We start from the raw sequence: 111,807 nt of genomic DNA on the forward strand, positions 1-111,807 counted from the left end.
CAAGCGTCCTTGAACTCCTGGTCGCATATGACTGTCGCCTCTTTGTAGGCCATGCGGAAGATGTGCGCCGTGCCGATCACGTCTTCTCTGAAGACCAGCTTGTATCCGAGAGGGAATTCGTAATATTTCATGCCATGGTCCATGTAGCGGATATCGTCCCGAATTCCGATCCGCAAATGCGATTGCGCTTCGTCCACCGCATCGAGGACACGAACAACATCGCAGATCCAATAGTCCGGCCCATGATAGCTACCTTTCGGTAGTCGCACGTCGCATCGCACAAAAACGAAGGCCTCCGGATCCATCCTCTCGAAGACAGCCTTGGTTCGATCCGAAACGAGCCACCACCCCCAGCAGAGCTCCAGATCGCCGGGCGGACGGCCGTCCGATTTATCGAACATGTAAGGCACAGGCGGCGTAGAAGCCGGCAATCGAGATACTTTGTAGGGAGGAAGGACGCTTTCGTCCGCGATCCAAAAGCCGGGCCGGCCGCTGAGATTGTACCTTATCCGGTGGAAGCGGCGCTTGCGTGCTCTCGGTCGCTTCGGCACAGAATTCTCTTTTTCGTCAGTCACGACTGCATCTCACTGAACATCGTACCCGCGACACACGCGGTGAAGAGCGCGATCGGTCGCACAACAATAAAGCCCGCGGCTTCCCGCGAGCTTGATCGGCTTTTTTCGATGATGGCATTCTGCCGGTGTTTTGCCCGACGTGTCAAACGATCGATCTCGAGCAATGAATCCGGCGGCAAGTACCGATGGTAGTCGCTCATCGCGATCACTGCGCGACCTCATCAACACAGTAAAACACCGGCATGCCGCCAAACGCATCGGACTCCTTGTGACGCACCCGGATCCGCTCGCTCGCGCTTGCCCCGATCGTGTCGCCGTCCTTCACCACGCTACCATGCTCGATCAGATACACGGCAAGGCCCGCCACCTTGTCGAACAGCGCCGAAAGCGTGAGCCTGGCGGTGACGAACTCGATCTCTCGATCGACGAAGGCGGACAGTCCCACCGTGACCGCGCCGATCCTGGCGCCTGACCGGAACGGAAGAATGTCGACCCAGAGCCTGAAGGGATAGTCCGGAAACGCAGCGAACGCATCGCGCGACATCTCGAGCCAGAGATCGGCGGGCCGCGCCACCCGGCCGGCCCACACCACGCCGCAAGCTTCCGGCATGGTCGCGATCAAAGCGCCGATGAGTGCGGTGGTGCCGCGCGCGGCGACCAGCGGCTGCTCGCTCTTTCCGAGCATCGATACGATGACATGACCCCGATGCCGGGCCGCCACCGCCTTGCTCTCCGGCCATGTGGTGGCGGCCCGCGCCCACAGTCCCTGGTCGTGCGGCACGGACGCCGGCATCGACATCACCGCAACGAGCTCGCGGCCACAGCGAATGAGCGGCGAATTGGCCTGGGTCTGCTGCGAAGGTCCGTCCCCGATCGCCTCACTTGCCAAATCCGGATGCCGGGCGTGAAGGACGTTGGCGACCGCTGACATGTCCGGCATCGCCGGTTCGTCCAATAAGACAAAAGCGAGAAGCGAGCTACTCATCGACTACCCCGCGGAAAAAATCAGGCCAACACCGATGCGTCGGCGTTCGCCCACAGGTTGAAATGATGATTGACTAGAACAAAAAGAGAACGATGTCAATCGACGTTTTTGGAGGAGCCGAGGAGGATCCCGCCGCGCAGGAGACGGCTCGTGGTGCGCGCCGCCCCCGCGCGGGCGCGGGCGCTGCCGCATCCTTCAGCCCGCACCGCCGCCCTTCTGCCTTTGTTTGCGTTCGGCAAAGTCGGCCGGCGGCTCGCGGCATGCGCGCACGCGCCAGCGAAAATGAGCTCGCGCAAAGCCTCGCACTCAAATTGAGTAAGCCGCTCAACAGGCTCAGCTTGTGCTTCGAAATTTAATCTGGAGACGCATCAAAAGATACAGACTCACCCATGCAGCAGGCGTAGCCTCCAGTCATCACCGCAAGGCCCGTGGCACGAGATCGGTGATGAGAACGCCGGTTCGCGCTCCCGCCCTCCTCGAACAAGGGACATGCGCCATGCTGACGCGTCGCCGTTTCAAACAAACGAGAACACTGACCGAACGTCTCGCGGACGAAGCCACGCGCTGCCGCGACGAAGCCCGCGCGCTCGCGCCGGGACGCCGCCGCGAGATGCTGCTCCGCCGGGCGCGGCAGGACGAGACCGCCATGCAGATCGAGGCCTGGTTGCGCTCGCCCGGCCTGAGGGCGCCGACATGAGCCAGCAATATCGCGCTTATCTCGTCGGCGAGAACGGCGTCTTCCGCTCGGCGGAGGCCTTCGAGGCCTCGTCCGACGAGACCGCCCTCGCCTTCGCGCGGCAGTTCACGCGGCACGGCAAGGTCGAGGTCTGGCAGCTGGGCCGCAAGATCGCCGTGCTCGAGTCCGGGCAATCCTGGCCGCCACCGCCGCAGCCATCGCGGCCGACGCTGACGCGTCAATGATCGCCGGATGGCGTTCGTGCGTTGAACGTCTCGATCGCGAAGCTGAATGTCACCTGCATGACAGGCCCGCCGGCGTCGCGAACGTCGATCGCCATCCTCCGCCGTCCGCCGGTCGCCGCTGCGGAAATGATGGCGTCGCGCGCCATGTCGCCGACCGACTTGGCGGCCTCGGCCTGGACCGCGCGCATGTTGGACAATTCCAGCCCCTCTTCGTCGAGCGCGACTCCGTGCTCGTCGGTCAAGTCAAAGTAGTATCGCGCCATGTGCGTATTCCTTTGTCCCTAAGAGGCCCGGGAGGGGACAAAGGTTGCAAGCCCATCGAAAATCTATTGAAGCCAAGGGGGTCCGGGAACTGGCTGCGCCTCCCTGGCACAGTCCCCTACTCTTCCGCGAGCTTGCGCTCGATATAGGCGTCCACCGTCTCGGCGAACGAGCGCTGCACGCCGACCGCCACATCGTGCTGGTCGAGTGCGTCGCGCTGGAGCACGCGCAGGCCCCGTCCGCGGCAGCTCACCGGCGCCGTGTTCAGATATTGATCGATGGCGCCCTTGGCGAGCGGGATGGCCTTGGGATCGCCCCTGGCGATCAGGAGCCGGAGCAGGCTCTGGCATTCGGCCAAACCGGGCATGGGTTTGCTCTCACCTCTGCTGCGATTTCGGCTTCGGCCGCCGCACCGGCTGGGTGTGGGTGCCGAACAGCGCCAGCAGGAACGCGACTTCTTCCTTTGAACCGATCTGGATCATGATGATCTCCTTTTCGCTTCGTTGGTCGGGGCCCGGGCGCACGGAGTTCAGGACAATCGGGTTTCAGCATTGTTTCAGGCGTGTTTCGTCCGATCGTGACGCTGATGGCCCGCCTGCTTGCGTTCACAAATGAACCTAGCAACGCCCTCTGGGAGCCCTGCCCGCGCTTCTCTGTTCCTTAACGGGTGCGCCATAACGTCCGCGCAGGTGAAGAACTGCAGGAGACTTGCAAGATGGGCGTGACGTGCGCCGGATGCGCTGACGGGACGGAGTTGCCGTTCGAATTCAAGATGGCATTCCAGCCGATCGTCGACGTCGCCGAGAACAGGATCTGGGGCTATGAGGCGCTGGTGCGTGGCCCCAGCGGCGAGAGCGCGCATAGCGTGCTCAGCCAGCTCACCGACCAGCAGATTTATCGCTTCGACCAGGCCGCCCGGGTGATGGCGATCGAAACCGCCGGCCGGCTGTTTGTGGATCCGCGCGCGCGGCTCTCGATCAACTTCATGCCGAACGCCGTGTACGAGCCGCGCGCCTGCATCCGGAAATCGCTGGAAGCGGCACGCCGCGTGAATTTTCCCGCCTCCAATCTGATGTTCGAGTTCACCGAGAACGAGCGGATGAGCGATCCGGCGCATGTCGAGAACATCGTGCGCACCTACAAGGCGCTCGGCTTCTGGACGGCGCTGGATGATTTCGGCGCCGGCTATGCCGGCCTCGGCCTGCTCGCCCGGCTGCAGCCGAACCTGATCAAGATCGACATGGAGCTGCTGCGCGACATCCATCTCAGCCGGCCCAAGCAGGTGATCGTCTCGGGCCTGGCGCAAATCGCGCGCGAGCTCGACATCACGGTCCTGGCCGAGGGCGTCGAGAACGAGGCCGAGCTCATCACCTTGCGCGCCGCCGGCATCGCACTGTTTCAAGGCTATTATTTCGCCAGGCCCGCCCTGATGTCGCTGCCGGCGGTGCGGGGATTCGAACGGATCGACGTCTCGCTCGCGGGGTGAGGCAGTTTCCGCCGGAGCCGCTCATCAGTCAAAAGCCCGCGCGGATCGCTCCACGCGGGCTTTCGTTCGCCGCTTGTGCGGCCTGCTCGAAGGCGCGGCGCCGAGGAGCCTCCGCGCCGGTTGTCGTCAATGCATGTGGCCAATCAGGTAAATGCCGCCACCCAGGACGATCACGGCCGGAACGGCCCAAAGCAGAAGTACTGGCATCGCTTCTCTCCTCAGTTCGAGGTGCAGACCTTGACGGTCTTCATGCCGGCCTCGGCTTCAGACCTGGTCTTGTAGACGGTGTCGCCGCTGACGACCGTCGTTTCGGTGGTGGTCGGCTTCGCCTCGGTGATCGTGCACTTCTTGGTCTTGACGTCCTGCACCACGTAGAACGACTGCGCGAACGCAGGCGCGGCAAACGAGGTCAGCACGGCGGCGGCAATGATGGTCTTGATGTTCATGGTGTCCTCCTCCAGCGGTCCGGTGATCGGACCTGTTTCCTTCAAACTTCAAAAATTGCCACTTGTTCCCGGTCGGGACCCGAACCAACGGCCGCGTCCTGCGTTGACGCACGACCCTGGAGGCTTCGATGCTGGATGTAAGACTTGTGACGACGTCGCTGGCGATGCTGATCGCGCTGATGTCCGTGGCGCTGGCCGAGCCGAAGGATCAGGTGCGGCCTGCGGCTGAGGCTCGTCCGATCCGCGTCATCCTGCCGGCACCCTGGGAGCCCGCCACGACGCAGGCCGAGGCTCCGCCGGTGAAGTGAGGCGGCGCTTCTCGCCAATTGCATTCCAGGCTTTTGTACCCACGCTAAGATCGCCTCGCACGTCTGCGGTCTCGAACCCCGGCCCAACTCATCGGTCGCGCTTCGTAGTAACGGTGCGCAGTGCGATGCCATGCTGCCAGGCACGCCCCCTCACCGCCGCCTCGCTCCGGTTGAGCGCAAGCGCAATCTCGTCGGGCCGCCGGCCCGCTTCAGCCATGGCTTTCAACTGCTCGTGCTCATCCGCTGTCCACCTCTTCAACAATGGATAGCGTGATTGCATGGTTGGCGCTGCCTCGCCCGCTGTGAGAGCGAAGACAATCGGTCGCGGGAAGCGAAGTTCCTCCGACCAGCGTGGCAATCGTTGCTCGCGCCCCTCACCTGCGCGACCACGATCGAAGCAAAGACCATGCTGCGGCACTCGCAGCTTCGCACGATAGCAACCAATTCGAATCTCACGTGTTGTCGCCGGCACATTCACCGCCGGAGAACAAACAATGAGACGTCTTACCGCACTCGTGACAACCTTGCTGATGCTCGCAGCCGTGCCCGCAAGCGCGCAGTCGCAGCCCGCGCAAAGCGGGCCCGGCAACAACGCCGTCAACAGCTCGGACCAGAACAACTCGAACAAGCCGGTCGAGGGCCGCAACAGCTTCACCGAGGGACAGGCGAAGTCGCGGATCGAGGGCGCCGGCTATTCCAACGTCTCCGGATTGCACAAGGACGACCAGGGCGTCTGGCGCGGCAAGGCCGACAAGGCCGGCACCAAGACCGACGTCAGCCTGGATTTCCAGGGCAACGTGAACCCCGCCAAGTAAGGCCGACCAAGTAAGGAATCATGCAAATGACAGCCACCATCTCCCGTCTTTACGACTCCTATGCCGACGCCGAGCGCGCGGTGACCCGGCTGGAAGGCGCCGGCGTGCCGCACTCCGACATCAGCATCGTCGCCAACAATTCCGACAATTGGTACGGCTCGCGCTCCGGCAAGGTCGATCGTGACCGCGACGGCGTCGACGATCGGGCCGAGGGCGCCGGCACCGGTGCCGGCATCGGCGCCGGTCTCGGCGGCGCGGCGGGCCTGCTCGCCGGCCTCGGCCTGCTCGCCATCCCCGGCCTCGGGCCGGTCGTGGCGGCAGGATGGCTCGCCTCGACCGCAGTCGGCGCAGCCGCTGGTGCGGCCACGGGCGGAATCGTCGGCGCCCTGACCGAAGCCGGCGTCTCCAAGGAAGAAGCCTCGCGCTATGCCGAGGGCGTTCGCCGCGGCGGCTCGCTGGTGTCAGCGCGGGTGCCCGACCAGGACCGCGCACGGCTCGATGCGCTTCTCAACGAACGAGCCGTGAACCTGCAGGACCGCAGCGCGGCCTGGCAGAAGAGCGGCTGGACAAACTTCGATGCCGCAAGCCCGCCGCTGTCGCCGGAGGACATCGGCCGCGAGCGCGAGCTCTACGGCGCAGGTACGCGCCGATAAGCTCCCATCGAACAAGATACGGCAAAGGCCCCGCAATGCGGGGCCTTTTTGCGTGAGCGCGATCCACCTTTGCCCGGTCGGGACAAACTGGAAATCGCGCCAACTTTAGCCAAATCCGACGCATCGGATTTGGCGGAATGAAAGCTCCTCGCGCCATGCTGAAGCCTGCCGCTCTCTTTGCGCGGGCGCCATCGGACGAGTTTCGGAGAGACCACCCATGTACTACGTCGCCGCTGCATTGCTGGTGCTGTCGGGACTGTTCTATTCGGCGAGCCATCACGAGATCGGCTCGTTCGGCGTCACCATGTGCACCTATGGCAGTGCGTTCTGCGACAACCCGCTGATCGTCTTTTCCGGCGCGGCGCTGGCGGCTGCCTGGGGCATGTTCGTCAGCATCAAGTAGCGCGCCCGCTTCAAGACTCCGCCTGGATGCGAGGACCTCGCCCATGTGGCCGGCGTTCGAGACGTCTTGCGATGATGGCAATCTACACGTGTTTTGCCCGGCGGTCAAGTTGAATTAGCATTTTCAGAAATTGCGGATCGCCCGCCTGGGATGGAACCTATGTTCCATTCCTGGCATTTGCTATGGAAGCACCGCCGATCGAGGTCCCCCTTCCATGAGCGACAGCGCCCTCACCCCGACGAAATCCGCGCCGACGCTTCTGCAACGGCTGGGGCCGGGCCTGGTCACCGGAGCTGCCGACGACGATCCCTCGGGCATCGCCACCTATTCGCAGGCCGGCGCGCAATTCGGCTACGGGCTGTTGTGGACGGTGTTTCTCACCACCCCCTTCATGATCGCGATCCAGCTCGTCAGCGCGCAGATCGGCCGCGTCACCGGCAAGGGGCTTGCCGCCAACGTCATGCAGATCGCGCCGCGCTGGGCGGTGCTGGGCCTCGTCGCCATGCTGGTTGCCGCCAACACCTTCAACATCGCCGCCGACATCGCCGCGATGGCCGAGGCGCTGTCGCTGGTGATCGGCGGGCTCAACCACGAGCACGCGCTGATCTTCGCGGCGGGCTCGACCCTGCTGCAGGTCTTCCTGCCCTATCGCCGCTATTCGCCGGTGCTGAAATTTCTCACCCTGGCGCTGTTCGCCTATGTCGCGACCGCCTTCACCGTGAAGATCCCCTGGAGCACGGCGCTGCTCGCCGCGGTGTGGCCCAAGGCCAATATCAGCGCCGATTATTTCCTCATGGTCGTCGCCGTGCTCGGCACCACGATCAGCCCCTATCTGTTCTTCTGGCAGGCCTCGCAGGAGGTCGAGGAGATGAACCAGGGCACGCGCGACAAGCCGCTGCGCGAGCTCAAGCGCGGCGGCCGTTCCGAGATCGACCGCATCAAGACCGACACCATCTCCGGCATGCTGCTGTCCAACGGCATCGCCTTCTTCATCATTCTGACCACCGCGTCGGTGCTGCACGCCAACGGCATCACCCACATCGATTCGGCGACGCAAGCGGCCGAAGCGCTGCGGCCGCTCGCCGGGGACTTCACCTTCGCATTGTTCGCGCTCGGCATCATCGGCACGGGTCTGCTCGCGATCCCGGTGCTGGCGGGCTCGGCCGCTTACGGCGTTGCGGAGATTTTCGGCTGGCGCGCCACGCTGGAGGCCAAGCCGGACGAAGCGGCCGGCTTCTACACCATCATCGCCGCGGCGACCCTCATCGGCTTCGGCCTCGGCTTCACCGGGATCGACTCCATCCAGATGCTGGTGTGGAGCGCGGTGCTGAACGGCATCGTCGCCGTCCCGATCATGGCGATGATGATGCTGATCGTCTCGAGCCGCGCGATCATGGGCCGCTTTAGGGCAAGGACGTGGCTGATCGCGCTGGGCTGGCTCGGCACCGCGCTGATGGCGCTGGCCGTCCTCGCCTTGCTCGGCTCATCGGTGATCGGCTGACGCGACCGAGGCGCGCGAGACCAAGCTCGCCGCGGTCAATGACGACGGCAAGCTGCGCCCTTCCGCCGAGACGAGCGGCGGGCTTTTGAACTACGATCGCAAGGGCTGACGAGATTACGGCGTCACAGGATTGACGACAGGGGACGTCTTGGGCCCCGGTCGCGTCGGCTCGATCGGCGATTTCGGAGTGGTCGGAAGCACCTTTGCCCCGGCAGCCCGTGCCGCTTCGCCGGTGGTCGCATACATCGCAACATGAGCCGGCTGGGTCTTGGCGCGATTCCAGGGACCGTGGTCGACGATCAGCATGGCCGCAATCGTCACCCCCGCTACGATCAGCGCGATCACGCCGGGATGGCGGAAGGCGGTGGACATCGAGTTGGCGAAACGACCATTTGTCATCATGAATATCCGCGGTTGTCCTCTCGCAGGTTAATTCCAAGGCGCCCTTCCCGGTTCCAGCTTCCATCAGGCAGGTTCCAGGCAAATTACGCGGGTGCCGCCCGCGCCATCACGTTCTTGTCCGCGCAACTTCAGATCAACCAATCATGGGTCGCGGGTCCCGTGCCGTGATGCGGACCGTTCACGCCGTGATGGGCTGCGTGCTCGTCCAGCGCGCCGGCAACGATTTCGGTGATCATCTGGGGGGAGTCTTTCTCACCGGGCGTCACGTGGGCAATACCATGTTCTCTGAGTTCGACGGCCGGGGCGAATGTGGAAGGAGCTGTCTCGCTATCGAAGCGAAACACCAGGTCACGATCCGCGCCGTTGCTTGCCGATCCGGATTTTCCCGGTTGGGCTTCAGGTGCAGGAGATTGTGGAGGCTGGTGTGGGCTTCCGCCCGCGGCGATGTCACCTCTTGCGACGCTCGGCTCGGTCGTGCCTGCGTTCGGTGAGGCCGAAGGCGAATCGTGCGGCGGCTTGCCGTACTCCGAAGCCGTCGGGTCTGCTGTCTTCCCTGCCGGTGATGCCGGGTCGGAGGCGTGGGATGGATACTCATCATGGCTGGCGCCGTGATCCGGTTTGGACTCGGCTTCGGCCATCTCCACGTTCGCAGCGTTGGCAGGCAGAGGCTTACCAGCGTGCGGCGCGTGACCGTGCTCGGCATTCCCGGCATTTGAGTCGCTCTCGCCGGCTTCCGCTACTTTGGCGGAGTGGCCCGAATTGCCGTGGTCGGCGCTGCCGGCCTCTGCCTTTTTCGCTTGCCCTGGCGGATTGGCCGCAGCCTGGGAATGATGCTCCTTGTCATGGCCAACGCCATGGTCCGGCTTGAGCTTGGCCTCGGCTATCTCGACGTCCGTCGCGTTCGCAGGCAGAGGCTTACCAGCGTGCGGCGCGTGACCGTGCTCGGCATTGCCGGCATTTGGGTCGCTCTCGCCGGCATCCGCTACTTTGGCCGAGTGGCCCGAATTGCCGTGGTCGGCGCCGCCGGACTCTGTCTTTTTCGCTTGCCCTGGCGGATTGGCCGCAGCCTGGGAATGATGCTCCTTGTCATGGCCGACGCCATGGTCCGGCTTGGGCTTGGCTTCGGCTATCTCGACGTCCGTCGCGTTCGCAGGCAGAGGCTTACCAGCGTGCGGGGCGTGACCGTGCTCGGCATTGCCGGCATTTGGGTCGCTCTCGCCGGCTTCCGCTACTTTGGCCGAGTGGCCCGACTTGCCGTGGTCGGCGCCGCCGGCCTCTGCCTTTTTCGCTTGTCCTGGCGGATTGTCTGCAGCCTGGGAATGATGCTCCTTGTCATGGCCGACGCCATGGTCCGGCTTGGGCTTGGCTTCGGCCTTCTCCACGTTCGCCGCCTTGACAGGTCCAGACTTCGAATCATGCGACGCGTGACCGTGCTCGGCATTGCCGGCATTGGGGTCGCTCTCGCCTGGGTCCACTGCTTTGCCCGAGTAGCCCGACTTGCCGTGATCGGCGCCGCCGGCCTCTGCCTTTTTCGCTTGCCCTGGCGGACTGTCCGGAGCCTGGGAATGGTGCTCACTGTCGTGGTCGGCGTTACCGGGTTTGGACTCCGTCTCAGCCTCGCCCGCGGCCGCGTTCTTTCCCTGTCCCTGGTTTGAAGCGTGCGCAGAATTGCCATGGCTTGCACTATCAGCCGTCGAGAGGCCAGGCGGGACGATCTCATTCTGCGCGCTCCATGGAGCGCCGCTGTTCGGACTAGCCGGAGCACTCTTTGAACTGAGATTTTCGGTTGCCGGATGCGACGCACCATGAGCGGGCGCGGTTGATGATCCGTAGGACGAGACACCGGAGGCATCGGCACTTCCCTCGGTCGTATCCGCCGAGTCGCGTGCGAAGGTGCCCGACTTGGCAGACGTCCCGGAGCCCGTCCGAAAGTGTGCGAATTGGAAGCTCAAGCCGTCATCGGCCGAAGCGCTCCAAACGTGGGCTGTGCCGGGCGAACTCTCGCTCGCGTGGTCCCGGCTCTCACTCGGATCAGTCTCATCGATGTTGGCCGCCGATATCAGCGCCTGTTCGAGCTGCTCCAGGGTGACGGCGACAGCTGCGCCATCTGTGGGATGAACGACATCCGCATCTGCGACGGATACAATTCCCTGAAGATGAACTTCCAGCAGCGCGCGATCCCCGACATCAAGCACACGATCAGTCGGATTCACGTAGACGATCGTTTGATTGGTTGCGGGATCGTAGATCCAGGCAAGGGTATGTGGCGGGATCGATTTGACCGCGGCCGTCAAATGCAGACAAGCGAGCGCCCCGAAAGCCGCAAGATTGATCCTGTTCGGTCCTGAGGCGGAATCCAGGATGGAATCGGAAGAGCCGGATTTGGTATCGACCGCATCGCGATGAACGACGTTCTCGACTTTGCCATCCGGCAATTGATCGAGCCCATCTCCGCCGGAAGCGGAAGCAGGACCAAGATCCAACACGCCGTCAATTTTCTGGCCGCTGTCGCTCGCGGCATCCGGGCCGACCCGCCCTCGAACGTCCTGCTGCGGGACGTCAATGCTTCCGGTCGCAAAGCCGGCAGCCCGGCCAAAATCGTGCGCAAGGATATCCGAAGTTGAGTTCGCTGGGTGCAAGCTCGCTGGATGCAAGCTCGCTGGCTGATTGGCGTCGACATGCGTGATCGCGGCGAGCTTGGTCGTCGCGGTCTCGCCAACGCCGTCCAGGAGGCTGTCGATCGATGTGTGATCCAACTCATGTGACTGCGCGGCGAGATGGGGATCGCTCATGGCGTAGATCAACGCGCCGGCAACAGCGGCGAAGGTGCCATAGCCTCCGGGGATCGGCGTCGGTTGGAAAGCAAGCCGCGGAAGGTGATCTTCCACCCGAAGGACACCTCCGCTTGAAGCGTCGTGGGATTCCCGCGGCAAAAGCGCATCAAGGCTCGGCGTGTTCGATCCAGCAGCGCCGCCCTGCTTTAACGCGTTCAAGCCAGGGACTTGTGAGCCAAGCAGCTGCTCCGCCACGCGCAGCGCTTCCATTGCCGCGCTCGGGTTCGCGGCCTGGCTTGCCTTGGCCAGCAAGTCCCTCTCGGTGAGCGCGGTCGCTTCGCCGGATGTCGAGATGATGAGATGCGCGAGGATGGCTTTTTTCCAGACCTCAAAGCCGGCGTGCTCGTCGCTCCGACCGGGGCCATCGTCATGCGCAAAATTGTCCTCGGCTTCCGACGCCTTGAGTTCGTCCGCAATCGCGAATGCCAGAAAGGCCAGTGCGAGCGCGCTGAAGCCGGAGGTGCGTTGCAACCATGAGATGGTCGCAAGCACCGTTCTGTTGGTGATCTCCAGCTTTTGGAAGATATTGTGCAAGTGGACCTTGACTGTCCCCTGGGAAACGTCGAGCCGACGCGCGATCTCCTTGTTCGACATCCCTTCCGCGACCAGTCGGACAATCTGACGTTCCCGGCTCGTCAATCGCTCCAGCATTTTTTCGAGCTTGCCGCCGCCGTCATCGTCCTGCCCGGTGGGCACGAGATCGGTCTGTTCCAGCGACACGCCGCTCTTCGCCATCAGCCGCAGCGATCGCAGCATGGCGCCGGGAGCGGCATATTTCGAGATTGCGCTGCAGGCGCCCGCGGCAATCGCTGCGGTCAGATCGTGGTCGGCATCGGATTCGGTAAAGAACACCAGGCGCGTGGAGAGCTTCTCGGCTTTCACGACCGTAAGAATGTCGGATGCCGTAAGGTCCGGCAGGGTGTCGGCAATGAGCGCGACGTCGGGCGACAGATTCCGGATCGCCTCGAGGCAGCTTGCCCCGTCGCTTGCGGACGCGACAACATCGAAGTCCTGCTGCGTCCCGAGGACCGACCTCAGTCCCTGCAGGACGATTGGTTGCCGATCAACCAGCACAAGCCGGATGGGTTTGAGGATCCCCTGCTTGGCGGACGCATCCAACATCGACTTTGCCTCGGCCCGGTCCTCTATGTCCTTCGGCATATGGCCGTGGCCGGGTGGGATAATAAAATACAAGCAATCGATTTGGTTCCCCCTGGCTTGAATCAGTTTGGACGGCACCCAGTGACAAATATCTCCTTTGACCCCATGGCCGTTGCGGTCGACTGGCTTGACGCCTATCGCGCCGGCGACATCGATGCGATCCTGGACCTTCATGCCGACGATGCCGTGGTGCACTGCGGCTGCAGCGGCGTCCAGACCGTCACCGGCCGCGAAGCACTTCGCGCCTATTGGATCGAGCACCTCCGAAAATATCCAGCGGACACGTTGGACGATCTCAATCCTTCGGACCGGGGAACCGTGATCTCCTACCTCACCAGTGCGGGCGTCATGAGCGCGGTTCTGGCGTTTGACACCTCCGGCAGGATCAAGGTCCTGGACTGCAGTCCCCTGCCCTAGACCCTGGAGTCCTTCGGGGCGATCCGGGCCGGCATCCGGGGTGTCTCCGCAGCTAGCTGCCGAAGATGATGCGCAAGGCGATCACGATGACCGCCGAGATGAGAAACGAAATCGCCAGCAGCGTCCAACTCGGCCTTGTGCTTCCGCGGGCTACGCGCGCGACGAGCATCTTCATGCTCGTCAACATTCGTCGCTGGGAAGCCGGGACAGGTAGGCTATCCCGAAGCCGACGAGCTCTTCGTCATCGCTCTCGCGCTCTTCCCTTCTCCTGAGCAAATGGCGTTCCAGCAGGCATCGCCGACTGTCGCATGCGTCGACGTCGGGATGCCGCGCCCGGTACACTGTCCAGGCCGTTTCGGCGGCGTTCTTCAAGACGTCGTCCACGATGCTTGCTCTCCAGAACAGCGGATCCATCGCTGCCAACTCAAGGCACCTGCTGATGTTTCCAATTTTTCCCGATATCTTTGGTCGAACGGACGACATCGCGCGGGACGGTTTTGGACTCTCATGCAGCGAATTGGCTCTTGGCGGGGACGATCTTTCACTTGGCAACCATTACCTATTTTTCCCGTTATCTCCGGGGCGGAAGTCATGCGATGTGAAAGGGTATCTCGATGAACAAAATCGCAATGTCGGCGCTGATGGCCGGCGCTCTTGGTTTGAGCTCGATCGCTGCGACGTCTCCAGCTGAAGCCCACTGGCGAGGCTGGGGACCGGGACTTGCCGGCGGCCTTGTCGCAGGTGCCGTGATCGGCGGACTTGCCTCCTCGGCATATGGATGGGGCCCCGGCCATGGCTACTACGACGGCTACGGTCCGGGCTATTACGGTGCCGGCTATTATGGCGGCCCTTACGCCTACGATTATGCGTACGATGCACCGTATCGTTGGGGCGGCGGATACACCACGACCACCTACTACACCCAGCCCGTTTCCTACGGTTATCGCTATCGCCGCGTCGTGCGCCCCGCCTACGCCTATTACCCCCGATCATATCCCGTCGTGCGGCATCGTTGGCACCATCACCACCGCTAAGGGCTGCGCGTCGTCCCGAACGGCCGCGCTCCCAATGAGCGCGGCCTTTTTCGATGAGGCGCGCGTCTTGCTAGGTTCGCGGCGCCGGCTGCGGCGGCGCAGCAGGTTGCTGTGAAGGTGCGGCGGGCGGCTTGGGCGGCTCCGCCGTCGTGACAGAATCTCCCCCGCCATGAGGTACACAGGTCCCGACGTTGCTCAGCAATCTTTTCGCCTCGAGTTCGCGGGCTTTCCTGTAATCGCTACGCCGGTCGATTCTTGCCGCAGCCACGCGGTCCCAGGCCTCGAACGCGTCAGAGTAATGCTGTCGCATTTGCGCCTCGGCGGACAGGCAGTCGCTGAACTTGTCGAACACGAGATCGGTATTGACGGGCGCGACGCCACCGACGAGGACCACAAGCATCCATTTCATGGTGTCCGCCTACGTTCGCGCCTGCACACCGGAATGGTGATGCGTCGGCAAAGCTCCGGGCTGCGTCGCCGCCGGTCTGAAAAAAAGGGGCCCCAGCTCGCGGGGATATTGGGGGGCATTGGAGCTGGGGCCATCGGGGTCACCCTTGGGGCTGTCTCTTATACACATCTCGTGGCTCAATACGAGGAGAAAGTATTGGAAACCAAACACCGCATTCTGCGCCGGCTGGCTCGTCAGCTCGGTCAGCAAATCATTCCCTATCCAGCCACCGGCGCCTAATCGGTGTTCATGGAGAGGAGACCGCGAAAGCGGTCGTCTCGAAGGACGAGGCGCGCGCTCAGGTCTCGCAAGCGCCATGCGATAGCCCTGCCCGCAAGCGGGAGAGGTGCACTACCCTCGCGGCGACAGCTTCATCTCTTAACGTTTGAACCGCTATCCTTCCCCGGCCGACGAATGGTCGCTGCACGATGGGGGAACGATGATCCTGCAATCACTGGCCGGCCTGCCCGCCTTCCTGGTCTATTTCTGCACCGGGCTGATCGCGGTCGTGGCCTATCTGTTCGTCTACACCCGCATCACCGCGCACAACGAATTCCAGCTCATTCGCGACAATCAGCCGGCCGCGGCGATCGCGCTCGGCCTCAGCCTGCTCGGCTTCGTGGCACCACTGGTCAGCGCCATCGCGCATTCGGCCAACGTGCTGGACTGCCTGATCTGGGCGACGATCGCGCTGATCGTGCAGGTCATCGTGTTCTATCTCGTCAGGGTGCCGGTGCCGAACCTGTCCGAGCGGATCGATGCCGGCGAACTTGCGCCCGCGATCTGGCTCGGCCTGGCCTCGCTTGCGGCCGGCCTCCTCAACGCTGCCAGCATGATCTATTGAGATGGCGGACAGATCCTCCAAGAAGGAATTCGGCAAGCGCCGGCCGGTGGCCGAGAAACCGCCTCCGCGTCCGCCGGTGAAGCGCTCCGGCCATGTCGCCCTGCTGGTGATGGGCACGATCGCTGTCGGCACCACCGCCTACACCTTGATGCCGCGGCAAAACTGCGAGCCGACCCCTGGCGCCGTGCCGGGGCAGACCACCACGACATGCAGTAGTAGCAGCAGCGGCAGCTCTTCGGGCAGCAGCTCGCGCTGGTCGTCGCGATCGAGCTTGTTCAGCAGCGATTCGTCGAGCCATTCATCGTCGGCAACCTCATCCGATTCCGGCCACAGCAGCGTGAGCCGCGGCGGCTTCGGCTCGTTCGGCCACGGCTTCTCCGGCGGCGGCTGATCCATGCAGCGCATCACTTGCCTCGAGCGCGACGACTGGCGAGAGACCGCGGCGCAATGCGGCTTCGTCTTCCACACCATCGACGGCGAACGCTATTGGGACGAGCGTGCCTATTACGGCTTCACGCTCGACGAGATCGAGCGCGGCATCGAAACGCCGACCGGCGAGATCGAGGCGATGTGCCTCGAGCTTGCCGGCCGCGTCATCGGCGACGAGCGCCATCTGCAGCGTTTGCAGATACCGGAAGCGTTCTGGAACTTGATTGCCGAAAGCTGGCGGCGCGACGATCACAGCCTCTATGGCCGTCTCGATCTGAAGTACGACGGCAAGTCGCCGGCCAAGCTGCTCGAATACAACGCGGATACGCCGACTTCGCTGTTCGAGGCTGCCGTCTTCCAATGGACCTGGCTCGAGCAGGCGATCGAACGCCGCATCGTCCCGGTTCGCGCCGATCAGTTCAACTCGATCCATGAACGGCTGATTGCGGCGTGGAAGGAGATTGCAGCAGGCCAGCATCTCCATCTCACCGGCACCACCGACAACGCCGAGGATGCCGGCACGCTCGCTTATCTCGAGGACACCGCGCGTCAGGCCGGGCTGTCGACTACCCTGCTCGACATCGAGCAAGTCGGCTGGCGCGACGAGGGCGGCGGCTTCGTCGATCTCGACGAGACCGACATCGCGCTCGCCTTCAAGCTGTATCCCTGGGAGTGGATGTTCCACGACGCCTTCGGCGCCAAGCTCAGGGGCGCGCCGACGCGCTGGATCGAGCCGCCATGGAAAGCCGTGCTCTCCAACAAGGGCATCTTGCCGCTGCTGTGGGAGATGTTTCCGAACCATCCCAACCTGCTGCCGGCGTTCTTCGAGGATGATCCGCGCGCTGCCGAGCTCGGCACGTCCTATGTGCGCAAGCCGCTGCTGTCGCGCGAAGGCGCCAACGTCACGCTGGTGTCCGGCGGGATGCCGCTCGACGAGCAGGCGGGCCCCTACGGCGCCGAAGGTTTCGTGCGCCAGGCGCTGTCACCGCTGCCGAACTTCTCGGGCTTCTATCCGGTGGTGGGAAGCTGGCTGGTGAATCACGAGCCGTGCGGATTGTCGATCCGGGAGGACGAGAGCCCGATCACGGGCAACCGCTCGCGGTTTCTGCCGCATGCGATTTTGTGAGTCGCGTTCTTTCCCTCTCCCCTTGTGGAAGAGGGTGGCTCGCCGCGAAGCGGCGAGACGGGTGAGGGGTCTCTATCCTCGCACACATCTCGCAATGGAGTTTGCTGAAGCAACCCCTCATCCGGCGCCATAGCCGAAGCTCCGCTTCGGCGTTCTTAAGGACGGCGGCCGAAGGCCGCCTATGCCACCTTCTCCCACAAGGGGAAGAAGGAAGAAAGAACTCACTTCGCCGCGGCGAGCTTCAGCGGCTGCGGCATCAATCCGCCCATCGGGCGGCCGGAGCGGGCGGGATTGAGCTGGTAGAGACCGCGACGGTCCGCGATGGGGCGGAACGCGTCGGTGATGCCGACGACGGATTCGGCGGCCCCCAGCAGCAGCGTGCCGTCGGCCTCCAGGGCCTTCGCCATCCGCTCGAAGATCACGGCCTTGGTGTCCTGGTCGAAATAGATCAGCACGTTGCGGCAGAAGATCACGTCGAACGTGCCGAGATGAGAGAAGTCCTGCAGCAGATTGAGCTGGCGGAACTGCACCATGGCGCGAATGTCGGCATTGAGCTGCCAGAGCTCGCCGGTCTGCTTGAAATATTTGACCAGCATCTGGATCGGCAGGCCGCGCTGCACCTCGAACTGGCTGTAGATTCCGGCCTTCGACTTCTCCAGCACCTCCTGCGACAGGTCGGTGGCGACGATCTCGATGCGCCAGCCGGCGAGAGCCGCGCCCATCTCCTTCACGCACATCGCGATCGAATAGGGCTCCTGCCCGGTCGAGGACGCCGCCGACCAGATGCGCAAGGATTTGCGCGCCGCGCGCGCCTGGATCAGGCCCGGCAGGATGGTGTCGCGTAAGTGATCGAACGGAATCTTGTCGCGGTAGAAGAAAGTCTCGTTGGTGGTCATGGCTTCGACCACGTCGGTCGCAAGCCGGCCGTCGCCGTTCCTGATCTTCAGCACCAGATCGGGAATGCCGGGAAGGCTCGCTTTGCGCGCCAGCGGCAACAGCCGGCTCTCGACCAGATATTGCTTGTCCGGCGACAGGTCGAGGCCGGAGCGCTCTTTCAGGAACTTGCGCAGATAGTCGTAATCGGTGGGTGTCACGAGCGGTCTCCCGCGAACAGGCGGTTGACCTTGGCGCCGATCTGGTTGAGCGGCAGGATGGCCGCGCAGATGCCGGCATTGGCCGCCGCGCCCGGCATGCCCCAGACCACGCTGGAGGCTTCGTCCTGCGCGATGACGCTGCCGCCGGCGGCAACGATGTCCTTGCCGCCGCGCATGCCGTCCGAGCCCATGCCCGTCAAGATCACGGAGAGAATGTTGCCGTGCCAGATGTCGATGGCGGAGATGAAGAGCGGGTCGACCGCGGGCTTGCAGAAATTGACCGCGGGACCGTCGTCGAGCGCGATCACGGTGTCCGCGCCGTTGCGTGCGACGCGCATGTGCTTGCCACCGGGCGCAAGATAGATCCGTCCCGGCTTCACCGGCTCGCCGTCGACCGCCTCGGCTGCCGGCCGGCGGCTCGAACGCGCCAGATGCTCGGCGAGGATGGTCGTGAAGGTCGGCGGCATGTGCTGGGTGATCAACACCGGAAAGCGGTCGATCACCGGGCCGAGCTCCGTGACGAGCGCCATCAGCGCCTGCGGACCGCCGGTCGAGGAGCCGATCAGCAGCACCTTGGGAGCCTGATTGGAGAACGGGCGAAGCGCCAGCGATCCCGACGGCGCGGCCGGCACGGTCGCAGCGGGCGCGGCGGGCCGCGCAACGGGACCGCGCGGGGCCGGAGCCGGGCTCGCGGGCGCCAGCGGCGGGCTCGCGACTGCGGACTTGCGCCGCAGCCGCGCGCCGAGATGACGGATCTTCTGGATCAGGTCGTGATGAAAGATATCCGCGGCCGACGCCTCGCGGGTCGATTCCGGCTTCGGAATGTAATCGGCCGCACCGAGCGACAACGCCTTGAAGCTGATTTCCGCGTTGCGGCGGGTCAGCGTCGAGGCCATGATGATGACCAGATCGCGCTTCTTCGCCAGCAGCCTCGGCAGCGCCGAAATGCCGTCGAGCTCGGGCATTTCGATGTCGAGTACCGCGACGTCAGGGTTGATGCGTTCGATCTGGTTGACCGCCTCGAGCCCGGTCCGCAGCGAGGCTGCGACCTCCATGTCGTGCTCGGCGCCGACCCAGCGCGAGATCAGACCGCGGATGACGACGGAATCGTCGACGATCATCACCCGCAGCGGCCCTGCTTCGCGCGACGCCGTCGTGCCCGAATTCCCTGCGAACGCAACACTCATTACTCACCAACTCAGACTGAAAGGGTACGGTTGAAAACGGGCGCCGAAGAATCCGGTCGGCCACCGGCGGATCGCTCAGATAAGGCCGACTTCCTGGAATTTCGCCGTGACGATATCCTTGTCGAACGGCTTCATGATGTATTCGTTGGCGCCGGCATGCAGCGCGCGCGCGATATGCGCGACGTCGTTCTCGGTGGTGCAGAACACCACCTTGGGCTGGTCGCCGCCGGGCATCCGCCTGAGATGGCCGAGAAACTCGTAACCGTCCATCACCGGCATGTTCCAGTCGAGCAGCACCGCGTCGGGCAAGCCGCGCTTGCAGGCTTCCAGTGCCTTCTCACCGTCCTCGGCTTCGAGGATCTGGAAGTCGAGGCCCTCCAGGATGCGGCGCGCAACCTTGCGGATGACGCTGGAATCATCAACGACGAGACAAGTGCGCATGTGAACCTCTGCTTCCTCCCCCCGTTGGGGGGCACTTCCAATTGCAGGTCCGCCGGCGGTGAGGCCGCGGTATCAGGCCGCCATCATCTCGGGCGCGAGCTCGAGGACGCGATCGACGTCGAGGACGACCATGAGCTGTCCGTCGAGGCGGTGGACGCCGCCGGCGAGCTTGGCCATGCGGGGATCGAGGTTGACGGGGTTCTCTTCCATGCCGGCTTCGGGCAGGCGCAGCACCTCGCCGATCTGGTCGATCAGCAGGCCGTAGGATTCGCCGCGCAGGTCGACGCCGACCGCCATCGGCACCTTGCCGTCCTCGGGCTGCGGCAGGCCGAGACGGGCGCGCATGTCGACCACGGTGACGATGCGGCCGCGCAGATTGAGCAACTGGTTGGCGATGGACGCGCCCTCGCCGGCGCCCTCGTCGGCCATCGACTTCTTCGGCGCGGCCTTCTCCCTGGCGGGTTTTGCGTCCTTGGCGGCCGGCGCTTCGGGAGCGGGCTCGGCCTTCACCTCGGGCTTCACTTCGGCCTTGGCCACCGGCGCAGGCACCGGCGCTTCGATCGCGGTCTCGCGGAAGGCGCGCTCCAGCTCGTCGAGCGAGACCTCGCCGGGACGGAGCGGACGCTCCAGGGTCTGGTCGATCAGCGTGCCGGTCGCCATCTCCTTGGCGGGCGCAGCGACCGGGGCTTCCGGCACCAGCGGCGGGGCGTCGGCGACGGGAGCCGCCGCGATTGCACCTGCTGCCGGCATCGGCTGCGCCGACGCTGACATCGCCGCCATGCCCTGCTCGACCATCGCTTCCAGCTTGTCGATGAGGTCGCGGTCGTTACCCTCGGGCTCGGCCTCGGTGGCTTCGAGCCCTGCGAGGATCTCCTTGATGCGGTCGATCGAGGACAGGATCACCGTCACGGCCTCGGCCGTCACCGGCATGCCGTCGCGGAATTTGCCCATCAGGGTCTCGCCGGCATGAGCCAGCGCTTCCAGCCGCGGCAGGCCGAGGAAGCCGCAAGTGCCCTTGATGGTGTGGACCAGGCGGAAGATGTTATCCAGGATCTTGGCGTTGTTCGGCTCCTGCTCGAACTTCACCAATTGATTGTCCACGGTGTCCAGGCTCTCGCTGGTCTCCGTCAGAAACTCCCGCAACAGATCATCCATGAAAAAGGCCTTCATACAGGAAGGGCGCGCACGAGGTGTGATGCGCCATTTCGGAATGATGCCAGCTTCACCGCAAAGCGTTTAATATTGGTTGAGTATGTGCAAAAGAACGGAACCAACAAAGAGATAAGGCGCTCCGGACAAGCCGAAGCGCCTCGTAAAGATTTGCTTAAGAGGCCGGACGCGACGCGACGTTTACGAAGCGGTAACGGTGATGGCTTCGCCTTCCGGCGCGAGCTTCACGGTGAGCCCGCAGGCCTGCGCCAGCAGCCGCGTATAATAAGGCTGGATCGCGTGCGCATCGGCGGCCGGCCCGCGCTCGCCGCTCAGCAGCTCGGAGATGTTCTGCGGCAGGCGCGCGTTGTGACCGGTCGCGGTAATGCGAAAGCTCATCGTCTCGCCCTCGCCGATCGGGTCGATCGTCAGCATGCCGCCGCGCGGGATCGTGTGCTGGGCGACGACCAGCATGTTGAGCAGCAGCTTGACGCGGTTCTTCGGCAGGAGGAGCCGCGGCAGATTCCATGTGATCGAGCACTTGCCGTCCTCGATGTGGCCTTTCGCCATGGTCTGGGCATCGCCGAGATCGATCTGCGCGCCGGAGGAGCCGGCCGCGCCGAAGGCAAGACGGCAGAACTGGAGCCGGGCCGAGGCGGTCTTGGCGCTCTTGCGGATCAGGTCGAGCGCGAACTCGCGGTCTTCGGGCTTGGGATCGTCGTCGAGCACCTCGAGGCCGTTGACGATGGCGCCGACGGGGCTGATGAGATCGTGGCAGACCCGCGAGCACAGCAGCGCGGCGAGTTCGAGCATATCGGGAGCAGTAGCGGTCGCGGGCGACGAGGCGTCAGACATATAAAGGGGTCCTGGAGGGTTCCTGGAATTGCACGGCGCTGGACGCCGCGAATCACGCATGCTTGACGGATGCTGCGGGTTCTAACATTCGCCAGCCCGCGGCAGCTAGCTTGCGATCGGGTCGAGGCGGACATAAGCCCGATCAATCGATCGGGCCGAATCAGTCCAGAAGGAACGAATTGCCGATGATTGAGGCATCCAGGTGAAGCGGATCATCGACGGCGCGGCCGCCTCCGGGCTGATGGAGCCGCTGACGGCGCTGGTCGTGAAGGCGGGCGAGGCGATCCTGTCGGTCAACCGCGCGGCGATGCAGGTCGAGGGCAAGCAGGATGGCTCGCCCGTGACCGAGGCCGACCTCGCCGCCGACCGCATCATTGCCGAGGGCCTGGCCCAGCTCGCAGACGACGTCCCGACGCTCTCGGAAGAGCGGGCCCAGCTCGCCTCGCCGCCGTTTGACGCCAGCTTCTTCCTGATCGATCCGCTCGACGGCACCAAGGAGTTCGTCGCCGGTCGTGACGAGTTCACCGTCAACCTCGCCCTGGTGACGTCAGGCGTGCCGCTGCTCGGCATCGTCAGCGCGCCCGCGCTCGGCGTGCTCTGGCGGGGCATCGTCGGCCGCGGCGCCGAGCGCGTAAGGTTTGACGGCGCGACCATCGGCGCGGCCGAGCCGATCCACACCCGCAAGCTGCCGGCGCGAGGCGAGCCCTGGATCGCAGCGGTGAGCCGCTCGCATGGCGATCCCAGGAGCGAGGCCTTCATCGATGGCAGGCCCAACGCCGTGCGCAAGACCTGCGGCTCGGCCGTGAAATTCGGCCGGATCGCGGAAGGCAGCGCCGACATCTATCCCCGCTTCGGGCCCACCTGTGAATGGGACGTCGGGGCCGGTGCTGCGGTCGTGACCGCGGCCGGCGGCAGGGTGACCGACGGCCAAGGCGGCGAGCTGCGCTTCGGTGCGCGGCAGGCGAACGGCTTCATCATCCCGGAATTCGTCGCCTGGGGCGATCCGCATGCGGTAAGCCGCTACTGACCGAGCTGTTCCAGAAGCGCCGGCCAGCGCTTGCCGACCTCATAGAGGAACCGTTCCGGATTGGCGGCGAAGGCGTCACGATTGGCTTCCCGGCTGAACAAATACAGCCGCTGCGCCGCGATCGCGAAGAAACGGGGATTGCCGGCGATGGTGACGCCGCGGGCGATATCGGCGGGATCGTAGCCGCCGAATTGCGGTCCATAGATTTCGGGATGGGCCAGGAAGGAGGCGCGGTTGCCCTCGTTGCGGAAGCGCCAGACCGCGCCCCACAGGTTCGCCTCGAACTCCGCCGTGCCCTGCACCGCCTGGCCATCGACGAAATAGGCGACGGGGTCGAAGCCTTCGATGGCGACGCCGGTGAAACGGTTGACGACGACCCGCTCGGTGGTGGCGGCCTCGGCCGGCAAGCCGGAGCCGGCGGTCCATATGCCCGACAGCAGGCAGACCAGGAGCCCGATCAAGGCGATTCCGGGGCGCAAAGGGCTATCTTCCTGCCGTTGTGCCGTCATAGTTGCTACGGATAACATCCGAGTCGAGGGGACATCCGGCGCAACCTAGAGCCATGCCTGTTGGCGTCAGGTTAAGGAAGCGACCGGATTCGGTACCAGGGGTTCTTTCATGACTTTCGCATCACGCCTTGCTGCGCTCGCGCTTGCCGCGATGGTCGGCTGGATCGTGCCGGCTTCGGCCCAGACGGCGCCGCCGCCGGACCTGCCGCCGCCGCAGCGGACCCCGACGCCCAGCACCTACGGACCGGACGAGCTCGTCACGGCCGGCCACCGCTTCTTCGGCAACGTCTCGCGCGGGCTCGCCTCGATCATCGAGAAGGCGGTCAGCCAATGGGGCCTGCCCAACGGCTACATCCTGGGTGAGGAAGGTTCCGGCGCCTTCGTCGCCGGCCTGCGCTACGGCGAAGGCACGCTCTACACCAAGAATGCCGGGGATCTGCGCGTCTACTGGCAGGGCCCCTCGCTCGGCTTCGACTGGGGCGGCGACGGCGCGCGCACCATGACGCTGGTCTACAACCTGCCCGCCACCAACGCGATCTACCAGCGCTTCGCCGGCCTCGACGGCTCGGCCTATATCATCGGCGGCTTCGGCATGACGGCGCTCACCGCCAACAACATCGTGCTGGTGCCGATCCGCTCGGGCTTGGGCTTACGGCTGGGCGCCAATATCGGCTATCTCAAATACACCCCGCGGGCGACCTGGAACCCGTTCTAGGTCCTTCTGCTCCCATCCGGTTACGGATCAAGGTTAACGACAGGCCGGGGCTGGCTTTCCGCCGGCGCCCCATGGCATGGTCGTTGGTGAATTTTTCCTTAAGCTTGGGAGTTCTGCCCCATGGTCGAACCGATCATGTACCTGGCGATCGGTTTCCTGCTGTCGATGCTGTGCGGGCTCGCCATCGTGCCGCTGGTGCATAACCGCGCCGTGCGCCTGACCACGCGCCGGCTGGAGGCCGCCACGCCGCTGTCGATGGCGGAGATCCAGGCCGACAAGGACCAGCTCCGCGCCGAATTCGCCATGTCGGCGCGGCGGCTCGAGATGAGCGTCGACCAGCTCAAGAACAAGACCACGAGCCAGCTCGCCGAGCTCGGCAAGAAGAGCGACGCCATCAACCGCATGAAGATCGAGCTCGGCGAGAAGAACGCCACGATCTTCGCGCTCGAGGCGCGCGAGAAAGCGGTGAAGGAGCAGCTCCGCGCGACCGAAGAGGAATTCAACACCAAGACCGCAGCCTTGCGCGAAGCCGAGATCGCGCTGGCCGACAAGCAGGCCGAGCTCGCCAGGATCAACTCTGAACTCTCCGATCGCTCGATGATGGCGGAGAGCCGCCAGGTCGAACTGCTCGCCGTGCGCGCGCAGATCGAGGAATTGAAGAACCGCGTCGGCGACGCCGAGAAGGAATTTGCCGCCACCCAGGCGCGCCTCGCGCAGGAGCGCACCGAATCCGAGACCGCCTCGCGCGAGCTCGGCGAGGCGCGTGGCCGGGTCGAGAATCTCAGCCAGCGCGTCACCGAGCTCGATCGCCAGCTGCTGTTGCAGGTCAAGGAAGCCGAGATGCTGTCCGGCCGCGTCACCGATCTCGAAGGCCGCCTCGCCACGCAGGGCAAGTTGCTCGCCGAGCGCGAATACGAGAACAACCAGCTGCGCCAGGCCAATGAAGCGGCCGAGCGCACCATCAAGGACCTGCGCGTCGACATCGCCGGCTTGAGCAGCGCGAAGTCGTCGGCCGCCGTCGAGACCCTGCGCGCGGAAAAGACCGCGCTCGAGGCGCAGCTCCGCACCGCGCGCGAGGAGCGCGCCAAGCTGCAGCGCGACGTCAACGCGATCCAGCAGCAGGCGGAGAGCTCCTGGGCGACCGAGCGCATGGAGAACGCGCTGTTGCGCGAGCGCATCAACGACATCGCCGCCGAGGTGGCCAAGCTCGCGATGCAGCTCGAAGGCCCGAACTCGCCGATCGAGGCGCTGCTGGCGGCCGAAGCCGGCCAGCCGCCGAAGCCGGCGCCGCGCCCGGCCAACGACGCCGCGACCAATGGCGCGCCGAGCCTGCCGGAAGGCGGCGGAACGCTGGCCGAGCGGATCCGGGCGCTGCAGGCCCACGCCTCCCGCGCCCGCCAGCAGGGCGCGTAAGCGGCCCGAATCGCGCCTCCGCGCGGCGCATCCGGTGACCGGGGCGAGGTTTTCCGACCTCGCGGCACCTGGAAACTTGACACCTCAAGCCCGCACTTCTAAATCGCGGGCTCCGATGCGCCGGCCGGCCGACAAGGTCCGGCCGCCTGCATGATGGTCCCGGGCGCATAGCTCAGCGGGAGAGCGTTCCCTTCACACGGGAGAGGTCCAAGGTTCGATCCCTTGTGCGCCCACCACGCTTCGCCAAGAGGCTTCGCGTGGCGCAGCCACGTCCAATCATGGCGAAGCGGGTCCGAGCGTAGCTCGAAACGTTTAGACGGACTGGGGCGCTTGCTCCCGCTCCGGCAAAATCGCGAAAACAACCCCATGCACAGTAGCCGGCCTCAGTTGGATCAAGGGGTTACGGCTTTCCCGAATCCACCTCTTTGCCATGGGGCAAAACAAGCGCATACTAGTGATCAACCCCACCTAAAACATGCGGCTTACGTGTGAAGAGTTTTGCAGCCGGCAATGGTCTAAGCGAGCTTCATATCCTAATGGGGCCCTACTCAACCTAAATCTCGCTCCTTAAAGAGCCCATGGCCAAGTTCGGTCGAAATCAACCCTGCCACTGCGGCAGCGGAAAAAAATACAAGCACTGCCACGGTTCGTACCGTGGGTCGCCCGATCCTTTGCCCAATCCGCTGCCCTATTTCCTCCCTCCCGAACCTGACGCGAGCGCCGAGGTGATCCGGCTGCAGCAGCAAGGCAAAGGGAGGCCCATCATCAGCTTTAGGGCCGCAAATCAGCAGATAGTTTCCGTCGGCAACGACGTTCACTGGTCTAGCAAATGGAAGACATTCCCCGACTTTCTGCTCGACTACATCAAGATCAAGCTTGGGCCCGAGTGGGCCGCGGGAGAACTCGCTAAATCGAGTGCAGAACAGCACCCGCTCATGCAGTGGGCGCATCTCTGTTACGAGCACCAAAAGAAGACAATTAAGAACGCCGGTGAAGTCGCGTCCGCCCCGGTCACCGGCGCCGTTGCTGCGTATCTCGGTACCGCGTACGCACTGTATTTGCTACAACACAATGTCGAGCTGCAGGAACGGCTATTGTGCCGCCTTAAAGACATAGGACAGTTTCAGGGCGCCTACTACGAACTGATCGTCGCCAGCACTCTTATTCGGGCCGGCTTCAAGTTAACGTTGGAAGACGAGACAGATGGCAACAATAAGCACTGCGAATTCGCTGCTATCTCAAGCGCAACTGGCAAACGGTATTGGGTCGAGGCCAAAATGCGATCTGTCGCGGGGCTACTCGGCAAGAGCGAGGCGGACGGCGGCGCTGATGACAAGCCACTGCAACGGTTGATACCGCATCTCAATGATGCGCTTGCTAAGCCGGCGGCAGATGATCGTCTAATTTTTATCGACCTCAACGTCCCGACAAAGGTTATCGCCAGCGGAAACCCTCACTGGCTTGAACCCGCGATAAGGCGGCTTGAGCGTTATGAACGCCTTGAAAATGTGGCGGAGGCTAAGGCGCTGATATTCGTTACGAACGCAGACTTTCATCGCGCTCCGAACGATTTTCCAGCGATGGCCGCGGCTCCTTTTGGATTAGGCTTCCCCGACTTCAACAGGTCGGGGCGTATAAGAGTCACCGATCTGTATCGAGCAAGAAGGAAATTTGTTGACGCGTTCGACATCTGCACCGCCCTGCAACACTATCTAGTATTTCCAACTACCTTCGATGGGCGCCTGCCTTCCGATACCTATGGCCAACCGACGTCGGCACGGGTGAGAATCGGCCAAACTTACTTTTTTCCTGAGGCCGGCAATGTTACCGGCACGGTAACATCAGTTCTCGTTCAGGAAGATAAGAAGCAGGCCATAATCGCTGTTCAGACTGATAAGGGCAGCGCGCTATTAGCCGCACCCATGACTAATACGGATTTAGCTGAGTGGAAGGAGTTCGGCGACGCAATCTTTGGTGAAACGCGTAAACGATCAGGCCCTGCCAAGGATCGGTATGACATGTTCGAGTTCTTTGTCGATGCTTACAAAAAACTATCTCGGGACGAGTTGTTGAGGCGCTGCGCGGCTAGCGATGAAGACCTGACACAATTGACCGATGAGGATTTGCTCCTGATGTATTGCGAGGCAATGGTGGCGAGTTTGCCGGAGGCGTAGTGCCCCCGGGTCGCAATGAAGCTGACGACAACCCTTTTCTTCATCAGCGTCCCCACGAATCTCATACGTCATGCAATTGGTCTGACATTATCCATTTTTGACTGGTTGTATGTGATCCACCTGCAACACCTGGGGGCGACTTTGCCAAGGCGCGCGGGCACTTGGAGCGCGTCCCGGGGCATTCGCAAGGATTGGCACATGGCGATCATCTTCATCACCGGCAGCACCGATGGCCTCGGCCGGGCGGCAGCGCAATCGCTGCTCGATCAAGGACACCGCGTGGTGCTGCACGCGCGCTCGGCCGATCGAGCCGACGCACTCGGCGAACTGAGGTCGCGCTGCACGGGCATCGCGATCGGCGATCTCACAAGCGCGGCCGAGACGAAGGCAGTCGCCGAGCAAGTCAATGCGATCGGGCGCATGGACGCGGTCATCCACAACGCCGGCGTCTACACGCGGCCGAACCGTGGCACGACGCCGGAAGGACATGCCGAAACGCTCGCGATCAACACGCTTGCGCCTTACATGCTGACGGCGCTGATCGAACGGCCGAGCCGATTGGTATATCTCAGCAGCGGATTGCACCAGGGCGGAGAAGGTTCCCTCGACGACCTCGACTGGACCAGGCGCCCCTGGGATGCGGCCAAGGCCTATGCCGAGAGCAAGCTGCACGTGGTCGCGCTCGCCTTCGCGCTGGCGCGGCGCTGGCCCAAGGTCCTCTGCAACGCCGTCGATCCCGGCTGGGTGCGCACGAGGATGGGCGGCGCAGGCGCGCCGGTCGATATCGACACCGGGCAACGGACGCAAACCTGGCTGGCGGTCAGCGAGGATTCCGCGGCCCTGGTCAGCGGACACTATTGGCATCATCTCGAGCAGCAGCAGCCGGCCAGCGAGGCGGCGGATCCGACGTTTCAGGACGCGTTGATCGGCAAATTGAGCGCGCTGACGGGCGTTGAGCTGACGGAGGTGTGAGGAACAACGCTGCGGCAAGCGGAGGTGTGCTCCCTCTCCCGCTTGCGGGCTACGGCATTCACACATCGTTGTTGAAGACCGAAAGGATGTCTGATTCCGTGTCCATCCTGGACAGGAGGATGGCATGGAGCTCGGACTGGGACGGTTTGGCGACCGTCGCCTGGAAAAAGGGGGGCTATTACGGCAAGCCGGGTCCGGTCGTCATGCTTCAGGGTTGGCTCGAGTTCCAAGCCATGAAACGCGGCGCCCACCTCATGCTCCCCCCACGGGATAACCAGAGTGATGTGTGAATCCAGTAGCCCCGGCGGGAGAGGGTTGGGGAGAGGGTGTTTCCGCAATGGGACAATCCCCCAGAGGAGAGAACCCTCACCCGGCGCGCGGGACGATGCTTCGCATCGCCCGGACGCGCCGACCTCTACCGCAAGCGGGAGAGGTGAAGGAGCCGCAGCACGGTTCAATCCAACCAGCTCGCTTCACGCAGCCCGCTGTGTCCGCCAGGCCGTGTAGAGACCGGCCAGGGTCCCGATCGCGACCAGCGCGGCGGCCAGCAGCAGCTGCAATTCGCCATCATCGGTGGGGCCGACGGACGACACCAGACGGGTCACGATGACGAACAGAATACCGACGGCGGCCGCGGCGCCGACGCAGAGATAAGCGAGCTCCCGCATCAGATTGCGGCCGAGAAGCCCGAGCGCAGTGAAATACATCGCGCAGGCGTTGGGATGAATGAACAAGGCGATGCGCGCATAACGACCGTAGGCATCGAACAGCGATTCGCATCGGCGCAGGGCCGCCTTCGAGGCCACCCGCTGCAGGAACGGCCTGAAGAAACGAGCCTGTCCGTAGCTGAGAACGGCGCCGAGGATGATGGCGAGCCACGCCACGATGAAGACGGAGCCATCCACGGCCTTGGGACTGAGCGCCACCGACATCAGGATCAAGGCCGTTCCGGGAAAATAGCCGAAGTACGGGAACACCGCTTCCAGCAGCACGCAGACGAACATGAAGGCCGGAAACCATGCCGACCCGGTGGCGCCGTGGACGATCGCGTTCAAGTCGAACAGGCTCGTCCTGTACAGAACGAGGTACATGCACACGGCAAGGCCGGCCAGCGCGTAGAACGGCAACGCTCCCGATAGAAACCGTCTCATCCAACCATCGCGCTTCGTTTGGCGGAGACGACGGCCTCGCGCTGTTCCGGATCATGCTTTAGGCGAACGAGATCGATCCTGTCGATAGCGCGCATTGCTAGGCGATCGACAAAATCTCGATCTCCTGCGCGCCCGCCCCGACGACATCGCCCACCGCCTTGCCTATCAGCGACCGCGCCACCGGCGCGACGAAGGAGATCGTCCCCGCCTTCGGATCGGCTTCGTCCTCGCCGACGATGCGATAGGTCTGCACGCGGCCGTCGGCGCGGCTGAAGGTCACCGTGCTGCCGAAGGCAACGACATCGTTCGATACCGGATCGGGAACGAGCTGCGCCGTGCGCAGCCGCTCCGTCAGATAGCGGGCGTCGCGCAAGGGCACGGCCGATTGCCGCCGCTTCTCGTTGACGTCCTCGATGGCTTGCGCGGCTTCATAGGCCTCGCGGGCTTCTTGAAGCTGGGTCTGCAACGCCTGCAGGCCGGCTTCCGTCACGAGGTTGGGATGCGGCGAGATCGGGCGATCCGGCAACAGCGTCTCGGACGCGGTCTCGGCGCTTTCTTCCTTGGTAAAGGCGACGCTCAATGCAACAATCCTGTCGAACCGTTCCGGGGGCGGCGCCAGGCGACGCCGCTTGTCCCGGACTATATCTCAAGTTCGACGAAACGACGGAGCTTGAAGACGATATCCGGCAGGGCCTGGCGGAACCGCGTTGCATTCTGGAAGCTGGTCGAGAACGGCGCGAAGGTGATCATCGCGTTCCATTGCCGGTAGCCATAGACCGTGATCGAGGCCCCGTTTGCCGGAAAATCCTCCAGCTTGCGCAACTCGCCCTGCACGAGATCGGCGATCGCTTCGGCGGGCAGCAGCTGTCTGCCATCGCGCGTCGTGACGATCTTTGCAGGCTGCTCGACCGGCTCCATCTTGGCCGGTGCAGCGTCGGACGCATCCTCTTGCCGGATCGAGGTCGCCTCGGCGACGGGCGCGGAAACCGGTTCCGCTCCGTTCGCGGGCATTGTCGGCGGTGCCTCGGCGAGCGGCGGCGGTGCAACATTGTCTGCGCGCTTGTTGCCTCCGAGGATGCTGCTGATCATGGCCACAAGGCCAGCATCCTTCACGTCGTCACTCATCATTCCCCCCGGCTTCGGCCTACTCTAGCACTGCTCTCGCAGACCGCCACCGGGGATCTGCGAGCCGCGTCCGCCGGACAGAGGCGGTTCGTCGCAGACCCGTTGGTCGGAGGGCCCGGCCGTTCGAAAGCATCGTTCTTCGAAGCCAGCAGCGGCGCGACACCCAACATCCCGCCGTGCGATCCGTCACCGCTTATCGAACGGAATATACTGGTGGTACTGCTTGGGCACCGAGCTGCGATAGCGCGCGGGCACGGTGCCGGTGTCGACGGAGTGATCGATCTCCTGCTGCCGCGTCATCTTCTTCTTCGCCGGCTTCTTCGACGCGCTCTTCTTGGCGTCGGTCGGCTGGCTGGAGCTGTCGGTGGTCGCAGCCGGTGCCGGTGCCGGTGCCGCCGTCGTCGCCGGCGCGGTGGCTGTCGCCGCAGGCGCGGCGGTCCCGCCGGCGGCGGGCGCGGTCTGGGCCAGCGCGAGCGGTGTCTGCATGATGAGCGCCAGCGCCGCCGCAGCGGCCAGCAAGTATGACTTTTGCATCAGAACCTCCAAAATTGCCTGATCCCAACGGGCCGAAGCTAGGCCCGCGGCATCGACGCGTGCAAGTCTGTCAACATTAGGTCCGATCCCACGCGAGAACTGTGGCCGAGATCACATTGCTCGCCAGTCCGCTGCCGGTCTCGGACGACACGGCGACCGTCAAGGTCACCGGCAAGGCAGACGGGTCGTCGGTGATCACCCGGAGCGGGTCCTACCGGCATGGTTGCAGGTGCTACCCCGCGACGCCGAGGCCGGCCTCCGCGAGCCGCGCCGCGAACCAGCGCGACAGCGTGTCGTCGGCAGCGCTGCTGACATAGACTTCCGACATCGTCACCCGGTCCTTGTCCAGCACCAGCAGCACGCCGATCCAGTAGGGAAACCAGACGTGGACGTCGGTCAGCGCCCTCAGCTTGTGCTGGTCGTGCTCCAGCGGCGTGTGATTGCTCGCCTTGCGGATCTCGACGGCGAGCAGATTGTTCGGGATCTCGCGCTGATGCACGACGACATCGGGATAGATCGACTTTCCCAGATGATCGTCGGTCGAGATGATGGTGCCGTGGGGCAGATGCAGCGTGCGCTCGCCGAGCCGGTCGTAGTTGCAGTCGACCGACCAGCCGGCGAATTGCTTCTCCAGATGCACGGCGAAGCGGTGCGTCAGCGCGCGCTCGCCGATGTCCTTCTCGAACAGGAAGCCCTCGTGGGCGTAGAAGTCCCTGACAGCCGCGACCACCTTGTTCAGCTCGGTCTGCATCGTGCCTCCGGGCTCTCGGCGCTCCGCGTTGCGTACGCCCCTACATCTGGACTTCGATCAGCCGCGGCCCGGGCTCGGCGACGGCTTCGGCCAGCGCCTTGTTGAACTCGTCGGCATTGGTGACGGCGCGGCCAGGCACGCCCATGCCCTTGGCCAGCGCGACGAAATCCAGCGTCGGACGGTCGAGCCTGAGCATGTCGTTGGCGCGCTGGCCGGGCTCGCCGGCGCCGACATTGTCGAACTCGCCGCGCAGGATCTGGTAGATGCGGTTGGCGAACACGATGGTGACGATGTCGAGATTCTCGCGGGCCTGGGTCCACAGCGACTGGATCGTGTACATCGCGCTGCCGTCACCGACCATGGTGATGACCTTGCGGTCCGGGCAAGCGATCGCGGCACCGATCGACAGCGGCGTCGAGAAGCCGATCGAGCCGCCCATGTTCTGCAGCCAGTCGTGGGGAGCTGCCGCCGCGGTCGGCGGGAAGAAGCCGCGGCCGGTGGTCAGGGACTCGTCGACCATGATGGCGTTCTCGGGGATCGCGCACGCGATCGCCTGCGCGATCGAGGCGAACGTCAGCGCGCCGGTCGGCTTGACCAGCTCCTGCAGGGCCTGCGGCTTGACGTCCGCAGGCTTGGCCTTCACCGCGCCGGCGAGCGCCTCGAGCGCGGCGACCGAGTTCTCGCCCCAGGAGGTCATGCGATGGACCTCGCAGCCTTCCGGCTTGAGCATGCTCGGCTTGTTCGGATAGGCGAAGAAGGCCACGGGATCGTCGGACTCGACCAGCACGATGTGACGGAACTTGGCCAGCATCGGCAGCGCCTGCTCGATCACGTAATGGATGCGGTCGATCGAGAAGCGGCCGCGGCCGCGCGCCATCTTGGGCCGGAAGGTCGGGCCCATCACGGTGCAGCCGGTCTTGTTCGCGATGCGCTCGGCGAACGCCAGGCCCTGCTCGCTCAGCGCGCTGCCGGTCATCAGGAGCAGCGTGCCCTCGCCGTCGCCATGCAGGATCTTTGCGGCCTGCTCGACCGCCTGCGGCGAATAGCTCGCGCGCTGCTGCTCGGCCGGGACCTCGGCGATGCCGTCGGCCTCGTTCCAAGCGGTGTCGGCGGGCAGGATCAGGGTCGCGATCTGCGGCGGCGCGCTCTTGGCGGCGGCAATGGCCGCGGCGCCGTCAGCGGCGACCGATTTGGCATCCGGCGAGGTCCGGACCCAGGACGACATCGGCCGGGCCAGGCCCTCGATGTCGGAGGTCAGCGGCGCGTTGTAGCCGATGTGGTAGACCGCGTGCTGGCCGACGATGTTGACGATGCCGGAATTGGCCTTCTTGGCGTTGTGCAGATTGGCAAGGCCGTTGGCGAGGCCGGGGCCGAGATGCAGCAGGGTCGAGGCCGGCGTTCCCTTCATGCGGAAATAGCCGTCGGCCGCGCCCGTCACCACGCCCTCGAACAGGCCGAGCACGCAGCGCATGCCCGGCACGCGATCGAGCGCTGCGACAAAATGCATCTCGGAAGTGCCCGGGTTGGTGAAGCAGACGTCCACCCCGCCCTTGACCATCGTCCGCACCAGGCTTTCCGCACCGTTCATTCTTTTTGCTCCGCAACCGGTCGCTTCCGGCGATCCATGCGATCAATCATTGTTCGCGCGGCCCGTCAAAGCAAGAGCCGGCATCGCGGCCCTGCCCCGCATGACGATGCGCGGGTTTGGCTAATGCTCCGTTCCGGTGGAGTTGGAACGGAGTCTGACGTTCTTGAGCAAATTGACGCGGTTGCCGATTTGGTGACACCATCCGTTAAGGATGCCTGCCTCACGGGCCCGTGGCTTGCGAAATGCCCGCAAATATGGCCTGTGGCTTTCGTTGAATCGATTTTTTTCTGGGGGAAGCAATGATCCGGTTTTTTGCCGCGCAGATCGCCGCAATGGCGCTCGTGCTGGCCGGCACGGCCGACGCATCCGCGGCGGGAATGATAGACTTCACGGGCACCAGTTCCACCGGCTTTCTCGGCAGCGGCGCCAGCCCGATCCCCCGCACCACCGTCATGTACAACGGCAATTATGCGCCCGGCACGGTCGTGGTGAACACGGCCGAGCGCCGGCTCTATCTGGTGCTCGGGAACGGTCAGGCGCTGCGCTACGGCATCGGCGTCGGCCGCGACGGCTTCCGCTGGGGCGGGGTGCACAGGATCACCGCCAAGAAGGAATGGCCGGACTGGACGCCGCCCTCGCAGATGCTGGCCCGCCGCCCCGACCTGCCGCGCCACATGAAGGGCGGCATCGACAACCCGCTCGGCGCACGCGCGATGTATCTGGGCTCGACGCTCTATCGCATCCACGGCTCCAACGAGCCGGAGACGATCGGCCAGGCGGTCTCCTCGGGCTGCTTCCGCATGACCAACGACGACGTCAGCGATCTCTACAGCCGCGTTGCGGTCGGCACCCCCGTGGTGGTGCTGAACAACTAGAGCCAAGTGAGCTTGCGTAGAGTGGGCAAAGGCGCGAAGCGCCATGCCCACGATCTTTCCGATCCGGCCACAGATGCGTGGGCACGCTCCGCTTTGCCTGCCCTACGCACGCTCACTCCCTTGCGACAAACAACGCCGGGGAACCGCGGGACGTGTGACCTTGCGCCCTTGTGCGCGCGGCGTGAATGCGGCAGCGTCGCAGGATGATGAGCGCATTGAATCCGTCCTCGGCTGCCCTTCGTTCCGCCCTGCTGGCGTTGGCGGCGCTCACGTTGATGCCCGACATCACGGTCGCGGCTGCCGCCGGTGAATTGCCCGCAGTCTCCGCGCGCCAGCGCGCCGAGAGGAAGAGCTTTACCGACGGCGAGATCGTCGACGGCTTCCTGAAGACGGCGTTCGGCGCCGAATATCATCTCGCCGGCCGCGTCGACCGCATCCGCAAGTTCGACGGACCGGTGCGCGTCTACGCCGAGAGCGACCGCGCCGATCGCAAGGCGCAACTGGCCAAGGTCGTGGCCGACATCGGCAAGCGCGTGCAGCATCTCGACATAGCCATGACCGCGACCTCCGAAGCGGCCAATGTGCGGGTGAAGCTGGTGCGCGATCGCGACGTCTACCGCACCCTCACCAGCTTCTACGGCGCCGCCAAGGCGCGCGAGATCCGCTCCTCGCTCGACCCGCAATGCCTGTCCGGCTTCCGCAAGAACGACAATTTCGAGATCGAGCATTCCGACGTGATCCTCACCGTCGACAACGGCGATTTCGTCTTTCTCGACTGCGCCTATGAGGAGCTGCTGCAATCGCTCGGGCCGATCAACGACACCACGAGCGTGCCCTGGACCATGTTCAACGACAACGTCTCGATGGGCTATTTCGACGTCTACGACCAGTACATCCTCAATCTACTGTACGATCCCCGCATCAGGGCGGGCATGACCCTCGCCGAGGTCAAGGCCGTGCTGCCCGCCGTGCTCAAGGACGTGCGGGCGTGGGTGAAGCAGGTGAATGATCTGAAGGAGTGAGGTCTCTTTCTCTCTCCCCTCGCGGGAGAAAGAGAGGGCGCCTTGTAGGGTGGGTTAGCGTCAGCGTAACCCACCTCTTTCGTCTCCGCGTCCGCAGAGTGGTGGGTTACGCCCCACGGACTGCGCTTCGCGCATCCGCAGGGCTAACCCACCCTACCCCACCAGATCAGCCACCGTCGTCGCCGCCTTCAGGCCGGTGCCGGTGAGGACCGCGACCGTGGTTTCGTTCGCCTGGATGGCGCCAGCCGCGGACAGCTTGTCCAGCGCCGCCGCCGCGCTGGCGCTGGTCGGCTCCGTGAACAGGCCCTGGCGCGCAAGGCGGCGCAGCGCGGCGACGATCTCAGCTTCCGTGAGCGCAATGGTGCCGCCACCGCTCTCGCGCAGGGCGGCAATGATCTCACGCAGACGCAGCGGATGCTTGATGGCGGTGCCTTCGGCAATTGTCTTGCTTACCTCGCGCGCGACGGGCGTGTCGAGGCCGGCCTGAAAGCTCGCATCGACCGGCGAGCAGTTGAGCGGCTGCGCCGCGAACAGCCGCGGCAGCTTCGATATCTGCCCGGCCTTCTTGAGCTCGCGGAAGCCGAAGGCGCAGCCGAGCAGACTGCTGCCGGCGCCGACGGGAACGATGATGTTGTCGGGCGCGCGGAAGCCGAGGTCTTCCCAAATCTCGTAGGCGAGCGACTTGGTGCCCTCCAGAAAGAACGGCTGCCAATTGTGGCTGGCATAGAAGGTCTGGCTCGACTGGCGGATGGCCTCCGCCTCGGATTCCTCGCGCGGGCCTTCGACGAGCTGCACCGCCGCGCCATAGGCGCGCACTTGCGCGATCTTGGCCGGCGAGGTCGAGGCCGGCGCAAGAATCTTCACGCGCATGCCGCCGGCGGCCCCTAAGCCCGCCATCGACGAGCCGCCATTGCCGGAGGAATCTTCGAGAATGGCCGAGACGCCGATCTGGCGCAGGAACGACAGCATCACGGCGGAGCCGCGGTCCTTGAAGCTGCCGGTCGGGTTGAACCATTCCAGCTTGAACAACGGGCGCAGCTCGCCCCAATCTTGCTGAACCAGCGGCGTGCAGCCTTCGCCGAGCGTGATCGGGTTTGCGATCTCGACCGGCAGTGCGGCCCGGTAGCGCCAGAGCGAGCGCGTGCGACCATCGATATCGTCACGCGAGATGCCGGCTCCCGGCGTCACCAGCAGCGGCGTGCGCTCCTCCGAGCACCAGCGCGGCTGGTCGAGGGGATAGAGCTGTCCGTTGCGGGGGTCGATGTAGCTGGCGGGCATGGGAGTCTCCGGGGCAGAGCCGATCCGGTCGATATGTCCGAAGCTGCAGGTTTTATCCAGTCACCTGTTCGGGCCGCCGAGGCGACCGCCCGCCCTTCAAAAATGACAGCAATTACATAGATATAGCAAACATTCTGGCGCCGCTCTTCGATCCGGACGAGCGCGGGAATGGGTCGCGGCCGCCGCGCACGATTAACTTGTCTGTCGCTCGCCGCGGTTACAATATGTTGGATTGAGCTTGCGCCGCCGGTTCGGCCTCGCAAGCGAGCCAGGCCCGTCCCAGCGGCGGGCCGTTGGCTTTTTGGGAGCCTGGACATGAGCCGCGCCAACCGTACCGACCACATCCGCCTCACCTCGCATCCGGAGCCGGGCCGGACCTCCGCCTTTCCGATCCATTGGGGCGCAGGCGAGGCGCGCGCGCGTGGGCCGGTCATCGGCACGGTGTCGCGCGCCGGCGATCGCAACGTGATCGGCAGCCATGGCGGCTCCTACGCGATGTACCGTGCGCTCGCGGTGTCCGCCGGCGCGCTCGATCCGATTCGCCGGCCCGACCTCACCAACACCTTTCCGGCCGCGACCATCGGGCCGTTCGAGCAGTGGCGGGATCCGGCAAAGATCGTCGCGCTCGATCCCTGGGGGCATCTGGTCGCCGAAAACTTCCGCCAGGAGATCACTGAGGGCGCGGACATCCGGCCGAGCATCGCGGTGACGCGGGCGCGGCTGGACCTGCCGGAGATCCGCGAGGCGCTCGCCGCGAAACGGCTGCGCGCCGACGGCGAGGTCGTGCACGCCAATGGCAGCGTCTCCGTGGTGAAGATCGCGATCGATCCGGTCTGGTACCTGCCCGGCCTTGCGACGCGCTTCGGCACTGGCGAGACCGAGCTGCGCCGCACGCTGTTCGAGCAGACCGCCGGCATGTTTCCCGAACTGGTGACGCGTCCCGACATGAAGGTGTTCCTGCCGCCGATCGGCGGCACCACCGTCTACATGTTCGGCGACGTGACGAAACTGCCGGACCATCACACCAGGATCACCTGCCGCGTCCACGACGAGTGCAATGGCTCCGACGTGTTCGGCTCGGACATCTGCACCTGCCGGCCCTATCTGGTCCACGGCATCGAGGAATCCGCGCGCGGCGCGCAGGAGGGCGGGCTCGGGCTCGTCGTCTACAACCGGAAAGAGGGCCGCGCGCTCGGCGAGGTCACCAAATTCCTGGTCTACAACGCACGCAAGCGCCAGGAGGACGGCGACGCTGCGGCGGCTTATTTCGAGCGCACCGAATGCGTCGCGGGCGTGCAGGACGCGCGCTTCCAGCAATTGATGCCTGATACGATCCACTGGCTCGGTCTGAAGCGCATCGACCGCTTCCTGTCGATGAGCGACATGAAATACGACGCGCTGACCTCGCAGGGAATCGACATCGTCGAGCGCGTGCCGATCCCGCCGGAGCTGATCCCGGCCGACGCCCATGTCGAGATCGCCGCGAAGAAGGCCGCCGGCTATTATTCGACCGACATTGCGCCGGAGAAGGACGTCGATGGCGTGGTCGGACGTTCGCTGGAAAAATACTGATCGCGCCATGGCGGACGCTTTGGAACGACAGGCCCGCTCCCTGCTCAGCGCAGGAGCGGTGCGCGCGCGTGCCGGACAAATGCTCGATATCGGCCTTGCCGGCGGCCTGCGCCACTTCACCGTTGATCTCGACCGCATGGATGGTGTCGCGGAGGCCGTGCTCGCGGTGACGCGACAGGCCTATCCGACGCTGGAGATTCCGTTCCATGCGCGCTGGCGGCATTTTGTGACCGGCGGCGTCGACCGCTGGGCGCGGCTTGCGGACGCTGCATCGTGGCCGGACCGCGCGGCGCGGGCGCGCGCAGAGTTCGACCTCGCCATCGTCAGCGTGCTGCTCGATGCCGGCGCGGGCGCGGCGTGGCGATATCGCGATGCTGTGACGGGACAAGCCATCGGCCGTTCGGAAGGGCTTGCGATCGCGAGCCTCGACATGTTCGCGGGCGGCCTGTTCTCGGGCGACGCCCGCGCGCCGTTCAGGGCTGATGCCGAGGTGCTGGCAAGACTGCCGCTCGCCTCCCTCACCTCCGCCTTTCAGGTCAGCGATGCCAATCCGCTGCTCGGCCTCGAGGGACGCGTCGACCTGCTGCGGCGTCTGGGCACATTGGCGGCGGAGCGCGCCGACGTGTTCGGCCTGCGCGACACGCCACGGCCGGGCGGCCTGTTCGATCACATCGCGGCGCAGGCAAAGGGCGGCACCATTGCCGCGCCGGCGATCCTCGCTGCGGTGCTGAACCAACTCGGACCGATCTGGCCCTCGCGGCTCGAGCTTGCGGGCGTGCCGCTCGGCGATTGCTGGCGCCATCCCGCGATCAAGGCCGACGACGCAACGGCAGGCCTCGTGCCGCTGCACAAGCTGTCGCAATGGCTGAGCTATTCGCTGATCGAGCCGCTGCAGCGCGCCGGTCTCGACGTCACCGACATCGACGGCCTGACCGGGCTGGCCGAATATCGCAATGGCGGCCTGTTCGTCGATCACGAAGTGCTGCGCCTGCGCGACGGCGCCGATGCCGGGCGCGCGCATGCAGTGGATTCTCTGCTGGTCGTGGAATGGCGGGCGCTGACGGTGGCACTGCTGGACCGGCTCGCGGACCTGGTTCGCGCCAAGCTCGGCCGCACGGCGAAGACCTTGCCGCTTGCGAGCATCCTCGAAGGTGGCACCTGGGCCGCGGGCCGCGCCATCGCTTTCGCCCGCCGTCCCGACGGCTCGCCGCCGCTCAAGGTGATCAGCGACGGCACTGTGTTTTAAACCCTCTCCCCTTGTGGGAGAGGGTGGCTTCGCGGAAGCGAAGCCGGGTGAGGGGTTCTCTCCGCGGGGAAGCTCTCACTTAGGAATTCGCGGAACGATACCCCTCATCCGGCGCTTCGCGCCACCTTCTCCCACAAGGGGAGAAGGGAAGAAGAAGAGCATCCCATCATGGAAGGCGTCACGATCGTCGATCATCCGCTGGTGCAGCACAAGCTGACCCTGGTGCGGGACAAATCCATCTCGACCAAATCGTTCAGGGAGCTGATCAAGGAGATCGGCATGCTGCTCTGCTACGAGGTGACGCGCGATCTGCCGCTCGCCGACACCGTGATCGAGACGCCGCTGGCGACGATGCATTCGGCCAAGATCGCCGGCAAGAAGCTGGTGTTCGTGCCGATGCTGCGGGCCGGCACCACCTTCGTCGACGGCATGATGGACCTGGTGCCGACCGCGCGCGTTGCCCATATCGGGCTCTACCGCGAGCCGCACAGCTTTGCCGCCGTCGAGTATTTCTTCAAATCGCCGTCCGACCTCAGCGAGCGCCTCGCCATCGTGGTGACGCCGGTGGTCGCGACCGCCAATACCGCCGTGGCCGCCATTGACCGGCTGAAGGAGCGCGGCGCCAGGGACATCCGCCTCGCCTGCCTGATCGCCGCCCCGGAAGGATTGGAACGGCTGCGCGGACTGCATCCCGACGTGCCGATCTGGACCGCGGCGGTGGACGAAGGGCTCGACGCGAACGGCTTCATCCTGCCCGGCCTTGGCGATGCCGGCGACCGCGCTTATGGAACGCGATAGGTCTTTCGGCGGCGTTCCGCCTGCTTAGGAACAGCTTCGATCGCCAGCGGTTCTCCTGCTTTCAGGATGGAGAGCTCGATGACCTATCAGGACAATGACCGCAGGGCCGACAAAGCGCGCCGCAACAGCCCGGCCGGCTGGGCGATCGGCGCGATCTTCGTGATCGCCATGGTCGCGGCCGTCTTCTTCTATAATGGACGCGAGTTCGGTCCCCAGACCACGACCTCGAATCCGAACAATGCGCCGAACGTCACCACCGGATCGAATCCGCCTGCTGCACCGGCGAAGTGACGCCATCGCGGCGCGTCAGGTCGGTGGCCTCGGTGGCAGATCCTTCGCGCCCGCCGACGGCGGCTTCTCTTCGAGATCGGCGATCAAACGTTTCATCTCGCCGATCTCGCGCACCTGCGCCTCGATGATATCGTCCGCCAACTTGCGAACGCGGGGATCTCTGATGTGCGCGCGCTCGCTCGTGAGCACCGCGATCGAATGATGCGGGATCATCGCTTTCATGTAGGCGACGTCGGAGATGGTCTCCTGACTGCGCAGGAGCCAGAGCGAAATCGCGAACACGGCGGCGCCTGCCACCAGAATGGCGGTGTTCGCCGTCCGGTTCCGGTACATGCTCCACATGAAGCCCAGCATGACGATCGCCATGACGGCGCCCATCAGCAACGCCATCCATGTCCGGGTCTGGCTGTACCAGACGTGGTCCAGGGCAAACGTGTTGAGGTACATCAGGCCGAACATGATGATGGTTGAAGCCGCGATCATCGCGGCAAAGCGGCCGTAGCTCATGTGGAACCTTCATGTCTCTGCGTCAGGAGGATAACTTCGTTCGCAGAGATCGTTCCTCGCGGGCAAACCGCCTGCTCACACCTTCCCGCTGCCGCAAATCAGCTTCAGCGACTGCCATTCCTTGTCCGTCAGCAGCGGCGGGCCGGAGACCGGGCGATCTTCTTTGGTCATGCGCGCGAGGCGGTCTTCGGTCAGCGGGTGGCTGGCGAGGATCGTCGTGAGCGTCGAGCCGCCTTCCTTGCCAGTGATGCGGAACATCAATTCGGCGGCGGGCTTCGGCGAGCGGCCGAGCTTGTGCATGACCTCTATCGCGAACGTATCGGCGGCGGTCTCGGCCTCGCGCGAATAGGAGGCTTCGACCAGGCTGCGCGAGGCGAAGATCACCGCGGACGAGCCGGTGACGTCGCCGAACAGGAGGCCGATCAGGAACGAGGTGCCGCCATTGTAGATCAGCCCGCGCATGTTGTCGTAATGCTTGAGATGACCGAGCTCGTGCGCAAGGATGCCGGCGAGCTCGTCGGGGCTTTCGGCCTTGTCGAGCAGCCCCTTGAGCACGTAGACCTTGCCGCCCGGCAGCGCGAACGCGTTCGGCACCGAGGTCGGCAGCACGCCCGCGGTCATGGAATCGTCGTCGAGGCCGGCGGCATCGCGCAGGCGGTTGACGAGCTTGGTGAAGGCGGCCTTGCCGGCGGGATCTTCGCACGCATTGCGGCCGAAGATAGTCTTCACCTGCACTTCGGCGGCGTCGCCGATGCGCCGTTCGACGGGTTTCGGCACCAGCGGCGCCAGACGGTCGGCGGCGAGCGGCACGCCGAACAGAACGACGCAGACGATGGAGACGGCGGCCGCGACCGACCAGCCGACGATCTTTGCGACACCGCGGCGCGAGGTCATGTGCTCGTCGAGCCGCATGCAGCGCGCCGTCACGTCGGTCGCAAGCACAGCGTCGCGGATTTCCAGCCGCGCCAATGGCGGCGCGGCGATGCACGACAGGCGCAAGATGCCGGACGGACTGTCGGCGCGGCGAATGTCGGCGTAAGCCCAGCGAACCGGCGTCCCGCCCTCCTCGACGATCTCGAGCGCATCGCCGAATGTCAGCGTCACCTGCCGCCTGCGGCTCGACGTTCCGTCGAAGAAGATGGTCGGCTTCGCCGACTGCGCCGGCGCCGCGGCAAATGTTTCACTCACAGCCTAGAATCCCGCGACATCGAGCCCGTCGGCAAAACCTTCGCCGAGCGCGCTGGCAAGCTGACCGCTGCCGCGCACGTCCGCCGCGGCCGCGATGTCGTGCACCTCGACGGTCTCGAGCACCTTGGCCCAGAGATCGCGCTGGAGATAGACCCGCATCACGATGTTGATCGCGAGCGCCAGGGCGAAATAGCCTGCTACCATCATCACCACCATGGGGATGCTCTTGGTGCCGTTGTCACCGGCGAAGATCTCCTCGGCCGGAACGCCGCTCAGTTGAACCAGCAGCAAGCCGCCGACGCCCATATAGGCAGCGAAGGCGAACGTGAGCAGCATCCACCAGCCGACCACCTTCCAGTACAGGCCGTAGAAGGCATCATGAGGCAGGTCCGAGGACAGGCTGACGCCGCCGATGCGGATGCCGTCGAGCCACCAGCGCCATTCGCGCGCCTTGAATTCGGCATAGAAGAACGGCGCGAGCGGGAAGATCACGACCGCGATCGGGCTGAGCAGCCACAGCCACCAGGCGCGCTTGAAGAAGGTCCAGCCATCGCCCTCGAAATCGCCGCGCAGATCGCCGTAATGGCTGTGCTGCATCTTGTAGCGTTCGAGCGCGGCCTCGCGCCACGGCAGCGCCAGGCCGAGCGTCAGCAACACCAGCAGACCCCAGGCCATGGCGCGGAACGAATAGGCCCAGCCCGAGCCGTCCATCCAGAACCGCACGCCGCGCCAGACCGTGCGCGTCAGCCGGTAGCGTCGCGCGCGAAAGATTGCGAACTGACCGAAGGCGTAGAAGCCGATGAACAGCGGCACCGAGGCAAAGCCCTGCCAGCGCTCGAACTCGATGCCAACAAGGAAATAGGCGAGGTAGATCGGCACCAGGATCGCGAGCGCGAACAGGAAGCCGACCAGGAGCTCCCTGGCCCGCCCGGTATATTCGGCGGCATCGCCGTCGATCGCAGTGTGCGCCCACAGATGACGGCGAATGTCGGTGACGAGCCAGAACCGGTAGAAGCCGAAGGTGACGAGTTCCAACATGGCACCCTTGGTGACCATTTTTCGGAAGTCGGAGCGGTTGCCGAAAAACTCGACCCGCGTCGGCGGCAGCGGCGGCGGAATGGGCTCGGAGCCGATCGGGGTCCATTGCATGTCGTTCACGGCGGCAACCTCGGGATGTCGGTCTGTTCCAATCAAACTATAGATCAGAGATTGGTCGATCCCCAACACGGCCGGGTTCGATTTACCTCGATTCCAATCGGTTTCTGGCACGATTTCACGACGAACGGTGTGCGGGGGATCACGCTAAGGAAGGTCCCGCGGCCCTCTCGCAAAAGTTGGATGTGGCAAAACTCTCCCTTGCTCCGGCGCAGACAACCGGCTGTAATTGCAAATCAAATACCGCAGCGCAGAATTCAACGAGAACGCGCGGTTCGTGCCAGGGAGAACGGTCATGCATGGGACCATGAGCGCGGCCAAGCTCGACGCATTGCGCGATCGCGCCAGTTCGTTGCCGCTGGAGCAATTCGATCCGGGCGACCCTGAATTGTTCAGGACCGATACGTTCTGGCCCTATTTCGATCGCCTGCGCCGGGAAGACCCCGTGCATTATTGCAAGGACTCGATGTTCGGGCCGTATTGGTCGGTAACCCGCTACAACGACATCATGGAGATCGAGACCAACCATTCGGTGTTCTCCTCGGCCTCCGCGCTCGGCGGCATCACCATCCGCGACATCGATCCGGACCTGCGCCGCGAGAGCTTCATCTCGATGGATCCGCCGCGTCATGCGGCGCAGCGCAAGACCGTGGCGCCGATGTTCACGCCGACGCACCTCGACAATCTCGCGCTCAACATCCGCAAGCGCTCGGCCGAATGCCTCGACAACCTGCCCCGCGGCGAGGTGTTCGACTGGGTCGACCGTGTCTCGATCGAGCTGACCACGCAGATGCTGGCGGTGCTGTTCGACTTTCCCTGGGAGGACCGCCGCAAGCTGACACGCTGGTCCGACATCGCCACCACGATTCCCGGCCCTGACGGCCTCGTCGCCACCGACGAGGAGCGATTGGCCGAACTTGGGGAATGCGCGGCCTACTTCTCGCAGCTCTGGAAGGAACGCGCCGAGCAGCCGCCGAAGAGCGACCTGCTCTCGATGATGGCGCATGGCGCCGCGACGCGCGACATGGATGCCAAGAACTTCCTCGGCAATCTCATCCTTCTGATCGTCGGCGGCAACGACACCACGCGCAACACCATGTCCGGCTCGCTTCTCGCGCTGAGCCAGCATCCGGAGCAATATCGCAAGCTGCGCGAAAATCCCGCGCTGCTCGACAGTTTCGTTCCGGAGGTGATCCGCTGGCAGACGCCGCTGGCGCATATGCGCCGCACCGCGCTTTCCGACTTCGAGTTCCGCGGCAAGCAGATCAAGAAGGGTGACAAGGTCGTGATGTGGTACGTCTCGGGCAACCGCGACGAGGAGGCGATCGAAAAGCCCTACGATTTCATCATCGACCGCGCCCGCCCGCGCACCCATCTGTCCTTCGGCTTCGGCATTCACCGCTGCGTGGGCTTGCGGCTTGCCGAACTCCAGCTCAAGATTATCTGGGAAGAGATCCTTGGGCGGTTCGACCATATCGACGTGGTCGGCGAGCCCAAGCGGGTCTATTCGAGCTTCGTTAAGGGTTTGGAAGAGCTGCCGGTGAAGATTGCGGCGTGAGTTTGAGCTATAACGTCAGGAATGCTGCGCTCCCTCTCCCGCGTGCGGGAGAGGGGTGGGGAGAGGGTCTCTCCGCAATGGGACAGCCCCCGAGAGGATAAGACCCTCACCCGCGCTTCGCGCGACCTCTCCCGCAAGCGGGAGAGGTGAGACAACAACTGGAGCCACGACGATGAACATCCAAGCGCCGGTTAAGGTGGACAAGGCCGAACGCATGCGCAGGGCCCGCGAGGAGGCCTATGCGACGCCGCTGTCGCAATTCCATCCCGGCGCGCCGCGGCTGTTCCAGGACGACACGCTGTGGCCGTGGTTCGAGCGGCTGCGCAACGAAGAGCCGGTGCATTACTGCACCAACGCGCCGATCGAGCCCTATTGGTCGGTGGTGAAGTACAACGACATCATGCATGTCGACACCAATCACGGCATCTTCTCCTCGGATTCGACGCTCGGCGGCATCTCGATCCGCGACGTGCCGCAAGGCTACGACTGGCCGAGCTTCATCGCGATGGACCAGCCCAAGCATTCGGCGCAGCGTAAGACGGTGTCGCCGATGTTCACGCCGACGCATCTGGACGAGCTCGCCAAGCTGATCCGCCAGCGCTCGCAGACCGTGCTGGACAACCTGCCGCGCAACGAGACCTTCAACTTCGTCGAGCGCGTCTCGATCGAGCTGACGACGCAGATGCTGGCGACCTTGTTCGACTTCCCCTGGGAGGAGCGGCGCAAGCTGACGCGCTGGTCGGACGTCTCGACCGCGCTGCCCAAGAGCGGCATCGTCGCCTCCGCCGAAGAGCGCCGCCGCGAAATGGACGAGTGCTACGCCTACATGTCGAGGCTGTGGAACGAGCGCGTCAACTCGGAGCCGCGCAACGATCTGCTGTCGCTGATGGCCCATAACGACGCCACGCGCCACATGGATCCCGACAACCTCATGGGCAACATCATCCTGCTCATCGTCGGCGGCAACGACACCACGCGCAACACCATGACCGGCTCGGTGCTGGCGCTGAACGAGAACCTGGAGCAGTACGACAAACTGCGCGCCAATCCGGAGCTGATCGACTCCATGGTGCCCGAGGTGATCCGCTGGCAGACGCCGCTGGCGCATATGCGCCGCACGGCCCTCCAGGATACCGAAATCGGCGGCAAGCACATCAAGAAGGGCGACCGCGTCGTGATGTGGTACGTCTCCGGCAACCGCGACGAGGAGATGTTCGACAGGCCGAACGAGTTCATCATCGACCGTCCGCGCCCGCGCACCCATCTCTCCTTCGGCTTCGGCATCCACCGCTGCGTCGGCATGCGCCTCGCCGAGCTGCAGCTCAAGATCGTCTGGGAGGAGATGCTGAAGCGCTTCGACCGCATCGAGGTGGTTGGCGAGCCCAAGCGGATTTATTCCAGCTTCATCAAGGGATACGAGACGCTGCCGGTGAGGATTCCGGGGTAGGCGCGCTACTACGAAGGCTTTTAGGTCAGGCTGCTTCATCACCCTCCGCCGTCATGCTCCGCGAAGGCGGAGCATCCAGTACGCCGCATCCTCTCGGTTCCAGCCGCGTCGCCTCTGGAATACTGGATTGCCCGCCTTCGCGGGCAATGACACCGAGGGCGAGGCGAAGAGCGCATGGCCCCTGACGCACGGCAGGCTCCACACGCTTTCCGGCTATAAAATTCCGGCATGACAGTTCGCGCCAGATGCGAAGGCACGGTGGCGCCCGGCTGTTCTACCACATGCCATCTAACTCAATTTGATGTCCCACACGCCGTCCTTGCGGCAGGCGGCGACTTCCTCGCGCAGAAGGGCCGTGACCGCCAGCGACGCCGTCGAGACCGGCCGGTCGATCGGAGAAGCGAAAATGAGCTCGCGCGTCATCGGCTTCGAGACGGAAGCGGTTTCCAGCCGTCCCTCCGCGACCTCGCCGTGGACCGACGAGGGCGGCAGCAGCGCGAAGCCGAGCCCTTCCTCGACCAGGCTGGTCAGCACGCGGAAGGAATCCGCCTCGAGCTGGACGTTGAGCTTGATCTTGCGCTGGGCGGCTGCGTGCTCGATCAGCGCGCGGAGGCCGTGGGAATGAGAGGGCAGCACCAGGCGCTGCCGCAACAGCCAGCCGACATCGACGCTCTTCTTGCGCGCCAGCCCGCAGCCGCGCGGGCCGACCGCGACGATGTTATCGCGCCCGAGGCTCTCCACGTTGAGATGCAGATCGGCGGAGCGGCCGTAGAGGATGGCGAGGTCCATCTCGCCGCGATGCAGCCATTCGACCAGATGGCCACTGTAGCTCTCGACGATTCGCAGCGAGATGCCGGGAAATTTTTCGACGCAGCGCCGCGCAAAGCGCGCCGACAGCACGCAGCTGACGGTTGGAACGAGGCCGAGCACGACTTGGCCCGAAGGCGGCCCCTGGGACGACTGGATGTCGTCGCGGATCTGGTCGATCTGCCGCACGATGCCGGAGGTGCGCGCCAGCAGCAGGCGGCCGGCCTCGGTCAGCACCATGCCGCGGCCGTTGCGGGTGAACAGTTCAGTGCGTAGCTCGTGTTCCAGCAGCTTGATCTGCCGGGAGAGCGCCGGCTGCGCCACGCGGAGCGTGTCGGACGCCTTGGACAGGCTGCCGAGCTCCGCCACGCAACTGAAGGTCCTGAGCTGCCGGAAATCCATGCTTGCCAATCCTGGAAGGCTACTCCATACGCTATAACAAATGAGCATAGGGGGCTGGCGTTGTTTTCACAACGCCTGGGGATCGGCCGGCGTTATCTTAACTGCCGCTACCAATGGGAAACGCCATGAGCGATGAACACCACACCGAAGATTACGCCGACATCCGCGACGCCGTCGCCAAGCTCTGCGCGCAATTTCCCGGCGAATATTGGCGCAAGCTCGATCGCGAGATGGCCTACCCCAAGGCCTTCGTCGACGCGTTGACCGCGGCCGGCTACCTCTCGGTGCTGATCCCCGAGGAATATGGCGGCGCGGGCCTGAAGCTGTCGGCCGCGGCGGCGATCCTGGAAGAGATCCAGCGCGCGGGCTGCAATGGCGGCGGTTGCCATGCCCAGATGTACACGATGGGTACCGTGCTGCGCCACGGCAACGCCGAGCAGAAGGCGAAGTACCTGCCGAAGATCGCGAGCGGCGAATTGCGCCTGCAGGCGTTCGGCGTCACCGAGCCGACCAGCGGCACCGACACCTCCTCGCTGAAGACGTTCGCGCGCAAGGACGGCAACGACAGCTACATCGTCAACGGCCAGAAGATCTGGACCAGCCGCGCCGAGCATTCCGACCTGATGGTGCTGCTGGCGCGCACCACGCCGAAGGAGCAGGCCAAGAAGCGCACCGACGGCCTGTCGGCGTTCATCGTCGACATGCGCGAGGCCAAGAACAACGGCCTGGAGATCCGCCCGATCCGCACCATGATGAACCACGCCACCACCGAAGTGTTCTTCACGGATATGAAGGTGCCGGCGGAGAACCTGATCGGCGAGGAGGGCAAGGGTTTTCGCTACATCCTCTCCGGCATGAATGCCGAGCGCATCCTGATCGCCGCCGAATGCGTCGGCGACGCCAAATGGTTCATCGCCAAGGCGACCAACTACGCCAAGGAGCGCAGCGTTTTCGGACGGCCGATCGGCCAGAACCAGGGCATCCAGTTTCCGATCGCCAAGGCCTACGCCTCGATGCGCGCGGCCGAGCTGATGGTGAAGGAAGCCACGCGGAAATACGAGGCCGGGCTCGATTGCGGCGCCGAGGCCAATATGGCCAAGATGCTGGCTGCCGATGCGTCCTGGGAAGCAGCGAATGCCTGCATCCAGACTCATGGCGGCTTCGGCTTTGCCGAGGAATACGACGTCGAGCGCAAGTTCCGCGAGACGCGGCTGTATCAGGTCGCGCCGATCTCGACCAATCTCGTGCTGTCCTACGTCGCCGAGCACGTGCTCGGCATGCCGCGCTCGTACTGAGGTCCGGTCATGGGAGCACTTGACGGGATCAGGGTGATTGCGGTCGAGCAGGCGGTGGCGGCGCCTTTCTGCTCCTCGCGCCTGGCCGATGCCGGCGCCGAGGTGATCAAGATCGAGCGGCCCGAGGGCGATTTCGCCCGCGGCTATGACGCGGCGGCCAAGGGCCAGAGCAGCTACTTCGTCTGGCTTAACCGCGGCAAGCAATCGGCGGTGGTCGATCTCACGACGACGGAAGGCCGCGCCGAGCTGGAGAAGCTGATCGCCAGCGCCGACGTGCTGATCCAGAATTTGAAGCCCGGCTCGATGGACAAGCTCGGCTTCTCCCGCGAGCGGCTGTTGAAGGACTATCCCAAGCTGATCTCCTGCACCATCACCGGCTATGGCGACGAAGGTCCCTACGCGCATCGCAAGGCGTATGACCTGCTGATCCAGGCCGAGAGCGGCCTTGCCTCGATCACCGGCAATCCCGATGGCGCCTCGCGCGTCGGCATGTCGATCGTCGATGTCGCCACCGGCGCCACTGCACACGCGGCAATCCTGGAAGCGCTGATCGCGCGCGGGCGCACCGGCAAGGGAGCCGACATCCGCATCTCCATGTTCGACGTGATGGCGGACTGGTGCACGGTGCCGCTGCTGAACTCCGAAGCCGGCAATCCGCCCAAGCGCATGGGCCTGCGCCATCCCTCGATCGCGCCCTACGGCGTGTTCACGTCGAAGGACGGCAAGGATATCCTGATCTCGATCCAGAGCGAGCGCGAGTGGAAGACGCTGTGCGCCAAGGTGCTAGATCAACCGGACCTGCCCGCCGATCCGCGCGTCGCCAACATGGTCGAGCGCGTCCGCAACCGCGACTTCACCGACCAGACGGTGGCGGACGCCTTCGGCAAGATGACGCGCGACGAGCTGCTGAAGCGGCTGTCCGATGCCGACATTGCCTTTGCCGAGGTCAACACCATGGCCGATCTTGCCAAGCATCCGCATCTGCGCCGCATCGAGGTGGACACGCCGCAGGGACGTGTCAGCTATCCCGCGCCGGCGCCGATCATCGTCGGCGAGACGCGCAGCTATGGCGCCGTGCCCGCGATCGGCGAAAATCCGCAGTCCAAGAAGTAACAGAGCGAGGCGTCATGACCGAGAAGCTCGACATCGATCATTTGCGGCAATGGATCGGCCGCAGCACGGAGGCGACCGACATCGTCGCCGCACAGCTCGTCATGGGGCTGCGCGCGACGCTATTCCAGGACGTCGGCGAGCCCAGGAAGGGCGACGCCGCGCCGTTCACGGTGCACTGGTGCCTGGCGCAGCCGGTGTTTCCGATGTCGATGCTCGGGCCCGACGGCCACCCCACCCGCGGCGGCTTCCTGCCGCCGGTGCCGCTGCCGCGCCGGATGTGGGCCGGCGGCGAGATCGAGTTCCTGCAGCCGCTGCGCGTCGGCGACGAATCGACCCGGACCTCGCGCATCGCCGATGTGCAGGTGAAGTCAGGCTCCACCGGCACACTATGCTTCGTCTCGGTCGAGCACAGCATCTCCTCGCCGCGCGGCACCGCCATCCGCGAGCGGCAGGATATCGTCTATCGCGAGATGACCAGCAGCGCGCCGACGGGCGCGAAGGCCCCGCCTCCGCCGCCGAAGGCGCAGCACCGCGAGACACATGTGTCGGATCCCGTGCTGCTGTTCCGCTACTCCGCCCTGACCTTCAACGGCCACCGCATCCATTACGACCGCGACTACGTCACCAAGGTCGAGGGTTATCCGGGCCTGATCTTCCACGGCCCGCTGCAGGCGGCGCTGATCATCGAGATGGCGGCGCGCTTGCGCGGCGGCAAGGCGCCGAAGAAGTTCACCTATCGCGGGCTGCAGCCGCTGTTCGAAGGCACGGAGTTCTCGGTCAACGCGAATGAGACCGAGGCGGGCATGGAGCTGTGGACGGCGAACGCGGAGGGGCAGCCGACGATGAAGGGCACGGCGGTGTGGTAGCTCCGCTCGCTCTCCGTCATTGCGAGCGTAGCGAAGCAATCCAGAATCCCTCCGCGGTGATAGTCTGGATTGCTTCGTCGCAAGAGCTCCTCGCAATGACGGTGGGGCCGATACCGCGCCAGTCAACAACAAGGGGACGGAAACCATGGCCAAGAACGGCAAGACCGGCAGCAAGTCCGTCACCGTCAAGCAGGCGACGCTCGACCTCTTGCGCGGCTTCGGAATCGACCGGGTGTTCGGCAATCCCGGCTCGACCGAGCTGCCGTTCCTGTCCGACTGGCCCGGCGACATCGACTACGTGCTGGCGCTGCAGGAAGCGTCCGCCGTCGGCATGGCCGACGGCTATGCCCAGGCGACGCGCAATGCCGGCTTCGTCAACCTGCATTCGGCGGCCGGCGTCGGCAACGCGCTCGGCAACATCTACACCGCGCACCGCAACCAGACCCCGCTGGTGATCACCGCTGGCCAGCAGGCGCGCTCGATCCTGCCCTTGCAGGCGTTCCTCTACGCCGAACGCGCCTCGGAATTTCCGCGGCCTTATGTCAAATACAGCATCGAGCCGGCGCGGCCGGAGGACGTGCCGGCCGCGATCGCGCGAGCCTATTACACCGCGATGCAGCCGCCGTGCGGGCCGACCTTCGTGTCGATCCCGATCGATGATTGGGCTCACGCCACCACCCCCGTGGAAGCGCGCAAGGTCAGCCGCGAGATCGGCCCCGAGCCTGACGCGATGAAGGCGCTGGTTGCCGCGCTCGCCAGCGCAAAGCACCCTGCCCTCGTCGTCGGCCCCGGCGTCGACCGCGCCGGCGCGGTGGACCTGATGGTGCGCGTGGCCGAAAAGGCCAAGGCCAGCGTCTGGGTCAGCCCGTTCTCGGCGCGCTGCTCCTTCCCCGAGCGTCACCCGCAATTCGCCGGCTTCCTGCACGCTTCGCCGGCGCAGCTGTCCGACGCGCTGCGCGCACACGATGTCGTCGTCGTCATCGGCGCGCCGGTGTTCACCTTCCATGTCGAGGGCCATGCCGCGATCTTCGACGGCGGCGCGACGATCTTCCAGATCACGGACGATCCTGACGCGGCAGCCGTGACCCCGGTCGGCACCAGCATCATCGCCACGATGAAGCCGGCGCTCAGCCTGCTGCTCGACCTTATGCCGGAGAGCAAGCGCACCACACCGAAGGGCCGCACGCTGCCGCCGGCGCCGCAAGCCGGCGATCCGCTGCCGGTCGAGTTCCTGCTGCACTCGCTGTCGCAAGCGATGCCGGATGGTGCTTCCCTCGTCGAGGAAGTGCCCTCGCATCGGCCGGCCATGCAGAAGTTTCTGCCGATGCCCGGCCAGGACAGTTTCTACACCATGGCGAGCGGCGGCCTCGGCTATTCGCTGCCCGCCGCCGTCGGCATGGCGCTCGGCAAGCCGAAGCAGCGCACGGTGTGCCTGATCGGCGACGGCTCGGCGATGTATTCGATCCAGGCGCTGTGGACCGCCGCGCAGCGCAAGCTGCCGCTCACCGTCATCGTCATCAACAATTCCGGCTACGGCGCGATGCGCTCGTTCAGCCAGGTGATGCAGGTGCGGGGCGTGCCCGGGCTGGAGCTGCCGGGCATCGACTTCGTCCGGCTCGCCGAAGGCATGGGCTGCCATGCAGTGCGGGTAAGCAAGGCGGCGGAGCTCAGCGAGGCGCTGAAGCGCGGCATGGCGCATGAGGGCACGAGCCTCGTCGAGGTCGTCGTGGATTCGGCGGTGCCGGTCCTGTACGGGCAGAAGCATTGAGGCGCCGGTAGCCCGGATGGAGCGCAGCGCAATCCGGGTTCATGCCACAAGCGAGTCGGCCCCGGATTACGCTGCGCTCCACCCGGGCTACGATCACTACTACGACGCCAGAAATCCCCCGTCCGCGGCCAACACATGCCCGACGACGTAGGATGACGCGTCCGACGCCAGCCACACCACGGCCTCCGCCACCTCCTCCGGACTCCCCATCCGGCGCAACGGCAGGCCGGCACTGACCGTCGCCACATCGCCGACGCCTGCGCGCAGCATCATGTCGGTGACGACACGGCCGGGCGCGATGGCGTTGATGCGGATGCCGCGCGGGGCGTTCTCCAGCGCCACCGATCGCGTCAGCGAGATCGCGGCGGCCTTGGAAGCCGAGTAGAGCGAGAAGCCGGGATTGGGATTGCGCACGCCGCTGACGGAGGCGTTGACCACGATGCTGCCGCGCCCCCGCGCCAGCATGACAGGCAATTGGTGCCGCAAGCACAGGAACAGCGCGCGGACATTGGTGTCGAACACGCTGTCGTAGATCTCGGTGCCCTGCTCCTCCAGCGGCGCGCGGCGCTCCTGGAATCCGGCATTGTTGAAGGCGACGTCGAGCCGGCCGCAGCGTTCGACGGCGGTGCGGATCAGCCGTTCGACGTCGTCCTCGCGCGTGATGTCGGTCTTGAGCGCAATCGCCTCCGTGCCGAGCTCGCGGCACGAGGCGGCGGTCGCCTCGATCTCGGCCTCGCGCCGGCCGGCGACCAGGACCGCTTCGGCGCCCTCGGATGCCATCCGCAGCGCGGTGGCGCGGCCGATGCCGCTGCCGCCGCCGGTGACCAGGCAGACCTTGCCGCTCATTCGCATCGCCGTCGGCAAAGCTCCGCTCATGGTCCACTCCAAAACGCTTGCGCGCGCCGTTGCGCCCATATAGTTGTATGATACAACTATATGCCGGGAGTCAAGGATGACGGAGCTTGCGCTGATCGACGACATCCGTGCCGCCTCGCGCTTGATGGTGCGCGAGCTCGGCTTCATGGATGCGACGGTGGCGGCGTCGGACTATCCGCCCTCGGCGGTGCACACCATCCTGGAGATCGGCATCCGCGGACCCATGACCTCGGGCGAACTCGGCGAATTCCTGCGTCTTGAGAAATCCAGCGTCAGCCGCCTGGTACGCAAGTTGATTGATTGCGGCGAGCTGCGCGAGACACCGGACGAGACGGATGCACGCAGTAAGAGCTTGTCGCTGACGGCGAAGGGCCGGCGCACGCTGGAGGCGCTGCACGCTTTTGGCCGCCAGCAGGTGCGCGGCGCGCTGGCGGCGCTGACGGAAGCCGAGCAGCGCAAGGTGCGCGAGGGCATGATGCTCTACGCGCGGGCGCTTAGGCAGAGCCGGGTGGAGGACGAGGCGGCGCCTGTGGTGTGACCTCAACCTCGGTGTCATCGCCCGCGAAGGCGGGCGATCCAGTACTCCGAGGCGGTTGTGATTGAGTCGATGGGCCGCGGCGTACTGGATGCCCCGCCTCCGCGGGGCATGACAGCATCAATCGGGGCGACAGCCTCCGCCCTACTTCCCGAAATCTTCCCGCATCTTCGCCTGGATCTTGGCCATGCCGCCGATCCAGCGGTCGTAATTCTCGGTCTTCTTGCGCATGTAGCCGAGCACCTGGGGGTGCGGCAGAATCAGGAAGGTTTCCTGCTCGAGGCCGGCGAGCACGTCTTTCGCCACTTGCTCCGGCGTCAGGTCGCCGTCGCCGGATTGCGGACCCTTGGGGATCGAGCGCAGCATGTTGGTGTCGACGCCCTGCGGGCAAAGGATCGAGACCTTGATGTTGTGGGCCTTGTGCGAGATCGCGAGATTCTCGGCAAAGCCGACCGCGGCGTGCTTGGTCGTCGAATAAGCGGGGCTGCCGACCTGCGACAGCAGACCCGCGGCCGAGATGGTGTTGAGGAAATAGCCGCCGCCGCGCGCCCTCATGCGCGGGACGAGGTGCCGCGCCGCATAGACATGCGCCATGACGTGGATCGCCCAGCTGCGCTGCCACGGCTCGTCCGAGGCGCCGCCGGCATTCTCCGACATCGGATCGAAGCCGCCGCCGATGCCGGCATTGGAGCAGAACAAATCGATGGGACCGAACTGGCGCTCGGTCTCCTCGATGACGTGGGCGATGTCCTTCTCCTGCGCGACGTCGCATTTGAAGGCCGCGCCATCCACCATGGCGGCGACCGCCCTGGCATTGGCTGCGTCCATGTCCGCGACCACGACCTTGGCCGCGCCCGCATTGTGAAACGCCTCGCACAGCGCCTTGCCGATGCCGTTAGCGCCGCCCGTGACGACCACGACCTTGCCGGTCACCTGCATGCGACGTCTCCTCTTGTCTCATACCGCTTGACGCCGCGCGCACTTATTCCGCGGCGCGGAGCTTGCTCAGCTCAACACGAGGTCGAGCACCGCGGTATAATGGCATGCCGCGCCGGCCAAGACAAAGCCGTGCCAGATCGCATTCTGGAAGCGCAGCCGCCGCCAGGCGTGGAAGATCACGCCAAAACTGTAGAGCAGTCCGCCGGCCAGGATGAAGCCCAGCGCCAGCGCCGGCAGCGCCCGGACCACGGCGTCGTAGAGCATCACCCCGCTCCAGCCCATCGCAAGATAAATGCCGACCGAGACGCGGTCGAAGCGTCCGGGGCAGCAAAGCTTCAGCACGATGCCTGATATGGCCACGCACCAGACGCCGGCGAGCAGCACCAGCGCGAAGCCGCTGTCCTTCACCTCCAGGATGAACGGCGTGTAGGTCGCTGCGATCAGGAGGTAGATCGCGGAATGGTCGAACCGGCGCAGCAGCCATTTGGCCGGCGACACCGGCCAGAGGTTATAGGTCGCCGACAACACCAGCATCGAGAGCAGGCCGGCGATGTAGATCGAGACGCCGACGACGTCGGTCGCATCGGCATAGATCGCCGTCAGCACCACCAGCACGGTGGCCGCGACGATGCCGGCGAGCACTCCGATCGCGTGGACGATGCCATCGGCGATGAGCTCGGCGCGGTCGTAATGCCAGCCGATTGCGTCGGCCGCGGCGTGGACAGAGCTGGATGCAAGCTGTTTCAGTTGGAAGACGGTCATGGCAATCCGCAAAAAGAGGTCATGCCCTCTGCTATGGGTATCTCGGGATCGGCGTGTCGTTCAAACGGCTGATTCTCCGATAAAGGCGGTGGAAGTATGGAGCTTGATTTTCCTCACGCAATTGCCACTTTTGTGAACGGCCGCACATTCCTCCCGCCCCGGATCCTCTAACGTTCAGATGGCATTCAGTTTCCAGGATATGGTCGAAGAAGCGCGGCTGTCCGCGCAGGCGCTGATCGACTATGGCGAGCACTTCTTCAATCCGACGGTGCGGCTTGGTGTTACCGGCCTGTCGCGGGCCGGTAAAACGGTGTTCATCACTGCCCTGGTCCATGGGCTGACGCGCGGCGGACGGATTCCGGTGTTCGACGCCTATGCCTCGGGCCGGATCGCGCGAGCGCATCTGGCGCCGCAGCCCGACGATGCCGTGCCGCGCTTTGCCTATGAGAGCCATCTGCACGCGCTGGTCGAGGAGCGGCGCTGGCCGAACTCGACCGTCGACATCAGCGAGCTCCGGCTCGTCATCGAGTATCAGCGCCCGAACGGCGCCGACCGCACGCTGACTCTCGACATCGTCGACTATCCCGGCGAATGGCTGCTCGACCTGCCGCTGCTGCAAAAGAGCTTCGAGCAATGGTCGGCGGAGAGCCTCGCCTTGTCGCGCGAGGCGCCGCGCGCGCATCTCGCCGGCGAATGGCACGCCCATCTCGCAACGCTCAAGCCCGAGGGGCGCGAGGACGAGCAGGCGACGCTCGCCGCTGCAAAGCTCTTCACCGACTATTTGCGCGCCTGCCGCGACGAGCGCTTCGCGATGAGCCTGCTGCCGCCCGGCCGCTTCCTGATGCCCGGCAATCTCGCAGGCTCCCCGGCGCTGACCTTCGCTCCGCTCGACGTGCCCGTCGGCGGGGCAGCGCCGGAGGGATCGCTGTGGGCGATGATGGTGCGCCGCTATGAGGCCTACAAGGACGTCGTGGTGCGGCCGTTCTTCCGCGATCATTTCGCCCGGCTCGATCGCCAGATCGTGCTGGCCGACGCGCTCGCCGCGTTCAACTCCGGTCCCGAGGCGCTGCACGATCTCGAAGCCGCGCTCGCCGGCATTCTCGATTGCTTCAACATCGGCCGCAGCACCCTGCTCTCCAGCCTGTTCCGGCCGCGCATCGACCGCATCCTGTTCGCGGCGACCAAGGCGGACCATCTGCATCATTCCAGCCACGACCGGCTCGAGGCCGTGCTGCGCCGCGCCGTCTCGGGCGCGGTTGCGCGCGCGGAAAGCACCGGCGCTTCCATCGACGTGGTGGCGCTGGCCGCCGTGCGCGCCACGCGGGAAGCGCAGGTTGCGCGCGGCCGCGACAAATTGCCGTCGATCCTGGGCACGCCGGCCGCAGGCGAAAGCGCCGGCGGCGAGTTCTTCGACGGCAACACGGAAGTGGCGACCTTTCCGGGCGACCTGCCGCTGGATCCCGAGCCGCTGTTCAACGGCACGGATGCGTTCCGCGGCCTTGCGACCGAAGCTGCCGAGAGAAGCGATTTCCGCTTCCTGCGCTTCCGTCCGCCAACCCTCGAGCGCGACGGCACCGAGCCGCCGACGCTGCCACACATCCGCCTCGACCGCGCCCTGCAGTTCCTGATCGGAGACAAGCTCGCATGAACGACCGATCGAAGCCACGGCGGCCGGCGACGTTCCGGCTCGACGATCCCGGCGTCGTCGTCACCGAAGCCGACGAGACGGCACGGCTCGGCCGCGCCACCATCCAGATCACGCCGGAGCACGATCCGCAGGCGCTGCCGGTGCCGATCGCGGCGGCGCGGCCGGCGCGGCGCGGCTTTCCCTGGGGCACGCTGTTCTGGTCGGGGCTTGCCGGGCTGACGCTGCTCGGCACCGGGCTTGGCGTGGTCCATCTGATCGAGGATCTGTTCGCACGCAGCGAAACGCTCGGCTTCGTCGGCCTCGCTTTCGCCTCCGTCACCGCGCTGGCGCTGGCCGTGGTGACCGGACGCGAGGCGTTCGGCCTCGCGCGTCTTGCGACGATCGAGAAACTGCACGAGCGGGCAGCCGCCGTCCTTGCCAGCGACGACCGCAAGGAGAGCCGCGTCATCGTGCAGGATCTGCTCAAGATCGCGCACCAGAACCCGCAGCTCGCGCGGGCCCGCGCCACGCTGGAGAGCCATGCCGGCGAGATCATCGACGGCGCCGACATGATCCGGCTCGCCGAGCGCGAGTTGATGTCGCCGCTCGATGCGGAGGCGCGGCGGCTGGTGTCGTCGGCCGCGCAGAAGGTGTCGATCGTGACCGCGGTGAGCCCGCGCGCGGCGATCGACGTGCTGTTCGTGTTCGTCGCCGCGCTGCGCCTGATCCGCCAGCTCGCTTTTCTCTATGGCGGGCGCCCCGGCGCGCTCGGCATGATCCGCCTGCTGCGCCACGTCATCGCCCATCTCGCCATCACCGGCGGCATGGCCGCGAGCGACAGCCTGGTGCAGCAAGTGCTCGGCCACGGCATTGCGGCGAAGCTGTCGCAGCGGCTCGGCGAAGGCGTGCTGAACGGCTTGCTGACGGCGCGGCTCGGCCTCGCCGCGATCGACGTCACGCGCCCGCTGCCGTTCGCCGCACTGCCGCCGCCGAAGCTGTCGGATCTGGCGAGCGATCTGCTGCGGAAGAAGGATGGGGAGGAGTAGCCTCTCGCCACGCGCTCGCTGTCCCCTCTCCCCTTGTGGGAGAGGGTGGCTCGCCGCAAAGCGGCGAGACGGGTGAGGGGTATCTCTCCGCGTACGCAGCTTTTTGCCGTGTGGACAGATACCCCTCATCCGGCGCTTCGCGCCACCTTCTCCCACAAGGGGAGAAGGGAAAGAGCAGTCTGCCGCTCTATCCGAGCGAACGCTCTTCAAACTCCCCAGCCAGCACCTTCCACTGAAACAGCGGCGAGTCCTTCGGCGGCGACAGCTCCGGGGTCCAGCCGGAGAGCTTTTCGATCGCATAGGTGTCCATCACGAGGCCGCGCCAGCGCCGCTCGACCTGACCGAGCTGTTCACGTTTCGCCGGAATGCTCTGCCATAGCGGTGAACGGTTGTCCGGCTCGCGGCCTACATAGATGCCGGCGTGGCCCTTGATCCGGTCCATGCCGGGATCGGCGAAATCCTGGAAGCGGCCGCGCTCGTTGATCTCGATGACGGGCACGCGCCCCCTGAACAGCCAGCGCATCATGGCGTAGGTGCGGTAATCCGTCGTGGCGATCCAGGTCGCGCCGGTCTCGTCCAGCGCGGCCTGCGCGCGTGCGGCGACCTGCTCATAGCCGGCCTCGGCGCCGATGGGGTCGATCCTGCCGAGCAGATTCCACGGCGCGGCGACGTAATAGAGGAACACGATGACAACGAAGGCGATGCCGGAGACGATGGCGGTCCTCGCCCAGAACAGCGACGATCTCAGCATGCGCGCCGACCAATCCTCCTTCATCATCGCCACGAGGTTCACGGCGGCAGCGGCGAAGCCGACCGGCCACATGAACATCGGCCAGGTATCGCCGACACGCAACGTGGTCGATTTCGCGAGGAAATACAGGAACGGCACCAGCACCGCGGTCGACAATAGGATCGCGACCGGCTCGCGCGTGCGATAGCCGCGCCACGCCGTCAGCACCAACCCGGTCAGCACCACCGGCAGCATGACGAAGCCGACCAGGCCGAATTGCAGGCCGATGTAATCGCCGAGCGTCCGCAGCGAGATGCCGTAACTGGCGGTGGCGCGCACGCCCTGGAAGCGGAACGAGGCCCAATCGTGCTGCGCGTTCCAGATCAGCACCGGCGAGAACACGAGGGTGGCAACCAGCACGGCGAGATAAGGATAGGGGCTGCGCAACCAGCGCCAGCGCCAATCCGGCACCAGCAGAAAGGCGGCGACCGCCGGCGCGAACATGATCGCGGTGAACTTCGACAGCATCGAGAGGCCGGCGAACAGGCCGGCCGCCAGCCACCAGCGTCCGTCGCCGCTCTGCGACAGCCGCACCAGCGACCACATCATCGCCACCGCAAACGGGATCACGGCGACGTCGGGCGCGACCTTGGCCATCAGCAGGCCGTAATAGAGCGCGGCCTCCGGCATCAGCACCGCGAACACGATCGCGCGCACATCATGCGTGAGGCGGCGGACGATGTCGGCGAGCAACAGTTGCGTCAGCAGCATCGCGACGATGCCGCCGAAGCGGACACCGAGCGGCGTGTCGCCGAAGATCGCAGTGCCGAGCCGGATCAGCCAGGCGATGCCCGGAGGATGGTCGAGGAAGCTGAGCGCGCTTTCCTTCGACCAGGTCCAGTAATAGGCCTCGTCGGTGCGCAGCTCGATCGCGGAGGCATAGACGATGCGCAGCAGCGTCATCGCGGCGATGACGAGCACGGCCACAAGGATGAGACGGCGGTCGGCGCCGTCTGGCTTCACAGGGATATCGGCAGCGATCGTCACGGCCGCGCTTTTCGCCAACCCGGGAGGGGGAGTCAATGCGGGGGCCCCTGGGTGTCGTCCCGGGCAAGCGAAGCGCGACCCGGGATCCATAACCACAGGGAGGAGTGTGGCGAGCTGGCAACTACGAGTCTTCGCCAAACAACTCCCTCGGGCTATGGGTCCCGGATCGGCGCGCGCCTTAAGGGCGCGCTTGTCCGGGACGACGGCGGTGGGTGTGGCGCGCATGTGATCCCACGACCTGTCCACATCGGGAATTAGCCGCTAGGCTGGCCGTTCTGCTTTCCGAGCTGATACAACCGAATCATGGTCACCGCTGCTGCACAGATGTCCGAACTCGTCCGCGCGACCAGCGTGCGACAGGTGCGGCTCGTCTGCGGGGTGATCCTGTTTTGTTATGTGATCAGCCATTTCCTCAACCATGCGCTCGGCAATATCTCGGTCGAGGCCATGGAGGCCGGGGTCACCTACCACATCCTGTTCTGGCAGTTCCTGCCCGTCGCGCTCGTGTTCTATACCGCCGCGCTGACGCATATGGGGCTCGGCATCTACGCGCTGTATCAGCGCCGCCAGTTCCGCTGGCGGACGGCCGAGCCGCTGCAGCTCGCGCTGGGCTTGAGCATCCCCGCTCTGGTCATGGGCCACGTGGTCGGGGTGCGGCTCGGCTACACGCTGTACGATCACGAGAAGCTCTACCCGCAGGAGCTCTATCTTTTCTTCGTCGCCGCGCCGGGCCGGCTCTGGCAGATGACGATCCTGCTCATGATCGCCTGGGTCCATGGCTGCATCGGCATCTATTTCTGGCTGCGCCTCAAGCCGTTCTTCGCGCGCGCCGCGCCCTATCTGCTCGCCGCCGCCGTGCTGATCCCGACGCTGTCGCTGCTCGGCATCTACCAGGGCGGCCGCAGCGTCGTGCTCGAAGCCGAAGACGGCGAATGGCGGGCGAACAATCTGACCCGGCGCCAGGTCGGCACCACGGCCGAGGCCGCGACGCTCGATCGCATCACCGGCGGCTTCACCATCGCCTATTTCGGGCTGGTGGGCCTGGCGCTGGCGGCGCGCGGCGTGCGCGCCTGGCGGGAGCGGCGCGGCGGCGTGATCGCGCTGTCCTACGGCAACGGCAAGACGGTGCGGGTTCCCAAGGGCCTCTCGGTGCTGGAGGCGAGCCTGCGCCACAATCTGCCGCATGCCAGCGTCTGCGGCGGCCGCGCCCGCTGCTCGACCTGCCGCATCCGGATCATCGGCGATCATGCCGCCCTGCCCGAGCCGTCGCAGCGCGAAGCCTTCGTGCTGACCCGCGTCGGCACCAACGATCCCTCGATCCGGCTGGCCTGCCAGTTGCGGCCGACGTCGGACCTCTCCTTCTTCCAGCTCTTCACCCCGCAAGCGACGACGGCGACCGCGCACGCCTCGGCGCCGGCGAGCATCGGCCAGGAGCGCTATCTCGTCAGCCTGTTCGTGGACATGCGCGGCTCGACGCAGCTCGCCGAGAAGCGGCTGCCGTTCGACACCGTCTTCATCGTCAACCGCTTCCTCGGCGCGGTGTCGCAGGCCGTGATCGAGAATGGCGGCCAGCCCAACCAGTTCGTCGGCGACGGCATGCTGGCGCTGTTCGGGCTCACGGCCGATCCGCAACAAGCCTGCCGGCAGGCGCTGAAGGCGGCAAGCGGCATCGCCACCCAACTCGACGAGCTGAACCGGCTCCTGAGCCATGATCTGCGCCAGCCGATCCGCTTCGGCATCGGCGTTCACGGCGGCGAGGTCATCATCGGCGACATCGGCTATCGCGATCACATCGTCTTCACGGCGCTGGGCGATGCCGTCAACGTCGCCGCCCGCCTCCAGGACATGACTAAGACGCTGGCCTGCGAGGCCATCGTCTCGGACGAGATCAGCCGCAGCGCGGGCCTCCCCGACGATGCCTTGCCGCACCAGGAGGTCGCGATCCGCGGCCGCGACGAGCCGCTTGCCGTGCGGGTGGTGGCGGACGCAAGGGAGCTGGCGGCGCTGGTCGATCGCAGCGCGCGCGTCGCGGCGTAAGGCGCAAGCCGCACGAGCGGTGCGCTCCCTCTCCCGCTTGCCTTGCGGGAGAGGTGCACCACCGTCGCGGCTACAGCTCGGCTCATTCTCGCTCCAGCCGCAACACCGCCTGTTGCAACGCAACGGCATGGGCCTGCTGCGAAAGCACGAATTGACTTCGTCTCGTTCGTTGCGACAGATGAGCGCAGGTCCGGCGGTGATGACCGCGGGAAGAAGAAGAGCTCCGGGAGGAGACCAGAATGTTCGATCGACGTGACCTGCTCAAAGGAGCGGGCTTTGCCGCGCTTGCGGCCACACTGAGTTCCACCAGAGCATCGGCCCTCGACACCGTCACACTCCCGTTCGCCAATGGCGAACGGCCGCTGGTGAAATACCCCCAGAAGCGGCCGATGATCGGCCTCACCAGCCGGCCGCCGCAGCTCGAGACGCCGTTTGCGATCTTCAACGACGGCCCGATCACTGCGAACAACGCGTTCTTCGTGCGCTATCACCTCTCCGACCTGCCCTACAATCTCGACCCCGACAAGTTCATGCTGGAGGTCAAGGGCAAGGTCGACAAGCCGCTGAAACTGTCGCTGAAGGACATCAGGAAGATGAAGGCGACGGAGATCGTCGCCGTCGCGCAATGCTCCGGCAACAGCCGCGGCTTCTTCGAGCCGCGCGTCGCCGGCGGCCAGCTCGCCAACGGCGCCATGGGCTGCGCGCGCTGGCGCGGTGTGCCGCTGAGGGCGGTGCTGGAGATGGCCGGCGTGCAGAGCGGCGCCAAGCAGGTCACATTCAATGGCATGGACGGGCCGGTCAGCGACAAGACGCCCGACTTCGTCAAGGCGCTCGACATCGACCACGCCAGCGACGGCGAGGTGATGCTGGCCTATGGCATGAACGGCGAAGACTTGCCGTTCCTCAACGGCTTTCCGCTGCGCCTGATCGTGCCCGGATATTACGGCACCTACTGGGTCAAGCATCTCAACGAGATCACGGTCATCGACGATGTCTATGGCGGCTTCTGGATGAAGTCGGCCTATCGTATTCCCGATACGCCTGATAATTCGATCGAGCCCGGCACTACGCCGAAGGCGACGATCCCAATCAACCGCTTCACCATTCGCTCCTTCATCACCAGCGTGCCCAACGGCGCCAGGCTGAAGGCCGGCGCAACCACCCTGCGCGGCATCGCCTTCGACGGAGGCAGGGGCATCAAGCAAGTCCAGGTCTCCACCGATGGCGGCAAGAGCTGGCTGAACGCCAAGCTCGGCAAGGATCTCGGCAAATACGCCTTCCGCGAATGGAAGCTGCCGGTGAAGCTGGCTGCGGGCAGCGTTGAGCTCAAGGTGCGTGCCACCGGCAATGGCGGCGAGACGCAGCCGGATACGCCGCGCTGGAACCCGGCGGGTTACTTGCGCAACGTTGTCGAAACCACGCGCGTCACCGTGGCCTGAGGGAGAATGATCATGCAGCGCACCGTTCTCCTCGCCGTCTCACTTGGCCTTGCCGCGGCTTTGGGGTCGGCACTCGCAGCGCCGATCAATTACAAGACCCCTGATGAGCTCGCAGCGTTCAAGCCGGGCCCCGATCTCGAACTCGTCAAGGGCAATTGCAGCGCCTGCCACTCGGCCGACTACATCAAGACGCAGCCGCCGATGAAGGACAAGAAGGGCTTCTGGCAGGCCGAGGTGACCAAGATGATCAAGGTCTATGGCGCGCCGATCGATGATGCCGATGTCGGCAAGATCGTCGATTACCTGGCCGCGACGTATTGACTGACGGCGCAGCGCTCCGGGCATTTGACCGCGAAACGGGCAAAACCGGCAAAAGCGCCGCGAAGTTGAGCGGAATTCGGCGAAATGCCGATGTGGTTTGAGCTACCAAGCCCGCCACATTCCGCGTATCCTGTTAGGACCGAACCGGCCGGTTGGCGGGGACTGGCGGCTCGGAGATTTCGGAGGAAGACCCGCGGAGAAGTCGTGATGGCTAAAGGTACGGTCAAGTGGTTCAACCCGACGAAGGGTTATGGATTTATCCAGCCTGCGTCGGGAGGCAAGGATGTGTTCGTGCATATCTCGGCAGTGCAGAAGGCCGGTCTGTCGACCCTGAACGAGGGACAGACGGTGGAATACGAAGAGATCGCAAACCGGGGCAAGACTTCCGCAGAGAACCTCAAAGTATAAGCCCGCCAGCCTTTGCTGCCTCCCGGATCACCTTCCGGGAGCGGGCCAAGAAAATTTCAGAAGACGGCCAGTGCATTCGACGACAGGCGTTGCGATTGCACGAGGATAGCTATTTTTCCTGCGAAGACCGCTTGTTCGACGCCGCAGCAATGACAATCGCGACGACATTTCGTCAGCCCACCGGCAACGGTGCGTCGCGCTTGATCTCTTCCATCACCGCATAGGTCCGCGTCTCGCGCACGCCCGGCATCGACAGCAGGGTCTCGCCGAGAAAGCGTCGATAGGCGGACATGTCCGCAAGCCGCGCCTTCACAAGATAGTCGAAGCCGCCCGCAACCATGTGACACTCCAGCACCTCGGGCGCGAGTTTCACCGCGCGCGCGAACCGCTCGAAATTGTCGGGCGTGGTCTTGTCGAGCAGCACCTCGACGAACACCAGAAGGCCGAGGCCGAGCCGATGCGGGTTGAGCCGCGCGCCGTAGCCCTCGACGAAGCCCTCGCGCTGCAGCCGCTTCAGCCGCTCGCCGATCGAGGTCGGCGACAGCCCGATGCGCTCGGCGAGGTCGACATTGGCGATCCGCCCATCCTCCTGCAAAATCGAGAGGATTCTCCGGTCGATGCGATCCAGTTCCATATTAGCTGAGGTCATATGCCCATCGATCTTCGCTTTCTAAGGCAAATGAGCTAGATTGTCTATCGAACTACGGTCACGCGGGCTTTATCCTGAACCCAGCCACAGGACACGCCATGCCGAACATCCCGCCTCCCTTTGCCGCCCCCTACGCGCCCGACGATGCCGAGCTTGCCGCGCAGCTGTTGCCGGCGTCGCATCTCTCGCCGCCGCAGGAGGCACGGATCGACCGGACCGCGACCCGGCTGATCGAGGCGATCCGCAAGCGCGACGACCGGCTCGCAGGTAATCTTGGCGGGGTCGAGGACATGCTGCGGGAGTTCGCGCTCTCGACCAAGGAGGGCCTCGCGCTGATGGTGCTGGCCGAGGCACTGCTGCGCGTGCCCGATGCGCGCACCGCCGACCAGTTCATTGAGGACAAGCTCGGCGAAGGTGACTTCATCCACCACGAGACCAAGTCCACGGCCTTCCTGGTCAACGCCTCGGCCTGGGCGCTCGGGCTGTCCGCGCGGGTGATCCAGCCCGGCGAAACGCCCGACGGCACCATCGGCCGCCTCGTCAAGCGGCTGGGAGCGCCGGCGGTGCGCACCGCGACGCGGCAGGCGATGCGGCTGATGGGCAATCATTTCGTGCTCGGCGAGACCATCGAGCAGGCGCTGGAGCGGGCGCAGCCGCGCTCCGGCCAGAAGTCGCGCTATTCCTTCGACATGCTCGGCGAAGGCGCGCGCACGGCGGCCGACGCGACGCGCTATTTCGATGCCTACGCCAGCGCGATCGAAACCATCGGCAAGGCCGCAGGCACTCATTCCCTGCCCGACCGGCCCGGCATTTCGGTCAAGCTCTCGGCGCTGCATCCGCGCTTCGAGGCGATCAGCCGCGCGCGGGTGATGGCCGAGCTGGTACCGCTGCTGCTCGATCTGGCGCAGCGCGCCAAGGCCCATGACCTCAATTTCACCGTCGATGCCGAAGAGGCCGACCGGCTGGAACTGTCGCTCGACGTGATCGCGGCAACGCTCGCCGATGCCTCGCTTAAAGGCTGGGACGGATTTGGCCTCGCGATCCAGGCCTATCAGAAGCGTGCCGCCGCCGTGATCGACCATGTCGACGCGCTCGCGCGTGCGCATGACCGCAGGCTGATGGTGCGCCTGGTCAAGGGCGCCTATTGGGACACCGAGATCAAGCGCGCGCAGGAGCGCGGGCTGGACGGCTATCCCGTGTTCACACGCAAGGCAATGACGGACCTGAACTACGTTGCCTGCGCGACGAAGCTGCTGGCCCTGCGGCCGCGCATCTTCCCGCAATTCGCCACCCACAACGCGCTGACGGTCGCGACCGTGCTGGAGCTCGCCGCAGGCGGCGGCGGCTTCGAATTCCAGCGCCTGCACGGCATGGGCGAGGCGCTGTACGAGCAGCTCGCCAAGGACCAGCCCGACATCGCCTACCGCACCTATGCGCCGGTGGGCAGCCATCGCGACCTGCTGGCCTATCTGGTGCGGCGCCTCCTGGAGAACGGCGCCAACTCCTCCTTCGTGGCGCAGGCTGCCGATTATCGCATGCCGGTGACGGCACTGCTGCAACGTCCGGCGGATGCCATTGTCCGGCCGCAGGCGGCGGCTCATTCCAAGATTCCGTTGCCGGCCGACCTGTTCGCGCCGGAGCGGCGCAATTCGCGCGGCGTCGAATTCGGCGCGCGCCTCGCGCTCGATCAATTGCTGGCCGGCGTGAAGGCCGAGGCGGTGGACCTCAAGCCCATCGCCGATGCCACGCCGGATCAGACCGATGCGGCAGTCGCTGCGGCGCGCGGGGGCTTTGCCGCCTGGAGCCGGACGCCGGCGGCCACGCGCGCGGCGGCATTGGAACAGGCGGCGCATCTGCTGGAGAGCCGCAGTGCCCACTTCATCGCGCTGCTGCAAGCCGAGGGCGGCAAAACGCTCGACGATGCACTCTCGGAGCTGCGCGAAGCTGCGGATCTCTGCCGCTATTATGCTGCGCAAGGCCGCAAGCTGTTCGGCGCTGATACCGCGATGCCCGGCCCGACAGGCGAGAGCAATGCGCTCACGATGCGCGGCCGCGGCGTCTTCGTCGCGATCTCGCCGTGGAATTTCCCGCTGGCTATCTTCCTGGGTCAGGTCACGGGCGCGCTGATGGCCGGCAACAGCGTGGTGGCAAAGCCGGCCGAGCAGACGCCGCGCATCGCGCGCGAAGCCGTCGCCCTGCTGCACGAGGCCGGCATCCTCAGAAGCGCGCTGCATCTCGTCACCGGCGACGGCAAGACCGGCGCGATGCTGACCGCGCATCCCGACATCGCGGGCGTCGTCTTCACCGGCTCGACCGAGGTCGCCCGCCTGATCAACCGGACGCTCGCCGCCAAGGACGGGCCGATCGTGCCGCTGATCGCCGAGACCGGCGGCATCAACGCGATGATCGCGGATGCCACTGCGTTGCCCGAGCAGGTCACTGATGACGTCGTCACCTCCGCGTTCCGCTCCGCCGGCCAGCGCTGCTCGGCGCTGCGTCTCCTGTTCGTGCAGGAGGACGTTGCCGATCGCATGATCGAGATGATCGCGGGCGCCGCGCGCGAACTGAAGATCGGCGATCCCTCCGATGTCGCGACCCATGTCGGCCCGGTGATCGACCTCGAGGCCAAGCAACGCCTCGATGCGCATGTCGCACGGATGAAGCGCGAGGCGAAGCTCCACTTTGCAGGCGACGCACCGGAGGGCTGCTTTGTCGCGCCGCACATCTTCGAGCTCAAGGACGCCGCTGAGCTCACCGAGGAGGTCTTCGGCCCGATCCTGCATGTCGTGCGCTATCGTGCGGAACACCTCGGGCGCGTGCTGCAGGCGATCGCGCGCACCGGCTACGGGCTCACCCTCGGCATCCACTCCCGCATCGATGACACCGTCGAAGCCATCATCGATCGCGCTGAGATCGGCAACATCTACGTCAACCGCAACATGATCGGCGCCGTGGTCGGCGTGCAGCCGTTCGGCGGCAACGGCCTCTCCGGAACCGGCCCCAAGGCCGGCGGCCCGCATTACCTCGCGCGCTTCGCCACCGAGCAGACGGTGACCATCAACACCGCTGCTGCTGGCGGCAATGCGGCGCTGCTTGCGGGCGAGGAGTGAGGCCCTGCGCCGGGCGCCGTTGCATCCCGCGGAAACATCGGTCTAATGGCTCCCACCACCGGCCCGCGCCAATTCCAGCGCGCGGGAAACGACCGAAGCCAAGGGAGCGACGCTGCGATGGATAAGGGCATTTTTGCCGGCCTGAAGGTTCTGGACTGCGCGAGCTTCATCGCAGCGCCCGCGGCCGCGACCGTGCTGTCGGATTTCGGCGCCGACGTCATCAAGATCGAGCCGCCCGGCGCCGGGGATCCCTACCGCAACCTGCCGAACCTGCCGGGCTATCCGACCGGCGAGCACAATTTCGCCTGGCTGCTGGAGGCCCGCAACAAGAAGAGTATCGCGCTCGACCTTGCCAAGCCGGAGGCGCAGGACGTGCTGTACAAGCTGGTGGCGGAAGCCGACGTCTTCATCACCAACATGCCGCCGCCGGTGCGCGCCAAGCTCGGCATCACCTATGATCATCTCGCCCATCTCAACGACCGGCTGATCTACGCCTCTTTCACCGGCTATGGCGAGAAGGGCGAGGAGGCCAACAAGCCCGGCTTCGACAGCAACGCCTATTGGGCGCGCTCCGGCCTGATGGACCTGGTCCGCGCCGACACCGACACCACGCCGGCCCGCTCGGTCGCCGGCATGGGCGACCATCCCTGCGCCATGGCGTTCTACGGCGCCATCGTCACCGCGCTGTATCAGCGCGAGAAGACCGGCAAGGGCTCGCACGTCGCCTCCAACCTGATGGCGAACGGGGTGTGGGCCGCGAGCGTGCTGGCGCAGGCAAAACTCTGCGGCGCCAAGTTCGGCGAGCGGCGCCCGCGCGAGCGCGCGCTGAATGCGGTTGCCAACCACTACCAGTGCAAGGACGGCCGCTGGCTGATCTTGTCCCTGCTGAGCGAGGAGAAGCAATTTCCGACGCTCGCCAAGTGCCTGGGGCGCGAGGACCTGATCGCCGATCCGCGCTTCGCCACCAAGGCCGACCGCCACGCCCGCTCGGTCGAGCTGATCAGGATCTTTGACGAGACCTTTGCGACGAAGGACCTCGCCGAATGGCGCAAGATCCTCGACGGCAATGGCCTCGTGTTCGGCGTCGTCGCCGTTCTCGACGACATCCCGAACGACAAGCAGATGCTCGACAACGAGGTGCTGGTGCCGTTCGAGAACGACACCATGCTCACCATCAGCAGCCCGATCTGGATCGACGGCGCCAAGAAGGTGCAGCCGCGCAAGCCGCCCGCCGTCGGCGAGCACAGTGACGAGATTTTGCGCGGGGCGGGATACGACGAGGCGGCGATCAAGCAGCTGCGGGGTTCGGGGGCGGTGGGGTAAGGCCCGCACGCCGCCGTTATTTCCGTCCGATCAAGCCGGCCACCAGCTCCAGCAGTTCCGCCTTCGCCTCACGGCGGAAGCTGGCTCTGGGCGTGGCGAGTTGGCGAAAGAGCAAGCCGATCAGCGCCGAGACGAATACCTCGGCGTGGCGGCGTGGGTTTGGTGACTTCGCAGCTTTCAGCGCAAGCTCCGCACTCTGCCGCCACGTGTCAAACCACTCGGCGACCACGGGCCGATAGCGCTCCTGCCTCGCGGCGGCCAGGAAGGCCTCATAGCAGGCGATATGCGTCTCGGCTTCTTTGCTGAGCTCGCTGACGTAGAAATCGACCAATGCGTCGATCCAGGCCTCCACCTCGAACGCCTTGCCCTGAAGACTAAGTGCCAACGCACGCAGCCTGCCGACTTCGCGCGCCAGGGCAAACTGCAGGGCCGCTTCGATCAGCGCATCACGGGTTCCGAAATGATGCGTGACCGCACCGAGCGAAACCCCGGCCTCGGCCGCAACCGCGCGGTGGGTCACGCCGTCGAGCCCATGTCGCCCGATGATGCGCAGCGTTGCCTGCATCAGGGGGCGCTCGCGCTCGCCCGCCTCTGTTTTTGAATTCCTGCTCATCCGGCCCAGCATCCAGCTCTTGACCGATGACAGAACAAATGTTCTGTTGTACGGATCATATGTAATATCGTTGTCCAGGCCCCCGAAGGCAAGGAGCGTTCAATGCCCCGCTACCGCCTCCACTATTTCCCCGAGTCAGGCAACAGCTACAAGCTGGCGTTGATGCTGACGCTGTGCGGCGAGAGGTTCGAGCCGGTCTGGACCGATTTTGCCGGCGGCGTCACGCGCACGGCGGAATGGCGCCAAGCGGTGAACGAGATGGGCGAGATTCCCGTGCTCGAGATCGACGGCGTGAAGATGACGCAGACCGCGCCGCTCCTGCTCAAGCTCGCCGAGCGATATGGCCGCTTCGGCGCCGAGACCGAGGACGAAAACTTCGAGCTGCTGCGCTGGCTGTTCTGGGACAACCACAAGCTCACCGGCTACATGGCGACCTATCGTTTCATGCGCGCCTTCACCGAGAAGAACGATCCTCAGGTGCTGAAGCATTTTCGCCGCCGGCTCGAGGATTTCCTCGGCATCCTGGACGGCCACCTCCAGCACAACGCCTTCGCGATCGGCGCAAGGCCGACGGTCGCCGACATCTCGATGATGGCCTATCTGCATTATCCCAGCGACGAGCACGGCTTCGACTTTGCGGCGAGCCATCCCGCCATCCACGCCTGGCTCGGCCGCATGGCCGCCCTGCCCGGCTGGAAGCCGGCCTATGAGCTACTGCCGGGCAAGCGGATGACGAATTACGCGAAGTGAGGGGCTCTTTCTTAACCCTCTCCCCGCTTGCGGGGAGAGGGTTGGGGTGAGGGGGAGTCTCCACGGGGACGGTGACGGCGAGACTCGCGGAGAGTCCCCCTCACCCGCCGCGCTTCGCGCGTCGCGCCTCTCCCCGCAAGCGGGGCGAGGCGAATCTCGCGGCTCGTTCCGAGACTCAGTCGACAGAAGTCCTACCGCAGCGACAGCCAGCCGAGCGTGAACAGGATGCCGCCGACGACGACGGCCATCGCGATCGCCCAGACGCTGACGCGGGCGCTGCCGGCGACCTGCTTGGCTTCTTCGTTCTGCGCGATCTGGCGATTGCGCGCCTTGTTGGCGTTGCCCGTATCCGTCATAGATCATCCAAATCGCTTGTTGGCTAACGCGTCTTGATGAAGCACATGCCGATGCGGCGCGAGGCCGCAGCGGCCTGACAGCTGAGACCGTTAGCACAGTTCCATGACGTAAAACTCTTATCTGGCGTTCCCGATCCCGCATCCTCAAGGGAACAATGCGCGCCCCAGCCGTCCTGATACTCGCTTCCGGCGAGTTCGCGGCTGCCGCGGGTCTGCGGCCGGCTGGCGAATCCGCGTGAAAAATCAGGACGTTTACCCGCGGCGAAGGCGGTCAGGATGTCGCGGCGACGCAGCTGATCGCCGACGAAATGCGGCGAAGCCGGCACGATGGCCGCGTTGGACCGCTTGTCAGCGAGCCAGTCGACGCCAGGAAAATGGAAGCCGCCGATGCCGCGGGTCTGGTGGCATCCTGAGCAGGTGACGTCATTGAGACGACGCTGAAAGCCCGCGACCGAGCGGATGTTCTTGATGTCTCCGCGCGCGGCGGCCTGCTTGAGCGCACCGACCACGTCGTCATCGGTGAAGACCGGGTCGGCAGCGCCCTCGCCCTTCTCCTCTCCTTGCACCATGCCGAACTCGGGCTGCAGCGCGGAAGCGTCGAGGCCGGCGGGCGTCGGCACCAATGCAGCCTTGGCCAGGAATCTTTCCGGGATCACCACCGTGCCGCGATCGAATTCGCGCAGATTCCCGGGTGCGAGCAGCCAGTGCTTGAAATCCAGCCGGAGCGCACCGTCGGCGAGGATGCGGTCGCGATCGATCTGGTTCTCAAGCACCGCTTCCGCGAACGTCTTCGTCGCGGCGTCGTACTTGAACACCTTGAGCAGATAGTCGGAGCGGAAATCGTGTAGCGCCGATTTCGGCGCGACAGAGACCTGGATGTTTGTCTCGATGCGGTCGAGCATGGCATCGTCCCGGCCACCGATCAGCTCCTGCCAATTGCCGTTGTCGAGCCAGCGCCGCGCGATCTCGGCGCAGCTGATCGGCTTGCCGTTCCGCTCCATCCGGCGCGCATCCCGCGCCTTCAGCACCAGATTAAACGTCATCGGCAGGCGCGTCGCGGGCTTGCCAGCGTCGAACCGCGCCAGCCGGTAGATCAGCCGGATCTCGCCGCAGGATTCTTCGGCGACATAGGCGCGGTCCATACGATTGACGATGCCGGCCAGCACGAAGCGCGTGTCGGGCGATGTCAGATTGGCCCGATCGAACAGCTGCACGTCGAAAGCTTCGCCGGTGCCGATGGTCTCGGTCGGCCAAGCCGCCTTCTGCCTGGCGATGTAACGCTCGAGCTCCGCGTCGATCGCGGGAGGAATGTCTTTGAGCTGCGGCAGCGCCGCGAACAGCCGGTCGGTCGACAACGGACCGTCCGCCTTGCGTTCCGGCGCCAGCAGGCGCGCGATCGTGAGGGCGTCGCCGTCGTCGAGCTTGCGCAACAGGTCGGGATCGGTGATTGCCGTGCCGCGCGTCAGCTGCGCGGTTTCCGCGGCCGACGACGAGGCGGCGCCGCCAAGAAACACGGCGGCAGCAACGAGAATTCGCAGCGCGCGGCTCATGCCTTAGGTAACACCGCGCCGGGACGCCTATTCAAGCAAAAAGGCGCCTCACATGCTGGTGAAGCGCCTCTTCGAAGTCGAATATCGGACGCTCAGCGTGCGACGATCAGCCCCTTGCTGGTGACGACCACCCAGCGGCCGTCCTGGCGGCGGATCGCATCGACGCGGCCGACGCCGGGGATGGGGTCGCCGGGATAGACCTCGTAGAGGCCGTCGCGGCCCTCGATCAGCGCACCGCCGTTGCCGGCGTTGCGCAGCCGCCAGCCTTCGACCGTCGGCAGACGGCCGACCTCGGGCTTGGGGGCGGCAGCCACCGGAGCCGCTGCGGCCGCGGTCGCAACCTGGGTCGGCGCGACCGAGCCGGTGATCTCCCTCGCGGGCGCCGGAGCTGCGGCAGCCTGCGCCGGTGCGGCCGGCGGCGCGACGCGCAGCTTGTCGACCGCTTCCGACAGCTTTGCGATCCTGGCGAGCGGCTCGGCCTGCGCCTTCTCGAGCTTGTCGAGGCGGTCATTGGCGCGATTGAACTGGCTGAGACCCGTCTTCGAGCTGTGCTCGACATTGGCCTTGAGCGCGACGAGATCGGCATCGATTCGCGCGACCGAAGCATCGAGCGCGCTGGTATCGGTGACCTGCACCGGCGCCTGGGCGGGGTTTGCGAAATGCATCATGCCGGCGGTTGCGAGCGCGCCGCTGATCGCGCCGACACCGGCTGCGATCGCCACCACCGCGGCCATCGCCGACAGGCGCCGCTTGCTGCCGGCCTCGCGCGGCGCGTCCGCCTTCACATGCGGAGCAAAATCCTCGCGGTCCCAGCTGCGCTCCGAGGGCGCCATGACGATCAGCTTGCCGGGCTTCGGCTCCGGATTGCTATCGGCTTTGGGCTCGACCCTGGCTTCGATCTTCGGCACCTCGATCTTCGGTGGCTCGACCTTCACCGGGTCGGGCTTCGGCGGCGCCTCGTGGTCGGGCGCGATCGAGGGGGCGTCGATCCCGGCAGCTTCGACAGCCTGCGGCGCGGTCGCCGCGGCTTCGACGACGCTCTTGTCCTGGGCAGCCTGCTCAGCCATTGGTTCGCTCACAGTTCGAATACTCCGCTCTGCATTGACCTTTTGGTAACTTTCATTGCTTGCGAAATCCTTACCTTCGGACCCGCTTACCTAAATTTTAGGAAGTTATCCGGGGCCGAATTAGGCCGGGAAGATGGAACCGGTGTGGCGGGCGTGAAACAATTTGTAACTGGGGCAAGATGAACGGCCGCGGAATGAGGCTACACACCGGCGAGAGATCGCGCGCCCGCGCCTCACATCACAGTCCGTCACATCACGACCGGCGCATCCGGCAGCTCGTTGGCGGGTGAGGCCTGCGGCGGAAAATGCCGCGCCAATTCGCGCGACACCGCCTCGATGCCGCCGATGACGCCGCGCTCGAACCGGCCGGAGGCGAACGCCGCCTCCATGGTGTGGCAGATGCTCTCCCAGCCCGCGGCGCCCACCTTCGCGTCGATGCCGCGATCGGCGATGATCTCGACGTCGCGATCGGCGAGCAGGAGATAGATCAGGACGCCGTTGTTGTGCGCGGTGTCCCAAATGCGCAGGAGCGAGAACACGTCGAGCGCGCGCGCTCGGGCCGGCTGGTTGCGGAACAGCGGCGCGCCGTCGAGCGCGCCTTCGACCACGAAGCGGACCTGGCCGGAATGGGTGGCTTCGCCGCGCCTGACCGCCTGCTCGATGCGGGCGAGGACGTCTGGCGGAAAGATCTGCCTTGCCCGCCAATGATGCTGCACGAGATGTCTGGCAATGCGCTTGATGCTCATGACCGCTACCAGCTCCCCGAGGCGCCGCCGCCGCCGAAACTGCCGCCACCGCCGCTGAAGCCGCCGCTGCTCGACGATCCGCTGCTCCAGCCGCCTCCCGACGAGCCGCTCGACCAGGAGCCGCCGCGCGAGCGGCCGGTGCCCGGCGTGATCGCCGAGAACAGGTCGGCGATGAAACCGATGATGAAGCCGAGGACGCCCAGCGCGAGGGCCAATGCGAACGACCCGAGAATGAACCAGGTCAGCATCGCGATGATGCCGCCGGTCGCCAGCGATCCAAGCAGCCGTCCCAGCATGGCGCGGAAGGCGCCGCCGATGCCCACCGAGACGAACAGCGTGACGATAGCGAGCGGTGCGAGATCGTCGAGACTGCCGAAGTTCACGGTCGGAGACGGAACCGGCAAGGGCTCTCCTTCGATCACCCGCATCATGCGATCGACGCCATCGGAGATGCCGGCGGAGAAATCGCCTGCCCTGAACTTCGGCGTGATGACCTCATCGATGATCCGCCGCGACGTGACGTCGGTCAGAGCGCCTTCGAGGCCGTAACCGACCTCGATGCGCAAGTGCCGGTCGCTCTTGGCGACGACGAGGATCGCGCCATCGTCGACCTTCTTGCGGCCGATCTTCCAGGCCTCCGCCACCCGGATCGAGAACTGCTCGATCGTCTCCGGCTGCGTGGTCGGCACGATCAGGACGGCGATCTGGCTGCCCTTGCGGCTCTCGAAGTCCTGCAGCTTTTGCGACAGCGCGGCAATGTCGCCGCTGGAGAGCGTGTCGGTCTGATCGACCACGCGGCCGGTGAGCTCCGGAACGGCGACGTCGGCGGAGGCTGGGATCGCGAAGGTGAGCAGCAGTGCGAACACCACAAGCGCCGACCACACTTTCGCTGTCATCGCCCGGCTTGACCGGGCGATCCAGTATTCCAGAGACGCCAGCGAACTGCGGAGGAGCCGCGGCGTACTGGATTCCCCGCTTTCGCGGGGAATGACAGTGGTGGGTTGGGCTCGCATCTGAGTCGAACGCGCTTACTTCGACGGCGCAGGTGCCGGATTGAAATCCACCTTCGGCGCGGTCGAGATCGCCTTCTCGTTCTCGACCGAGAAGTTCGGCTTTTCCTTGTAGCCGAACACCATCGCGGTGAGGTTGCTCGGGAAGGAGCGGATGGTGACGTTGTAATCCTGCACCGACTTGATGTAGCGGTTGCGCGCTACCGTGATGCGGTTCTCGGTCCCCTCCAGCTGCGACATCAAGTCCTTGAACAGGGCGTCGGACTTCAGCTGCGGATAGTTTTCGGTCACGACCAGCAGCCGCGACAGCGCGCTGGAGAGCTCGCCCTGGGCCGCCTGGAACTTCTGGAAGGCGGCGGGATCGTTCAGCACCTCGGGCGTCGCCTGGATGCTGCCGACCTTGGCGCGTGCGTTGGTGACGCCGAGCAGCACGTCCTTCTCCTGCTGCGCAAAGCCCTTCACCGAGTTGACAAGATTGGGCACGAGGTCGGCACGGCGCTGATACTGGTTCACGACCTCGGACCAGGCGGCCTTGATCTGCTCGTCCTCGCTCTGGATCGCGTTGTAGCCGCAATTGGTGAGGCTTAGCGAGGCCAGCGCCGCCAGCACGGTCAGGATCTTGCGCATTAAATTTCTCCCGGTGGAATCTGGCGCAAACTACCAGATGAGACCTGCAAGACGCCAGCATCCCAACGTCATTCCGGAGCGATGCCCAGCATCGAGCTAGGGTGCGCCCTTGCGCACCCGAGAATCTCGAGATTTCGCTTCGCGCCCCGGAATGACGGCATGGATCAGCGCGCCCCAGCCGACTGACGCAAGCCTCTTGCCTCGCACGGGCCGACATAGTCAACTCCCCGCAACAAGACGAAAATCGTCAGAGGGAACGCGATGACCTCGTTCGAGACCATCCTCGTGGAGCGGCCCGAGCCTGATATCACCCGGGTCGTGATGAACAGGCCCGAGGCGCGCAACGCGCAGAACCTGCAGATGACCTACGACCTCAACGCCGCCTTCGACGCGGCGGTGCAGGACGATGCGGTCAAGGTGATCATTCTCGCCGGCAGCGGCCCGCATTTCTCCTCCGGCCACGATCTGCGTCCCGGCGGCAAGAATGCGGCCGGCGTCGATTTCCCGCCGATCGGAAAGTGGGGCGGTTTCGCCGAGCCGAACGCCCATGGCCGCTTCGCGCGCGAGCAGGAAATCTATCTCCAGATCACCCGGCGCTGGCGCAATCTGGCGAAACCCACCATCGCCGAGGTGCATGGCAAGTGCATCGCCGGCGGGCTGATGCTGGCCTGGGCCTGCGATCTCATCGTCGCCAGCGACGACGCGCAATTCTGCGACCCCGTCGTCACCATGGGCGTCTGCGGCGTCGAATGGTTCGTGCATCCCTGGGAGCTGGGCCCGCGCAAGGCCAAGGAATTCCTGTTCACCGCCGACAATTGGAGCGCGCAGGAGGCGCACCAGCTCGGCATGGTCAACCGGGTCGTGCCGCGCGCGGAGCTCTCATCGCGCGTGCTGGAGCTGGCGCGCCGGATCGCGGCCAAGCCGTCCTTCGCGCTGAAGATGACCAAGGAAGCCGTCAACCGCTCGGTCGACGTGATGGGCCAGCCCGCCGCGATCGACCAGGCCTTCGCGCTGCATCAGCTCTGCCATGCCCACAATCTTCAGGAGTTCGGCATGATCGTCGATCCCTCCGGCCTGCATCCCTCCGTGCGCAAGCCGGCGGCGGAGTAAACGACATGGATCTCAATCTCAGTGACGAGCAAAAGCTGCTGCGCGACAGCGCGGAGCGCTTCGTGGCGGGCAGCTACGATGCCGCTCACCGCCGCAAGATGGCGAACGATCCGCTCGGTTTCAGTCCCGCGGTGTGGAAGCAATTCGCCGAGCTAGGCTGGCTGGCGCTGCCGCTGCCCGAGGAGTTCGACGGGCTCGGCGGCGGCGCGGTCGAGATCGGCATTTTGATGGAAGCCTTCGGCCGCGGGCTGGTGTCGGAGCCCTATGTGGCGACCGTGGTGCTGGGCGCCGCACTGATCGCCAGATGCGGCAGCCATGAGCAGAAGCAATCGAGCCTGCCCAAGGTCGCGGACGGATCGCTGAAGCTCGCATTCGCGCATTCCGAGCGCGCGGCGCGGTTCGACCTCGCCAAGGTCGCGACATCGGCGACCAAGACGGCGCAGGGCTGGCGCCTGTCCGGCAGCAAGATCGCGGTGCTCGACGGCCATGCCGCCGACGAGATCATCGTCTCCGCCCTCATGCACGACCATCATGGCCCTTCGGGACGGATCGGCCTGTTCGCGATGCCGGCAACCGCGCCGGGCCTTGCGATCTCCGACTACGCGCGCCTCGGCGGCGGGCGTGCCTGCAACATCGAGCTGTCCGACGTGCAACTGCCCGAAGACGCCCTGCTCGGCGACGGCCACGACGCGCTGCCGGCGATCGAATGGGCCGTCGATCGCGCCCTGGCCGCGCTCGGTGCCGAAGCCGTCGGCATCATGCAGACGCTGCTCGACACCACGCTCGAATACACCAAGATCCGGAAGCAGTTCGGCCGGCCGCTCTCGGCCAACCAGGTGATCCGCCACCGGCTCGCCGACATGGCCATGCAGGTCGACGAGGCGCGCTCGATGGCGCTGCGCGCCGCGCTGAAGGTGGACGCTGCGCCGACCGAGCGCGCCCGGGCGGCGTCGGGCGCGAAGGCGAAGATCGGCAGATGCGCCCGCTTCGTCGGCGAGCAGTCGATCCAGCTCCATGGCGGCATGGGCGTCACCGAGGAGCTGGAGGTCGGCGCCTATTTCAAGCGCCTCGTCGCCTTCGACACGCTGTTCGGCGGCAGCGCGCATCACTATGCCCGCCACGCCGAACTTGGCCGCAAGGCCTGACACCGGGAGAGCATCATGGACCTCAGTTTCAATGCCGAGGAGCGCGCCTTCCAGAACGAGGTACGCGGCTTCATCGCCAGCAATCTCACCGAGGAGATGAAGCGCGCGAGTGCTCTGACCCCGTCGGTGTTCTCCGACCCCGATATCGGCATGGCCTGGCAGCGCGCGCTGCACGCCCAGGGCTGGGGCGCGCCGGGCTGGCCGGTCGAATATGGCGGGCCGGGCTGGACCCCGGCGCAACGCTGGATCTTCGAAACCGAATGCGCGCGGGCCGGCGTGCCCAATGTGAACGTGATGGGCGTGAAGATGGTCGGGCCCGTCATCATCGGCTTCGGCTCGCCGGAGCAGAAGAACTTCTACCTGCCGCGGATTCTCTCCGGCGAGGATTATTGGTGCCAGGGCTATTCCGAGCCGGGCTCGGGCTCCGACCTTTCCTCGCTGAAGACGCGCGCGGTGCGCGACGGCGACGAATACGTCATCAACGGCACCAAGATCTGGACCACGCACGCGCACCATGCCAACCGCATGTTCGCGCTGGTGCGCACCGGCGACGGTCCCAGGCAGCAGGACGGCATCAGCTTCATCCTGATCGACATGAAGACGCCGGGCATCACCACCCGTCCCATTCTCACCATCGGCGGCGACCACGAGGTCAACCAGGTGTTCTTCGACGATGTCCGCGTGCCCGCCGCCAACCGCGTCGGCGAGGAAGGCAAGGGCTGGACCTACGGCAAATATTTGCTGGAGTTCGAGCGCGGCGCGGGCATCGCTTCGGCCAAGTTGCGCGAGGGCTTGAGGGCGATCGCGGACCTTGCCGAGTCGGACCTGACCGGACGCGCCATCGACAGCCCCGATATCGCAACGCGCATCTCCGAGGTCGAGGTTGACATCGACGCGCTGGAGATGACCGAGCTGCGCGTGCTCTCGGCGCTGCAGACCGGACAGAATCCCGGCGCGGTGTCGTCGATCCTGAAGCTGCGCAACAGCGAGATCCGCCAGGCCGTGACGCGGCTCGGCGCCGACGTGATCGGCCACGACGCGCTTCACGTCGAGCCGATGCGCCCGCTCTACAAGCTCAACCACGAGCCTGTTATCCCTGAGGAGATGCTGACGATGGTGCCGGAATATCTCAACGGCCGCGCCTACACCATCTTCGGCGGCACCTCGGAGATCCAGCGCGACATCATCGCGAAGATGATGCTGGGGATTTGACGCTTGTAGCCCGGATGGAGCGACTTACTCGGTGTCGTCCCCGCCTAGCGCGCAATTGCGCACGGGGGCGGGGACCCAACCACAGGAAGGTGTGGTTACGGGGACTCGGGGTGTGAACAGCTTCGCGCCACACTCCGCCCTGTGGTTATGGGTCCCGGGCTCGCGCTTTGCGCGCCCCGGGACGAGAGTTGCGTGTGTGGTGGCAGCCCGCGCGACAACGCTACCCAGCCGCCCTCGCGTCCCGGATCGCCTGCCACACTTTCTGCGGCGTCAGCGGCGTGTTCAGCTGGGTGATGCCGAGCTCGGCGAGCGCGTCCATCACGCCGTTGGTGACGCAGGGCGGCCCGCCGATGGCGCCGGATTCGCCGCAGCCCTTGGCGCCGAGCGGATTGGTGCGGCAGGGCGCGGAATCATCCAGCGTCACCACGATCGGCGGCACGTCGTCGGCGCGCGGGATGCAATAATCCTGGTAGCTCGCGGTCAGCAGCTGGCCGTCGGCGTCGTAGGAGACGCCTTCGTACAGCGCCTGGCCGATGCCTTGGGCGACACCGCCATGGATCTGTCCGGTCACCAGCATCGGGTTCACCGCGACGCCGACGTCGTCGACCGTGGTGTAGCGCACGACCTTGGACACGCCGGTCTCGGGGTCGATCTCGACCTCGCAGATATGAGTGCCGTTTGGCCAGCTCGGACCGTCCACCTCGCCCTCGGAATCGACGCTGAGCTTGGCGCCGCCCTCCTTCTCGGCGAGATCGAACAGGCTGATGCGGCGGTCGGTGCCGACCACCGTAAGCATGCCGCCCTGATATTCGATGTCCTCGATCGAGGTCTCCAGCACGTTGGCCGCCTTTTCGCGCGCCTTCTGAATCAGATCGTTGGAGGAAACCGCGACCGCGGTGCCGCCGACGAACAGCGAGCGCGAGCCGACGCTGCCAAAACCCGTGGCGAGATCGGTGTCGCCCTGCACCACGTCGATCTTGTCCATGGGGATGCCGAGCGTGTCGGAGATCATCTGGGTGTAGGTGGTCTGCAGGCCCTGCCCCATCGCCATGGTGCCGGAATGCAGCACGACCCGCCCTTGCGAGGTCGCTTGCAACGTGACCTTTTCGGTATGCGCGCGGCCGCCGGTCCATTCGATGTAGGAGGTGAGCCCGCGGCCGTAGAGCAGGCCCTTCTTTTTCGCCGCCTTTTTGCGCGCGGCAAAGCCGTCCCAATCGGCGAGCTTCACCGCGCGGTCGAGCATGTGCGCGAAGGCGCCGGAATCGTAGACCTGGCCGGCGGCATTGGTGTAGGGCAGCTGCGCCGGCTTGATGTAATTAGCCTTGCGGATCGCGCGCGGATCCATGCCGATTTTTCGCGCAGCGGCGTCGAACAGGCGCTCGACGATGAACACCGCCTCGGGGCGGCCGGCGCCGCGATAGGCGCCCACCGGCGCGGTGTGGGTCATCACCGACTGCACCTCGAAATGCACCAGCGGCAGATCGTAGACCCCGGTCTGCACGAACGGCCCGAGCACCAGCGGGATGATGTTGGCCGCTCCGGAAGAATAGGCGCCGGTGCAGCCGATCGACTTGACGCGATAGGCCAGCACCTTGCCCTTCTCATCCAGCGCGAAAGACGCGGTCGAGGTGAGATCCCGGCCATGGGTGCCGCCGACGAATTCGTCGGTGCGGTCGCCGCGCCAGCGGATCTTCTTATTGAGCTTGGTTGCGGCATAGGCGACGATGCCGTCTTCCGGATAGAGGTTGGTCTTCTGGCCGAAGCCGCCGCCGATGTCGCCGACCAGGACGCGGACGCTGTCCTTGGGACGCTTGAGCACGGCTTCCGCCAGCACGTCGCGGGTCGAGGCCGGCGTCTGCGACTGCACGTGCAGCAGCAGGCGTCCCGTCTTCTTGTCGATCTCCGCGATGGTCGAGCGCGGCTCCATCGCGGAGGGAACGAGGCGCTGGCTGACCAGATCGAGCTCGACAACATGCGCCGCCTTGGCGAAGGCCTCGTCGACCTTAGCGGCATCGCCGTAAGACATCGCGCCGACGATGTTGTCGGGCGCCTCCGGCCACACCACGGGCGCGCCGGGCTTGACGGCCTCGACCGGATCGACCACCGCGGGCAGCACGTCGTACTCGATCACGATCGCTTCGGCCGCGCTCTGCGCCTCCACCCGCGAGGACGCCACCACCGCGGCCACAGCCTCGCCGGCATAGCGCACGACCTCATGGGCCAGCAGCCGGCGCGGCGGCACCGTCATGGGCTTGCCGTCGGGACGCTTGAAGATGTTCAGGGTCGGGATCGCGCCGATGTCGTCCTTGACGAGATCGGCGCCGGTATAGATCGCGGTGACGCCGGGCATCCCGGCCGCGGCGGCAGTGTCGATCGAGACGATCCTGGCGTGGGCGTGCGGCGAGCGCAGCACGTGCAGCCACAGCGCGCCGTCGGCCGGCTTGTCGTCGATGAACTGTCCCTTCCCGGTGAGCAGCCGCTGGTCTTCCAAACGCTTGACGGGCTGCCCCGCTCCGAAACGCAAATTGCCGGGAAGAATGTTCATTCCGCTGTGTCCTCGAAATCCGCAAAAACGACCGCGGCGGTTTTAACGGATTTTGCGGGCCAGACAACCGAGCCCCGGCACATCAGCAATGCGCCTCCGAACCCCTTGCGGCTGCTTGCGGATCGGCCGGCTAGGACCTGTCGATATCGATGATGCCTACATCCACATCACGGCTGTCCGAGCCACGCTTGACCGTGAGCCGGACGGTCTTGCCCGCCCCGGCCTGCTCCAGCGCGTCGGTCAGGTCGGAGAGGCGCCGAACCGGCTTGCCTTCGGCCGCGGTGATGATGTCTCCGACTGCTCCCGTCGAAAAGTTGACGCCGCGAATCCCCGCCCGCTCGGCCGGGCTGCCGGGGGCGGTCCGCACCACGATCACGCCCTCGACGCCGAGCCGGGTGGAAACATCCTCGCCGGCGGCCACGATGCCGATGCCGGGCGTCGGCACCCGGCCGTTGCGGATGAGCTCGGGGACGATCCGGTTCACGACGTCGACCGGCACCGCGAAGCCGATGCCGGCGTTCGAGCCGGACGGCGATATGATCGCGGTCGTGACACCGATCAGACGGCCGGCGGAATCCAGCAAGGGACCGCCTGAATTGCCGGGGTTGATCGCGGCATCGGTCTGGATGACGTTGGCGATCTCCCGGCCGCCATGGGTCGGAAGCCTGCGCTTGAGCGCGCTGATGATGCCAGAGGTCATCGATTGATCTAGCCCGAACGGATTGCCGATCGCAAAGGCGGCTTGCCCGACCTTCAGGTCGCTCGAGCTGCCGAGTCCCACGGGCGCCGGCAGCTCGCGCACGCTGCGGATCCGCAGCACCGCGAGATCGTAGTTGGGGGCCCTGCCGACGAGGTCCACCTGCGCGACCTCTCCCGACGCAAAGCGCACGGCGATCTCGCTGCCGTTGGCGACGACGTGATTGTTCGTCACGAGATGACCCTCGCGGTCCCAGACGAAGCCCGTGCCGGACGCGCCGCCGCCACCCTGGCCTTCGTCGCCCATGAGAGGACTGGCGGCCGATTTCACGGCGACTTGAACGACCGAGGGTGACACGCGCTCGAAGATATCGATGGTCGCCTTTTCGCCATCCGACAGCGGCCCGCGCTGCTCGATGGCGCGCGCGGACGGCGCCGCCCACGGGACATAGGAGATCGGGACATGCAGGACCTTCGCGGCCGTGACGGCGAGCAGCAGGGCGGCGAAGGCTGCCGCGGCAATCGCATAGCGACGGTTCATGGGTAATCACCGTATCTTGTGCTGGATGCGGGCTCTGAGGTGCACATGCGTGGGCGACAGAGGTCGCTCACGCGGCAACGCCGCAAGCGCACGGAAGTTTCTCTGTCAGGTAAGAGCCATTTTGCCCCCGACAGGTCGCCGGGGCAAATTGCCGCGTGGCAAGCGCTATGTCAGCTCGCGCAAAGCCGTCTCCACGACCTTGCGCGCCTCGGCGGTCAGCGGTGCCTGCGGCGGCACGGGGTCGCCGACATCGTAGCCCTGGATCGCGAGCCCGGCCTTGATGCAGGCGGCGAGGTTGAAGCGCGCGAAGGCTTCGTTGATGCGCCACAGCCTGCGCTGGAGCACCATCGCCTCGTTCCAGCGACCGGCCTTGCAGAGCTCGTAGAGCGCAACGCTCTGGCGCGGAATGATGCAGGCCGGGCCCGCCATCCAGCCGAGGCCGCCGATCAGCATCACCGCGGCCGGGATATGGGCGGAGGCCGAGAACACCCGCAAGGCATCCCCGCACCGGTTCATGATCGAGAGCAGCCGGCCGGTGTTGGTCGAGGCGTCCTTGATGTAGCCGATGCGCGGATGCTCGGCGAGGCGCGCGATGGTGTCGAGGGTGAGATCGGAGCGCTGGAATTGCGGGTTGGTGTAGATGACGACGGGAATGTCGACGGCATCCGCAATGGCGCGGAAATAGGATTCGACCTGGGCATCAGTGAGCGGGAAATACGCTTCCAGGATCGCCAGGATGCCGTCGGCCCCACACTTCTGGTAGGCTTGCGCCTGCGCCACCGCATCCGCAGTCGAGGTCGAGGCGACGCCGGCGATCACCGGCACGCGGCCCTCGGCGGCCTCGATCGTGGTCTGCACGACAGAGGCGCGTTGGGCGGCATTGAGATAGGCGAACTCGCCGGTCGAGCCCAGCGGCGTCAACCCGTGCACGCCGGCGCCGATCAGGTCGTTGCAGAGCCTGCCGAGGACTTCGGTGCGCACATTGCCGCCGGCATCGACGGGCGAGACGAGATAGGGGAAGACGCCGTGGAATTCGGACATGTCGGTCGATGGTCCAAGCATCGGAGCCCGCCAAAGACCCCGTTGATTGCTGCTAACATGTGAGGAAATCGCCAGCAAGGCGGGCATTGACCAGTTCTTAAGGATGTTGCGAACTGGCCATGATGCCGCGCCCATCGCCCTACTCCGTATTAGGGAGTGATGACGATGGTGCCCGCATGCCTCTCACAATGCTGTCCAGGTATCTGCATCCCGATCCGCGCATCCGGCGCGAGCTCGTCGATCTCCTGTACACGTCATTGCCGCAAGTGTCCGCCATCGGCGTGACATCCGTAACGGGCGCCGTGGCGCTGACGGCCATGAGCGGTGACATAGGCTATGCCGTCATTTCGGGACTAATCTTCGTCACCGCGGCCGCCCGCATCTATTCCCTGCTTCGCTACAAATCTCGCGCGGCGCAATTCTCCGACGCAGACGTGGTTCGCTGGGAGCGGCTCTACGGCGCCGGCGCGTCGGCGTTCGGCCTTGCGCTAGGCCTGCTCTCCTATCGTGCGCTCGAACTCGACGACGACCCAGGCGCGTGGATCGCGTTCGGCCTCTCGATGTCGTTCTGCGTCGGCATGGTCTCGCGCGCCGCGATCCGCCCCTGGATCATCCTGAACACAGCCGCCATCCTCCTGCTGCCGACGATCGTCGGCGGCCTGCTCCGACCCGAATTCGCCTACAAGATCGGCGCGATCATGCTGGTGTTCTTCTGGCTGACCCTGCGTGAGGCCTCCAAGCACCTGTCTGCCGCGTTCGTCGAACGCGTCGAGGCCAAGCATCGGCTGGCGCGGCAGGCCACGCACGACTTTCTCACGGGATTGCCGAACCGCGCCGCGTTCTTCCAGGCCCTGGCCGAGACGCGCAGCGATTTCGCGATCGTCGCCATCGATCTCGACGGCTTCAAGCCCATCAACGACCGTCACGGCCATCAGGCCGGCGACGATCTGCTGCGCCAAGTGGCCGAGCGGCTGGCGTCGTGCGTCGGCAACACCGGCATCGCGGCACGCTTTGGCGGCGACGAATTCATGATGCTCCGGCCTGTCAGGGCCGGCGAAGCCGGTCGTGAGGAGGCGTTCGCGCTGGCGCGTCAGGCCATTGGCGAGCTGTCGATGCCGTTCCTGCTGACGGACATTCCGGTCTGCATTGGCGCAAGCGCCGGCATTCTCGTCAGTACCGGGACCATCACTGCGGGCTCGGCCTCGCAGTTGCTGGAACGGGTCGACCGTGCGCTCTATACGGCAAAGCGTGCGGGAGGCGGACGTTGCGTCTGGTCGGACGAATACGCCGGCGTCCAGCGCGCGGCAGGCTGAACAACTATCAAACCTTGAGCAAGCGTATCCGCGTGCCCCAGGGATCGACCGCCTCCAGCCCGCCCCCAAGCGCCGTGACTTTCGCGCCGGCCTTGCGCAGGCGCTGCTCCTGGGCGGCGACAATGTCCGGCTTGTCGGTCACCAGCGAGAACCAGGCCAGGCCGGTCGTCTGATCGTCGCGCTGGCCCGCGCCCTGGCTCTGCCAGACGTTGATGCCGAGGTGATGATGATAGCGGCCGGACGACAGGAACGTCGCGCCGCTGCGGCTGCGGGTCGGATCGAGACCGATCGCGCCATGATAGAAATTGCCGGCCTGCGCGAGATCGCCGACCCGCAGATGCATGTGACCGATGCGCAGGCCCTCGGGCGCCCCGGCATAATCGGGCACGCGTGGATTGGTCAGCGAGAGCAGGTCAGGAATGTCGAGCTCGTCGGCCGCCATCTTCACGCTGCCCTCGCTCCACTGCCATTGCGAGGGATCGCGATCGGCATAGACCTCGATGCCGTTGCCTTCGGGATCGTCGAGATAGACGGATTCGCTGACGAGGTGATCGGCAAAGCCCGACAGCTTCACGCGGTGCGAAGCGGCGTGGACCAGCCAGCGCGCCAGGTCCTTGCGGGTCGGCATCAGGAAGGCGGTGTGATAGAGGCCGGCGGCGTTGCGCGGCTCGATCGCCGCATCGGGCCGGGCCTCCAACACCACCAGCGTGACGCCACCCGTGCCGAGCTTTGCCGCAGTCGCCGACCGCTCCATCACGGTGAGGCCGATCACGTCGCGATAATAATCCGCGATCGTGCCGAGGTGCTTCACCCGCAGCGTCACCATGCCGACCCGCATCGGCGTGCGGCTGGCATATGTCGGCCCGCCGCCTTGCTGCATGCCTTCGGCGCGTGCCGCCGCCGTGGCGGCCGCCGCAAGCGAGGTCGCGCCGGCGAGTTGCAGCAGGGTGCGGCGGGTGAGGTCGACGGTCATGACGGCTCGCAATCCTTTAGCAATCTTGGGGCCACGGGGCGCAATCCCGGGATTGCTACACGTTCTCGTGAGGCGCTCCCAATCACATGTTCGTCGGCCATTGTCTTAACGAGGCCGTCCCTGTCCTGGCCACCCGGCCAGTTTCGCAATTGCCCGCGACATCCCAGATTGAGGGCAATCACAGGAGCACGCCATGACTGATAGCCCCCTGTCGTCACTGTCATCCGCCCTCGCGGACGTGGTGGCGCGCACCGCACCCTCGATCGTCTCCGTGCGTTCGCATCGCTTTCGCTCGACCGGCTTCGTCTGGAAGCCGGGCCTGATCGTCACCGCGGACGAGGCGCTGGCCGACGAGAGCGAGGTCGAGATCGGCCTGCCGGACGGCCGCACGAGTCCCGCCACGATCGCCGGCCGCGACCACACCACCGACATCGCGCTGCTGCGCGCCGACATCGCTTCCACCCCGGCCAAGCTCGCGACAATTGTCCCGCCGCTGGGCGCATTATCAGTCGTGGTCGCGACGAACCGCGACACGCCGAGCGCGGCGCTCGGGATGGTGTCGGCGTCCGGCAGCGGCTGGCGCTCCCTGCGCGGCGGTGAGATCGATGCGCGGATCGAGCTCGATGTCCGCCTGCGCGACAGCCAGCAGGGCGGCCTTGCGCTTGATGCCTCGGGACAAGCCTTCGGCATGGCGGTGCTCGGCCCGCGGCGCGTGCTGGTGATCCCGACGGCGACGATCGAGCGGGTCGCCTCCCAGCTGGAGGCGCGCGGCCGCATCGCGCGCGGCTATCTCGGCCTCGGGCTGCAGCCGGTGCGACTCGACGACGGCGTCGGCGCGATGGTGATGAATGTCGACAAGGCCGGACCGTCGGCCGCAGCCGGCATCCGTCAGGGCGACGTGATCGTCGCGGTCAACGGCCAGAAGCTGTCCGGCGTGCGCGCGCTGTCGCGGACGCTGGGACCTTCGAGCGTCGGCGCGGTGATCGACCTCGCGGTGCACCGTGGCGGCGAGCCGGCCGGCTTCAAGGTCACGATCGGCGAGAGGCCGGAGACGTGAGTGAAGACAGCTCCCCGGAGATCGTGGTGTCCCTGGAGATCGACGATCCCGCGCTCGCGGGCCGCCTGGCGAAGCTGCTCGGCAATGTCGCCGGGCTACGCCTTGCCGCGCCCGGCGAATCTGCCGAGGCGACGATCGTCGCGCGTGATCCGCGCATCATGCCTGACGACATCGCACTGACGCAGCGTGAGCTCGACGTGCTGGCACTGATGGCCGAGGGTGCCTCCAACAAGATGATCGCGCGCCGGCTCGGCATCTCCGTGCACACCGTCAAGTTCCATGTCGGCTCGCTGCTCGACAAGCTCGATGCCACCGGCCGCACCGATGCGGTGGCTCACGCCGCACGTCGCGGCGTGATCGAGCTGTAGGCTCAGTGCGCGCTCAGGCGATCAAGGTACCTTCGCGGACTGAATGCGCGCTTTCAGGGCTGCGGCGCCGACCGCGCCGGGGATCACGCTGTCACCGACGAGATAGCCGGGCGTTCCGTTGATGCCGAGAGCCGAGGCGAGGCGCATGTTCTGCTGCAAGGCCTCGCTTACCTCGGCGCTGGCCGCATTCTTCTCGATTTCCCCGGCGTTGAAGCCGAGATCGGCAGCGACCGCGAGCGCCGCGGCCCGATCGACCCGGCCCTGCGTCGCCATCAGGCGGCGATGAAATTCGAGCGTTTCGGCGGCGCTGGGATGATGCATCTGCAGCGCGATCGCGACCTTGGCGGCTTCGACGGAGTCGTGGCCCAGGATCGGGAGTTCCTTGAGCACGATGCGCACGTTCGGCTCGTCGGCGATCAGCGCCAGCGTGTCGCCCAGGGCCTTGCGACAATAGCCGCAGTTGAAGTCGTAGAACTCGACCAAAGTGCGGGCGCCTTCGGCGGCGCCGAGGGTCGTCTGCAGCGGCGCGGTGTACAGCGCCTTGGCGTTGTCACTGATCACCTGCCTGATGTTGCCCGCCGCAGGCGTCGGGGCGGTCTGCGCGGCGGCGTTGCGCTTGGCAATGAGGGCTACGAGCGCAGCGCGAATCGCCTCGGGGTGATCGGCCAGGTATTTTTCGATTGCCGGGCCGAGGGCTTCCGGGTGCGCGGCGAGATATTGCTGGATGGCCTCGTCGACGTCCCTGCGTTGCATCTCTGCGTGCGCCGCGCTCGGCACCGCAATAGCGGCAGCGACGAAGATGCCCAGCGCGGCTCCGTGGAGCCGGTGTAACGCAAGCCTTGGTCTGTCGATCATCGTTGGCATTGCCGAATTCCTCCACTTACCTCTCAAGAGCATCCTAGCGCTCCCGTTGCCGCACAGGCGGCGCAACACGGCCGGGCTGAAGCGGCGCAACCCGGCTAGGCTGAGGCGGCGCAACTCGGCGAGGTCCGGCCGGCAAGCAGCGTTTGCCGAACGGCCCTGGGACGGTTTCGGCCGGACAGCTGATCGGACGGCTCGTAGAAGGCTCACGTTCTCCAGGCGCCTTCGGCTTCGACGGACGCGGCACGGGAACGGGCGAAGGCTTGACCGGCACAGGCTTCGGCGTGCGCGCCACGCAGGTGCCCTTGTCGTCACGCGTTTCGCCTGCCGCGCAGGGTTGCTGCGGCGAAAACTTCTTGCCGCTCTGTGGGACACACTGCGAGCGATCGTTCGGATTGACCGGGGCAGGACAGCACTCGCCGCTCGACGTCAGATTTCCGGCCGCGCAGCACTTTCCCGCCGCGGTTGGCACATAGCCGGCGGCACAACAAAGCGAGATCTTCGGAATCTTGAACTTCGGTTGGCATTGCGTTCCGTCGGCGCTCGGAGTCTGGCCGACCGGACAGCACACACCCTTCGAGGTCGCCTGGCTCTTCAGGCAACATTTGCCCGCGATCTTCACATAACCCGGCGAACAGCAGTCCAGGCATATGCCGCCCGGAATCTTGGGAATGAATTGCTGACACGTGCCGTTGACCAGAGCACCCGCGCAGCAAAGCTGCGCCCCGCCCGAGCCGGTATAGATGTGATCGTTCTCGCAGCACTCGTGGTTGGGACCGATCGCCGTTTGCGTCGTTCCGCACATCGGCTTGCCGATGTCGGTCGAGGGATTGCTGCAAGCGCCGCCGGGCCGAAGATCGACCGCTGAGCAGCACTTGCCGTTGACCAGAGTCTCGGACTTTGCGCAGTCCGAGGCACAGGCGCCGTTGCTCCACACTTGATTGATCGGGCATACGGGCTTGCCCCCGGGGCCGCACACATGGGTCTGACAGGCCCGGAAGCTCGGCGGCGGCGGCGGCAGCGGCACGCCGACGGGGCGCAAGCCCGGCAGAAGTTGCGCCGGCTGTTCGGCGCAGGTGCGCAGGATGGCGATGTCTCCCAGATGTCCCCGTGCGGACAGATCCGGCGGCGCGTCGGCATAGTCGATGAAATAGCTGAGCCGTGGCGGCGCGTCGTCACGCCGGATGCGCCAGGCCGGATTGCCCTGCAGCCCGTCGATTGCAAGCGTATCGCTCTGACCGAGCTGTGTGACGAGCTTGGGATCGGTGGCGTGCCGCAACTGCTCTCCGGTGGTCCAGACGAAGCCGCCGCAGGAGCGCGGATTGATGTTGCCGTGCTGGTCGTAGCTGTAGCCGATGGCGACGCCGCCATTGTCGTTGCGGAACGTCTCGGGAAAGCCCACCGCATATTCGTCCGGCACGGCCTGCCAGATCGGCTGCTTTGCCTCCGTGAGGCCGATCACCGTATAGCGCAGCACGCGGCCGGTCGACGGCACCGACAGCGCTTCGAAATCCTGGGCGCCGGTCGGCGCCGGCCGCTCGGCGAGATACATCCGACCTGCGTCGTCGAAGGTGATGCGCGATATCTCGGTGGCGCCGGCCGCGGGCGGCACTGCGACCTCGATCCTGATGTCCGGGCCGAACGAACCATCGGCGTTGAGGCCGACCGACCAGATCCGCGATCCCTCGGCGACCGCGTAGTAGAGACGATGATCGCGCACCGCGAGGCCGAACACCCGCCGTCCCGGCTCTGCGTAGCCCCAGGTCTCGGGCCGCGCACTGTCGAATTGCGGGCTGGTCAGATTGACGCCGGACCCGGCAGCTGCCGGCGAGGGCGCCATCCCGACGGCGGCGGTGCCGGTTGTGCCGTGATCGTAGGCGCCGAGATCAGCGCCATTCGTTCCGAAGCGATGGATGAGACCCGTCTCGCGGTCGGCGACGAACAGCGACTTCGTGGCGGGATCGTAGGCCAGTCCGCCGAGCGCTGCGCCCGAGTTCGCCCTTCCGGCGGTGACGACATTCGCAAACAGCTTCACCTCGCCGGTAAGGCCGTTGATCTTCCAGATCGACCCGGGCCCACCTCCGGGTCCCCACTGCGCCGGCATGAAAGCCGCACCGTTTGTCCCGAACCTGACGTGCTGCGGCTTGCCATCGCTTCCGGGCGCAACGATCGACAGCCCGTAGGCCGAGGTTGCCGCGGCATAGATGTTGGCCGGCGATTGGTCGTCCAGGGCGACGCCGAACACCTGCCCGATCCATTTCGCGCTCACCGTGAAGGGCTTTGGCGCTCCGACGAGCTGCGCCTCCGGCGGACCGCCCATGCGGCTGAGATCGACGACACGCAGCGAGGGTCCATCGGGATTGATGAAGGAGCGCGCATCGGCGTCCTGGCCGGGCTCGATCTCGAAGGGCCGGAGCCCGCCGGAGAAGCCGGTTACCGCGGCCTGGCCGGGCGCATAGATGCCGCGCGGCGCCTGGGCCGAGGCCGCACTGCCGAGCGCCAGAACCAGGCCCGATGCGATGGCGATGCAGCGCATCGCTGAGACGACGAACGATCTGTGTGAGCGAGGCTTCATGATTGCAGCCCCTCACTTCACGATTGGCTTGGGCACGCAGGTGCCGCTGTTCGAGTCGGGTATCGTCCCTGGCGGGCAGCATTGCCCGCAGGTCGTCATCTGCGCCGGATTGCAGCAACTGCCGTCGAACGCCATGCCCTGGGTCGGATCCGCGCACGGCTTCACGCATTCGCCGCTCTGGCCGATGCGTATCTGTCCCGCGGGACATGCCGGCGGCGGGCACATGCCGAACGGTGCGAAGCCAGGATTTGCCGGCTGATCTGTATTGTCGCAAAGGCACTGTGACAGGCCACTCGGCAGAATCGGGCCGGGATGCGTCTGGCGATCTGGATTGTTGGCTTCATAAGGGCAATCGCAGGCGAACAGCCAGCGATGCACGTCGGTCCCTGGATTTGGCACCTCATGCCAAGCCGGGACCATCGGCTTGGGACAGAAGCAGGATTGAACGGGGTCGCAGCCGGTATTCTCCTGCGTCGGCGGCAGCCAGATGGCCAGTGTTCCGTCCGGCGTGTCCGCTTTCGCGACCGTCGGGATGTTGTCGCCATATCCGCACTTCTGCCAGTTCGGATTGCAATTGGAGATGGAGCTATACGGGATGCAGGCCGGATCCTTCATCTGGTCGAAGTGACCCATGGGTTGGCAATGCTTGACGTCGACCGACCCGCAATAAGCCTTCTGCGGCGGCGGCCGCGTGCAGTTGCACCCAATCCCCAACCCGCCGCACAGCAAATCCTGAGCGCATTCGCCGAGGTCGAAACCAATGGAATTCGTGCTCTGCTCGGTTTCGCAGGAGCATTTTGCGATCTTTTGGGCCGAGCTGTTCTCCTTCAGTTTCTTGTAGATGTCGGCCGGAATGGAGCTGCCGAATATCGCCTGTAGCTTGTCGGCGATCACGTCGCCGGAGCCCGTCGCCTGTGCGCAAAACTGATCGACCAGGGCTTGTCCCTTGCCCGTGTCCGATCCCTGGATCGCCACGCCGGCGAGGGCCAGATCCAGCGCAATCGCGATGTCGCAGTTGGTCTCGCTGTCGGAACAGAGCGATTCGCAATCATATGTTGCCTTGAGCGTGCCGTAGAAAGACTTGGCGAGGTCCTCGAGGCTGCACCCCGCGCGCGCCGGTGACGCGAGCAGCAACATCGCGGCGACGACCACCGCACCATACCTTCGCAAGCCGGCTGGAAATTCGATGCGCATCGTCCCCCCCGCAACCTGAGGCAGCAAGATTGCGGTCGAAGGCTAAGCCGATCCGCCTCGGCCCATATTGAGGTGGCTCAATGACCCCGCGATATCGAGACGCCGATCGGCATCAACGCACCTCCAGCTCGTGGGCGACGGAAACCGTAATTGCACCGTCGGTCCCGGCCCGTTGTCGCCCAGCGCGATCTCCGCACCGTGGAAGCGCGCTGCGGCGGCGACGAGCTGAGGCCAAGTCCATTGCGCGGCGGGCGACGTTGTCGCTGACCTGCAATGACGACGTGGATGGAGGCTGACCTATGTCGGGCTGTTCAGCTGCTACACCCGCTTGCCGCCGTTCTTCTCGGCCGCGCGGCGCAAGGCTTCGGCGAGGGCGCCGCCGCCGGAAGAGGACTCCTGCTTGCGCGGGGCTGACGAGGTCATGCGCGAAGGGTTGCGTGCGCCGTTGTCGCGCTGCATGCCGGGGGCATCCTTCTTGGTCCCGACCTCGTCGTCGAGGCGCAGCGTCAGGGAGATGCGCTTGCGCGCGACCTCGAAGTCCAGCACCTTGACCTTGACGATGTCGCCGGGCTTCACAACCTCGCGCGGATCCTTGATGTAGGTCTTGGACATTGCCGAGATGTGCACGAGGCCGTCCTGGTGCACGCCGATGTCGACGAAGGCGCCGAACGCGGCGACGTTGGTCACGGTGCCCTCGAGGATCATGCCCTTCTTGAGGTGCTTGATCTCCTCGACGCCCTCCTTGAACACCGCGGCCTTGAACGCCGGCCGCGGATCGCGGCCGGGCTTCTCCAATTCCTTCAAGATGTCGGTGACGGTCGGCAAACCAAAGGTCTCATCGACGAAATCCTTCGGCTTCAAGGAGCGCACGATTTCGCTCGAGCCAATCAGCGCCTTGATGTCGCTCTTGGTGGCCGCGAGGATGCGGCGCACCACCGGATAAGCTTCCGGATGCACGCCGGAGGCATCGAGCGGGTCCTCGCCGCCGAGGATGCGCAGGAAGCCTGCGCACTGCTCGAACGCCTTGGGACCAAGCCGCGGCACGTCCTTCAGCGCCTTGCGCGACTTGAACGGGCCGTTGGCGTCGCGGTGCGCCACGATGCTCTGGGCAAGGCCGGCGCCGACGCCCGACACGCGCGCGAGCAGCGGTGCGGAGGCGGTGTTGACGTCGACGCCGACGGCGTTCACGCAATCCTCGACCACGGCATCGAGCGATTTGGCGAGCTTGGCCTGGCCGAGGTCGTGCTGATATTGGCCGACGCCGATCGCCTTGGGCTCGATCTTGACGAGCTCGGCCAGCGGATCCTGCAAGCGGCGCGCGATCGACACCGCGCCGCGCAGCGTGACGTCGAGATCCGGCAATTCCTCGGAGGCGAAGGCGGAGGCCGAATAGACCGACGCGCCGGCTTCGGACACCACGATCTTAGACATCTTCAGCTCGGCGAGGCCCTTGACCAGCTCGGTCGCGAGCTTGTCGGTCTCGCGCGAGGCGGTGCCGTTGCCGATCGCGATCAGCTCGACCTTGTGCTTCATCGCCAGGCGCCCGAGTGTCGCCAGCGACTCGTTCCACTGCCGCTGCGGCTCGTGCGGATAAATCACGCCAGTATCGACCACCTTGCCGGTCGCATCGACCACCGCGACCTTGACGCCGGTGCGGTAGCCGGGATCGAGCCCCATGGTGACGCGGGTGCCGGCTGGCGCCGCCAGCAGCAGGTCGCGCAGGTTGGAGGCGAACACGCGCACGGCTTCGGTCTCGGCCGCGTTCCACAGCCGCATGCGCAGGTCGATGTTCAGATGCACCTGGATCTTGGTGCGCCAGGCCCAGCGCACGGTATCGACCAGCCAGCGGTCGCCGGGGCGCTTGAGGTCGGCGATGCCGAACCGCTTCATGATCTTCAATTCATAGGCGCTGGGCACGCCTGGCGGCGGCGCCTCGGCCTCGGCCTGAATCTGCAGGTCGAGGATCTCTTCCTTCTCGCCGCGGAACATCGCGAGGATGCGGTGCGAGGGCAGCTTGGTCAGCGGCTCGGAGAAGTCGAAATAGTCGGCGAATTTCTCGCCCTCGGTCTTCTTGCCGTCGCGCACCTTGGAGGCCATGCGCGCGTTGGTCCACATCTCCTCGCGCAATGCGCCGATCAGGTCGGCGTCCTCGTCGAAACGCTCGACCAGGATGGCACGGGCGCCGTCGAGCGCAGCGGCGGCGTCAGCGACGCCCTTCTCGGCATTGATAAAGCCTTCGGCCACGATCTTCGGATCGTTGCCGGGCTCGGCGAGCAGTTGATTGGCGAGCGGCTCCAGGCCCGCTTCCTTGGCGATCTCCGCCTTGGTGCGGCGCTTCGGCTTGAACGGCAGATAGATGTCTTCGAGGCGCGCCTTGCTGTCGGCAGCCATGATCGAGGCTTCGAGCGCGGCATCGAGCTTGCCCTGCTCGCGGACCGATTCGAGGATGGCCTTGCGGCGGTCTTCGAGCTCGCGCAGGTAGACCAGGCGCTCCTCCAGGGTGCGCAATTGCGCGTCGTCGAGCGCACCGGTCGCTTCCTTGCGGTAGCGCGCGATGAAGGGAACCGTGGCGCCGCCGTCGAGCAGCGTCACCGCCGCCTCGACCTGCTCGCTGCGGACCCCAAGCTCCTGCGCAATTTTTTGGTTGATATTTGCCACGCGAGATTCCCTTTATCCAAGCCCGCGGTGCGGCGGCGAAGCACCGGCCACGGGACGCCGCTTATGGACCAACCGGGGCTGATTCATCAAGGTACGGCGGAGGGCCGTCGACAAGGGATTTTTTTCTCGAACCGATGCGATCTCGCCACATTCGTGGGGAGGCGCGTGACTGACGCTGCGCTGCGTCCGGGGCACGAGCGGAGCGTGCGCCTGCTCTCTCCGCACCGTCATTGCGAGCGAAGCGAAGCAATCCAGAGTCTTTCCACGGGGGGATTTCTGGATTGCTTCGTCGCAAGGGCTCCTCGCAATGACGGAGTATGAGGCCGCACTGGTTCTTCGACTTCCGCCATCATTCGTCGCAACCGGGCCGGCGATGGCAGCGAATATGTGGTTGCAATTGTCACACCGCTGCCGGATTGAGACGGCGCGCGCCCGCGACCCCTCCGCCTCGCGCAACCCTGCCCCTCGCGCCGGCTCAGTTGATTCAGGCCCTCCCTTGCGAAAAAGCTGGCGCCGCACCTTGAGAGGATTTGGATTTCATGACGTTGCCGATGAGCTGGAGTGAATGGTCGCAGCACGATGGCGTCGCGCTGGCGGGCCGCGTCCGCAAGGGCGAGCTGACGGCGAAGGATCTGGCGCGCCAGGCCGCCGCGGGCGTTGCCAAGGTCAATCCGGCGCTCTCGGGCGTGGTCGAGCTGTTCGAGGACGCGATCGCCGATCCCAGCAAGGACGGCGCCAATCTCGCAGGTCCGTTCGCCGGCCTGCCCTTCCTGATGAAGGATCTCGGGCCGACCATGAAGGGCCGGCTGCAGGAAATGGGCTCGCTGCTGATGCGCGGCAACCGCGCGAGCGCCGACACCTTCCTCACCGGTAAATTCCGCCAGGCCGGCCTCAATTTGATCGGACGCACCACGACGCCGGAATTCGGCGTGTGCTCTTCGGCCGACAATCCCGCCGTCTACGTCACGCGCAATCCCTGGAATACCGACTACACCACCTGCGGCTCGTCGGCGGGCAGCGCCGCGATGGTTGCCGCCGGCGTGGTGCCGATCGCGCACGCGACCGACGGCGGCGGCTCGATCCGCATTCCCGCCGGCGTCAACGGCAATATCGGATTGAAAGTCTCGCGCGGCGTGTTCTCGCTGGCGCCCCACATGTCGGACCTGACCGGCCTCGTCTCGATCCAGGGCTGCCAGTCGCGCAGCGTGCGCGACACCGCCGCCTTCGTCGATCATGCGAGGGGACCTGCGCCCGGCGAGTTCATGCCGTTCTGGACCACGGCGCAGCCCTATTCGGAGATGATCAAGCGCGATCCCGGCAAGCTGCGCATTGCGCTGTCGCACACATGGGGCGACTATACCGCGACGCCCGAGATCGCCGCCGAGCTGGAGAAGGCCGGACGGTTCCTCGAAGGCCTTGGCCATCACGTCGACTACGCGCTGCCGGAGATCGACCTTCCCGCCGCCTTCGCCGCGCAGACCACCTGCTACATCTCGAACTTCGCTGTGGTGATCTCCAACATGCTCGCCGCGCGCGGGCTGGAGAAGCCGCCGGAAGACCTGATCGAGCCCATGAACATCCGGATCTGGGAAGCCGGCCGGCACACCAGCTTCGCCGAGCGGGCGAAGATGCAGGCCGTGTTCAACATCACCTCGCGCGGCTTCGGCGCCTTCTTCGAGCAGTGGGACGTGATCCTGACGCCGATCACCGCGCTGCCGACGCCGAAGGTCGGCACCAGGGAATATCTCACCATCGCCGACAATCCCGATGTGCTGGACTGGTTCGGCAATCTCTGGCGCTTCTTCGCCTTCACGCCGCTCGCCAATCTCTGCGGCATGCCGGCGATCTCGATGCCGATGGCAACGCAGGACCATGGCCTGCCGCTCGGCATCCAGGCCATCGCCAAGCAGGCCAATGACGGGCTGTTGCTGCAACTCGCCGCCCAGATCGAGCGCGCGCTCGACGGCAAGTGGAACGGCGGCAAGAAGCCGAAGGTGCATGTCGGCTGAGGCGGAGCCGTTCCGCGCCGCTTGGTAGCCCGGATGTAGCGTAGCGCAATCCGGGGCGCGGCGGCGAAGATTCCTGGATTACGCTGCGCTCCATCCGGGCTGGATCTCAGTTCTTCACCGCGGGAATCTCCTCCGCCATCGGCTGCTTCTGGCCCTGCTGGTACATCGCCAGCGCCTTGTCGAGGGCTTCGCGCAGCGCCAGCGCAGCGGCGACGCTGCATCGCAAGTGCGCGGTCTGGACCACGTCGACCCTGACGGCGGCACCGACCGGCATCAACAGGTTCGCGGCGAGCTCGATCTGGATCGCGCCGTTGTGGTGGCCGAAGCAGGACGCGCCGTCGAAATAGACGATCGGCGCCCGCTCCGCGCTGGAGCTCGAAATGGTGACGGGCCCCTGATTGGCGGCGGGCGTTTCGGGGTCGGCCATGGGCGCTCCTTGCAGTTCGTTGGCGTACGAAGCGTCCACCATCGGCGCTTCGGCCCGCCCTGTCGAGACCAAACCGCCTGCGGTGCGGGGGCCTGTCCGGGGCTTTTGCGCGGCAGCCGACACTGGTCTAGAACGTCCCCATGAGCACCATACCGACCACGCTCCCGTTCGAGGAACTCGCCGAAGCCGTCAAGGGCCGCCGCTCCGATTACGGCCATATCAGCGGGCTCCAGCTCGACCGCTTCGCCCCCGCCGAGGCCTGGTCGAGCCTGCCCTACCGGCCCGTCTTCGTCGGCGACACCGAGACCGGGGTGCTGCATGGCGGCGTCGTCACCGCGATGCTGGACGAGAGCTGCGGCATGGCGGTGCAGCTCGCACTCGACGGCACGCGCGCGATCGCGACGCTCGACCTGCGCATCGACTACCAGAAGCCGGCGACGCCGGGCCTCGACATCAAGGCGCATTCGGTCTGCTACCGCACCACGCGCTCGATTGCCTTCGTGCGCTCCACCGCCTATCAGGAGTCCGAGGACGATCCGGTGGCGACCGCGACCGCCTGCTTCATGATCGGCGCCAACCGCACCAACATGCTGGCCGATCGCCAGATGGATGCACGCAGCATCCCGATGCTGGAGGCGCCGGAGGATCCGGATGGGCCGTTCGCGCGCAGCCCGTTCGCGCGCGCACTTGGCATCCGGGTCAACGACGACGGCACGCTGACGATGCCGTTCTCGCCACAGATCATCGGCAACCCGATCCTGCCTGCGATCCACGGCGGCATGACCGGCGCCTTCCTCGAGACTACGGCCGTCACCGGCGTCGCGCGCGAGCTCGGTACCGCCGCGCTGCCCAGGCCGATCGGCCTCACCGTCAATTACCTCCGATCGGGGCGCGCGATCGATACGTTTGCCAACGTCTCGATCGTGAAGCAGGGCCGGCGTATCGTCGCCTTCGAGGCGCGCGCATGGCAGGACGATGCGGCGAAGCCGATCGCCACCGCCTTCGGTCATTTCATGCTGCGTCCGACGCCGGGAAGTGACGACGAATGAACGCATTTTAACTTGACGGCCGCGGCTGCGGCCACAACGATAGCGCGTCCCCGCGAGAGGTATTGGATTGCGGCATCCGCTCGACATTGTCGCCATGTTCGCCGCACTCTGGCTGCTCGCCTCGATGATGCTCGACGCGGTGACGCCGAAGGAGCTGACCGCGATCATGTTCGCGGCCGCGATCGGTCCCGCGATATTCATCACCGCCGTGTTGTACTACCTGCGCTGCCCGCGAACGGACTTCGCGGTGATGTTCGCGGCGCTCTGGCTGATCTCGGACATCGCGATCGCCTTCGTCTCGTCGGAGGTTTTGCCGCATTTCCTGATCGTGCTCGGCTTCTTGCCGGCGCTGGTGGTCGGCGCCGTGCTGCACTGGCAGACCTTCACCTCTCCCCGACGGGGAGAGGTCGGATTGCTTCGGCGCGCAATTGCGCGCCCGAGCAATCCGGGTGAGGGGCCGCAGCACTCAGCGAGACCGTAACCCCTCACCCGGATCGCATCTTTCGATGCGATCCGACCTCTCCCTTCGAGAGAGGTGAACCAAGTCGCACCGGCGACATCACGCCCTCACGGTCGGTCTATTTATTCCTTCGCAATCGCCCGATCGTAGGCTTCGACCGTCACCTTGGCACGCGCCGCGACATCGGCGACGCTCATGCCGGGCTTGTAGAGGCTGGAGCCGAGCCCGAACGCGGTCACGCCGCCCTTGATGTATTCGGCAAAATTCTGGTCGGAGACGCCGCCGACGGCGGCGATCATCACGCCTGAGGGCAGCACGGCGCGGATCGCGGCGATGCCGGCGGCACCCAGCACGCTCGCCGGAAAGAACTTCAATCCCGATGCGCCGGAGCGCGCGGCCAGCAGCGCCTCGGTCGGCGAGAACACGCCGGGCAACGTCACCATGGCGTATTGATGTGCCCGCACCAGCACCTGCGTGTCGACATTCGGCGAGACCATCAGCCTGCCGCCGACGTCGTTGAGGCGATCGACATCCGCGGTCGTCAGCACCGTGCCGGCGCCGATCAACACGCCTGACGGCGCCTGCTTCACGGCCGTTGCGATGGAGCGGAACGGATCGGGCGAGTTCAGCGGGATCTCGATCGCGGTCAAGCCGGCTTCGATCAGCCCGCCGACGATGGCCTCGGTCTCCTCGGGCTTGACGCCGCGCAGGATCGCCACCAGCGGCCGCTTCATCGACGGAAAGGCAACGCTCATCTCGAATATCCTTCTATTTCGTCCAGATCGCGGCAGACGCCATCGACAGGCCGCGGCGGACCGCTTCGTCCGCATCGACCGGCTGCACCGCGACCGACAGCGCATCGAAGGCTTGCCGGTACAGCATCGCAAGCCGGCCCGAGGCGATTAGCGTAACACCGGCTTGCGGCACCGCGCCGGAGAGGCCGGCGGCCAGCTCGACGCCGATCAGCGTGCCCGACAGCGTCTCGCGCGCCGCCGCCGGCGTGCCGCCGAACAACAGCTGGCGCGAGCGCGCCGTGAACAGGAGATTCGCGGCGAAGGCCGGCCCCGCGTACGCGGCCTTGACCGCGGCCTTGAAGCTCGCGACATCCTCGGCCTCGTCGGCGCCCGCGACCGCGAGCGACAGGATGGTCTCGCGCGCGACGACGCCGAACAGTTCGCCGGTCATGAAGGTGGAGAAGCGTTCGACGATGCCGCCCCTGACGCGCACCCATTTCGAATGCGTGCCGGGCATGCAGACCAGCGCCTCGCCCACCGCATCGAGACCGAGCGCGCCGAGCAGCTGCGTTTCCTCGCCGCGCATGACGTCAGGCGCGGCTGCATCGCGCTGGGCGATGCCGGGCAGGATGCGGATGTCGCGCGCCTGTCCGGGCACGCGCACGGCCTGGTTCAGGATCGCCGGGAGCGGAGCCGGCGTGTCGACATAGCCGGCCTCGATCCAGCCGGTCTTGGCGCCGGCCATGCCGCAGACGAGAACCGGCAGCTGATCCGGCGCCTCGACCGCCGCGAGATGCGATTGCAGCACCGCGGGAAAGCCGGTCTTGGCGGCGGCCAGCATGCCTTCATCGCTGCGGCGTTCGGCCAGCACCTGGCCGGCACGATCGACCAGCCACAGGCGAAAACTGCTGGTGCCCCAGTCCACCGCGACATAAGCGGGTTCGGTCATGCGAAACTGCCCTCGTCCACGGTCAGGTTCTTGTCTCATCTACAAGCTCTTGTCTCACCTGCAAGACGCCGTCTCACGACAATGAGACGATCTCTTGTGGGCCATCGCCGAGATACCGGCTATTGCGCGGGCAAACCAGCCCTTTCTCTCCAACTCGAGCCTCCATGGCGCTGGCACAGCGCTTGCTGAAGCCTCTCCGCTCAACTCCGTCAACGCGCGACAAGACGCGTCAACATCAGATGAGGAAACCCATGGAGATCGGCTATTTCACGATGCCTTCGCATCCGCCGGAGTGCGGCCTGAAGGAAGGACACGATTGGGATTTGCAGGTCCTGCGCTGGCTCGACGAGCTCGGCTATCAGGAAGCCTGGATCGGCGAGCATCACACCGCGCCCTGGGAACCCAACCCCACGCCGGATCTGTTGATCGCGCAGGCGCTGATGCAGACCAACAAGCTTCGCATCGGACCGGGCGGCTTCCTGCTGCCCTATCACCACCCGGCCGAGCTCGCCAACCGCGTCGCCATGCTCGACCATCTCTCCGAGGGCCGGCTCAATTTCGGCGTCGCTGCATCTGGCCTGCCGAGCGACTGGGCGATGTTCAACGTCGACGGCATGAGCGGGCAGAACCGCGACATGACCCGCGAGGCGCTGGAGATCATCCTGAAGATGTGGAGCGATCCCGCGCCCTGGACCTACAAAGGCAAGTTCTGGACGGTCTCCAAGCCGGACACGATGTTCGACTTCCTCAAGCCACACATCAAGCCGCTGCAGGCACCGCATCCGCCGATCGGCGTCGCCGGGCTGTCGAAGAACTCGGACACGCTGAAGCTCGCCGGCGAGCGCGGCTTCATCCCGATGAGCCTCAACCTCAACCCGGCCTATGTCTCCAGCCATTGGGACTCGGTCGAGATCGGGGCCGCCAAGACCGGACGCAAGCCGAACCGCCAGGACTGGCGGTTGGTGCGCGAGGTGTTCGTTGCCGACACCGATGAAGAGGCCTGGAAGCTCTCGACCGGCGACATGATGGGCCGGATGATGAGCGAGTACTTCCTGCCGCTGCTCGGCCATTTCGGCTTCAAGGACTATCTGAAGCACGCGCCCGACGTGCCTGACAGCGACGTCACGGTCGAATATTGCGCCAAGCGGAACTGGATCGTCGGCTCGCCCGCGACGGTCGCCGAGAAGATCGAGAAGATCTACGACGAAGTCGGCGGCTTCGGCGTGCTCTGCGTGTTCGGCTTCGATTACAAGCACAAGCCGGAAGCCTGGCACCACTCGCTTTCGCTGCTGAAGAACGAGGTGATGCCGCGCCTTACGCATCTCGGCTCGGCGAAGAAGGCGGCTTGACGCATCGCGGGTGCGGCGCGATCGTGCCGCACCCGCATTCATTTCGGAGATGTCGGCGTGACGGTCGATGCCAAGGACTTCAAGCAGGCGATGCGCCAATGCGCCGGCGCGGTGGCACTGGTCACGGTGGGGGCCGAGCACGGCAAGCGCACGGGATTGACGGTGACCTCGGCCTGTTCGCTGTCGGACAATCCGCCCTCGCTGATCGTCTGCGTCAACCGCAATGCCAGCGCCCATGCGCGCATCCGCGAGGAAGGCGCGTTTGCGATCAACTTCCTGCACGAGGATCATGCGCTGCTCGCGCTCACCTTCAGCGGCCAGAAGGGCGTCAACGGCGACGACCGCTTCGCCTTCGGGCAGTGGACGCGGGGCGCGACCGGCGCCCCGGTGCTGAGCGACGCGGTCGCCGCGTTTGACTGCGTGCTGGCGCAGGAGTTCGAGACCAGCACGCATTCGATCTTCGTCGGCGAGGTGCGCGACGTCTCGCATTCGGCCATGGCGACGCCGCTCGTGTACTTGCGCAGCAACTTCCATACGCCGCGGGAGATGCGCGAGGGCGTGACGATCGGCGACCTCGACGCGCGGCATTTGAGCTGGACGGATTTCTCCTGACGATGCCGCGGCCAGTGCCGGATCGGCGATCTAGAACAGCTCATAGCCCGGAGTGAGATGGCTGCCGGGGTCATGCCTCTGCTTGGCTTCGCGCAAGAGCGACCATCGCGCACCGAAATGATCCGTCCAATCGCTGGACGACATCGGAAACGCGCTCACTGGATACAACACCCCACCTGCGCTGCGAATACGCTCATAGAGCTCGCGGTTTCGCATGACCAGCCGCTCCGCATTCGCCCTGTCTGCCGACGCCGGGATACGGATCAAATTGAACGGAAACACGACGCCTTCGTCAGGAAGCCGAAGCAGAGGCGTGCGGCATCGGTCAGTGAACATCGGATAGCAGGTGATGCGCCCGAACGGGCCCAGATCATCGCTGTTCAGTTCGGCAATGACATCGCTCGCGATCTTCAGCGCCTTGCTGCCCGGCAGATAGGTCAGGAGCCAGGGATGCGGATTGAGCCATTGGCCGCTCGCCCGCAGGATCTTCTCGAGCTTGGCGAACGCGTTCGCGTCCTCGCCGAACGTCAGGTCGGAGACGGTCTCGCGCTTGTCCGCCTGTCCCTTGAGCAAGGCCCCGTCGTCAGGCAACTTGCCGTCGTAGAAGACGCCCGCCTCCAGTTGATAGCGCCAGTCGCCTGTGCCGTCGGGCACGACAGCCCCCTGCAACTGATCGAAACGCGCCTCTTCCAGAACGCGCCGTTGATCTGCCGTCAGTGAAGCAAGGCCGGGATAGGACAGCTGAAATCGGCGAACCCGTTCGGGTGCGCGCATCAAGCGAAGCGTCGCTTTGACGATGATCGCGCATTGCGCAAGTCCGGCTCGAACGGCATCGAAGAGCTCGGAATGCGTGGTCGGCGAACAGGTCAGTTCCACGCCTTCGCCGGTGACGACATCGAGTTCCAGAACCTGATCGGTCTGGAGACCGTGCCGGGATGAGGATCCCCCGATTCCCCCGACGGCAAGCGTGCCGCCGACGGACAGTTCGAGGTAATTGGTCAGGACCGGCGGAACGAGCCCTTTGGCCAAGGTCGCATCCACCACCTTGTGCCAGGTCGCACCGGCATCGACCACGACGCGATCCGGCTCGATCCGATGGATCGTGGCCAGCGTGCCGATATCCATCACGATGCCGTCCTCGGCCATGGCCCGGCCGTAGGTTGCGTGACCCTGCCCGCGCGCCGCAACCTTCAGCCCCTGGTCTTTGGTCCAGCGCACGATGTCAGCGACCTCGCCGCTCGTCGCCGGCTTGCAGACGGCCCGAGGCCGTCTATCCACGATGTGGCCGAAATCCTGCGCGGCCGCCGCGCGAGATTCTGCATCGCTCGCGAGCAGGGGCCCGGGCGATTGCGAATCGCGCGTTCCGGGCGGCTGTCCGGCAAGAGCAGCGGAAGCCAGCGTCGCGGTGACGCCGACGCCCGCATGGAGCAGTGTCCGTCTGTTGGGAGTCATGGCGCAGTCCTTCTCGCAGGGCGCAAGTGCCCTTGCGCGTCAAGCTGCGATGGCTCCGGCGCCGGGACAACGGGCGCGGCGCGAGATAGACATTCCCACCAATCGGTAGAATGCGTTCCGGACGTCGCTCAAAGCCGCTCGAGCTTCAGCCTCTCGGCCAGGAGATCGACGAAGAGATGCGTCTTGGCAGGCGGTATCGCGCTGGGTGGAAACACTGCACGCACGGGCGTTCGTGGTGCCTCGAAATCCGCGAGCACGATTTCGAGAGCCTCCTGGTCGACGAGATCGCGGATCTGCCAGAACGGACCATATCCGACACCGATGCCATGACGAGCGGCAGCATGCGCCGCCGTGGTGCTGTCGGTGCGAAAACGGCCATTCACCTGTACGGTGGTCAAGCGGCCGTCGATCCGAAACCGCCAAATATCGGCTTCGCCCTGGGCAGTCCTGCGCAGGATGCATTGATGATCGGCAAGATCGCCGGGCTGGCGCGGGCGGCCGCGGCGCTTGAAATAATCGGGCGCGCCGTAGACAACCGTGCGCAGCTCTCCCAGCCGCCGAGTCTTGAGTGAGGAGTCCGGCAATTCCCTGATTCGGACGGCGAGATCGAAGCCGTCACCGACGACGTCAACGGGCCGGTCGGACATGTTGACGTCGGCCTCGATCTGCGGAAAGCGCGCCATGAACTCGGCAATAGCCGGCACGACATGGGTGGCCCCGAACTGGATCGGCGCGGCGATCCTGAGCAACCCCGACGGCTCGATACGCCGGTTGGCCGCCTCCAGACGCGCTTCGCCGATCTCGGCAAAGGCTGGCTTGACACGGCGATAGAACGCAAGCCCCGCCTCCGTCGCCACCGACTGCCGCGTGGTCCGCCGCACCAGCTCGACCCCGACGCTGCGTTCCAGCGCAGCCAGCGCCCGGTTGACCGACTGGAGCGAGCGCCCCAACCGGCGCGCAGCCGCGGTCTGGCTGCCGGCCTCGACGACAGCCAGAAAGACTTCGATCTCCTCCATCGAGCCGTCTCCTCTCTCGCAATTTGCGGCAATGCCCGTTCGCGGCGGCCCATCCGGCGCGGGACCTTTCAAGCGCCGCCCACATTCCGGACTTGTTTCGGCGGAAGTGGGACGTCGGGCCGGGCCAAGGATCAAACGGCCTCGATCCTCAATTGCTTGATCTTCCGGTAAAGCGTGGCACGGCTGAGTTTCAGCGCGCGGGCCGCTTCGCTGACGCGGCCGCCGTGCCGGTGCAAGGCTGCGATGATGGTCGCGCGTTCGGCACTGGCAAGATCCGGCTCTGCCGTCCGTCCGCCGAACGACGGCAGATCGAGGTCCGCATCGGTGATGACGCCGTTCTCCGCGGTGCAGCCGGCGAGCCGCAGCACGTGGCGAAGCTGGCGCATATTGCCGGGATAGGGATACGCCGAGAGCTGCGACCACGCTTCGTCCGAGAAGCGACAGTTCGACGCCTCCTCGCGCGCGATCTGGCGAATGATATCGTCCCGGTCGGCGCGCTCGCGCAGCGCCGGCAAACGCACCTCCAGGCCGCGCAGGCGAAAATAGAGGTCGGCGCGGAAGGCGCCCTCCTCGGCCATGCGGCCGAGATCGCGGTGGGTGGCGCTGATCAGGCGGATGTCGACCGCGACCGGCTTGAGCGCGCCGAGCGGCCAGACCTCGCGGTTCTCCAGCACGCGCAACAGACGCGTCTGCAGTGCGATCGGCATGTCTCCGATCTCGTCGAGGAAGAGCGTGCCGCCATGGGCCTGCACGATCAGGCCCTTCGAGCCGTCGCGCCGCGCGCCGGTGAAGGCGCCGGCCTCGTAGCCGAACAGTTCGGCGTCGATCAGGCTCTCCGGCATCGCCGCGCAATTCAGCGCGACATAATTGTTGCGCGCCCGGTTGCTGCCTGCGTGAATGGCGCGCGCGAACACGTCCTTGCCGACGCCGGTCTCGCCCTGCAGCAGCACCGGCAGATCGCGATCGATGACGGCCGCGAGCCGCTTCACGCTCTTGACCATGTCGGGATCGCGGCCGGCGAGCCGATGCAGTGCGTCGAAGCGATCGACGGGCGCGTCACGGCGCGGTGCGATGGGCTTTGCGCGCACCGGCGGCGTCAGATGCCCCTGGCCCAACGGACTGCCATCCGCCCGACGCAGCTCGACGAGCTCGTCCGTGCCGCGCACGGCCTGATGATCGAAACTGACGTAGCGGGACACGTCGATGCCGGAGGCGATCATGCCGTCGGTGAGTCCCAGCAGCGCACGGGCGGAGCGGCAGGCGCCGACGACGCGGCGGTCGTCGTCATAGGCGATGAGGCCGCTGCCACCGTCACCGGGGATGGTGGCGATCCAGGCGCTGCGGAAATGGGCCCGGAAGATCGCGCCCTCCATCCGCCGGGTCGCCTGCATCGTCACCGCGAGCGCGAGCTGATGCGCGGTGCGCTCCAGATCCTCACGGCAGGAGGTGATGTTGACGGCGCCGGCGAGCCGGCCGGCCTGGTCGAACAGCGGCGCCACGGCGCAGGAGAATATGTGCCACTGCGCGCGAAAATGTTCGTCGCGATGCACCAGGATCGGCTTCTGCTCGGCCAGCGCCGTGCCGAGCCCGTTGGTGCCCTCGAACGTCTCGGCAAAATTCGAGCCGGTGTAGATCTTCCAGTCGAGGAACTGCCTTGCGTCGGCTTCGCCCGGCAGGCGGCTGAACAGCATCGTTGCGTTGGCATCAGCGAGATTGACGCAATAGCCGGCGTCACGCAGCGCACGGGCGAGATCATCGAGCTCGGGCGTTACGAGCCTGATCGTCTCCTCCATCGGCTCGGCGGCATGCCGGACCTCGGCCTCGGTGAAGGTCTGCGGCGGTCCCTGCCGCGCCGGATCGAGCTTGTGGCTGACGAGACACCGCCGCCAGGAATTGGCAATTCGCGAGGAGGCATCGACGTCGGCCACATGATTGGCGACGGACAAGACGCGGGCGACATGGTTCGAGGCCGACAGGCTGGCCATCGCGGACGTCTCCACCCTGTATTATTGTGCAAAGTCTGGCACCACAGGCGGGGATGTCAATCGGGAACCAACGGCTCCATCATTGCTGCACCGCCCTCACCACGTGTCGATGCACGGCCGCTTCTTCGCCGTCCGCGCCGGCGGCTTCGGCACCGAACGGAGCCCGGCCATGATCCAGCGCCGGGTCCCGGCGGGGTCGATCACGTTGTCGATCTCGAACACCGAAGCAATCGAGACCGCCTTCCCGTTGGCGTAGAGCTCGGCGACCTTGTTGCGATAATAGGTCTCGCGCTCCTCGGGATCGGAGATCGCCTCCATCTCCTTGCGGAAGCCGAGGCGGACATAACCCTCCAGGCCCATGCCTCCGAACTCGCCGGTCGGCCACGCCGCGGTGAAGAACGAGGCGTGGAAGCCGCCGCCGATCATCGACTGTGCGCCGAGACCATAGCCCTTGCGCAGCACGATGCCGAACAAGGGCACGGTGAGGCTCGCGCCGGTCACGAACATGCGCGAGACGTGGCGCACGATCGCGGTCTTCTCGGCCTCCGGACCGACCATGAAGCCGGGCGTGTCGCAGAGCGAGACGATCGGCAGATCGAAGGCGTCGCAGAGCTGCAGGAAGCGCGCGGCCTTATCGCCGGCATCGGCATCGATCGCGCCGCCGAGATGGCGCGGATTGTTAGCGATCAGGCCGAACGGCTTGCCTTCGATACGGATCAGCGCGGTGATCATGCCGACGCCGTAGTCGCGGCGCAGCTCCAGCACGGAATCCTTGTCGGCGACGAGGTCGATGACGCTGCGGATGTCGTAGACGCGCAGCCGGTTCTCGGGGATGGCGCGCCGAAGCAAGCGCTGGTCGGCGGCTTCCCACTCCGTCACCGCGCCCTGGAAGTAGGACAGATATTTCTGCGCGACGGACGTTGCCTCCTCCTCGTCTTCGACCAGGATGTCGATGACGCCGTTCGGCGACTGGAACGAGACGGGGCCGACCTCGGCCGGATGATAGACGCCGAGGCCGCCGCCCTCGATCATGGCCGGGCCGCCCATGCCGATCGAGGCGTTCTTGGTGGCGATGATGACGTCACAGCAGCCGAGCATCGCAGCGTTGCCGGCGAAGCAATAGCCGGAGACGACACCGACGACAGGAACGAGCCCGGACAGCCTTGCGAACTGCACGAAGGACGGGCCGTCGAGCCCGGTCATGCCGAGCCGGTCGGTGTCGCCGGGCCGGCCGCCGCCGCCCTCGGCGTAGAACACCAGCGGCACCCGCCAGTCTTCCGCAAGGGTCAGCATGCGGTCGATCTTCTTGTGGTTCATGTGGCCCTGCGTGCCCGCGAGCACGGTGTAGTCATAGGCCACAACGATGCAGCGCGCGCCCCCGGGGCCGAACTTCTCGCCATTCACCGTGGCGACGCCCATGACGAGGCCGTCGGCCGGCGTGTTCTTGATGAGATCGTCGAGCTTGCGCCGGCGGCGCTGCGCGGCAATCGCGAGACTGCCGTACTCCATGAACGAGCCGTCGTCGACGAGCTGGGCGACGTTCTCGCGCGCGGTGCGCTGGTTGGTGTTGCGGCGGCGCTCGACCGCGGCCGGACGGTTCGCATCCAGCGTGTTGGCCTGGCGGGCGATCAGCTCGGCAAGATCCGGGCGGATGTGATCGAGATCGAAATCGGCTTCGGCCGTCGTGCGATCAGCCGCAACGTCGAGCGGCTCCAGATACAGGATCGGCTCGCCATGCAGCAGCGTGACGCCGTCGCCGGCGACGAGCTTCATGACCCGGCCGCCCTGCTCGGCCATGACGAGATGCTCCATCTTCATGGACTCGATCACCGCGAGCTGCTGGCCCGGGCGCACGATGTCGCCTTCCTTCACCTGAATGGTGACGATGGTGCCTTGCAGGGGCGCCGCGACCATCACCGCGCCTTCGGGCACCACTTGCGCGACATGCGCCTCAGCAGCGTGCGCGCCGCTTCGTTCCACCGCCGCGAAGTAGAGCGGCTTGGCCGCGCCATCGGCGGCCTCGACCAGCTTTGCAATGTTGCGGTCGATGAAATCGGTCGCGATGCGGTTGGTCCTGAAATCGGGATGCGCCAGCACCGCCTGGAGGAAGGCGATGTTGGTGACGACGCCGTCGATCCGGAACTCGCGCAAGGCGCGCGACGCCTTGGCGACCACGTCGTGCCAGGCTTCGCCCGGCGTATGCACGATGACCTTTGCCAGCAGCGAGTCGAAGGCGGCGCTGGTCTTGTAGCCGGCGTAACCGAAACTGTCGACGCGGACGCCGGGCCCTGAGGGCGGCTCGAACACGGCGAGCACACCGCCGGTCGGATGCGTCGCGCCTGACACGTCCAGCGTCTCCATGTTGACGCGGAGCTGCATGGCATGGCCGCGCGGCTTCGGGATCGATTCCTGCGCGAGACCGAGGGACGCCAGCGAAGCCCCCGCGGCGACGGCGAGCTGGGCGCGGACGAGATCGAGGCCGAGCACCTCTTCGGTCACGGTGTGCTCGACCTGAAGCCGCGGATTGGCCTCGATGAAGGCAAAGCTGTCCTCGGCGGTGCCGTCGACCAGGAACTCGAAGGTGCCGAGATTGTCATAGGCCGCGGCCGCCGCGAGCTGCCGCGCCGCATCGATGATGCGGCCGCGCAGGGGATCGCTGAGCGAAGGGCTCGGCGCCACCTCGACCAGCTTCTGGTGCCGGCGCTGGATGGTGCATTCACGCTCCCACAGATGGGAGATGGCGCCATGGCGATCGCCGATGATCTGCACCTCGATATGGCGCGCCTGCCGGATCAGGCGCTCGGCATAAACCCCCTCGAAGCCGAAGGCGGCCTTGGCCTCCGACTGGCAGCGCGCATAGGCCTCCGCGAGATCGGAGGCGTTCTCCACCACGCGCATGCCGCGGCCGCCGCCGCCCGCCATCGCCTTGATCACGATCGCCGCGTTGCTGCCGAGGGAGGTGAAGAACGCCGTGATCTCCTCGAGGCTCGACGACCCGCTGGTGCCGGCGATGATCGGCACGCCATAGCGCTTTGCCAATTGCCGTGCCGCGACCTTGTCGCCGAACAGCTCGAGCGCCGCCGGCTTCGGGCCGACGAAGGTAAGACCTGCATCGGCGCAGGCCTTGGCAAATGCCGCGTTCTCGCTGAGGAAGCCATAGCCGGGATGCACGGCGTCGCAGCCGGCGCCGTTCGCCGCCGTCACCACCGCATCGATGTCGAGATAGGCCCGCGCGCCGCGGCCGGGGATTTCGACCGCCTCGTCCGCAACGCGCACATGCAGCGACAGCGCATCGTCGGCGGGATGGATCGCAACCGTCGCGATGCCGGCATCGGCCGCAGCACGCGCGATGCGGATGGCGATCTCGCCGCGATTGGCGATCAGGAGCTTCTTGAACGACATGATATCTCTCACTCGGACCGCAGCAGAACGTTTGGGATCGAGATCATGCCGCGCAAGGTGGCGAGGTCGTCGTTCTCGTCGCAGCCCGCGTTCATGACGTACTTCCCGTGTTGCTTTTCTTTTCGCGATGGCACGCAGGTGCCGTCGATCGACGTCGTTACACGTCGAGCACGGCAGAGGTCATGTCAAGAAAAACAGCACCGGCGTCGCGGCCGATGCCGCGGCGCGGAAATATCAGGCGCCACGCAGTACGTTTCGCTACGCCGCGCGTACGCCCGCGACGAAGGTGCTGACCTCGTTTTCCAGGGATTGCAGCTTCTGCGTCAGCCGCCCGCTTGATTGCAGCACGAGGCCGGCGGCCTGGCCGGTCGCCGCGGTGGCGTCGGTGACGCCGGAGATGTTCTGCGAGACCTGGTCGGTGCCGGACGCGGCTTCCTGCACGCTGTGGGCGATGGCCTGCGTGGCGGCACCCTGCTCCTCGACGGCGGCGGCGATCGACGAGGAGATCTCGTTGACCTCCATGATGGTGGCGCGGATGCTTTCGATGTTGCCGACGACCTGATTGGTTTCGGCCTGGATCGCGG

107 protein-coding genes and 1 tRNA gene (2 of these 108 running past the window's edge) are annotated in these 111,807 nt (G+C 65.7%); 52 read left to right on the forward strand and 56 right to left on the reverse strand.

Annotation, left to right across the window (positions count from 1 at the left end; all coding sequences use genetic code 11):
* The 3 genes in view from DCM80_RS07665 to DCM80_RS07675 are tightly spaced (at most 5 nt apart) and all read right to left on the reverse strand, a layout consistent with a single transcriptional unit that may run on beyond the window.
* Window positions 1-575, reverse strand: partial view of a DUF1629 domain-containing protein gene (locus DCM80_RS07665; RefSeq protein ID WP_257196424.1) — the 5' portion only. It extends 58 nt beyond the left edge of the window; only the first 575 of its 633 coding nucleotides appear in the window; it begins with the start codon at window positions 573-575; its stop codon lies beyond the left edge, outside the window.
* Window positions 572-775, reverse strand: a complete 204-nt coding sequence (locus tag DCM80_RS07670) for a hypothetical protein (protein ID WP_257196425.1) — start codon at window positions 773-775, stop codon at window positions 572-574. The genes DCM80_RS07665 and DCM80_RS07670 overlap by 4 nt, the downstream gene beginning before the upstream one ends.
* A 5-nt stretch (window positions 776-780) precedes the next feature.
* Window positions 781-1,515, reverse strand: coding sequence for a DUF4261 domain-containing protein (locus tag DCM80_RS07675; RefSeq protein ID WP_257196426.1), 735 nt, complete (start codon window positions 1,513-1,515; stop codon window positions 781-783).
* Window positions 1,516-2,056: 541 nt separating this feature from the next.
* Here DCM80_RS07675 and DCM80_RS07680 point away from each other — a divergent pair.
* Both DCM80_RS07680 and DCM80_RS07685 read left to right on the forward strand, forming a co-directional pair.
* Window positions 2,057-2,257, forward strand: coding sequence for a hypothetical protein (locus DCM80_RS07680; RefSeq protein ID WP_257196427.1), 201 nt, complete (start codon window positions 2,057-2,059; stop codon window positions 2,255-2,257).
* Complete coding sequence (locus tag DCM80_RS07685) at window positions 2,254-2,481, forward strand: hypothetical protein (RefSeq protein ID WP_257196428.1); 228 nt, start codon at window positions 2,254-2,256, stop codon at window positions 2,479-2,481. Before DCM80_RS07680 ends, DCM80_RS07685 begins: the two co-directional genes overlap by 4 nt.
* Here the strand turns inward: DCM80_RS07685 and DCM80_RS07690 are convergent.
* Window positions 2,475-2,744: a hypothetical protein gene (locus tag DCM80_RS07690; protein ID WP_257196429.1), complete on the reverse strand. Its 270-nt coding sequence runs from the start codon at window positions 2,742-2,744 to the stop codon at window positions 2,475-2,477. The genes DCM80_RS07685 and DCM80_RS07690 overlap by 7 nt on opposite strands.
* Window positions 2,745-2,860: 116 nt before the next feature.
* On the reverse strand, window positions 2,861-3,109 hold the full coding sequence (locus DCM80_RS07695) for a hypothetical protein (protein WP_028137705.1): 249 nt from the start codon (window positions 3,107-3,109) through the stop codon (window positions 2,861-2,863).
* A gap of 348 nt (window positions 3,110-3,457) precedes the next feature.
* On the opposite strand from DCM80_RS07695, the gene DCM80_RS07700 reads away from it, so the two are divergent.
* Window positions 3,458-4,228 (forward strand): EAL domain-containing protein, encoded by a 771-nt coding sequence (locus tag DCM80_RS07700; protein ID WP_257196430.1) that lies wholly within the window; start codon window positions 3,458-3,460, stop codon window positions 4,226-4,228.
* A 218-nt stretch (window positions 4,229-4,446) separates the two neighbouring features.
* On the opposite strand, the gene DCM80_RS07705 is transcribed toward DCM80_RS07700, so the two are convergent.
* The gene (locus DCM80_RS07705; RefSeq protein ID WP_008555679.1) at window positions 4,447-4,674 is read right to left on the reverse strand and encodes a hypothetical protein; all 228 of its coding nucleotides are present in this window, start codon (window positions 4,672-4,674) and stop codon (window positions 4,447-4,449) included.
* A 128-nt stretch (window positions 4,675-4,802) separates the two neighbouring features.
* Between DCM80_RS07705 and DCM80_RS07710 the strand changes: the two genes are divergently transcribed.
* The 5 genes from DCM80_RS07710 (at window position 4,803) to DCM80_RS07730 (ending at window position 8,354) form a co-directional block, all read left to right on the forward strand.
* Complete coding sequence (locus tag DCM80_RS07710) at window positions 4,803-4,982, forward strand: hypothetical protein (protein ID WP_257196431.1); 180 nt, start codon at window positions 4,803-4,805, stop codon at window positions 4,980-4,982.
* A gap of 494 nt (window positions 4,983-5,476) precedes the next feature.
* Window positions 5,477-5,797, forward strand: a complete 321-nt coding sequence (locus tag DCM80_RS07715; protein ID WP_257196432.1) for a hypothetical protein — start codon at window positions 5,477-5,479, stop codon at window positions 5,795-5,797.
* A 26-nt stretch (window positions 5,798-5,823) separates the two neighbouring features.
* Window positions 5,824-6,450, forward strand: coding sequence for a hypothetical protein (locus DCM80_RS07720; protein ID WP_257196433.1), 627 nt, complete (start codon window positions 5,824-5,826; stop codon window positions 6,448-6,450).
* A gap of 217 nt (window positions 6,451-6,667) precedes the next feature.
* Window positions 6,668-6,853, forward strand: a complete 186-nt coding sequence (locus DCM80_RS07725) for a hypothetical protein (RefSeq protein ID WP_257175742.1) — start codon at window positions 6,668-6,670, stop codon at window positions 6,851-6,853.
* A 214-nt stretch (window positions 6,854-7,067) separates the two neighbouring features.
* A complete protein-coding gene (locus DCM80_RS07730; protein ID WP_257196434.1) occupies window positions 7,068-8,354 on the forward strand; it encodes an NRAMP family divalent metal transporter in 1,287 nt (428 codons plus the stop codon).
* A 114-nt stretch (window positions 8,355-8,468) separates the two neighbouring features.
* Here DCM80_RS07730 and DCM80_RS07735 read toward each other — a convergent pair whose 3' ends face one another.
* Together DCM80_RS07735 and DCM80_RS07740 are read right to left on the reverse strand one after the other, a co-directional pair.
* Entirely contained in the window at window positions 8,469-8,753 is a 285-nt protein-coding gene (locus DCM80_RS07735; protein ID WP_257196435.1) for a hypothetical protein, read from the reverse strand.
* 131 nt (window positions 8,754-8,884) lie between these two features.
* On the reverse strand, window positions 8,885-12,829 hold the full coding sequence (locus DCM80_RS07740) for a LuxR C-terminal-related transcriptional regulator (protein ID WP_257196436.1): 3,945 nt from the start codon (window positions 12,827-12,829) through the stop codon (window positions 8,885-8,887).
* Window positions 12,830-12,832: 3 nt separating this feature from the next.
* On the opposite strand from DCM80_RS07740, the gene DCM80_RS07745 reads away from it, so the two are divergent.
* Window positions 12,833-13,168 (forward strand): nuclear transport factor 2 family protein, encoded by a 336-nt coding sequence (locus DCM80_RS07745; protein WP_257196437.1) that lies wholly within the window; start codon window positions 12,833-12,835, stop codon window positions 13,166-13,168.
* A 52-nt stretch (window positions 13,169-13,220) separates the two neighbouring features.
* On the opposite strand, the gene DCM80_RS07750 is transcribed toward DCM80_RS07745, so the two are convergent.
* Both DCM80_RS07750 and DCM80_RS07755 read right to left on the reverse strand, forming a co-directional pair.
* Window positions 13,221-13,343, reverse strand: a complete 123-nt coding sequence (locus DCM80_RS07750) for a hypothetical protein (protein ID WP_257196438.1) — start codon at window positions 13,341-13,343, stop codon at window positions 13,221-13,223.
* A gap of 5 nt (window positions 13,344-13,348) precedes the next feature.
* A complete protein-coding gene (locus tag DCM80_RS07755) occupies window positions 13,349-13,582 on the reverse strand; it encodes a hypothetical protein (RefSeq protein ID WP_257196439.1) in 234 nt (77 codons plus the stop codon).
* Between the two features lie 200 nt (window positions 13,583-13,782).
* Between DCM80_RS07755 and DCM80_RS07760 the strand changes: the two genes are divergently transcribed.
* Window positions 13,783-14,202, forward strand: a complete 420-nt coding sequence (locus DCM80_RS07760) for a hypothetical protein (RefSeq protein WP_257196440.1) — start codon at window positions 13,783-13,785, stop codon at window positions 14,200-14,202.
* A gap of 70 nt (window positions 14,203-14,272) precedes the next feature.
* Here DCM80_RS07760 and DCM80_RS07765 read toward each other — a convergent pair whose 3' ends face one another.
* On the reverse strand, window positions 14,273-14,611 hold the full coding sequence (locus tag DCM80_RS07765; protein WP_257196441.1) for a hypothetical protein: 339 nt from the start codon (window positions 14,609-14,611) through the stop codon (window positions 14,273-14,275).
* 478 nt (window positions 14,612-15,089) lie between these two features.
* Here DCM80_RS07765 and DCM80_RS07770 point away from each other — a divergent pair, with 478 nt between their 5' ends.
* The 3 genes from DCM80_RS07770 to DCM80_RS07780 are packed head-to-tail and all read left to right on the forward strand — an operon-like array spanning window position 15,090 to window position 17,049.
* Entirely contained in the window at window positions 15,090-15,494 is a 405-nt protein-coding gene (locus tag DCM80_RS07770) for a DUF350 domain-containing protein (RefSeq protein WP_257196442.1), read from the forward strand.
* Between the two features lies 1 nt (window position 15,495).
* Complete coding sequence (locus DCM80_RS07775) at window positions 15,496-15,885, forward strand: hypothetical protein (protein WP_257196443.1); 390 nt, start codon at window positions 15,496-15,498, stop codon at window positions 15,883-15,885.
* Between the two features lie 3 nt (window positions 15,886-15,888).
* Window positions 15,889-17,049, forward strand: a complete 1,161-nt coding sequence (locus DCM80_RS07780; protein ID WP_257196444.1) for a glutathionylspermidine synthase family protein — start codon at window positions 15,889-15,891, stop codon at window positions 17,047-17,049.
* Between the two features lie 221 nt (window positions 17,050-17,270).
* On the opposite strand, the gene DCM80_RS07785 is transcribed toward DCM80_RS07780, so the two are convergent.
* The 5 genes from DCM80_RS07785 to chpT form a co-directional block, all read right to left on the reverse strand.
* Window positions 17,271-18,143, reverse strand: coding sequence for a protein-glutamate O-methyltransferase CheR (locus tag DCM80_RS07785; RefSeq protein WP_257196445.1), 873 nt, complete (start codon window positions 18,141-18,143; stop codon window positions 17,271-17,273).
* On the reverse strand, window positions 18,140-19,330 hold the full coding sequence (locus tag DCM80_RS07790) for a chemotaxis response regulator protein-glutamate methylesterase (protein WP_257196446.1): 1,191 nt from the start codon (window positions 19,328-19,330) through the stop codon (window positions 18,140-18,142). The genes DCM80_RS07785 and DCM80_RS07790 overlap by 4 nt, the downstream gene beginning before the upstream one ends.
* A 75-nt stretch (window positions 19,331-19,405) precedes the next feature.
* The gene (locus DCM80_RS07795; RefSeq protein WP_007600538.1) at window positions 19,406-19,771 is read right to left on the reverse strand and encodes a PleD family two-component system response regulator; all 366 of its coding nucleotides are present in this window, start codon (window positions 19,769-19,771) and stop codon (window positions 19,406-19,408) included.
* A 72-nt stretch (window positions 19,772-19,843) separates the two neighbouring features.
* Window positions 19,844-20,926, reverse strand: coding sequence for a chemotaxis protein CheW (locus DCM80_RS07800; RefSeq protein ID WP_257196447.1), 1,083 nt, complete (start codon window positions 20,924-20,926; stop codon window positions 19,844-19,846).
* A gap of 195 nt (window positions 20,927-21,121) precedes the next feature.
* Window positions 21,122-21,775, reverse strand: a complete 654-nt coding sequence (gene chpT, locus DCM80_RS07805; RefSeq protein ID WP_028134580.1) for a histidine phosphotransferase ChpT — start codon at window positions 21,773-21,775, stop codon at window positions 21,122-21,124.
* Between the two features lie 202 nt (window positions 21,776-21,977).
* On the opposite strand from chpT, the gene cysQ reads away from it, so the two are divergent.
* The gene (gene cysQ, locus DCM80_RS07810) at window positions 21,978-22,802 is read left to right on the forward strand and encodes a 3'(2'),5'-bisphosphate nucleotidase CysQ (protein WP_257196448.1); all 825 of its coding nucleotides are present in this window, start codon (window positions 21,978-21,980) and stop codon (window positions 22,800-22,802) included.
* Here cysQ and DCM80_RS07815 read toward each other — a convergent pair.
* The gene (locus DCM80_RS07815) at window positions 22,796-23,281 is read right to left on the reverse strand and encodes a YHS domain-containing (seleno)protein (RefSeq protein ID WP_257196449.1); all 486 of its coding nucleotides are present in this window, start codon (window positions 23,279-23,281) and stop codon (window positions 22,796-22,798) included. The two genes, cysQ and DCM80_RS07815, sit on opposite strands and share 7 nt — an antisense overlap.
* Before the next feature lie 139 nt (window positions 23,282-23,420).
* Between DCM80_RS07815 and DCM80_RS07820 the strand changes: the two genes are divergently transcribed.
* From DCM80_RS07820 to DCM80_RS07840, 5 genes are all read left to right on the forward strand, one after another.
* Window positions 23,421-24,026: a DUF1134 domain-containing protein gene (locus DCM80_RS07820; protein ID WP_028134577.1), complete on the forward strand. Its 606-nt coding sequence runs from the start codon at window positions 23,421-23,423 to the stop codon at window positions 24,024-24,026.
* A gap of 120 nt (window positions 24,027-24,146) precedes the next feature.
* Entirely contained in the window at window positions 24,147-25,439 is a 1,293-nt protein-coding gene (locus tag DCM80_RS07825) for a hypothetical protein (RefSeq protein WP_257178139.1), read from the forward strand.
* A 161-nt stretch (window positions 25,440-25,600) separates the two neighbouring features.
* A tRNA-Val gene (locus DCM80_RS07830) sits at window positions 25,601-25,675 on the forward strand.
* A 342-nt stretch (window positions 25,676-26,017) separates the two neighbouring features.
* A complete protein-coding gene (locus DCM80_RS07835) occupies window positions 26,018-27,613 on the forward strand; it encodes an SEC-C domain-containing protein (protein ID WP_257196450.1) in 1,596 nt (531 codons plus the stop codon).
* A gap of 198 nt (window positions 27,614-27,811) precedes the next feature.
* Window positions 27,812-28,585 (forward strand): SDR family NAD(P)-dependent oxidoreductase, encoded by a 774-nt coding sequence (locus tag DCM80_RS07840; protein ID WP_257197893.1) that lies wholly within the window; start codon window positions 27,812-27,814, stop codon window positions 28,583-28,585.
* 473 nt (window positions 28,586-29,058) lie between these two features.
* On the opposite strand, the gene DCM80_RS07845 is transcribed toward DCM80_RS07840, so the two are convergent.
* The 6 genes from DCM80_RS07845 to DCM80_RS07870 all read right to left on the reverse strand — a co-directional run bounded on the left by DCM80_RS07845 (window position 29,059) and on the right by DCM80_RS07870 (window position 33,734).
* Window positions 29,059-29,736 (reverse strand): hypothetical protein, encoded by a 678-nt coding sequence (locus DCM80_RS07845; RefSeq protein WP_257196451.1) that lies wholly within the window; start codon window positions 29,734-29,736, stop codon window positions 29,059-29,061.
* A 97-nt stretch (window positions 29,737-29,833) separates the two neighbouring features.
* Window positions 29,834-30,316: a transcription elongation factor GreA gene (greA, locus tag DCM80_RS07850; protein ID WP_257196452.1), complete on the reverse strand. Its 483-nt coding sequence runs from the start codon at window positions 30,314-30,316 to the stop codon at window positions 29,834-29,836.
* A gap of 59 nt (window positions 30,317-30,375) precedes the next feature.
* Complete coding sequence (locus tag DCM80_RS07855) at window positions 30,376-30,861, reverse strand: hypothetical protein (protein WP_257197894.1); 486 nt, start codon at window positions 30,859-30,861, stop codon at window positions 30,376-30,378.
* A 186-nt stretch (window positions 30,862-31,047) separates the two neighbouring features.
* A complete protein-coding gene (locus DCM80_RS07860) occupies window positions 31,048-31,395 on the reverse strand; it encodes a hypothetical protein (protein ID WP_257196453.1) in 348 nt (115 codons plus the stop codon).
* A gap of 232 nt (window positions 31,396-31,627) precedes the next feature.
* A complete protein-coding gene (locus tag DCM80_RS07865; RefSeq protein WP_257196454.1) occupies window positions 31,628-32,146 on the reverse strand; it encodes a hypothetical protein in 519 nt (172 codons plus the stop codon).
* Window positions 32,147-32,186: 40 nt separating this feature from the next.
* The gene (locus DCM80_RS07870; protein ID WP_257196455.1) at window positions 32,187-33,734 is read right to left on the reverse strand and encodes an acetolactate synthase large subunit; all 1,548 of its coding nucleotides are present in this window, start codon (window positions 33,732-33,734) and stop codon (window positions 32,187-32,189) included.
* Between the two features lie 377 nt (window positions 33,735-34,111).
* Between DCM80_RS07870 and DCM80_RS07875 the strand changes: the two genes are divergently transcribed.
* The gene (locus tag DCM80_RS07875) at window positions 34,112-34,609 is read left to right on the forward strand and encodes a L,D-transpeptidase (protein ID WP_373569409.1); all 498 of its coding nucleotides are present in this window, start codon (window positions 34,112-34,114) and stop codon (window positions 34,607-34,609) included.
* A 206-nt stretch (window positions 34,610-34,815) separates the two neighbouring features.
* Entirely contained in the window at window positions 34,816-35,631 is an 816-nt protein-coding gene (locus DCM80_RS07880; RefSeq protein WP_257197895.1) for a DUF2927 domain-containing protein, read from the forward strand.
* Window positions 35,632-35,784: 153 nt separating this feature from the next.
* Here the strand turns inward: DCM80_RS07880 and DCM80_RS07885 are convergent, their stop codons facing one another.
* Complete coding sequence (locus DCM80_RS07885; protein WP_257196458.1) at window positions 35,785-36,909, reverse strand: threonine synthase; 1,125 nt, start codon at window positions 36,907-36,909, stop codon at window positions 35,785-35,787.
* A 315-nt stretch (window positions 36,910-37,224) separates the two neighbouring features.
* On the opposite strand from DCM80_RS07885, the gene DCM80_RS07890 reads away from it, so the two are divergent.
* The 4 genes from DCM80_RS07890 to DCM80_RS07905 all read left to right on the forward strand — a co-directional run bounded on the left by DCM80_RS07890 (window position 37,225) and on the right by DCM80_RS07905 (window position 40,816).
* On the forward strand, window positions 37,225-38,481 hold the full coding sequence (locus DCM80_RS07890) for a GTP cyclohydrolase II (RefSeq protein WP_257196459.1): 1,257 nt from the start codon (window positions 37,225-37,227) through the stop codon (window positions 38,479-38,481).
* A 7-nt stretch (window positions 38,482-38,488) separates the two neighbouring features.
* A complete protein-coding gene (locus DCM80_RS07895; protein WP_257196460.1) occupies window positions 38,489-39,727 on the forward strand; it encodes a URC4/urg3 family protein in 1,239 nt (412 codons plus the stop codon).
* A 168-nt stretch (window positions 39,728-39,895) separates the two neighbouring features.
* Window positions 39,896-40,525, forward strand: coding sequence for a uracil phosphoribosyltransferase (gene upp, locus DCM80_RS07900; protein WP_257196461.1), 630 nt, complete (start codon window positions 39,896-39,898; stop codon window positions 40,523-40,525).
* A gap of 78 nt (window positions 40,526-40,603) precedes the next feature.
* A complete protein-coding gene (locus DCM80_RS07905) occupies window positions 40,604-40,816 on the forward strand; it encodes a hypothetical protein (RefSeq protein ID WP_257196462.1) in 213 nt (70 codons plus the stop codon).
* Window positions 40,817-40,831: 15 nt separating this feature from the next.
* Here the strand turns inward: DCM80_RS07905 and DCM80_RS07910 are convergent, their stop codons facing one another.
* From DCM80_RS07910 to DCM80_RS07920, 3 genes are all read right to left on the reverse strand, one after another.
* Entirely contained in the window at window positions 40,832-41,323 is a 492-nt protein-coding gene (locus DCM80_RS07910) for a DUF305 domain-containing protein (RefSeq protein ID WP_257196463.1), read from the reverse strand.
* Between the two features lie 75 nt (window positions 41,324-41,398).
* Window positions 41,399-42,511 carry a M48 family metallopeptidase gene (locus DCM80_RS07915; RefSeq protein WP_257196464.1) on the reverse strand — a complete coding sequence of 371 codons (1,113 nt, stop codon included), beginning with the start codon at window positions 42,509-42,511 and terminating at the stop codon, window positions 41,399-41,401.
* A gap of 3 nt (window positions 42,512-42,514) precedes the next feature.
* Window positions 42,515-43,669 (reverse strand): DUF898 family protein, encoded by a 1,155-nt coding sequence (locus tag DCM80_RS07920; RefSeq protein WP_373569392.1) that lies wholly within the window; start codon window positions 43,667-43,669, stop codon window positions 42,515-42,517.
* 292 nt (window positions 43,670-43,961) lie between these two features.
* Here DCM80_RS07920 and DCM80_RS07925 point away from each other — a divergent pair, with 292 nt between their 5' ends.
* Window positions 43,962-45,224 carry a cytochrome P450 gene (locus DCM80_RS07925; RefSeq protein ID WP_257196465.1) on the forward strand — a complete coding sequence of 421 codons (1,263 nt, stop codon included), beginning with the start codon at window positions 43,962-43,964 and terminating at the stop codon, window positions 45,222-45,224.
* A 172-nt stretch (window positions 45,225-45,396) separates the two neighbouring features.
* Window positions 45,397-46,671, forward strand: coding sequence for a cytochrome P450 (locus tag DCM80_RS07930; RefSeq protein ID WP_257196466.1), 1,275 nt, complete (start codon window positions 45,397-45,399; stop codon window positions 46,669-46,671).
* A gap of 288 nt (window positions 46,672-46,959) precedes the next feature.
* Here the strand turns inward: DCM80_RS07930 and DCM80_RS07935 are convergent, their stop codons facing one another.
* A complete protein-coding gene (locus tag DCM80_RS07935) occupies window positions 46,960-47,880 on the reverse strand; it encodes a LysR substrate-binding domain-containing protein (protein WP_257178154.1) in 921 nt (306 codons plus the stop codon).
* Window positions 47,881-48,005: 125 nt separating this feature from the next.
* On the opposite strand from DCM80_RS07935, the gene DCM80_RS07940 reads away from it, so the two are divergent.
* The 4 genes from DCM80_RS07940 to mdlC all read left to right on the forward strand — a co-directional run bounded on the left by DCM80_RS07940 (window position 48,006) and on the right by mdlC (window position 52,922).
* Window positions 48,006-49,175 (forward strand): acyl-CoA dehydrogenase family protein, encoded by a 1,170-nt coding sequence (locus DCM80_RS07940; protein WP_257196467.1) that lies wholly within the window; start codon window positions 48,006-48,008, stop codon window positions 49,173-49,175.
* Between the two features lie 9 nt (window positions 49,176-49,184).
* Window positions 49,185-50,288, forward strand: coding sequence for a CaiB/BaiF CoA-transferase family protein (locus DCM80_RS07945; RefSeq protein WP_257196468.1), 1,104 nt, complete (start codon window positions 49,185-49,187; stop codon window positions 50,286-50,288).
* Window positions 50,289-50,302: 14 nt separating this feature from the next.
* Window positions 50,303-51,154, forward strand: a complete 852-nt coding sequence (locus DCM80_RS07950) for a MaoC family dehydratase N-terminal domain-containing protein (RefSeq protein ID WP_257196469.1) — start codon at window positions 50,303-50,305, stop codon at window positions 51,152-51,154.
* Window positions 51,155-51,299: 145 nt separating this feature from the next.
* Window positions 51,300-52,922, forward strand: a complete 1,623-nt coding sequence (gene mdlC, locus DCM80_RS07955) for a benzoylformate decarboxylase (protein ID WP_257196470.1) — start codon at window positions 51,300-51,302, stop codon at window positions 52,920-52,922.
* Window positions 52,923-53,021: 99 nt separating this feature from the next.
* Here the strand turns inward: mdlC and DCM80_RS07960 are convergent, their stop codons facing one another.
* Window positions 53,022-53,798: an SDR family NAD(P)-dependent oxidoreductase gene (locus tag DCM80_RS07960; RefSeq protein WP_257196471.1), complete on the reverse strand. Its 777-nt coding sequence runs from the start codon at window positions 53,796-53,798 to the stop codon at window positions 53,022-53,024.
* Between the two features lie 76 nt (window positions 53,799-53,874).
* Here DCM80_RS07960 and DCM80_RS07965 point away from each other — a divergent pair, with 76 nt between their 5' ends.
* Complete coding sequence (locus DCM80_RS07965) at window positions 53,875-54,336, forward strand: MarR family winged helix-turn-helix transcriptional regulator (protein ID WP_257196472.1); 462 nt, start codon at window positions 53,875-53,877, stop codon at window positions 54,334-54,336.
* A gap of 141 nt (window positions 54,337-54,477) precedes the next feature.
* Here DCM80_RS07965 and DCM80_RS07970 read toward each other — a convergent pair whose 3' ends face one another.
* Both DCM80_RS07970 and DCM80_RS07975 read right to left on the reverse strand, forming a co-directional pair.
* Window positions 54,478-55,272, reverse strand: a complete 795-nt coding sequence (locus DCM80_RS07970; protein ID WP_257196473.1) for an SDR family oxidoreductase — start codon at window positions 55,270-55,272, stop codon at window positions 54,478-54,480.
* 66 nt (window positions 55,273-55,338) lie between these two features.
* A complete protein-coding gene (locus tag DCM80_RS07975) occupies window positions 55,339-56,034 on the reverse strand; it encodes a hemolysin III family protein (RefSeq protein WP_257196474.1) in 696 nt (231 codons plus the stop codon).
* A 178-nt stretch (window positions 56,035-56,212) separates the two neighbouring features.
* On the opposite strand from DCM80_RS07975, the gene DCM80_RS07980 reads away from it, so the two are divergent.
* Window positions 56,213-57,682, forward strand: coding sequence for a YcjX family protein (locus tag DCM80_RS07980; RefSeq protein WP_257196475.1), 1,470 nt, complete (start codon window positions 56,213-56,215; stop codon window positions 57,680-57,682).
* Window positions 57,679-58,707 (forward strand): YcjF family protein, encoded by a 1,029-nt coding sequence (locus DCM80_RS07985; RefSeq protein ID WP_257196476.1) that lies wholly within the window; start codon window positions 57,679-57,681, stop codon window positions 58,705-58,707. The genes DCM80_RS07980 and DCM80_RS07985 overlap by 4 nt, the downstream gene beginning before the upstream one ends.
* A 187-nt stretch (window positions 58,708-58,894) precedes the next feature.
* On the opposite strand, the gene DCM80_RS07990 is transcribed toward DCM80_RS07985, so the two are convergent.
* A complete protein-coding gene (locus DCM80_RS07990) occupies window positions 58,895-60,400 on the reverse strand; it encodes a glycosyltransferase family 39 protein (protein ID WP_257197897.1) in 1,506 nt (501 codons plus the stop codon).
* A 387-nt stretch (window positions 60,401-60,787) separates the two neighbouring features.
* Between DCM80_RS07990 and DCM80_RS07995 the strand changes: the two genes are divergently transcribed.
* The 4 genes from DCM80_RS07995 (at window position 60,788) to DCM80_RS08010 (ending at window position 64,689) form a co-directional block, all read left to right on the forward strand.
* A complete protein-coding gene (locus DCM80_RS07995; protein ID WP_373569393.1) occupies window positions 60,788-62,521 on the forward strand; it encodes an adenylate/guanylate cyclase domain-containing protein in 1,734 nt (577 codons plus the stop codon).
* 239 nt (window positions 62,522-62,760) lie between these two features.
* Window positions 62,761-63,960 carry a molybdopterin-dependent oxidoreductase gene (locus DCM80_RS08000; RefSeq protein ID WP_257196478.1) on the forward strand — a complete coding sequence of 400 codons (1,200 nt, stop codon included), beginning with the start codon at window positions 62,761-62,763 and terminating at the stop codon, window positions 63,958-63,960.
* Between the two features lie 12 nt (window positions 63,961-63,972).
* Window positions 63,973-64,281 (forward strand): cytochrome c, encoded by a 309-nt coding sequence (locus tag DCM80_RS08005; RefSeq protein WP_257196479.1) that lies wholly within the window; start codon window positions 63,973-63,975, stop codon window positions 64,279-64,281.
* A 207-nt stretch (window positions 64,282-64,488) separates the two neighbouring features.
* Window positions 64,489-64,689, forward strand: coding sequence for a cold-shock protein (locus tag DCM80_RS08010; protein ID WP_008563500.1), 201 nt, complete (start codon window positions 64,489-64,491; stop codon window positions 64,687-64,689).
* A gap of 172 nt (window positions 64,690-64,861) precedes the next feature.
* Here DCM80_RS08010 and DCM80_RS08015 read toward each other — a convergent pair whose 3' ends face one another.
* Complete coding sequence (locus tag DCM80_RS08015) at window positions 64,862-65,323, reverse strand: Lrp/AsnC ligand binding domain-containing protein (protein WP_257197898.1); 462 nt, start codon at window positions 65,321-65,323, stop codon at window positions 64,862-64,864.
* A 113-nt stretch (window positions 65,324-65,436) separates the two neighbouring features.
* Between DCM80_RS08015 and putA the strand changes: the two genes are divergently transcribed.
* Window positions 65,437-68,448 carry a bifunctional proline dehydrogenase/L-glutamate gamma-semialdehyde dehydrogenase PutA gene (gene putA / locus DCM80_RS08020; RefSeq protein WP_257196480.1) on the forward strand — a complete coding sequence of 1,004 codons (3,012 nt, stop codon included), beginning with the start codon at window positions 65,437-65,439 and terminating at the stop codon, window positions 68,446-68,448.
* A 117-nt stretch (window positions 68,449-68,565) separates the two neighbouring features.
* Entirely contained in the window at window positions 68,566-69,771 is a 1,206-nt protein-coding gene (locus DCM80_RS08025; protein ID WP_257196482.1) for a CaiB/BaiF CoA-transferase family protein, read from the forward strand.
* Between the two features lie 16 nt (window positions 69,772-69,787).
* On the opposite strand, the gene DCM80_RS08030 is transcribed toward DCM80_RS08025, so the two are convergent.
* Window positions 69,788-70,384 carry a TetR/AcrR family transcriptional regulator gene (locus DCM80_RS08030; protein ID WP_257196483.1) on the reverse strand — a complete coding sequence of 199 codons (597 nt, stop codon included), beginning with the start codon at window positions 70,382-70,384 and terminating at the stop codon, window positions 69,788-69,790.
* Between the two features lie 102 nt (window positions 70,385-70,486).
* On the opposite strand from DCM80_RS08030, the gene DCM80_RS08035 reads away from it, so the two are divergent.
* Entirely contained in the window at window positions 70,487-71,134 is a 648-nt protein-coding gene (locus DCM80_RS08035; protein WP_257196484.1) for a glutathione S-transferase family protein, read from the forward strand.
* Between the two features lie 191 nt (window positions 71,135-71,325).
* On the opposite strand, the gene DCM80_RS08040 is transcribed toward DCM80_RS08035, so the two are convergent.
* The 6 genes from DCM80_RS08040 to DCM80_RS08065 form a co-directional block, all read right to left on the reverse strand.
* Window positions 71,326-71,490, reverse strand: coding sequence for a hypothetical protein (locus DCM80_RS08040; RefSeq protein ID WP_196236002.1), 165 nt, complete (start codon window positions 71,488-71,490; stop codon window positions 71,326-71,328).
* Between the two features lie 23 nt (window positions 71,491-71,513).
* The gene (locus DCM80_RS08045; RefSeq protein WP_257196485.1) at window positions 71,514-73,040 is read right to left on the reverse strand and encodes a hypothetical protein; all 1,527 of its coding nucleotides are present in this window, start codon (window positions 73,038-73,040) and stop codon (window positions 71,514-71,516) included.
* 92 nt (window positions 73,041-73,132) lie between these two features.
* Entirely contained in the window at window positions 73,133-74,107 is a 975-nt protein-coding gene (locus tag DCM80_RS08050) for a hypothetical protein (protein WP_257196486.1), read from the reverse strand.
* A 248-nt stretch (window positions 74,108-74,355) separates the two neighbouring features.
* Window positions 74,356-74,853 carry a TPM domain-containing protein gene (locus tag DCM80_RS08055; protein WP_257196487.1) on the reverse strand — a complete coding sequence of 166 codons (498 nt, stop codon included), beginning with the start codon at window positions 74,851-74,853 and terminating at the stop codon, window positions 74,356-74,358.
* 5 nt (window positions 74,854-74,858) lie between these two features.
* Entirely contained in the window at window positions 74,859-75,749 is an 891-nt protein-coding gene (locus tag DCM80_RS08060; protein WP_257196488.1) for a YgcG family protein, read from the reverse strand.
* A gap of 132 nt (window positions 75,750-75,881) precedes the next feature.
* A complete protein-coding gene (locus DCM80_RS08065; protein WP_257196489.1) occupies window positions 75,882-76,490 on the reverse strand; it encodes a LemA family protein in 609 nt (202 codons plus the stop codon).
* 261 nt (window positions 76,491-76,751) lie between these two features.
* Here DCM80_RS08065 and DCM80_RS08070 point away from each other — a divergent pair, with 261 nt between their 5' ends.
* From DCM80_RS08070 to DCM80_RS08080, 3 genes are read left to right on the forward strand one after another with little or no spacing between them, the layout of a single operon-like run.
* Window positions 76,752-77,600, forward strand: coding sequence for an enoyl-CoA hydratase (locus tag DCM80_RS08070; protein ID WP_257196490.1), 849 nt, complete (start codon window positions 76,752-76,754; stop codon window positions 77,598-77,600).
* A gap of 5 nt (window positions 77,601-77,605) precedes the next feature.
* Complete coding sequence (locus DCM80_RS08075; protein WP_257196491.1) at window positions 77,606-78,745, forward strand: acyl-CoA dehydrogenase family protein; 1,140 nt, start codon at window positions 77,606-77,608, stop codon at window positions 78,743-78,745.
* Between the two features lie 15 nt (window positions 78,746-78,760).
* Window positions 78,761-79,957, forward strand: coding sequence for an acyl-CoA dehydrogenase family protein (locus tag DCM80_RS08080; RefSeq protein ID WP_257196492.1), 1,197 nt, complete (start codon window positions 78,761-78,763; stop codon window positions 79,955-79,957).
* Between the two features lie 220 nt (window positions 79,958-80,177).
* Here the strand turns inward: DCM80_RS08080 and DCM80_RS08085 are convergent, their stop codons facing one another.
* The 3 genes from DCM80_RS08085 to DCM80_RS08095 all read right to left on the reverse strand — a co-directional run bounded on the left by DCM80_RS08085 (window position 80,178) and on the right by DCM80_RS08095 (window position 84,780).
* The gene (locus DCM80_RS08085; protein WP_257196493.1) at window positions 80,178-82,502 is read right to left on the reverse strand and encodes a xanthine dehydrogenase family protein molybdopterin-binding subunit; all 2,325 of its coding nucleotides are present in this window, start codon (window positions 82,500-82,502) and stop codon (window positions 80,178-80,180) included.
* A 130-nt stretch (window positions 82,503-82,632) separates the two neighbouring features.
* A complete protein-coding gene (locus tag DCM80_RS08090) occupies window positions 82,633-83,739 on the reverse strand; it encodes a S1C family serine protease (RefSeq protein ID WP_257196495.1) in 1,107 nt (368 codons plus the stop codon).
* Window positions 83,740-83,904: 165 nt separating this feature from the next.
* Window positions 83,905-84,780 (reverse strand): dihydrodipicolinate synthase family protein, encoded by an 876-nt coding sequence (locus tag DCM80_RS08095; RefSeq protein WP_257197900.1) that lies wholly within the window; start codon window positions 84,778-84,780, stop codon window positions 83,905-83,907.
* 176 nt (window positions 84,781-84,956) lie between these two features.
* Here DCM80_RS08095 and DCM80_RS08100 point away from each other — a divergent pair, with 176 nt between their 5' ends.
* Complete coding sequence (locus DCM80_RS08100) at window positions 84,957-86,093, forward strand: diguanylate cyclase (RefSeq protein ID WP_257197901.1); 1,137 nt, start codon at window positions 84,957-84,959, stop codon at window positions 86,091-86,093.
* Window positions 86,094-86,100: 7 nt separating this feature from the next.
* Here the strand turns inward: DCM80_RS08100 and DCM80_RS08105 are convergent, their stop codons facing one another.
* Window positions 86,101-87,066, reverse strand: a complete 966-nt coding sequence (locus tag DCM80_RS08105; protein WP_257196496.1) for a VOC family protein — start codon at window positions 87,064-87,066, stop codon at window positions 86,101-86,103.
* 193 nt (window positions 87,067-87,259) lie between these two features.
* Between DCM80_RS08105 and DCM80_RS08110 the strand changes: the two genes are divergently transcribed.
* Window positions 87,260-88,123, forward strand: coding sequence for a S1C family serine protease (locus tag DCM80_RS08110; RefSeq protein WP_257196497.1), 864 nt, complete (start codon window positions 87,260-87,262; stop codon window positions 88,121-88,123).
* Complete coding sequence (locus DCM80_RS08115; RefSeq protein ID WP_257196498.1) at window positions 88,120-88,491, forward strand: response regulator transcription factor; 372 nt, start codon at window positions 88,120-88,122, stop codon at window positions 88,489-88,491. Before DCM80_RS08110 ends, DCM80_RS08115 begins: the two co-directional genes overlap by 4 nt.
* Window positions 88,492-88,512: 21 nt before the next feature.
* Here the strand turns inward: DCM80_RS08115 and DCM80_RS08120 are convergent, their stop codons facing one another.
* From DCM80_RS08120 to DCM80_RS08140, 4 genes are all read right to left on the reverse strand, one after another.
* Window positions 88,513-89,355: a DsbA family protein gene (locus DCM80_RS08120; RefSeq protein WP_257196499.1), complete on the reverse strand. Its 843-nt coding sequence runs from the start codon at window positions 89,353-89,355 to the stop codon at window positions 88,513-88,515.
* A 34-nt stretch (window positions 89,356-89,389) separates the two neighbouring features.
* Entirely contained in the window at window positions 89,390-91,927 is a 2,538-nt protein-coding gene (locus DCM80_RS08125; protein ID WP_257196500.1) for a hypothetical protein, read from the reverse strand.
* Window positions 91,928-91,939: 12 nt separating this feature from the next.
* On the reverse strand, window positions 91,940-93,121 hold the full coding sequence (locus DCM80_RS08130; RefSeq protein ID WP_257196501.1) for a hypothetical protein: 1,182 nt from the start codon (window positions 93,119-93,121) through the stop codon (window positions 91,940-91,942).
* Between the two features lie 318 nt (window positions 93,122-93,439).
* A complete protein-coding gene (locus DCM80_RS08140; RefSeq protein ID WP_257196502.1) occupies window positions 93,440-95,779 on the reverse strand; it encodes a Tex family protein in 2,340 nt (779 codons plus the stop codon).
* A 539-nt stretch (window positions 95,780-96,318) separates the two neighbouring features.
* Between DCM80_RS08140 and DCM80_RS08145 the strand changes: the two genes are divergently transcribed.
* Window positions 96,319-97,788: an amidase gene (locus tag DCM80_RS08145; RefSeq protein ID WP_257196503.1), complete on the forward strand. Its 1,470-nt coding sequence runs from the start codon at window positions 96,319-96,321 to the stop codon at window positions 97,786-97,788.
* 106 nt (window positions 97,789-97,894) lie between these two features.
* Here DCM80_RS08145 and DCM80_RS08150 read toward each other — a convergent pair whose 3' ends face one another.
* The gene (locus DCM80_RS08150) at window positions 97,895-98,215 is read right to left on the reverse strand and encodes a hypothetical protein (protein ID WP_257178188.1); all 321 of its coding nucleotides are present in this window, start codon (window positions 98,213-98,215) and stop codon (window positions 97,895-97,897) included.
* A gap of 140 nt (window positions 98,216-98,355) precedes the next feature.
* Between DCM80_RS08150 and DCM80_RS08155 the strand changes: the two genes are divergently transcribed.
* Both DCM80_RS08155 and DCM80_RS08160 read left to right on the forward strand, forming a co-directional pair.
* Window positions 98,356-99,264, forward strand: a complete 909-nt coding sequence (locus DCM80_RS08155; protein WP_257196504.1) for a PaaI family thioesterase — start codon at window positions 98,356-98,358, stop codon at window positions 99,262-99,264.
* Window positions 99,265-99,331: 67 nt separating this feature from the next.
* A complete protein-coding gene (locus tag DCM80_RS08160; protein WP_257196505.1) occupies window positions 99,332-99,745 on the forward strand; it encodes a hypothetical protein in 414 nt (137 codons plus the stop codon).
* Window positions 99,746-99,846: 101 nt separating this feature from the next.
* Here the strand turns inward: DCM80_RS08160 and DCM80_RS08165 are convergent, their stop codons facing one another.
* A complete protein-coding gene (locus DCM80_RS08165; RefSeq protein WP_257196506.1) occupies window positions 99,847-100,479 on the reverse strand; it encodes a 2-dehydro-3-deoxy-6-phosphogalactonate aldolase in 633 nt (210 codons plus the stop codon).
* A 13-nt stretch (window positions 100,480-100,492) separates the two neighbouring features.
* Window positions 100,493-101,407: a 2-dehydro-3-deoxygalactonokinase gene (locus tag DCM80_RS08170; RefSeq protein WP_257196507.1), complete on the reverse strand. Its 915-nt coding sequence runs from the start codon at window positions 101,405-101,407 to the stop codon at window positions 100,493-100,495.
* 251 nt (window positions 101,408-101,658) lie between these two features.
* Here DCM80_RS08170 and DCM80_RS08175 point away from each other — a divergent pair, with 251 nt between their 5' ends.
* Together DCM80_RS08175 and DCM80_RS08180 are read left to right on the forward strand one after the other, a co-directional pair.
* Window positions 101,659-102,756, forward strand: a complete 1,098-nt coding sequence (locus tag DCM80_RS08175) for an LLM class flavin-dependent oxidoreductase (RefSeq protein ID WP_257196508.1) — start codon at window positions 101,659-101,661, stop codon at window positions 102,754-102,756.
* Window positions 102,757-102,813: 57 nt separating this feature from the next.
* The gene (locus tag DCM80_RS08180) at window positions 102,814-103,368 is read left to right on the forward strand and encodes a flavin reductase family protein (protein WP_257196509.1); all 555 of its coding nucleotides are present in this window, start codon (window positions 102,814-102,816) and stop codon (window positions 103,366-103,368) included.
* Between the two features lie 30 nt (window positions 103,369-103,398).
* Here the strand turns inward: DCM80_RS08180 and DCM80_RS08185 are convergent, their stop codons facing one another.
* The 5 genes from DCM80_RS08185 to DCM80_RS08205 form a co-directional block, all read right to left on the reverse strand.
* On the reverse strand, window positions 103,399-104,820 hold the full coding sequence (locus tag DCM80_RS08185) for an FAD-binding protein (RefSeq protein WP_257196510.1): 1,422 nt from the start codon (window positions 104,818-104,820) through the stop codon (window positions 103,399-103,401).
* 128 nt (window positions 104,821-104,948) lie between these two features.
* Window positions 104,949-105,836, reverse strand: a complete 888-nt coding sequence (locus DCM80_RS08190; RefSeq protein WP_257196511.1) for a LysR family transcriptional regulator — start codon at window positions 105,834-105,836, stop codon at window positions 104,949-104,951.
* 131 nt (window positions 105,837-105,967) lie between these two features.
* The gene (locus DCM80_RS08195; protein ID WP_257196512.1) at window positions 105,968-107,821 is read right to left on the reverse strand and encodes a sigma-54-dependent Fis family transcriptional regulator; all 1,854 of its coding nucleotides are present in this window, start codon (window positions 107,819-107,821) and stop codon (window positions 105,968-105,970) included.
* A gap of 96 nt (window positions 107,822-107,917) precedes the next feature.
* Entirely contained in the window at window positions 107,918-111,223 is a 3,306-nt protein-coding gene (locus tag DCM80_RS08200) for a carboxyl transferase domain-containing protein (protein WP_257196513.1), read from the reverse strand.
* A 258-nt stretch (window positions 111,224-111,481) separates the two neighbouring features.
* On the reverse strand, window positions 111,482-111,807 hold the 3' portion of the coding sequence (locus tag DCM80_RS08205) for a methyl-accepting chemotaxis protein (RefSeq protein WP_257196514.1). Its footprint extends 1,357 nt past the window's final position; 326 of the gene's 1,683 nt are visible here — the last part of the coding sequence; its start codon lies beyond the right edge, outside the window; the stop codon is at window positions 111,482-111,484.

The sequence above is a fragment of the Bradyrhizobium sp. WBOS08 genome (assembly GCF_024585125.1).
Classification (GTDB): domain Bacteria; phylum Pseudomonadota; class Alphaproteobacteria; order Rhizobiales; family Xanthobacteraceae; genus Bradyrhizobium; species Bradyrhizobium japonicum_B.

Excerpts from the sequence above, each read along its gene's own strand:
- DCM80_RS07670 (WP_257196425.1), bottom strand. The coding sequence starts at position 775 with ATGAGCGACTACCATCGGTACTTGCCGCCGGATTCATTGCTCGAGATC.
- DCM80_RS07675 (WP_257196426.1), bottom strand. The coding sequence starts at position 1,515 with ATGCCGGACATGTCAGCGGTCGCCAACGTCCTTCACGCCCGGCATCCG.
- DCM80_RS07680 (WP_257196427.1), top strand. The coding sequence starts at position 2,057 with ATGCTGACGCGTCGCCGTTTCAAACAAACGAGAACACTGACCGAACGT.
- DCM80_RS07685 (WP_257196428.1), top strand. The coding sequence starts at position 2,254 with ATGAGCCAGCAATATCGCGCTTATCTCGTCGGCGAGAACGGCGTCTTC.
- DCM80_RS07690 (WP_257196429.1), bottom strand. The coding sequence starts at position 2,744 with ATGGCGCGATACTACTTTGACTTGACCGACGAGCACGGAGTCGCGCTC.
- DCM80_RS07695 (WP_028137705.1), bottom strand. The coding sequence starts at position 3,109 with ATGCCCGGTTTGGCCGAATGCCAGAGCCTGCTCCGGCTCCTGATCGCC.
- DCM80_RS07700 (WP_257196430.1), top strand. The coding sequence starts at position 3,458 with ATGGGCGTGACGTGCGCCGGATGCGCTGACGGGACGGAGTTGCCGTTC.
- DCM80_RS07705 (WP_008555679.1), bottom strand. The coding sequence starts at position 4,674 with ATGAACATCAAGACCATCATTGCCGCCGCCGTGCTGACCTCGTTTGCC.
- DCM80_RS07710 (WP_257196431.1), top strand. The coding sequence starts at position 4,803 with ATGCTGGATGTAAGACTTGTGACGACGTCGCTGGCGATGCTGATCGCG.
- DCM80_RS07715 (WP_257196432.1), top strand. The coding sequence starts at position 5,477 with ATGAGACGTCTTACCGCACTCGTGACAACCTTGCTGATGCTCGCAGCC.
- DCM80_RS07720 (WP_257196433.1), top strand. The coding sequence starts at position 5,824 with ATGACAGCCACCATCTCCCGTCTTTACGACTCCTATGCCGACGCCGAG.
- DCM80_RS07725 (WP_257175742.1), top strand. The coding sequence starts at position 6,668 with ATGTACTACGTCGCCGCTGCATTGCTGGTGCTGTCGGGACTGTTCTAT.
- DCM80_RS07730 (WP_257196434.1), top strand. The coding sequence starts at position 7,068 with ATGAGCGACAGCGCCCTCACCCCGACGAAATCCGCGCCGACGCTTCTG.
- DCM80_RS07735 (WP_257196435.1), bottom strand. The coding sequence starts at position 8,753 with ATGACAAATGGTCGTTTCGCCAACTCGATGTCCACCGCCTTCCGCCAT.
- DCM80_RS07750 (WP_257196438.1), bottom strand. The coding sequence starts at position 13,343 with ATGAAGATGCTCGTCGCGCGCGTAGCCCGCGGAAGCACAAGGCCGAGT.
- DCM80_RS07755 (WP_257196439.1), bottom strand. The coding sequence starts at position 13,582 with ATGGATCCGCTGTTCTGGAGAGCAAGCATCGTGGACGACGTCTTGAAG.
- DCM80_RS07760 (WP_257196440.1), top strand. The coding sequence starts at position 13,783 with ATGAACAAAATCGCAATGTCGGCGCTGATGGCCGGCGCTCTTGGTTTG.
- DCM80_RS07765 (WP_257196441.1), bottom strand. The coding sequence starts at position 14,611 with ATGAAATGGATGCTTGTGGTCCTCGTCGGTGGCGTCGCGCCCGTCAAT.
- DCM80_RS07770 (WP_257196442.1), top strand. The coding sequence starts at position 15,090 with ATGATCCTGCAATCACTGGCCGGCCTGCCCGCCTTCCTGGTCTATTTC.
- DCM80_RS07775 (WP_257196443.1), top strand. The coding sequence starts at position 15,496 with ATGGCGGACAGATCCTCCAAGAAGGAATTCGGCAAGCGCCGGCCGGTG.
- DCM80_RS07780 (WP_257196444.1), top strand. The coding sequence starts at position 15,889 with ATGCAGCGCATCACTTGCCTCGAGCGCGACGACTGGCGAGAGACCGCG.
- DCM80_RS07790 (WP_257196446.1), bottom strand. The coding sequence starts at position 19,330 with ATGAGTGTTGCGTTCGCAGGGAATTCGGGCACGACGGCGTCGCGCGAA.
- DCM80_RS07795 (WP_007600538.1), bottom strand. The coding sequence starts at position 19,771 with ATGCGCACTTGTCTCGTCGTTGATGATTCCAGCGTCATCCGCAAGGTT.
- DCM80_RS07800 (WP_257196447.1), bottom strand. The coding sequence starts at position 20,926 with ATGGATGATCTGTTGCGGGAGTTTCTGACGGAGACCAGCGAGAGCCTG.
- chpT (WP_028134580.1), bottom strand. The coding sequence starts at position 21,775 with ATGTCTGACGCCTCGTCGCCCGCGACCGCTACTGCTCCCGATATGCTC.
- DCM80_RS07820 (WP_028134577.1), top strand. The coding sequence starts at position 23,421 with ATGACTTTCGCATCACGCCTTGCTGCGCTCGCGCTTGCCGCGATGGTC.
- DCM80_RS07825 (WP_257178139.1), top strand. The coding sequence starts at position 24,147 with ATGGTCGAACCGATCATGTACCTGGCGATCGGTTTCCTGCTGTCGATG.
- DCM80_RS07835 (WP_257196450.1), top strand. The coding sequence starts at position 26,018 with ATGGCCAAGTTCGGTCGAAATCAACCCTGCCACTGCGGCAGCGGAAAA.
- DCM80_RS07840 (WP_257197893.1), top strand. The coding sequence starts at position 27,812 with ATGGCGATCATCTTCATCACCGGCAGCACCGATGGCCTCGGCCGGGCG.
- DCM80_RS07845 (WP_257196451.1), bottom strand. The coding sequence starts at position 29,736 with ATGAGACGGTTTCTATCGGGAGCGTTGCCGTTCTACGCGCTGGCCGGC.
- DCM80_RS07855 (WP_257197894.1), bottom strand. The coding sequence starts at position 30,861 with ATGAGTGACGACGTGAAGGATGCTGGCCTTGTGGCCATGATCAGCAGC.
- DCM80_RS07860 (WP_257196453.1), bottom strand. The coding sequence starts at position 31,395 with ATGCAAAAGTCATACTTGCTGGCCGCTGCGGCGGCGCTGGCGCTCATC.
- DCM80_RS07865 (WP_257196454.1), bottom strand. The coding sequence starts at position 32,146 with ATGCAGACCGAGCTGAACAAGGTGGTCGCGGCTGTCAGGGACTTCTAC.
- DCM80_RS07870 (WP_257196455.1), bottom strand. The coding sequence starts at position 33,734 with ATGAACGGTGCGGAAAGCCTGGTGCGGACGATGGTCAAGGGCGGGGTG.
- DCM80_RS07875 (WP_373569409.1), top strand. The coding sequence starts at position 34,112 with ATGATAGACTTCACGGGCACCAGTTCCACCGGCTTTCTCGGCAGCGGC.
- DCM80_RS07880 (WP_257197895.1), top strand. The coding sequence starts at position 34,816 with ATGAGCGCATTGAATCCGTCCTCGGCTGCCCTTCGTTCCGCCCTGCTG.
- DCM80_RS07885 (WP_257196458.1), bottom strand. The coding sequence starts at position 36,909 with ATGCCCGCCAGCTACATCGACCCCCGCAACGGACAGCTCTATCCCCTC.
- DCM80_RS07890 (WP_257196459.1), top strand. The coding sequence starts at position 37,225 with ATGAGCCGCGCCAACCGTACCGACCACATCCGCCTCACCTCGCATCCG.
- DCM80_RS07895 (WP_257196460.1), top strand. The coding sequence starts at position 38,489 with ATGGCGGACGCTTTGGAACGACAGGCCCGCTCCCTGCTCAGCGCAGGA.
- upp (WP_257196461.1), top strand. The coding sequence starts at position 39,896 with ATGGAAGGCGTCACGATCGTCGATCATCCGCTGGTGCAGCACAAGCTG.
- DCM80_RS07905 (WP_257196462.1), top strand. The coding sequence starts at position 40,604 with ATGACCTATCAGGACAATGACCGCAGGGCCGACAAAGCGCGCCGCAAC.
- DCM80_RS07910 (WP_257196463.1), bottom strand. The coding sequence starts at position 41,323 with ATGAGCTACGGCCGCTTTGCCGCGATGATCGCGGCTTCAACCATCATC.
- DCM80_RS07925 (WP_257196465.1), top strand. The coding sequence starts at position 43,962 with ATGCATGGGACCATGAGCGCGGCCAAGCTCGACGCATTGCGCGATCGC.
- DCM80_RS07930 (WP_257196466.1), top strand. The coding sequence starts at position 45,397 with ATGAACATCCAAGCGCCGGTTAAGGTGGACAAGGCCGAACGCATGCGC.
- DCM80_RS07935 (WP_257178154.1), bottom strand. The coding sequence starts at position 47,880 with ATGGATTTCCGGCAGCTCAGGACCTTCAGTTGCGTGGCGGAGCTCGGC.
- DCM80_RS07940 (WP_257196467.1), top strand. The coding sequence starts at position 48,006 with ATGAGCGATGAACACCACACCGAAGATTACGCCGACATCCGCGACGCC.
- DCM80_RS07945 (WP_257196468.1), top strand. The coding sequence starts at position 49,185 with ATGGGAGCACTTGACGGGATCAGGGTGATTGCGGTCGAGCAGGCGGTG.
- DCM80_RS07950 (WP_257196469.1), top strand. The coding sequence starts at position 50,303 with ATGACCGAGAAGCTCGACATCGATCATTTGCGGCAATGGATCGGCCGC.
- mdlC (WP_257196470.1), top strand. The coding sequence starts at position 51,300 with ATGGCCAAGAACGGCAAGACCGGCAGCAAGTCCGTCACCGTCAAGCAG.
- DCM80_RS07960 (WP_257196471.1), bottom strand. The coding sequence starts at position 53,798 with ATGAGCGGAGCTTTGCCGACGGCGATGCGAATGAGCGGCAAGGTCTGC.
- DCM80_RS07965 (WP_257196472.1), top strand. The coding sequence starts at position 53,875 with ATGACGGAGCTTGCGCTGATCGACGACATCCGTGCCGCCTCGCGCTTG.
- DCM80_RS07970 (WP_257196473.1), bottom strand. The coding sequence starts at position 55,272 with ATGCAGGTGACCGGCAAGGTCGTGGTCGTCACGGGCGGCGCTAACGGC.
- DCM80_RS07975 (WP_257196474.1), bottom strand. The coding sequence starts at position 56,034 with ATGACCGTCTTCCAACTGAAACAGCTTGCATCCAGCTCTGTCCACGCC.
- DCM80_RS07980 (WP_257196475.1), top strand. The coding sequence starts at position 56,213 with ATGGCATTCAGTTTCCAGGATATGGTCGAAGAAGCGCGGCTGTCCGCG.
- DCM80_RS07985 (WP_257196476.1), top strand. The coding sequence starts at position 57,679 with ATGAACGACCGATCGAAGCCACGGCGGCCGGCGACGTTCCGGCTCGAC.
- DCM80_RS07990 (WP_257197897.1), bottom strand. The coding sequence starts at position 60,400 with ATGACGCTGCTGCGCATCGTCTATGCCTCCGCGATCGAGCTGCGCACC.
- DCM80_RS07995 (WP_373569393.1), top strand. The coding sequence starts at position 60,788 with ATGGTCACCGCTGCTGCACAGATGTCCGAACTCGTCCGCGCGACCAGC.
- DCM80_RS08000 (WP_257196478.1), top strand. The coding sequence starts at position 62,761 with ATGTTCGATCGACGTGACCTGCTCAAAGGAGCGGGCTTTGCCGCGCTT.
- DCM80_RS08005 (WP_257196479.1), top strand. The coding sequence starts at position 63,973 with ATGCAGCGCACCGTTCTCCTCGCCGTCTCACTTGGCCTTGCCGCGGCT.
- DCM80_RS08010 (WP_008563500.1), top strand. The coding sequence starts at position 64,489 with ATGGCTAAAGGTACGGTCAAGTGGTTCAACCCGACGAAGGGTTATGGA.
- DCM80_RS08015 (WP_257197898.1), bottom strand. The coding sequence starts at position 65,323 with ATGGAACTGGATCGCATCGACCGGAGAATCCTCTCGATTTTGCAGGAG.
- putA (WP_257196480.1), top strand. The coding sequence starts at position 65,437 with ATGCCGAACATCCCGCCTCCCTTTGCCGCCCCCTACGCGCCCGACGAT.
- DCM80_RS08025 (WP_257196482.1), top strand. The coding sequence starts at position 68,566 with ATGGATAAGGGCATTTTTGCCGGCCTGAAGGTTCTGGACTGCGCGAGC.
- DCM80_RS08030 (WP_257196483.1), bottom strand. The coding sequence starts at position 70,384 with ATGAGCAGGAATTCAAAAACAGAGGCGGGCGAGCGCGAGCGCCCCCTG.
- DCM80_RS08035 (WP_257196484.1), top strand. The coding sequence starts at position 70,487 with ATGCCCCGCTACCGCCTCCACTATTTCCCCGAGTCAGGCAACAGCTAC.
- DCM80_RS08040 (WP_196236002.1), bottom strand. The coding sequence starts at position 71,490 with ATGACGGATACGGGCAACGCCAACAAGGCGCGCAATCGCCAGATCGCG.
- DCM80_RS08045 (WP_257196485.1), bottom strand. The coding sequence starts at position 73,040 with ATGAGCCGCGCGCTGCGAATTCTCGTTGCTGCCGCCGTGTTTCTTGGC.
- DCM80_RS08050 (WP_257196486.1), bottom strand. The coding sequence starts at position 74,107 with ATGGCTGAGCAGGCTGCCCAGGACAAGAGCGTCGTCGAAGCCGCGGCG.
- DCM80_RS08055 (WP_257196487.1), bottom strand. The coding sequence starts at position 74,853 with ATGAGCATCAAGCGCATTGCCAGACATCTCGTGCAGCATCATTGGCGG.
- DCM80_RS08060 (WP_257196488.1), bottom strand. The coding sequence starts at position 75,749 with ATGACAGCGAAAGTGTGGTCGGCGCTTGTGGTGTTCGCACTGCTGCTC.
- DCM80_RS08065 (WP_257196489.1), bottom strand. The coding sequence starts at position 76,490 with ATGCGCAAGATCCTGACCGTGCTGGCGGCGCTGGCCTCGCTAAGCCTC.
- DCM80_RS08070 (WP_257196490.1), top strand. The coding sequence starts at position 76,752 with ATGACCTCGTTCGAGACCATCCTCGTGGAGCGGCCCGAGCCTGATATC.
- DCM80_RS08075 (WP_257196491.1), top strand. The coding sequence starts at position 77,606 with ATGGATCTCAATCTCAGTGACGAGCAAAAGCTGCTGCGCGACAGCGCG.
- DCM80_RS08080 (WP_257196492.1), top strand. The coding sequence starts at position 78,761 with ATGGACCTCAGTTTCAATGCCGAGGAGCGCGCCTTCCAGAACGAGGTA.
- DCM80_RS08085 (WP_257196493.1), bottom strand. The coding sequence starts at position 82,502 with ATGAACATTCTTCCCGGCAATTTGCGTTTCGGAGCGGGGCAGCCCGTC.
- DCM80_RS08090 (WP_257196495.1), bottom strand. The coding sequence starts at position 83,739 with ATGAACCGTCGCTATGCGATTGCCGCGGCAGCCTTCGCCGCCCTGCTG.
- DCM80_RS08095 (WP_257197900.1), bottom strand. The coding sequence starts at position 84,780 with ATGTCCGAATTCCACGGCGTCTTCCCCTATCTCGTCTCGCCCGTCGAT.
- DCM80_RS08100 (WP_257197901.1), top strand. The coding sequence starts at position 84,957 with ATGCCTCTCACAATGCTGTCCAGGTATCTGCATCCCGATCCGCGCATC.
- DCM80_RS08105 (WP_257196496.1), bottom strand. The coding sequence starts at position 87,066 with ATGACCGTCGACCTCACCCGCCGCACCCTGCTGCAACTCGCCGGCGCG.
- DCM80_RS08110 (WP_257196497.1), top strand. The coding sequence starts at position 87,260 with ATGACTGATAGCCCCCTGTCGTCACTGTCATCCGCCCTCGCGGACGTG.
- DCM80_RS08120 (WP_257196499.1), bottom strand. The coding sequence starts at position 89,355 with ATGCCAACGATGATCGACAGACCAAGGCTTGCGTTACACCGGCTCCAC.
- DCM80_RS08125 (WP_257196500.1), bottom strand. The coding sequence starts at position 91,927 with ATGAAGCCTCGCTCACACAGATCGTTCGTCGTCTCAGCGATGCGCTGC.
- DCM80_RS08130 (WP_257196501.1), bottom strand. The coding sequence starts at position 93,121 with ATGCGCATCGAATTTCCAGCCGGCTTGCGAAGGTATGGTGCGGTGGTC.
- DCM80_RS08145 (WP_257196503.1), top strand. The coding sequence starts at position 96,319 with ATGACGTTGCCGATGAGCTGGAGTGAATGGTCGCAGCACGATGGCGTC.
- DCM80_RS08150 (WP_257178188.1), bottom strand. The coding sequence starts at position 98,215 with ATGGCCGACCCCGAAACGCCCGCCGCCAATCAGGGGCCCGTCACCATT.
- DCM80_RS08155 (WP_257196504.1), top strand. The coding sequence starts at position 98,356 with ATGAGCACCATACCGACCACGCTCCCGTTCGAGGAACTCGCCGAAGCC.
- DCM80_RS08165 (WP_257196506.1), bottom strand. The coding sequence starts at position 100,479 with ATGAGCGTTGCCTTTCCGTCGATGAAGCGGCCGCTGGTGGCGATCCTG.
- DCM80_RS08170 (WP_257196507.1), bottom strand. The coding sequence starts at position 101,407 with ATGACCGAACCCGCTTATGTCGCGGTGGACTGGGGCACCAGCAGTTTT.
- DCM80_RS08175 (WP_257196508.1), top strand. The coding sequence starts at position 101,659 with ATGGAGATCGGCTATTTCACGATGCCTTCGCATCCGCCGGAGTGCGGC.
- DCM80_RS08185 (WP_257196510.1), bottom strand. The coding sequence starts at position 104,820 with ATGACTCCCAACAGACGGACACTGCTCCATGCGGGCGTCGGCGTCACC.
- DCM80_RS08190 (WP_257196511.1), bottom strand. The coding sequence starts at position 105,836 with ATGGAGGAGATCGAAGTCTTTCTGGCTGTCGTCGAGGCCGGCAGCCAG.
- DCM80_RS08195 (WP_257196512.1), bottom strand. The coding sequence starts at position 107,821 with ATGGCCAGCCTGTCGGCCTCGAACCATGTCGCCCGCGTCTTGTCCGTC.
- DCM80_RS08200 (WP_257196513.1), bottom strand. The coding sequence starts at position 111,223 with ATGTCGTTCAAGAAGCTCCTGATCGCCAATCGCGGCGAGATCGCCATC.